Genomic DNA, 114,102 nt, shown 5'->3' on the forward strand with positions numbered 1-114,102 from the left:
GGGCCCGCCGGTCGTCCTCACCGCGTTCGCCCTCGACGGCGGCCGGTACGGCGAGGGCGCCGAGCACCGGGGCCGCACCGTCGTCGACCTGGGATGTCCGATCCCGGTGGATCTCGCCACACTCGCGGGATGACGACCATCGCGGGAGCCCGGGTGTTCGACGGGAACGACGTGCTCGGGGTGGCGAGCGTGTCCGTCGAGGACGGGGTGATCACCGCTGTCCGCCCCGGCGCGCAGGAGACCGGGGACGTCGACGGCCGCGGGATGACCCTGCTCCCGGGGCTCATCGACGCCCACGTGCACCTGCGCGGCGCCGGCAACCTCGGCCAGGACCTGCGCCACGGCGTCACCACCGTGCTCGACATGTTCTCCGCGCCGCCGCAGTTCACCGCCGTGCTGCGGGGACGCGCGGCGACGCGCACCGACGAGGCCGACCTGCGCAGCTGCGGTCTCATGGCCGGCGCCGTCGACGGCTGGCCTGCGGTGATCGTGCCGCCGGACCCCTCGGGCTGGCACATGCCGGGGCTCTCGGCCCCGGAGGACGCCGAGCAGTTCGTCACCGAGCGCGTCCGCGAGGGGTCGGACTACATCAAGGTCTTCGTCGAGAACCCCGCCGACGTCGACCGGCCGGTGCTCAGCCCGGAGACGGTGACCGCCGTGTGCGCCGCCGCCCGGGCGCACGGCCTGCTGACGGTCGCCCACGCCCCGACGTGCTGGGCGTTCCGCGCCGCGATCGAGGCCGGGGTCGACGTCCTGACCCACGTGCCGCTGGACGGGCCCCTCGACGACGCGATCGACGACGACACCGACCTCACCGGCCTCGTCGTCTGCCCCACCCTCGCGATGATGCGGGCACGCGCCGACGCCCGGAGCACCGACGACCTGCTCGCCGACCCGCGCCTGCTCGCCGGGCTCGACCGCGAGGTGGCCGACGCGCTGCGGGCCGGCGACCGGGGCCACGTGCCGGTCAGCGACCGCCCCGGCACGTCGTACGCCCACGCGGCCGACAACGTCGCGCGCCTGGCCGAGGGCGGCGCCGCGATCCTCGCCGGCACCGACGCCAACGACGTCCCGGGCCACGCGGCGGCCGTCCTGCACGGCGCGTCCATGCACCTCGAGCTCGAGCTGCTCGTCCGCGCCGGCCTGTCGCCCCGTGCCGTGCTGCGCTCGGCGACCTCGCTGCCCGCCGGCGTCTTCGGGCTCGCCGACCGCGGCCGCATCGCCCCGGGACAGCGCGCCGACCTGCTGCTCGTCGCCGGCGACCCGCTCACCGACATCACCGCGACCCGCGACGTCCGGGGCGTCTGGCGCTCCGGTGTACGCCTCTCTACAACTTTCTAGGGACTGCCGTAGAAAGCCCGAGAGAGTCCGATCAGGACACCCGCGGCTCCAGCAGTCCCGTGCGCGGCAACCACCAACCCGCCTCGGGACCGGCGCGCCACGTGCGGTCCTGCCAGCTGTCGTTCTCGACGACCTGCCCGAGGGCCAGCAGGAGCGGGCGCTGGTCGACGAGGGCCATGTCCATGTCGTCCTCGGACAGCGGGCTCCGTCCGTCGAGGCTGTACCGGAACCCGAACCCGGCGTGGAACTCGGCGGCGAGCGCCTCGGGTTCCTGCGGTCCGTCCACGAGCAGCACCGACACCACCGCCCCGACGACGAGGCCGGCGAACGTCTCCGGCCTGTACGCCGACCGCGTGCGCCGGAGGACCTCGGCGGGGTCGGCGGCCGCCTTCGTGGGCGCGAGGACACCGTGGCGGTGACGGGCGAGCCCCGCCGCGAGCACCAGATCGTGAACGGCCTCGAGCGGAGGCAGGTCGTCCTCCCGGTGCGCGGGCTTGCCCTCCGCGCCGAACAGGTGCCAGTCCGGGACCCGCTGCTGGATCTCGCGAACGGTCTTCTGCGGGAGCCGGCGCTGCGGTGTCACCTTGACCCCGGGCGCGAGGACGTCGAGGACGACCTGGACGCCGGGTGGCACGCGGCCCAGCACGCGACGGATCCGGGTCCCGATGCGGTCGGCGTCGAACGGGCGCAACTCCTTCGCGGCGAGGGCCTCGAGATAACCGGGCGCGCCACCGATGTCGTCCTGCGGCTCGTGCCCCTCACCGGACACGAGCCCCGGCTCCTCGCCGCCGGCGCCGAGCACCTCGACCGCGGCGGACCAGCTGTCGCCGAAGTCGTAGTCGTAGGTGAACGCTGCTGAGAGGTCGGTCAGGCGTGCCGACGACGCCAGGAGGACGTCCTCGGGAGCGTCCTCGTCGCCGGGCCCGAAACGCTTCTCACCGACCCCGAACTCGTACAGATGGGTGTCCTGGAAACCGAGCGCCGCCTGGAACAGCAGGTGCAGCTCGTCGACGGACACCGCCGCCGGGACATCGAGCACCCGCAGTACCAGCGGCTCGACCCCGTCCAACCTCACCTGCAGCCGCGTGGTCCGCATCCGCACACCTCACCACGGGTCACGTCGACGCCCATCGGTGCCGTCTCGATCCTCAGGTCGGGTGATGAAGGGGACCTGGTCGACCCGGGTACGCGGGAAGTGGCCACACTTGTCGACGACGGCAGCGGTCGGGAGGGCCGCGTCTGCCGGGGGGAGGAATCGTGACGTCCACCCAGGACCTGCGGGTCGCGGCGGAACTCGCGCCGCCGCGCGCCTTCGACACGGCCTGCCGGATGGTGGTCGACTACCTGTCGCGGATGGTCCCGCTCGACGCCTGGGTCGTGACCCGGGTCGCCGACGGCCAGCAGACGATGCTGGTCACCACCGACTCGGGATACGGCCTCACGCCCGGTCAGACGGCGGCGTGGTCGAGCTCGATGTGCCAGTACATGGTCGCGGGTGCCGCGCCGCGGATCGTGCCGGACACCCGCGCCGTGCCGGACCTCGCACGCATCGCGTCCGAGGCGTCCGCCCACGGCATCGAAGTCGGCACCTACGTCGGCACCCCGATCGTCACCGGCGAGGGCAGTCTGTGGGGCACGGTCGTCGGGATGAACCGCCGCCCCGTCGACCCGGACGTGGTCGACCAGGAGCCGCTGCTCGACCTGCTCTCCAGCCTCCTGTCCTCGGTGCTCGAGGCCGACACCGCGGCCGTCGACTCCGCCCGGGCCCTCGAGCGGGCGGTCAGCGACGCCGAGACCGACGCGCTGACCGGCCTGCTCAACCGGCGTGGCTGGGAGCGCTGGCTCGAGCGTGAAGACGAGCGGTTCCGGCGCTTCGGCGACCCGGCGTCGGTGGTGACGCTCGACCTCGACGACCTCAAGGTCGTCAACGACACCGAGGGGCACGACGCCGGCGACCGCCACCTGCGCCACTGCGCGGCAGTCCTGCGCTCGACGATCCGCAGCACCGACCCGCTCGCCCGGCTCGGCGGCGACGAGTTCGCGCTGGTCGCGCAGGTGGGCGTCGACGACGCGCAGCGGCTGGTCGAGCGGCTGCGCGACGCCCTCGACTCCGCGGGCGTGCCGTGCTCGATCGGCGCCGCCCCGTTCACGGTGGCCGGCGGCTTCCCCGGCGCGTGCGCCGACGCCGACGCGCTCATGTACTCCGACAAGCGTGCCCGGCGCGGCGGCCACCGCGGCGTGCCCGGCCCTCGCCACCAGCCGCCGGACCTGCCGACCGCCTAACTCGTGAGCTGCGCCGTCGCGGTCTCGGCGGCGTGGCGGATGTGGCGCACGCACGCCTCGGCAGCGGCGTCCGCGTCACGGGCCTCGATCGCGTCGACCACCGCGCGCAGCTCCTCCGCGGCCCGGGCGGGGCGGCCCGGCGCCGACAGCGAGGTCGCGCGCAGCAGCCGCACCCGGGCCTGCAGCCCGGCGAGGGTCTGCTGGAGCGGGCCGCTCGCCGAGCCCTCCATGAGCACCTCGTAGAAGCGGTCCTTCGCGCCGAGGTGGTCGCCGCCGCCGTCGGCGCTGCGCGCGATCTCGTCGACGGCCGCCCGCAGCGCCCGCACCTGCTCGGCCCCGGCCCGCTGCACGAACCGGCGCACGGCCAGCGCCTCGAGCGAGGCACGCATCTCGTAGATGTCGGCCGCGTCGGACGCCGACAGCGACGTCACCTCGGCGCCGCGCTGGGGGACGACGGTGACCAGGCCCTCGGCGGCGAGCTGGCGGATCACCTCGCGGACGGTCGCCCGCGACACCCCGAGGTTCTCGGTGAGCTCCCGCTCGATGAGCCGCTCCCCCGGCTTGAGCCGCAGGTCGAGGATCGCGGCGCGCACCCGGTCGGTGACCTGCTCGCGCAGCGGCGCGGCGACCCGCGGCAGCGGCTCGGATCCCCACACCGACGACGTCACGTCCCGATCGTGCCATCCCGTCCCGCGAGCTCGGCGAGGATCGGCGCCGCCGTCGTCGCGGCGTGGATGCCGACGAGGGACGCGATCTCGAACATCTCGAGGATCTCCGCGACGGTCGCGCCATGGCCGAGCGCGTTGCGCAGGTGCAGCTTGAGGCCCGGCACGTAGAGGTGGGTCGCCGAGGCGTCGAAGGCGCAGTAGACGAGCTCCTTGACCTTCGGCTCGAGCGTGCCCGTGTGCCAGGGCACCGAGGAGAACGCGACGTAGGCCTCGAACAGGTCGGGGTCGAGCTCGAGGATCTCGTCCCAGAACGTGTGCCAGTAGCCGCGCGTCGCCGTGAACTCGGCCTTGAGCCGCTCCTGGCGCTCGTCCAGCGGCGCCGGCCCGTCGCGCAGGCCTTCCTCGACGAGCACCTCCACCAGCAGCGGGACGCCGATGTTGGCGGCGTGGATACCGAGGGTGCTCGTGAGCTCGAGGACCTCCAGGATCTCGGCCGGCGTTGCCCCCTCCTCGAGCGCGGCGGCCACGTGCCGGCGGATCCCGGGCGTGTGCAGGTGGGTCGCGGCGGCGTCGACGGCGAGGTGGAGCAGTTCGCGGACCTTGGGGGACAGTGCTCCCGGCGAACGGCGCCACGGCACCGCGGCGAGGTCGAGGGAGGCGCGCACGAACGCGGGGTCGAGCGCGAGCATGTGCTCCCAGGACTCGTCCCAGCCGCCGCGCACGCGGACGAACTCGTCCTTGATGGCCTGCTGCTCGTCGGTGAGTGTCACGACGCCTCCTCTCGCAGCCAGCGAGCGATCTCGGTGTGGTCCGCGCCCGGTCCCAGCGCGGCGAGGGCGTCGTCCCAGAGCGCCACGGTGGCCGCCGCGTGCCGGGTGGGCACGCGCGTGCTCCCGGCGAGGTCGAGGGCGATGTGGATGTCCTTGACCATGAGCCCGATCCCGAAGCCGGCCCCGTAGGTGCCGGGCAGGATGTGGTTCGGCCACTTGTTCTCGGTCGAGCCGCTACGGCCCGACGAGCCGTTGACGACCTCGAGCATCACCGCCGGGTCGAGCCCGAACTCCTCGCCGACGAGCACCGCCTCGGAGCTCGCGGCGAGGTGCGCGGCCGACATGAGGTTGTTCAGCGCCTTGAGCGCGTGCCCGGCGCCGACCGGCCCGACGTGGCGGGGGCGGCCCATCGCGGCGAGCACCGGCTCGAGGTCGGCGACGACGTCGTCCGGCCCGCCGACCATCACCGCGAGCGTCCCGGCGCGCGCCCCGGAGACACCGCCGGAGACCGGGGCGTCGACCAGCACGCGGCCCGTGTCGGCCAGCCGCGCGGCGAGCGCGCGGGTCCGCAGCGGCTCCGACGAGCTCATGTCGACGATCACCCGGGCCGCGTCGAGCTCGGCGACCACCGCCTCCACGACGTCCGAGTTCGGCAGGCAGAGCAGGACGGCGTCGGCGCCGTCGGCGCTCGCGGCCGCGGAGTCGACGACGGTCGCGCCGGGCACCGCGTCGGCGAACGACGCCCGCGCGTCCGCCGACGCGTCGTAGGCGCGGACGGCGAGGCCCGCGTCGACCAGCCGCGAGGACATCGGCGTCCCCATGTGCCCGAGGCCGACGAAACCGAGCGTGGTCACAGCCGTCCCTCCTCGGACAGCACCTTCTCGGCCACCCGGAAGGCCTCCAGCCCCGCCGGCGCGCCGCAGTACACGGCCGCCTGCAGCAGGGCCTCCTGGATCTCGTCGGTGGTGACGCCGTTGGTGAGCGCGCCCCGCACGTGCACCGCGAGCTCGTGGGAGCGCCCGAGCGCGGTGAGCATCACGAGGTTGAGCAGGCTGCGGGTGCGCCGGTCGAGCCCCGGCCTGTCCCATACCTCGCCCCAGCAGGCGCGGGTCACCCACTCCTGCATGGGCCGCGAGAAGTCGGTGACCTGGGCCATCGAGCGCTCGACGTGGGCCTCGCCGACGACCTCCTTGCGCACCGCGAGCCCGCGCTCGAAGCGCTCGTCGGTGCCGTTGCGGCTCGCGCTCATCGTCCGGCCTGCCCGTACTCGTCCTCGGAGACCTCGTCGAGCCACGTCGTTGTGCCGAGCGAGGTCGCGAGGTGGGTCATGATCGAACCGGGTCCGGCGCCGTGCCAGTGCCGCTCCCCCGGCGGGACCCACACGACGTCGCCGACCGTCAACGGCTCCGGCGTCTCGCCGTGGGTGCACACCCATCCGGTGCCGGCGGTGACGACGAGGACCTGGCCGCGCTCGTGGTGGTGCCAGAACGTGCGCGCGCCCGGTGTGAACGTCACCGAGTTGATGGTGGTCCCGTCGGTGGTCGGCAGCACGGGGTCGCCCCACACCGTCCCGGTGAAGGTGGCGGTCCGGGCTTCGGTGACGGCGCCGTCGGCGCGTCCGTGGACGATCTTCACGAGGGCTCCTGGGTGGGGTCCGGCTGCTGGATGCGCACGCCGCCGGCGAGGTCGCCGAGGGCGTCCACGACGCGGTTGGAGATGACGTCGCCGTAGCCGAGGTGGGCGGCGACGCCGAACGAGGCGACGGGCCCGGCGGCATTCAGCGACGGCACGCCGAGCCGGCCGAGCAGCTCGGTGTAGAGGGTGACGTCCTTGGTCATCAGGCGGCTGGTCAGCCCACCCTCGAGGTAGTCGCCGTCGACGATGCGCGGGAAGCGGTTCGTCGAGGCGAACGACTGCCCGCTGCCGCCGTTGATCGCGGCGAGCAGGGTGCGCAGGTCGAGGCCCGCGCGCTGCCCGGCGACCATCACCTCGGCGGTCGCGGACAGCGTGACGGCGTTGAGGAAGTTGTTGAGCAGCTTCGCGGTGTGCCCGGCACCGACCGGGCCGAGGTGGTGGACGGTCGCGGCCAGCGGCGCCAGGACGGGCCGGATCGCGTCGACGGCCGCGGCGTCACCGCCCGCCATGATCGTCAGCGTGCCCTTCTCCGCGGCCGCCGCCCCGCCGGAGATGCCGGCGTCGAGGAACAGCACGCCCTGCGCGGCGGCGTCGCGGGCGAGCGCGACCGTCGACTCGGGGGAGGCGGTGGAGAGGTCGACGACGGTGGCGCCGGCGCTCGCCTCGGGCAACAGCTCGTGGACCACCGGCTCGACCACCGTCGAGTCGGGCAGCGAGAGCAGCACGACGGGGCAGCGCCGGGCGACCTCCGCGGGGCTCGACGCCGCCACGACGCCGTCGCACGCGGCCGCCGGGTCGTGGCCGACGACCTCCCACCCGGCGTCGACGAGCCGGCGCGCCATGCGCCCGCCCATGTTGCCCAGCCCGATCATGCCGACCGGTGTCACCGGTGGTCACCTCCCACGTCGAGACGGATCACGAGGTCGTCGATGCCGGTGCCCTCGGCCCGGCCCGGGAAGCGGCGCCCGACGTCGACGTCGTGCCCGGCGACGAGCACGCGTCCGGGCACGGCGGTCAGCTCGCGCAGCGTGTCGAAGCCCGCGTACATGGCCTCGAGGTCGGCGACGACGAAGAACGGCCGGTCCTCGGTGAGCTCGTCGTAGAAGTGCAGCGCGTCGGCGGCGAGCACGATCTCCCCGCCCGCGACGGCGACCCGGCCGATGAGCTGGCCCGGCGTGTGCCCGCCGACCTCGAGGAGCCCGAACCCGTCGCCCAGCTCGCACCAGCCGGAGAACGTCGTCACCCGGCCCTCGTCGCGGGCGCGGGCGAGGTCGGCGATCTCGTCCTCCTCGGTCGAGTGTGCGAACTGCACGCGCCCGGCGTGCGGGCCGGTCCAGAACGCGAGCTCCCGCGCCGTCATGACGATCTCGGCGGCCGGGAAGTGCGCGAGGTTGCCGATGTGGTCGTAGTGGGCGTGGCTCACGACGAGCCGGTCGACCGTCGCGGGGTCCACGTCGAGGGCGCGCAGGGCGTCGACGGGGTCGACGAGCACCTCGCGTCCCCGTCGCCGTCCCACCTCGGGGTCGAAGCCGCAGTCCACGACCGTCGTGCGTCCGCCGCCGCGGACGAGCCAGAAGAAGTAGTCCATCCGGAACGCCTCGTCGGGCTCGCCGTAGACGTGCCAGTTGAGGTACGCCTCGCCCCGGGTGGTGACACGGGTGCCGTAGCGGACGGCCCAGACCTCGTTGCCCTCGTTCATCGCACCTTCTCCAGCACGGGCAGCAGGTACTCGAGCAGCCCCTCGGGGTCCTCGGCCATGGGGAAGTGGCCGCGACCGGGCATGACGACGAGCTCGCCGCCGAGCTGGTCGGCGGCGCGGCGGCTCATCTCGGTGGTGGCCGAGTAGTCGTACTCGCCGCTGAACACGTAGAGCGGGCAGGTGGCGCGGCCGAGCGCCGCGGCGATCGGCGGGAAGTCGATCGAGTAGAACGCCGTGTCGCCCTGGTAGACGCCGGGGCCGTTGCTCGCGTAGCCCCACAGCGTCTGCGCCCGCGGCCCCTCGGGGCTGGCCGGCGCGATGAGGCCGCCGACCCAGCTGGCGAGGAACGCGGAGTGGTCGACGTCGGCGCGGTGGGTCCACTCGACGAAGCGCCCGGGGCTGCCGAGGCCTCCCTCGAGGGCACACACCCCGCGGAAGCGCTCGCCGTGCTCGGCGGCGAGGTAGAGCGCGATCGCCCCGCCCATCGAGCAGCCCAGCAGCACGGGGCGCTCGAGCTGCAGGGCGTCGGCGACCGCGAGCACCGTCGCGGCGTAGGTCGCGGTGTCGAGCGTGTAGCGGCGGTGCTGCCAGTCGTCGGGCGGGTCGGAGCGTCCGTGCCAGGGCATGTCGAAGGCGACGACGCGGTGGTGGTCGGTGACGCGCGGGTCCTCGAGGAGGCCGCGGAACTGGCGGGAGTCGGCGCCCGCGGTGTGCAGGCAGAGCAGCGGCGGGCCTTCGCCGGCGGTCTCGACGAAGATCCGCCGCCCGACCCCTTCGACAGTGAGGTGCAGGTAGCGACCGACGCTCGGCCCGAACCCCGGCGGTGGCGACGGCGGGTCGGGGCGCGTCGGCGTCGTCGTCCCGCGGAGGGCGGCCAGGAACCGGTCGATGGCCGGGGCCGCGCGGGCCCAGACCTCGCGCCGGCCGGTGATCCGCTCGCTGCCGCGCGTGGCGACGAGGGCCTGGGCCGACGTCGCGCCCCGCGGCGGCGGCTGGGCGCAGAACGCCTCCCACTCGTCCGCGGAGACGGCGAAGCCGACGTCCCAGGTGGCGTTGATGCCGGGGGCGCCCTCGTGGCGGACCGCCCCGTCGACGACGCGGACGACGTGGCGCTCGGACCCGATCTCCAGCAGCACGCTCCAGTCCGGGCCGGGTGGGATCCCGACCAGCAGGTCGTCGGTCAGCCTCTCCGGGTCCAGCGCCATGCGTGCCTCCCGCCTGGTGACGTCCAGCCTGTTGACGTCTGACTGTGACCGACCCTACGTTCTCGATTGTCTGACAGCCAGACATGGGAGGTGGGCTCGATGGCGAGCCAGGAGGCGACCACCACGACTCCGGTCCCCGAGAGCCCGGAACGCGCGGCGAAACGGAAGTCGGCGACCCGCGGCGCCTTCTTCGCCGAGTTCGTCGACATGTTCGACATCTACCTGCCGACCGTGGTGCTCACCCCGGCGCTGCTCTACTTCCAGCCCGCCCAGCTCGACCCGGGCACGACGGCGATCTTCACGTCGCTGGTCTTCGTCACCACGCTCGTCGGGCGCCCGATCGGCGCCGCGGTGTTCGGGGCGCTCGCCGACCGCGTCGGGCGCCGGCGCAGCACGATCGTCTCGGTCACCGGCTTCGGCGTGATCACGCTGCTCATCGCCCTGGTGCCGGGCTTCACGACGATCGGCATCGCCTCGTACTGGCTGCTCATCGTGCTGCGCTTCCTCGACGGCATCTGCCTCGGCGGCGGCTACACGGGCGCGCTGCCGCTGGCGATGGAGTACTCGACGAAGAGCCGTCGCGGACTGGTCGGCGGGATCATCCTCTCGGCGTTCCCGCTGGCCTACATCGTCATCAACCTGGTCGCCCTGGCCGGCTTCGCGCTCTTCCCGCTGGCCGGGCCGGACTCGCCGTACGCGGTGTGGGGCTGGCGCGTGCCGTTCGTGCTGGGCGCGCTCCTGGCGTTCGTCCTGGCGATCTACTACGTCCGCAGCGTCTCCGAGTCGGAGATCTGGGAGGCCGCCGAGGCCGCGAAGTCGGAGGGCACGTCGCAGGGCAGCGCCGGGCGCCCGCTGCTCGCGGTGCTGCGCAGCCCGGAGTTCCTGCAGGTCTTCGCGATGATGACCGGCTTCTGGCTGACCCAGAACCTCGTCACGCTCTTCCTCCCGACGACGGTGCTGCGCAACCTCGTGGGCCTGACGAACACCCAGCTGACGGTCACGCTGCTGCTCGCCTACGTGTGCCTCGTCGGCAGCTACATCGGCGCCGGCGTGCTGGGCCAGCGCATCGGGCGGCGGCGGTTCTTCGTCATCGGCGGCGCGCTGATCGCCACGGTCGGGGTCGCGCTGATGGCCGTGCTCGTCAACGGGCGCGGCCTCCCGCTCGGTGTGGTGATCGTCGTCGTCTGCGCGTTCTCGGTGGTGGTCACGGCGCCGTGGGGCGTCGTGCTGCCCTACATCACCGAGCGCTTCCGCACCGACGTGCGCGCCTCCGGCTTCGGGCTCGGGTTCAGCGTGTCGGTCGTGATCCCGAGCTTCTACGCGTTCTTCCTCGAGGGCCTCGGCTCGTTCATGCCCTACGCGACCGCGGTGCTCGTGCTGCTCGCCTTCGGCGGCCTGCTCGGGGCCGGCGGCGCAGCCGCCGGCCCCGAGACGAAGGACGTCGACTTCACGTAGGTGGCCTCCGGCCATGTGAGCACTTTCGCGTGCCGGAGCACGCGAAAGTGCTCACATGCCGTAGGCACCCGCCTTGATGTCCTCGAGCAGGCCGGGACCGGTCGGCGTCCAGTCGAGGAGCTGCCGGGTGTGGTCGCTCGTCGCGGACAGGTCCATCGCGAAGAACCCGCCGATGAAGCCGAAGTGCTCGACGGCGTCGGCCGCCGTCACCGACGTGACGGGCACGCCCAGCACGCCGCCGATCGCCTGCGCGATCTCGCGGGTCGGGACCGCCTCTTCGGCGACGGCGTGCAGCCGCGCCCCGGCCGGCGCCTGTTCGAGCCCGAGGCGCACGAGCCGCGCGGCGTCGCTCACGTGCACCGCCGACCAGCTCGCCGAGCCGTCGCCGACGTGCGCGGAGACGCCCTGCCGGCGGGCGGCGGCGGTGATCAGGGCCATGAAGCCGTGGTCGCCGTCGCCGTGGGTGGTCGGCGCGAAGCGGGCGCTGATCGCGCGCACACCGCGGTCGACGTAGGCCAGCGCCAGGTTCTCCGTCCCGCCGCGCGGCGCCCCCGGCCCGATCGCCGGGGACGGGTCGGCCTCGGTGCCGGGCCGTCCGACGGCGAGCCCGGCCACCCCGCCGGCCACGACCAGCGGCTTCCCGCTGCCGACGAGCGCCTCGGCGAGGGTCTCGACGGCCACGCGCTCGGCGCGGTTCGACTCCGCCATGTTCGCCCAGTCGTGCTTGTTCGCGAGGTGGACGACCCCTTCGGCGTCGACCGCACCCCGGCGCAACGACTCGACGTCGTCGAGGTCCCCGCGCAGGACGGAGGCGCCCTTGCCCTCCAGCGTCGACACCGACGCCTCCGACCGCGCCAGCCCGACGACCTCGTGACCGGCGCCGAGCAGCTCGTCGACGGTGGCGGAGCCGATCCAGCCGCTGGCTCCGGTGACGAAAACACGCATCTCGCGTGGCCTCCCTCTACGCTCATGTCAGGTACTGACATCACCGTACTCCGTGATGTCAGGAGCTGTCATCAGTAGGGTGACGCCATGGTCCGCTGGAAGCCCGGGGCGCGCGAGCGGCTGCAGGCCGCCGCCCTCGAGCGGTTCGCGGCCGTGGGCTTCGACGGCACGACCGTCGCGGAGATCGCCGCCACCGCGGGCCTCACCGAGCGGACGTTCTTCCGGCACTTCGGCGACAAGCGCGAGGTGCTCTTCGCCGGGCAGGACGAGTTCGAGAGCCTCTTCCTGCAGGGGATCGAGGCGGCGACCGGCGACGACCCGATCGCGATCGTCGCCTCCGCCCTCGAGAGCGCGGCGGCGTTCTTCCCTGAGGAGCGACGCTCCTGGTCGCGGGCGCGCCAGCACGTCATCGACGCCGACCCGGGCCTGCAGGAGCGCGAGCTGCTCAAGCTCTCCGGACTCTCCGGCGCGATGACCGACGCGCTGCAGCGCCGGGGCCTCGACCCGACCCCCGCCGCCCTGGCCGCCGAGACCGGCGTGACGGTGTTCCGGGTGGGGTTCACGACCTGGATCGCCGAGGGCGAGGAGCGGACGTTCGTGGCGATCCTGCGGGCGGTGCTCGCCGAGCTGCGCGCGCTGCTGGCTTAGCCGCCCCGCCGCTGGTCCTCCGCCAGGAAGTGCGCCGCGTCGGCCGTCGCCGGGTAGAGCGCGCGGTAGTGCTCGTGGAAGGCGTCGTAACGGGCGGTGCGCTCGGAGTCGGGGCGCACGGTCGCGACGATCGGGTTCCAGACGCCGGCGTCCGCCTCGGCACCGAGCGCCCGCGCCGCGAGCAGCGCATCGCCCAGCGCGGCGCCGGTCGTGTCGGCGGGGACCTGCTGGTCCCGGCCCGTCACGTCGCTGACGATCTGTGTCCACAGCCCGCCGCGGGTGCCGCCGCCGACGGCCACGAGCCGCGGGTCCGGGCCGCCGGCCTCGCGGAACGCGTCGAGGTTGTGGCGCACGCCGTGGGCGATGCCCTCGAGCGCGGCGCGGTAGATCTCGGCACGCCCGTGGCTCGTGGTCAGACCGAGCAGGAGCCCGCGGGCGTCGGGGTCGAGGACCGGCGTGCGCTCGCCCGCGAAGTAGGGCAGCAGGAGCAGCCCGCGCGCGCCCGGCGGGACGTCGGCCGCCTCGGCGACGAGGGTCGCGTAGTCGGCGCCGACGAGGTCGCGGATCCATGCGGTGATCGCGCCCGAGGTGGCCATGCCCGCCGCGGTGGTGAACGAGCCGGGCGGCACGCCGCGGGTCGCCCACAGCGCCGGGTGCCGGACCGGCGCGTCGGTGACCTGCACCAGGAACATCGTCGTGCCGTACATGACCATGGTGTCGCCCGCGGCCTGCACGCCGACGCTGGTCGCCTCGGCCCAGGCGTCGATCGTCCCCGCGATCACCGGCGTGCCCGCGCGCAGGCCCGTCGCCTCGGCCGCCTCCCGCGTCACCGTCCCGGCGACCTCCCCGGGCCAGAGCAGCCGCGGCAGTGGGAGGCCGGGGGCGACGACCTCGGCGAGGTCGGGCGCCCAGCCGGCGGCCTCGAGGTCGTACATCGGGTCGCACTGGCTGGCCGAGTGGTGGTCGAGGACGTACTCGCCGGTCAACCGGTGCACGAGGTACGAGCTCGCCATGAGGAAGTGTCGCGTCGCGGCGTAGACCTCCGGCTCGTGACGCTGCAGCCAGCGCCACTTCGGGCCGACGGCCTGGCTCGAGAGCGGGGTACCGCCGCGGGCGACGATCTCCTCGGCGCCGATCTCCTCGGTGAGCTCGGCGATCTCGCGGGTGGCGCGGGTGTCGACGCCGTAGAGGATCGCCGGGCGCAGCGGCCGCCCGTCGGCGTCGGCGGGCAGCAGCACCGGCCCGATGCCGCTGACGCCGACCGCGTCCGGCGTGCCGTGGGAGAGCAGCTCGCGGGTGAGGTGCACGACGTCCGCCCACCAGACGCCCTCGGCCTCGTGCTCGACCCACCCCGGACGCGGGAACGACGTCGCGTGCTCGACCTCGGCGCGCGCCACGACCCGACCATGGTCCGCGTCGACGAGGACGCCCTTCGACGACGACGTCCCGACGTCGACCCCGAGCACCAGCATCACGTGACCTCCACCAGCGCCTCCCGCGCCGCTGGATCGCGATGGAAGCGCTCGATCGTGGCGAACAGGACCCCCGGTGCGACGGCCAGGCACGTCGTGATGATCGCGACGTCGGCACCGAGGCGCCGGCTGCGCATCAGTCGCCGGTGGAGTCGGCCGGTGCCCTCGACGACGGCGGGGTCGCTGACGATGAGCCCGATGTAGCGGGTGCGGGAGTTGTTGGCTGCCATCTCGATCGCGTACACGGCCAGGACGGCGTTCCACGGGACCCGGGTCCGGGTGCTCCCGCGCTCGATCACCAGGTGGGTCGGGGTGAGCACCACCCGACGGCCGAACGCGTTGACCACCGCCAGCGCGGCGAACGGGAGGAGCATCGCGGCCAGGCCCCATCCGATCACCGCCCCCATCACGTCGTCGCTCGCCAGCGCGATCAGGGTCCCGAGGACGACGAACCCGGCGAGCCCGGCGCCCATCCCGAGCAGCCGGCCCGTCGAGTACGCGAAGACGAGACCCCACTCGGGCGGACCGGTCCCGGTGAGCTCGACCAGGCGCGCGTCACGCCGCGTCGCCGGCCACGAGCCGGCGGCGGGACCGAGCAGCCCCAGGCCGAACGCGAACGCCGCGAGTGCCGGGCCCGGGCCGTCGTCGTCCCCGCTCGCGACCAGGACCGCTGCGGAGAGCATCAGCACGGCGCCCGGGACGCCCAGCAGGAGCGAGAACAACCGCCCACCCCACCGGGGTCGCGTCCAGCCGGCCGGCCACGGCTCGTCCTCGATCACGGGTGGGAGTCTGCCCTCGCCGACGGGGCGCGGGGCGTCGATCGCCGGGATCGGGGCGGGCACCTCCCTCACCCGGTGTCCGGACCGAGCCACTGCAACCACGCGCCGTGGCCGTCGACCCAGGCCACCGGGTCGTGCCCGTCCCGAGCCAGCAGGAACGGCGGCGGGCCGGGCGGCGGGTCCGGGAGGTCGGTCGGCGGCGGCGACGACAGGTCGGCCAGCACGCTCGGCGCTTCACTGGCGAGCCACACCGCGTCGAGCTCCCCGACCGCCGCGGCGAACGCCCGACGTCGCTCCGCGGGGAGGTAGGTCAGCACGGCGGAGTGGTAGACGACGAGCGTCGCGTCCTTCGGTGCCTGCGCGGCGAGGGCGGGCAGCTCGTCGACGAGGTCGCCGGGGACGACGCGCGGCGGGTCGGCCGGCGCGACCTCGGCCGCCGCCCGCAGCCGCTCGGCGCGTCCGGGCTGGCCCGGCCATACGAGGCACTCCAGCCAGCGCAGGTCCTCGGGGTCGGCGACGTCGAGCGGATCGAGGTCGATCCCGGCGCGCCAGGCCACCGACGGCGCCGCGGTCGGAATCGGCGCGGGCCCGAGGACGTCGCACGGCAGCAGCGGGGCGCCCTCGATCCGGACCACCTCCTCCCCGGCGCGGCGGTAGGAGTAGCCGTAGCGGTCCGGGAGCAGGCAGAGCCCCGCGCTCGCCCCGACCTCGAGCAGCGCGAGCGGCCCGTCGATCGCCGCCAGCGCGGGCAGCAGGGTGGCGCAGCGGGCGGGCTCGTTGGTCTGGGTGCGCCGGGCGATCATCGTCGTCGCGACCTCGTCCCGGCGTCCGAGGACGACCTCCCGGAAGGAGGCGTGGTCGGGCTGGACGCCGGCGAGGAACCGAACGGTCGCGAGCAGCAAGTTGGGTTGACGCTTCGCGGGCGGGAGCGCCTCGAGGAACGCGAGCAGCTCCGGGTCGTCGGCGACGGCGGCGGTGAGCTCCTCGTAGAGCGGGCTGCGGCCCCGGGCCTCGGTCGAACTGAACCGCCGGTAGTTCTCGGCGACGCCGAGCTCCGGCTCGTTCCCGATCACCAGGCCAACGGCAGCCGGTGCAGCCCGTAGATCAGGGTGCGGTGCCGGAACTCGGGCTCCCCGGCCAGCCGCAGCCCGGGGAAGCGCTGCAGCAGCGCCGGGAACGCCACGCGCATCTCGATGCGGGCCAGCGGGGCGCCGAGGCAGTGGTGGATGCCGTGGCCGAAGGCCAGGTGCGGCGACGGCGGGCGCGTGATGTCCAGGGTCGCGCCGTCGGAGAGCAGCGCCGGGTCACCGTTGGCCGCGGCCAGCGACGCGATCACGAGGTCGCCCGCGGCGACCGGGTGCCCGCCGAGCGTCGTGTCCTCCGTCGCCGCGCGGGGGAAGCCGCCGTGCACGACCGTCAGCCACCGCAGCAGCTCCTCGACCGCCCCGTCGACGGCGTCCGGGTCGTCGCGGACGCGCGCCAGCTGGTCGGGGTGCTCGAGCAGGGCGAGCGTGCCCAGCGACAGCATGTTCGACGTCGTCTCGTGCCCCGCGACGAGCAGGAGGTTGCCGATCCCGATCAGCTCGTCGTCGGTGACGTCGTCGGAGTGCTCGCGGATGAGCATGCCCAGCAGGTCGTCGCCGGGGTCGGCGCGGTGCCGGGCCACGAGGGCGGACATGTAGGCCCGCGACGCGTCGGCCAGCCGCATCCGCTCGGGCGCGGAGATCGTGCTGTCCAGCGACTTCGCGCTGCGCTCGGTGAACTCGGCGCGGTCGTCGTAGGGGACGCCGAGCAGCTCGCAGATCACCATCGAGGGCACCGGCAGCGCGAAGTCGTCGACCAGTTCGGCCGGGGGTCCGACCTTCTCCATGGCGTCGAGGTGCTCGGCGACGATCTCCTCGACCCGCGGGACCAGCCGCTTCATCCGCTTGACCGTGAACTCGCCGGTGAGCATCTTGCGCAGCCGCGTGTGGTCGGGCGGGTCCTGGCCGAGCAGGTTGCCGGCCTGACGGCGGCGCCACTCGGCCTCGTCCCGCCCCGCGGCGACCATCGCCGGCGGGGGCGGCACCGCGTCGAGCCGGAAGCGCTGCGGGTCGCCGTGCAGCTCGCGGGCGTCGGCGTAGCGGCTGACCATCGTCGCCTCGTGCCCGAACGGCGTCGTCACGTGCGCCGTCTCGCCCGACTCCCGCAGCGCCGCGATCTCGCGCAGCAGCGAGAACCCCTCGCGCTGCGCGGCCACCTCGCCCGTCCAGTGCTCCGCCATGCCCCGATGGTGCTCCGCGCCGTCAGCCCGCGCCCGTCCCGTGACCGCTTCCTCCGGATTGCACCCGCACCGCGATGCCGTCGAGGTACGCGGCGACCGCACGCTCGAGGATGCCCTCCTCCGCCAGCACGTCGTCCGTCTCGAACCCGCCCGCGTGCCAGAGCCGCGTCATCGCGGGGTAGCTCGCGAGGCACGGGGTGTCTCAGCCTGGCGTCCACGCTGACGTTGGACGTCAGGAAATCCGCCAGCTCGGATCAGGGCAGCGCCCGCGCGTGGTCCCGGAGGCCGGCCCACGGGTCGGCCTTGCGGGCCAGGCGGCGCGGGATCGACCGCACGTCGTGCTGGTCGGGCGTGACGCGGGCGAGCTCGTCCCAGTCCAGCGGCGTGGCCGTCGGACCGCCGGGCCGGGCGCGCGGCGCGTACGGCATCACCGCGGTCTGGCCGTAGGCGTTGCGCCCGATGTCGAGGAACGTGCGCCCGTGCCGCGCGTCCTTGCGGACCTCGGTCGTCAGCTCGTCGGGGTGCTCGGCAGCGACGGCCTCGGCGATCTCGACCGCCGCGGCGCGGACCGCGTCGTGCCCGGCCGTGCCGTCCAGCGGCGCGACGACGTGGTAGCCGCGGCTGCCCGTGGACTGCAGGAACGCGACCAGACCACGTCCCTCGACCGCCGCCCGCACCGCGCGGGCGACGTCGCGGATGCCGGCGAGGTCGATGCTCTCGCCCGGGTCGATGTCGACGATCAGCCGGTCGGGCTGCTCGAGCGACCCGGCGACGGCGTTCCAGCCGTGCAGCGTCACCGTCCCGAACTGCACGAGCCGGACGAGATCGGCGAGCTCGGCGACCTGCGGGTGGTGGACGACGTCGTCGCCGTCCTTCTTCTGCTCGCGCCGTGGCGTGTCGACGGTGTGCAGCCCCTTCGGCGCGCGCTTGCCGGCGTCCTGCTGGACGAACCCGCCCGCGTCGAGCCCGTCGGGGAAGCGCTGCAGCGTCAGCGGCCGGCCCGCGAGGTGCGGGAGCACGGTGGCACCGATGGCAGCCCAGTACCGGGCGAGGTCGGCCTTCGTGACGTCCTCACCGCCGTCGCGGGCGGGCAGGAGCACCTTGTCCGGGTGCGTCACCTCGACGCCCTCGACGGTCTCGCCGCTCATGACGGTGCGTTTGCCTCGAGCGGCGCGCCGACAAACCCTGCGTCGATGGACCGGACGCGGCTCTCGAAACGCATGTCCCGGGCGCTGCGCCACGACCCGGGGCGTGTCGGGCTGGTGCTCGACGACGCCGGCTGGACGTCGCTCGAGGCGCTGTGTCGCGCGCTCGGGGTGTCGGCCGCCGACGTCGAGGACGTCGTGCGCCATGGCTCGAAGCAACGCTACGAGCTCGTCGAACGCCGCATCCGCGCGCGCTACGGGCACTCGCTGCCGGGGCACGTGGACCTGCCGCCCAGCGATCCGCCGCCGGTGCTGTTCCACGGCACGGGCGCCGACGCCGTCGCGACGATCTTGCGCGACGGTCTCCACGCGGGCGGCCGCCAGTACGTGCACCTGTCGCCGTCGGAGGCCACCGCCCGCGAGGTCGGGGCGCGCCACGGACGGCCGGTGGTGCTCACGGTCGACGCGCGGGCGGCCGCCGCCGACGGCGCGGTGTTCCGGCGCGGCAACGACGACACCTGGCTCACCGACGACCTCGCCCCGCGCTACCTCCGCCCCACCTGAGGGACGATCAGGTCGACGAGCGCCCGCGGACGGGCGTCGGTGGCGTCGAGGTCCTCGAGCCGGTGCCACCTGGCCACCAGCTCGGGCTCCTGGCTGACGGGGTCCCGGACGTCGAGGGTGACGACGAAGACGTGGTTCACCTCGTGGTGGGCGACGCCGCCGTCGGACCAGGTGTTCTCGAGCTCGCCGAGGCGCGCGTCGACCGTCGCCGCGGCACCGAGCTCCTCGCGCAGCTCGCGGTGCAGCGCGATCTCCGGCGTCTCCCCGGCCTCGACGTGCCCGCCGGGGAAGAACCAGAAGGTCTCCGTGACCCCGCGCATCAGCAGCAGCGCGCCGTCCCGGACGACAACGGCGCGGGCGATGACCTCCACCGGGTCATCCTGGCTGGTCGGCCTCCTCGCGCACGCGCATCGTCACCGTGCGGCGCTCCGGCGCGTCCAGCGCCTTCGGCACGTCCCCGGCGTCGACGGTCTCCTTGACGGTCGGCTCCGGCTCCTTCGACAGCGCGCTCCCGAGGTCGACGAGCCAGCTCCCGACGGTGCGCCGGACGTCGATCGCGACGGCCTCGGCGCGCAGCCCCAGCTCCGACAGGGCGTCGCCGAGCGTCGGGCTCGGGTCGGGCACCCACGAGTCGATCTGCTGCTGGCGGGTGGCCGCGAAGTCCTCGACCTGGGCCCGCAGCGCCTTCACCGAGGCCGGCAGCTCGTCGCGGGTGAGGAAGCGGGACCCGTCGAGCGGGCCGAGCTTGCCGAGCCGGGAGAGGGCGTGCTCGAGGTCGTTGATCAGCCGCTGGTCGGCGGCGGCGTTCTCCTCGAGGAGGGTCTTCGCGGCCATCGCCTCGCCGACCAGCGCGTCCGGCTCGGTCCTGCGGATCTGGTCGAGCTTGAGCGAGCGCCACAGCAGCCGGCACTGCTCGGCGAGCACCAACAGGCGCAGGTTGCGGGCGAAGAACTCGTCGTCCACCAGCCGCTGCGCCTGCTCGAGCCGCTCGCCGGCGTCCCCGTCGAGCGGGAGGTCCTGGATGCGGCGGTGCAGCAGGACGCGGAGGCGGTCGGCCGCCTGCTGGGCCGTCACCTCGTGGGGCGCGACCGCGTCCCAGCCCGCCTGGGGGATCGACCCGGTGTCGTCGGCCTGCTTGCGGGCATTGGCGAGCACCCGGTAGAGCCCGGCGAGGTCGCCGATGGCGGAGGCCTCGGCCGTGCGCTTGAGGTCGTCGACGTCGGCCGCGATCCGCTCGACCGCTCGCTTGACCTCCTCGATGGCGAGCCGCAGCGCCAACATGACCAACGTCCCCTGCATGTTGGCCGCCTGCAGCCCGCTGATGGGACGCAGCCGCATGTTGTGCATGAAGAGACCCTTGGCATCGCGCACCGTGGGCAGGAAGGCTCCGGTCCCGTCCGGCACCCCGCGCTGCAGCAGCTGCGCCCACTTGACGGGGTCGACCTGGACGAGCGCGGCGGCGGCCTGCTTCGCGCCGATCACAGCGCTCAGGACCGCCACGGCGTCGGCGGCGGGTCGGAAGTCGGTCACGCTCATCCGCCGCCGCGGTTCGAGCTCCGCGACGAACCGGTCCACGGCGCCCTCGTCGCCCGTGATGAGGAAGCGCCCGTCCTCGGCCCACGCCACGACCTCGCCCTCGGAGATCGCCATCGGCACGGTCGCGTGATCTCGCACGGTGTCCCCCGTCGTCGCCCAGTGCGCAGCCCGAACGGGACCGACGGTAACGAAAGGGTCACGGACTCCCCGAACGGGACCGGCCGTCGTGGCGCTCTCCCTAGCGTCTGCCGTCGTGATCGAGCGATGACCGAGCGTGGACGGGCCTGGGCCATGGGGCTGGGCATGGTCCTGGTCATGCCGCTCGTGGCGCTCGCGCTCTCCCTCGCCTCGCCGCGCCTCGGCGAGACCGTCACGTGGGCCAGCGCGTTCGGGCTGGTCGCGGCGGTGCTGATGGCGCTGATCGTCGCGCTGGTCTCGCGGGTGCGCGGGCTGACGCGGCTGCTCGGCGTCGAGGTCAGCAACCACGTGCACCGCCGCCTCGGCGTCGCCGCGGCCGGCTTCACGGTCGCCCACATCGTGGCCGCGGTGGCGAAGTCCCCGCGTGGCCTGGAGATGCTCAATCCGTTCGCCGTCGGCTGGCCGCTCAAGACGGGGATCGCCGCGACCGTGCTCATGCTGGTCGGGGCCGTGGTGCTGCCGCGGCCGGCGGTGCGGCGCTACGGGCAGATCGCGCGCGTGCACGCGGTGCTCGGCGTGCTCGTGCTGCTGCTGACCGGTGCGCACGTGTGGCTGTTCGGCAGCCTCGCGGTCAACCCGCTGATCGGTGTGCCGGCGGCCGCGCTCGGGGTCGTCATGTTCATCGTCCTGCTCCGGCGCTGGGTGATGCGCCCGGCGGTGTCCCCCGGGACGCACCTGGTGTCGGCGATCCGGCCTGAGTCGGAGGACACCTCGACGGTGGTGCTCGCGCCCGCCGACCGCCCCCTCGACCCGCCGCCCGAGCCCGGCCAGTTCGTGTGGGTCCGGCTGCGGCGCACGCCGATCGCCGAGGAGCACCCCTTCACGATCGCCGCCTCGACCCGCTCGGGCGTGCTGGAGTTGACCGTCCGCGACCAGGGGCCGTTCAGCGGCGGCCTGCTCGATCTCGAGCCCGGCCGGGCGGTGTGGGTCGACGGCCCGCACGGCTCGTTCGTGCCGACACGGATGGTCGATGACGTGACCGGCGGCCTCGTGCTCATCGCCGGCGGGGTCGGTGTCACCCCGATCATGAGCATCCTGCGGGCGCACGCCGCGGCCGCCGACCCGCGGGCCCACGCCCTGCTGCTCGCCGAGCGCGAGGGCGAGGCGCTGTTCGCCGCCGAGATCCTCGCGCTCTCCCGGCGTCTCGACCTGTCCGTGCTGCGCACGGGCGGTCGCTGGCTCGACGCCGCCATGCTCCGCGCCGTCATGCCCGACGGCGGCGCGTGCCGCCACCAGTACTTCGTCTGCGGCCCGCCGACGCTGGTCGGGGCCGCGATCCACGGGCTCGGCAGCCTCGGCGTCCCCGCCGGAGCGATCATGACCGAACGGTTCGGCTGACGGGCTACGCCCGCAGGGTGTCGCTGGGCGTGCAGCCGTAGACGTGCCGGTACTCGGCGGAGAAGCGCCCGCCGTGCACGAAGCCCCAGCGCGCCGCGACCGCCGCGACCGTGTCGCCGGCGGTCGGGTCGCCGCCGCGCAGCTCGCGGTGGGCGCGGTCGAGACGGACCCGGCGCAGGTGGCCCAGCGGCGTCGTCTCGCGGTGGCGGGCGAAGGCGTGCTGCAGCCCGCGCGCGCCGATGCGGGCGGCCGCGGCGATGTCGTCGAGACCGACCGGTTCGTGCGCGTGCTCCTCGATGTAGGCCACGGCCCGCCGGACCGTCGCCGGCTCCGCGCGCCCCGGGCCGCCGCGGGTCGTGTCCCGGGCGGCGTCGAGGGCGGTGTTGGGGAAGGTCAGCAGGACGGTGGTGGCGAGGTGGCGCAGCGTCTCGACCTGCACGAGCGTCGACGACAGGGCCGTGGGGTTGGCGAGGGTGTCGCGGCCGAGGTGGCTCAGCGACCGCAGGAAGTACTGCTCCCGCGCGGCGTCGAGGGGGTGCATCGACCAGAACCGGACCTCGCTCGCGGCCAGCCCCGAGAGCTCGGCCCCGATCCGCTGCACGGCGTCCGCGTCGATCGCCTGCCCGACAACGTCGACCTCGTCGTCCCAGTCGCTGTCGAATCCCTCCCAGCTCGGGATCATCCGCAGGCCGGTGGCCTCCTCCGGCCCGCAGACGAAGCGCGCCCGCCCGGTGATCGGCATGAGCACGGTGGTGCGCGGCACCGGAGCGCACCGCACGTCCATCCCGACGCTGTGGCGGACACGGTCGACGCAGAAGCCACCGCGCGGTGTCTCCACCGCCCGCGAGGCGATGCTCAGACGGGCGTCGCGGCGCGGTGCGGCGAAGCGCGGCTGCTGGTCACCGTAGGTGGACCGCATGAGCTCGACGGCCTCGTCGGTGCCCGACGCCGTGAACCGCCGGCGCACGACCGGTCCGCCGTCCCCGCCGTCGTCCGGCGGATCGTTCTCTGGGTGCACGTGTCCCCCCGGCACCTCACCGGGCGACCGGGCGGTGGGGTGTCACCGGCCCGGGCACCCGAACCCTCGTCCACCGCAGGTTCCGCCGTGGCACTCCCCGTCACGATAGAGCCGGGGTCACCGATGATGGGGCGGTGCGGCGGTGGCGGCAGGCACTCCAACGACAGACCGTCGTGGTCCTCCTCGGCCTGACGGTGGCGTGCGGCGCGCCGTCCGGCCCAACACCGCCCCCCGCGGCCGCACTGCGGGTCACGACGTGGAACGTCCAGACCGGGGCGCACGACCCGGACGAGTGGGCTCCGGTGGTCGCCGACCTGCGGCCGGACGTCCTGGCGCTCCAGGAGGTCTGCACCCGCGACGCCGAGGGCCTCGCCGAGCTCCTGCGCCGTGACCACGGCCTCGAGTACGCCGTGGTGCGCGGGCCGATCCGGCCGCCCTCGCCGGCGGAGGCGAACGCTCCGGTCAACGCCGCGCTGGGCCCGGCGTGCGACACCGGGCCGAACGACGTCCTCTACGGCGTGGCGGTGCTCTCCCGCCTGCCGGTGGGACCGCCGCGGATCGTCACGTTCCCGCCCGACCGGCGCGACGAGCAGCGTGGCTACCTGTCGGTCGACGTGACGACCCCGGCCGGCCCGGTCGCCGTGCTGAACAGCCACATCGGCCTGGATGGCGTGCAGTCCGACCAGATCCGCCGCCTCGCGGACGGCGCGGCCCGCCCGGGGCCGACGGTCGTGCTGGGCGACCTCAACGTCGACCCGACCGACCCCGACCTGGCCCCGCTGCGGGACGGGTTCGCCGAGGTCGACCCGTCCGGCGAGGTCCCCACCACGGACCGCGGGAAGATCGACTACATCTTCCTGCGGGGCCTGGTGGCGGCCGGGCCGCCGCAGTCGCCCGAGGTCACCGCCTCCGACCACCGTCCGCTGGTCGCCGACGTGCGGGTCGGCCCGTGAGCCCACCGAGGTCCCGCCATGGCTGACGGCCGCTTCGTCATCCAGCGCCACCACGCGACGAGCCTGCACTTCGACGTCCGGCTCGAGATCGACGGCGTGCTCGTCTCGTGGGCCGTGCCCAAGGGCCCGTCGACCGACCCCGCCCAGCGCCGGCTGGCACGCCGGGTCGACGACCACGCGCTCTCCCACATCGACGTCGAAGGCCGCCTCGGGACCGGCACCGTGATCGTCTGGGACACCGGGACCTACGACCTGCGCACCGAGGGCACCGCCGCCGACGCGCTGGCGAACGGCCACCTCACCGTCGCCCTGCACGGCGTGAAGCTCGCCGGCGGCTACGCCTTCATCCGCACCGGCGGCGACGCCTGGCTGCTGATCAAGACGAAGGACAAGGACGCCGACCCCGGGCGCGACCCGGCGCGGGACGAGAACGCGTCCGTGCTGACCGGGCGCACCAACGACGACTACGTCTGAGCCGGCACGGCGGACCTCAGAACCTCCGCCAGGGGCGTCGCTGGCCGCCCGACCAGGCGGGCCAGCGTGGGATCGGCCGGCGCGAAGTCGCCGCGGCGGCTGGCGGCGAACATGGTCAGCAGCATGCGCGCGGCCGTCTCCGGGACGCCGTGACCCACGAGGTCGGCGACGTACTCGTCGTCCGAGACCACCACGCGGCGGATCGTCCGACCGGCGACCTCGGACGCCACCGCGGCCACGTCCTCCATGGTGAGGGCCTCCGGCCCGGTGAGCGGCGGAGAGATGCCCTCGAACATGTCTCCGGTCAGGGCGAGCGCGGTGACGTCGGCGAGGTCCCCGTGGGTGGTCCAGGCGACCGGCCCGTCCTCGGGGACCCGGAGCTCGCCGGTGTGCCAGGCGCCGCGGAGCAGCATCGGGACGGTCGAGGAGTAGAAGCCGTTGCGCAGCGACGTCCACGCGACGCCGCAGGTACGCAGCATCTCCTCGGTGGCCGCGTGGTCGGCCATCGGCGCCATCGGTGAGGTCGGCTCGGCGCCCCGGTGGCTCGTGTAGAGGACACGCTCGGCCCCGGCTGCCACGGCTGCATCGATGGCCGTGCGGTGCTGCCGCAGCGCCTCCTCGCCCAGCACGTTCGCCGACACGACCAGCACCTGCGACGCGCCCTCGAAGGCGTCGGCGAGGCTCGACGGGTCGGTGTAGTCGCCCCGGCGCACCCGCACGCCGCGTTCGGCGAGGTCCCGGACCTTCTCGGGATCGCGGACGCTCGCCCCGATCCGCCCGGCGGGGACGAGGTCGAGCAGCCGCTCGAGGACGGCGCGGCCCAGCTGGCCGCTCGCTCCGGTCACGACGATCATGGCTTCTCCGTTCCGCTGATAACACGTCGACGTTAGCACTGGTGTTATCGATGGAAGCAAGAGTTGGCTATCGTCGTGAGCATGGAGACAGGCGGTGGCGACGACGGGCCGCGGGGGCGCATCGTGGCCGCTGCCCTGCGCCTGCTCGAGCAGAGCGGTCCGGACGCGGTCTCGACGCGGGCGGTGAGCGCCGCCGCCGGCGTCCAGGCCCCGACCATCTACCGGCTCTTCGGCGACAAGCAGGGCCTGCTCGACGCCGTTGCCGCGCACGGCTTCGCCTCCTACCTGACCAGCAAGACCGCGGCGGAGCCGGGCGACGACCCGGTGCAGGACCTGCGCGAGGGCTGGGACCAGCACGTCACCCTCGGCCTCGCCCACCCTGCGCTCTACCGCCTCATGTACGCGCGGACCGCCCCGGGCTCGCCGGCCGCCTCCGCCGCCGTGGACGTCCTCGGCAAGCACATCCGCCGGATCGCCGAGGCCGGGCGGCTGCGTGTCCCCGAGGAGCGGGCCGTCGGGCTCGTCCGCGCCGTCGGCGAGGGCACGACGCTGACGCTCATCGCCACGCCCGAGGGCGAGCGCGACCCCCAGCTCGCGACCTCGGCCCGCGAGGCCGTCATCGCGGCCATCACCACCGACGCCCCCGCGCTGCCCGACCCCGGCCCGGTACCGGCGGCCGCCGCGCTCCGGGCGGCTCTGCCCGACGTCGACGCGCTCAGTCCCGTCGAGCGGGCGCTGCTGCGCGAGTGGCTCGACCGCATCACGGCGACCGGTCGCTGACCTCCGGGTCGACTAGGTCGACCACGAGGCTCTCCCGCGATTGGAGCGTCGCGGGAGTGCACGAGAGCGACGTGGGATTCCGCGGGACACCCGCGGTGCGGCGGTAACTGCGGATGTCGGTCACCCGGTACGGCCGTCGGCACCAGTCACCGGACGCTCCGAGGAGACCCTCCTCAGCGAGCTTCGGGTCGAGATACAGACCGCCGTCGAGGTCGATGGTGTCCGCGATGAAGGGCTCAGGGTTGGTCCAGTTGAGCGGGAAGAGTCGTCCGGCCACGTCGACGAGGAAGACCTGTAGGTCCGAGCGCGGGTCCGGCGGGACGAGGGAGCCGACTGCCGCGACCGTCCCCAGAGCGCCGCACCACCAGGCACTTTCCTCGACATCGGCCGGGCTGTAGCAGGACATCCAGAGCACGGGCGCGAGCTCGTGGACCTCGCCGACCGCCATCTGGGGCAACCGCCCGTCCGAGACGAACGGGTCGGGAAGCTGCACCGTCATCGTCTGGCCATCCCACGAGGCGATCGGGACCGGATCGCCGGGGTCTAGCTCTCGAGCACGTCTCCTCGTGACACGTTGCGGAGATGCGGGGCGGAGCTTGCGCCGCCGTGCGGTGCGGGTCTTGGCCATCTGGCGCCTCCTCGTGGGGTCTCACGAGGTTTGATGGCGCCGGACCCGATTCGGTTCCCACCCGACGCGAAGTCGTCGGGGGACGCTGGACCCATGACCGTCGACTACGGCCCCCACGGATCGAGCCTGCGCGACCTGCCCCGCCTGCGGCGCACCCGCCGACGCAGGTCGTCGAGCTGGGACCGCACGGGCGGCAACGACGACCGCGAGACCCTCCGCCCGGGCGGCACCGCGACCCTGCTCGACGTCGACGGCGCCGGCGTCGTCACCCACCTCTGGATCACCGTCGCCACGTCCCGCAGCCTCCGGAATCCCCGCGGCAGGGCCGACGACCTCCTCCGCCGGCTCACCCTCAAGGCCTGGTGGGACGGCGAGGAGCACCCGAGCATCGCAGTCCCGTTGGGCGACTTCTTCGGCGTCGGACACGGGAGGACGACGAACTTCGTCTCGCTGCCGCTGCAGATGAGCCCGGAGGACGGCAAGGCGTTCAACTGCTGGTTCGCGATGCCGTTCGGCTCCGGCGCGCGGATCGAGATCACGAGCGAGGTCGACGACGCCGACGTCCTCGTCTACTTCTACGTCGACTACGAGGAGCTCGACTCGGTCGGCGACGACGTCGGGCGCTTCCACGCGCAGTGGCGCCGCCAGAACCCGACCGCGGGCGTGCGGCCGGGCCCGTCGAACGCCGCGTACCAGTTCCACGGCATCAACCTGACAGGAACTGACAACTACACGATCCTCGAGGCCGAGGGCCACGGGCACTACGTCGGCTGCGTCCTGAACATCCAGAACGGGCGTCGTACCCGGCGCTGGAACTGGTACGGCGAGGGCGATGACATGATCTTCATCGACGGCGACGTCTGGCCGCCGACCCTGCACGGGACCGGCACCGAGGACTACGTCAACACCGCCTGGTGCCCGACGCAGAGCTACTCGGCGCCGTACCACGGCGTCACGCTCGCGGGCGGGAAGAACTGGCGCGGGCCGGTGAGCCTGTACCGGTTCCACGTCGAGGACCCGGTGGTCTTCGAACGCTCGATCCGCGTGAGCATCGAGCACGGTCACGCGAACAAGCGCAGCGACGACTGGTCGTCGGTCGCCTACTGGTACCAGGCGGAGCCCCACCGGGCGTTCGATCTTGCGCCGGTCGGGGAACGCATCACCCACCAGTAGGTGAGGAGCTGCACCTGGCGACAGACGTCACCCGCCGACGGTCGAGGGTCACACCTCTCCGACCTGGCAGGGCAGGGCATGCTCCTCGCACCATCGAGAACCCGACCAACGGAGGTACGCGATGGATGACCAGGAACGCTACGACCGCTTCCTCTCCGCCCTCGGCTTCCGCGCCAACCTCGACGGCACGCCGTCGGACGGCCGCGGCACCGTCGACCTGATCGACCTCGACGGCGAGCCCGTCGACCCCGCCGTGCGCCTGCACGTCTGCCCGCAGCGCCTCGCGCAGCACGTCTGCGACGAGCAGGGCGTCGCCCCCAGCGCGCGCCCGTCGCTCGACGACGACCCGGAGGCGCTCGACGAGGCCGAGGCCGCCTCACTGCAGTCGCTGCTCGCCCAGATCGAGGAGGCGATCCTCGTCCGCGAGCCGGGCAAGGACCACCTGGTGCTCGTCGACGGCGGCGTGCGCGCCGTGGCGGCCGATCAGGTCCCGGCCTGACGCCACGCGAGGAAGCGCCGGACCCGTGCGCGGATGAGGCCGTCGAGCTGGTCCCGCTCCGACCCGTGCGTCTCGCACCGGTGTCGGAGCGCCGCCATCTCGTCGATGACGCCGTACCGGTCGGGGGCGCTGACGTAGGCGAGCGCGGAGATCCGTGACGCGCACCGGTACGGGGTGCTGACGCCGTCGGTGAGGCCGGTCGCTTCGATCCAGCACACGAGGTCCGGGGACGCCTCATGGTCGCGGCGACCGAGCACGACCTCCGTCGGCACCTCGACCAGGACTCGCCGGAGGGCGTCGAGGACGTCGAGGTCACCCGTGTCCGCGCGATACGGATCCGTCTCCCGCCGGAGCCGCCTCGCGCAGGCCACGGCGCCGGACCAGGACCTCCCGGCGGGCGCCGGAGCATGCTCGAGGAGCTCGATGGCGCGATCGAGGAAGCGGAGATCGTCGGCCACAGAGTGATCGGCGTAGTACTGGAAGCCGCACGAGGTGACGAGGTCGAGCAGCGCGCCACGGAGTGCCAGCTCAGGCTGCTCGTCCCGACGCTGCTGGTCGGCGGCCTGGAGCTCGCGGATCTCCGCCACCACCGCTCGGCGCGCGTCAGGCACACCGCCATCATGATCCGGTGCCCTCAGGTCTGACGAGAGCGCGACAGGAGACCGAGATCGGCGAGGGGCTCGCCGTCGGCTGCCTCGTCGCCGGCGTACACGCGGTCGGTGCCGCGGCAGGCCTCGACCCGGCGCTGGTGGGCGCGCTCGGGCCGTGGCCGTGGGCCGCGCGGTATCCCGCGCTCCATCGCACCCCGCGACTCGACGACGTCCTGCGACGCAGCGCCGGCCGCCGCGGGAACCGGGTCGCTCGGTGGACCCCGTCGCGTGACGCCTTCGTCCCGCAGCTCTGCGACGACGCGTGGGACCTGTTCGCGGCCTGCGTCCGGCTCGAGGAGACGACCGCCGTGCCCGCCCGGCGCTGGTGCGAGCTGGCCGACAGATTCCTCCGCCTCCTCGACCAGGAGCTGGTCTGGCGCGGGCGACCGCTCGATCCGCTGGGCGACCTCGGTCTCGGCGGTCCCGGGTAGCGAGACGCCCGCGGCGCTGATCGCCGGGCCTGGTGTGGTGACGTGACACGCTGGGCGTCATGGACGAGGCCGTGGCTCGCGTCGCGTCGCTCACCGTCTACCCGATCAAGGGCTGCGCCGGCATGGCGGTGGAGCGACGGGAGGTGACGGCGACCGGGCTCGCCGGCGACCGGCGGCTCATGGTCGTGGCACCCGACGGGCGGTTCAAGACGCAGCGACGCCACCCGCTGCTCGCGACGATCCGGCCGCACCTCGACGGCTCTCGCCTGACGCTGTCCGCGGACGGCCGCTCGGCCTGCGCGTTCGACGTGCTCGACGATGGGCCGCGACGCCAGGTCGAGATCTTCAGCAAGGCTCATCCGGCCGTGGACCAGGGCGACGAGGCCGCCGCCTGGATCTCCGACGTGCTCGGGACCGAGAGCCGGCTCGTCGGCGTCACCCCCGAGCACCATCGCCCCACCGACGGCCTGGTGCCCGGCCTGTCCGGCTGGGCCGACAGCGGCTCGCTCCTCCTGCTGTCCCGCGCCGCCGCTGACGACCTCTCCGACCGCGCCGCGAAGCGCAGCGGCGAGCCGATCCCGCTCGAGCGCTTCCGGGCAAACGTCGTCCTCACCGGCTGCGCGGCCCACGCCGAGGACAAGCTGGACCGCGTCGTGCTCGGGACGGCCGGCTTGATGTTCTCGAAGCAAGCGGTCCGCTGCGCCGTCGTCACAGTCGACCAGCAGAGCGGCGCGCGCGTGGGTCCCGAACCGCTGGAGACGCTGGCGACCTACCGGCTCACCGACAAGGGCGTCGTGTTCGGCGCGAAGTACACGGTCCTGGCGCCCGGGGAGGTCGCAGTCGGCGGCGAGCTGCGGGCGGTCTCACCAGCCGATGCCAAGATCGCACAGTGATCACTCCCGCCTGTGTCGAGGAGAAGACACCGCCCGGGCAACGGTGAATCCCATGCCCGGTTCAACGCCTGCGGGCGGGGTTGGCACGATCATGTCTGATCAGCGGCACGCCCGATCCGACACATCGACGAGCGAGGTGAACCCGGAGCCTGCGGACAGCGGCTCCGAGGAGGTGTTCATTCTCAGCGTGGACAAGGTCGGAGAAGGCCACTCCCTGCACGATTTCAAGCACCCATCGGACGGACACGCGCATGGCTGAGCGGGCTACGCTCGACGAGTCCCAGCGCCGAGTGGCCGAGGCCGGAGCGGACGCTCGCGCGATCGTGACGGCGGGTGCTGGCCAGGGCAAGACCGAGGTGGTCGCTGCCCGGCTCGCCCACCTCGTGGACACCGAAGGGCTCGACCGGTCCGACGACGTGCTCGTTCTCAGCTTCTCGAGGGCTGCCGTCGCGGCCGTCCGCCGCCGCCTACTGGCCTCTCCGGCTGGTGATCGGGCCGCGGTTCGGACCTTCGACAGCTTCGCGGCCCGGCTGCTGCTCGATGCCGGAGAGGAGCCCGCAGGCTGGTCGTTCGACCGTCGTATCCGCGAAGCGACACGCCTGCTACGGGACGGGGAGATCGACGTCCCGACCGTCGACTTGTCTCGCCACGTCGTCGTTGACGAGATACAAGACCTGGTCGGGGATCGGGGGGAGCTAGTGCTCGCGCTGCTCGACCGCCTCCCCGGCGACGCCGGCTTCACAGTCTTGGGCGACCCGCTCCAGGGCATCTACGACTTTCAGCTCGGCAGCTCGAAGAGCCCGTTGACAAGCGCGGACCTACTCCACCGGCTTCGCGACCGTCTTAGAGCCCGCGATCTGGCACTTGAACATAACTACCGTGCCCAGACCAACCAGGCGCGTGGTGTGGTGTCCCTCGGGACCCGCATGCGCGACACCCCGTCGGGCAAGCGGCGCCACAACAAGGCCCGGCACGCAGTGGAGTCCCTGCCATGGATCGGCACCCTTGCGGATCTCCCGCTCGTTCTCCCCCGCTGGCAAGGCCGCACCGCGGTGCTGTGTGACACCAACGGTCAGGCGATGGTCGCCTCTCGCACTCTCTTCGAGCACGGGATCAAGCACCGGTTGCGCCGCCCGGCGGAGCAGATCTCCGTCCCGTCGTGGGTCGCGGCCGTTCTGGGCGATGCCCCCTCGCGCAACGTCTCCCCGGCGATGCTCGACGACCTTATCTCCGCGAGCGGCGTGACGGTCCCGGATGATGCCTGGCGTTTGCTGAAGATCACTGAGCGAAGGCGGCGGGCGCCGCGGGAGCTCGACCTGGTCGAGCTGAGCCGCGCCGTCTCCAGCGGCGCGGTACCGGTCGAGCTCGTCGACTCCGGTGACGCTCAGGTGATCGTCTCCACCATCCACCGGGCGAAGGGTCTCGAGTTCGACAACGTCGTGCTGCTGGACGACCCGAGCGCTCGCGATGACGGGGCCACGAGCACGGAGCTGGACCGACAGGCCCGGGCCCTCTACGTGGCGTTGTCACGCGCCCGGACCGTCGTGACGGCCGCGGAGCCGCCTCTGGCCAAGGGGCTTCGAGTCGACGAGTTCCGTCGCCGGCGTTGGATCCGGGGATATGGATGGCGGACCTCGGCATTCGAGTTCCAGTTGCAGGACGCCGAGCGAGCCCGCCCATTCGGCACGGACCCCGAGACAGCTCGCGGTGTGCAGGACCTCCTTCGCACGAGTGCCATCTCCTCGGTCGGCCAGCCGGTCGTGGGGCGCATCGATCCGCCGTGCGATCCCCGGAACCCGATATACGAGCTCGCAGTCGGTGATCAGGCCGTCGCACGGACGTCGTCAGACTTCGCGCAAGCGCTGATCGCGCGGCTGGACCGGGCCTGGCCCAACCACCCAGGACCTCCGGTGGGGCTCGAGGACCTGTTCACGGACGGCGTCGAGACAGCAGCGGGCCCACCCGTTGTCGGAGAGCAGCTCGGTGTCGGCCGGTGGGGCCTCTGGCTCACCGTGCGGATAAGTGGACTCGCACGACTGAAATTCGAGAGGAACAGCGACGCATGACGGACCTGTTCGACCAGTACACCTTCCGCGAGAACGTCGTGAAGGCACTTGCGCTGGACGTTCTCGGACCGAGCTCCGCCGAGGAGGTGCTCGACGAGGGCCCGTTGGACCGCTACATCACCGGGATCCTCTATCCGGCCGGGGTCGCGCAGAGCACCGAGACCGAACCAGACGATCCAGAGGCGGCCGAGACGAGCGGACTGCCGGATTCCGGGTACGACCCCGGCGTCGCGCTCGCGCGCATGAAGCACCCATCCTCGATGGGCCTGTCGTTCGCGGTCGACCTGTCGGTGACTCGGTCGATCACTGTGATGGTATCCGCCGGACGCTATGTGGCTCTCCCGGTCGTCGAGCCGATGCCGGAGGAAAACGTCAGAAGCCGGGCACGACGCCCTCGGGATGTCCACCCCTGGCAACGCTTAGACATCCGGCCTGAACCACTCGTCCTTTCGCTCGTACCCCCGGCCGTCACCAAGTCTCCAGTCGACGACGAAGACCTTGAGCTCTACTGCGTGGTGCGGAGTCCACGCGACGGCGTCGTGCCGGTGACCATCGTGCTCCGCAACACCAAAACCCTTGAACGACACGAGCCGAGCGACGCCCACAGCTTCTTCCAGCCCACAGTTGTTGTGGAAGGACCGGGAGGCGCGTTCGTCGATCGTCGCAGGGAGCGGTCGGTGGCAGTGGACGACGACGATCTCCGCTCGTACGACCTCCTCTTCCGAGACGTGCGGAACTATGCGGTAGGCCACGGGTGCGCTGTCGAGTGGGACACAGACACAGCCCGCGTCTCGCGGATCGCGACCACCTATCTGCCCTCGCACGAGCTGCAGCTGGCCCGCCCGACGACGATCGACGACGTCAACCTCCGGATGACGACGCTCTCGCGTGGGACCGACGACGAGATCCTCGGCAGTCTTCGCGGCCTGGTCACCGCATACCGGGCGTGGATCGTCGACAAGCACGCAGAAGCCGCGTCCCCGCTGCTCAGCCCCGCGCTCCAGGCGACAGCGCAACGACATCTCGCCGACGCGGACGCGGCCGCAGACCGAATCGAGTCGGGCATCGACCTGCTGGCCGAACACGCCGACGCAATGCGCGCCTTCCGCCTGATGAACAGCGCCATGCAGGAGCAGCGTGACCGCCAGGACTGGATCCGCGGCGGACACACCGGCGGCACGCCCACCGAGTGCGCGCAGAACTGGCGGCCGTTCCAGATCGCGTTCGTCCTGCTGTCCCTGCGCGGCATCGCCGAGCCCGAACACGAGGACCGGGAGACCGCAGACCTGCTGTGGTTCCCGACGGGCGGGGGGAAGACCGAGGCATACCTCGGCCTCATCGCCTTTACCGTGCTCCTCCGCCGGCTCCGCGACCCCTCTGCGGCGGGCGTCTGCGTCCTGATGCGCTACACCCTGCGCCTGCTGACGATCCAGCAGTTCGAGCGCGCGGCCTCACTGATCTGTGCGCTGGAAAAGCTCCGCGGCGAACAAACCGACCTCAAGGCAACGCCCTCGATCGATCTCGGTCTCTGGGTCGGGAAGGGCGCGCCCCCGAACACCGTCGACGAGGCACGAAGAGCCCTCAGCAAGATCCGCCGCACCGGCGAGAGCGGCGAGGACGGCAACCCCGTCCAGCTCACCCGGTGCCCATGGTGCGGGACGTACCTCGACCACGCCGACTACGAGGTCCGACGTACAGCCGGAGTACAGGAGCTGGCGCTCTCCTGCCGCGACCGGGACTGCGCGTTCGCGAGCGGTCTCCCCATCCACCTCGTGGACGAGGACGTCTACCGGGCCCGGCCATCCCTGCTCATCGGCACCGTGGACAAGTTCGCGATGCTCGCCTGGCGGGAACAGGCGGGCAACATCTTCTCGACCGACGGCCGCGGCCTCCCGCCCGACCTCGTCGTCCAGGACGAGCTACACCTCATCTCCGGGCCCCTGGGCACGATGGTGGGCCTCTACGAAGCGGCGGTCGACGCCGCCTGCGCCCGGCACCACCGGCCCAAGGTCGTCGCCTCTACCGCGACGATCCGGCGCGCCAGCGCGCAGATGCGCGCGGTCTTCGACCGCAACGCCGCGCAGTTCCCGCCGTCCGGTTTGATCGCGGGCGATACGTTCTTTTCCGAGGACGCGCCTCGTGAGGAGAAGGGAACTCGTCAGTACGTCGGGGTCATGGCACCGGGAACGAGCCAGACCACACTTATGGTTCGCACCTACGCGGCACTTCTCCAAGCCGCCCACAAGGTGCCGGGTGACGAGCCAGCCCGTGACCCGTACTGGAGTCTCGTCGGATACTTCAACAGCCTCCGAGTCCTCGGCGGGGCATACATGCAGGTCACCGACGACGTTCCCGACCGGCTCAAGCTGATCGCCAGGCGCGCAGGTGTGGAGCCGCGCGAGGTAGCGACGCCGATGGAACTGACCAGCCGCACGACGTCGTCGGACATCCCCGAGCATCTCGACCGTCTCGGCACGTCCCTTCCCGACGAGGACTCGCCGGACGTCGTCCTCGCGACCAACATGATCTCCGTGGGCGTCGACATCGACCGCCTCGGTCTCATGGCCGTGATGGGACAGCCCCAGGCCACCGCCGAGTACATCCAGGCGACCAGCCGTGTCGGTCGCAAGTTCCCCGGGCTCGTCGTCACGATGTACAACAGCGCCCGATCGCGGGACCGCTCGCACTACGAGGACTTCCTCCCATATCACCAAGCCCTCTATCGGCAGGTCGAGGCCACGAGCGCCACGCCGTACGCTGCGCGCGCGCGTGACCGCGGCCTGCACGGTGTGCTCGTCGCGACGGCGAGGCTGCTCGACCGGCGGGCGGCCCCCGACGGCGGTGCAGGCAATGTGGTCGACTTCGAGAGGGAGCTCGACGTCATCACCGACGCGATCGTCGAGCGAGCCCGACGCACGGACGAGGACGCCGCCGACAACACGGCCGAGCAGCTGCGCCGTCTGATGGACACCTGGATCGACGAGTCGTCCGCGCGCAGGCCCCTGCGGTACGGCACACCGATGCCCCCGAGCTCCGCGCGCAGTGCACGCAACAGCCAGGACTCGCTCCTCGTCAACGCCGGCGAGGCACTCACCGACCCGGACATCACCGCGGGCACGGACGAAGCACCGTGGCCGACGCTGACCAGCCTGCGGGACGTGGACGCCACGTCGTCGCTCTTCCTCATCCCGCACGCCGACCGGAAGACACCATGAGCCAGATCCGGACGCCCGACGCACGCCGATCCCAGGTGGTGACCACCTACGGGGTCGGGTCCCTCTTCCCCGCCCAGAACGCGAGCTTCATGGTGATGGGGCTCGATGATTGGCCCGACGGCGGCCCGGACGTGAACGAACCCCGGTTGGCGCGAGCGCTACGGGTGCCCGGGTTCCGACAACCGCCCGCTGGCGAGTCGAAGGGACGAGACGTCCCGGTAATCCGGTTCCCGGAGATCCACTTCTGTCCGGTCTGCCGACGCCTCGGTCCGGTGTGGACGTTCTGCGCCTGGAACGAGAACGAGTGCCGGACCTGTGTCGCCGAACTGGTGCCGTCCCGCTTCGTACTCTGCTGCGGTCGTGGACACATCGACGAGTTCCCCTACCACCTGTGGCTGCACGGGTCGTTCGACGGCATCCGCGAGAGCGGCCATCAGCTCCACCTCGACGCACAGGGGCGCAGCTCCTCGCTCGGGGACATCAGGCTCTCCTGCAGCTGTGGCACGACCCCGGTCAGCATGGAGGGCGCGTTCGCGGCCGATGCCTTCCGCAACCTGCGAAGCTGCAGCGGCCGAAGGCCCTGGCTCGGAGCGGACTCTCGTGAGGACTGCACCGAGACTCCTCGCACGCTCCAGCGCGGTTCCTCCAACGTCTGGTTCCCGGTCGTCAGATCAGCGATCTCGATCCCGCCGTGGTCCGAAGGGGTCCACAGGCTGCTCGATCGGCACTGGCCCGTTCTGTCGGCCGTGCCGGAGGATTCGCTCCGGGACACCTTGTCGGGAATGGTGCTGCCTCGTCATCCCTTCACCATCGACGAGCTGACCGAGGCGGTGCTGCACCGTCGAGCGGCCCTTGGCGAAGACGAGCCGGATCAGGACCTCTTGCCGGCCGAGTACAAGGCGCTTCTCGTCGGCAGGCCGGAAGGTGGCGGCAAGGGTCAGGATTTTGTCTGCGAGCCAGCCGAGATCGATCCTGAGCTCTCCCCCTACCTCGGGCAGACATCGCGGGTGTCGCGGCTCCGGGAGGTCCGTGCCCTCTCCGGCTTCACCAGGGTCCTCCCCATCTCGCACGAGACTCCAGCGGACCACGTCGCGCACCTTCGTCGAGACGGCACGTCATGGCTGCCCGCAGTCGACGTCCTTGGCGAAGGGGTCTTCCTCACGCTCGATGTGGAGCGGCTCCGTGAGTGGGAGCAGTGCGACTTCGCGCGTGCACGGGCGGCCCTACTGCAAGCCACACTCGATCGGCGTTCCCAGGACCAGCGTCTCGCTCAATGGCCCCGCGTCGAGGTTCGGGATCTGCTTCTGCACTCGTTGGCCCACGCGCTGATCGAACAGCTCAGCCTTGACGCAGGCTATCCGTCGGCGTCGTTGCGGGAACGCGTCTACTGCGGCGAAGACATGGCGGGGATCCTGATCTACACGGCCACGTCCGACGCGGCGGGAAGTCTGGGCGGAGTTGCCGCGCACGCCGACAAGGACCGACTCGCCCACGCCGTTCTCGGCGCGCTGGCCCGCCTCTCATGGTGTTCGTCCGATCCGGTCTGCGTCGAGTCGGTCGGCTCCGGGGCCGACGCGCTCAACCTGGCCGCCTGCCACGCCTGCCTGCTCATCCCCGAGACCAGCTGCGAGCGCAACAACACTTTCCTAGACCGCGCGACACTGATCGGCACCCCCGAGGAGCCCGAGGGAGGGTACTTCTCCGAGCTGTTGGCCCGGCGCTGATGGCGTGGTTCGTTCCGCCCCTGCGTGTGGTCTCCGGTCGAAGCCCGGCTGAGAACCGCGTGCTCCGATGGCTCGAACGGCTCGGACCAGAGTGGACCGTGATTCATTCCCTCGGGGTGCTGAACCATCCGTTCAAGCAATGGGCCGAGGTCGATGCGGTCGTCGTCGGACCGCCCGGAGTTCTGGTTCTCGAGGTAAAGGGCGGACGGGTCGCGCGCCGGCAGGGGGTCTGGGAGTTCACCGATCGGACTGGAAGGACCACGCGGCGGCGCGAGGGGCCGTTCGACCAGGCCGGAGGGGCGCACGGCGCCATCCGGAGGGTGCTGCTCGACAGCGGTGCCCTCGGCCGTTCGCAGTGCTCCGGATATGCGGTGTTGCTCCCTGACGTCACCCTCGGCGGTCAGCCGTCGGACGCCACCCGCAACGTGCTCCTCGACGCAAGTTCGGCGTGGTCCGCTCCATCCGGCGTCCTCACGAGATGGTGTCGGTACTGGGCCGGGCGGACGGGTAATACCGGTCCCCTCTCGACTGACGACACCGCCGCGGTGGTCGAGGCCCTCCGAGGCGACCTCGACCTCCGACCAGCCCTGTCGCTGGTCGCCGAGGACATCGAGCAGGAGCTCACCCGACTCACCCAAGAGCAGGGGCGGGTGCTCCGCGCCGCGACAGATCTCCCCCGCCTCGCGGTGGCCGGCCGCGCGGGCACCGGCAAGACACTGCTCGCGCAGGCCGAGGCACAACGCCTCGCGGCGGGCGGACGGCGCGTCCTCCTCACCTGCAGCAGTCCCGTTCTGGCTGGCCACCTCGCTCGGGCCGTAGGCGCCGACGTCGAGGTCGGCGCCTACGATCCGGTCTCTGGCCAGGCCGACGGCGTCCGGCTCGACAAGTACGACGCCGTCGTCGTCGACGAGACACAGGACATCGGAGTGGCCTGGGTAGAACTCGTCAAGAGGTACGCCGACGGCGGCCGGGACTCGGGAACCTGGCGGCTCTTCTACGATCCCGAGCAGGATCTCATCGGTCTACCCCTGGACCTGACCAGTGCCCTGCCAGACTCTGCCGTTCGTCTCAAGCTCACTCTGAACTGCCGGAACACACAGCAGATCGCAGTCGCGACGTCGATCCTGACTAGGACGCAGCTCGACGTTGAGGCGCCCGTCCCGGGACCCGAGGTCGTTGCGCGGTGGTGGAGCACCGCGGAGGAGCACCTCCAAATTCTCGCGGAAGAGGTCCGAGGCCTGACCGAGTCGCTACCTCCGGGCCGAATTGCGGTGCTGACGAGGCACCCCCTTCCGGCGCGCGCAGTGGGTGCTTTCAGGGCTACGTCAGGCGTCCCCGTCCGACGGCTGTCATCCGGGCATGGCGACGCCGTCACCGTGGCCACCGCAGAGGAATTCAAAGGGCTGGAGGCCGACGCGGTGGTGGTGGCGGAGATCAACTCGCTCGACACCCCGACCGACCGACGACACGCCTATGTCGCCTGTACTCGCGCCCGAGCCCACCTGACGATGCTGCTACACGAGTCAGCTCGAAATGCTTACCGCGAGGGCGCTCGCTGGTTCGGTCGGATGCTGACCACTCGCACGTAATAAGGTCTACAGTTGGGGCGGCGCCTAGCATACAAGCACCCGACCGACCCCGTGGTGGGCTCAGGGACGCTTGATGCTGCACAGCGGTTCGGGTCGCAATACACCTCGACTGCCTACACCGAACGCCTGGCCGAGGCCGGCGTCGCACCGTCCGGTGGGCACTGTGGGCGACGCGCTGGACAACGCGCTCGCCGACTCGACCATCGGACTGTTCAAGACCGAGCTGATACGCCGACGAGCACGGTGACGTGCCGCAGAGATCGGCACCCTCGAATGGGTCGACTGGTACAACCACCGCTCCTGCACAGCTCCGCCGGCGACACCCCACCCGCCGGGCTCGAGGAAGCCCACTACGGTCAACACCGGCCCCGTCCGGAGCCCGTGCACCCGAGCCCACAGCCCTCCGGCCACGCCGGGGCGGTTGACCCCGCCGAACGGGCGGAGCGAGGCGACGGTCGCTGGCGTCGTCCCGACGCCGTCGCGCTTCACGAGCAACCTGGGCGCACACGCCCATCGCAACAGTCAGATGACACCGCACACGGATCCTCTGACCAGCATCTTCGTACCCCGATCAACCGCGCATCCCCAGGTGAGTAGGTCGAGCACGGAGAGCGCGCGTGGATCTAGGTAGCCTCTCGCTCGCGGAAGCAGCGTGGGCGAAGGGCGCAGGGTGACTGACGGCGTGACGGACGAGCAGGTCGACAAGATCTACAAGATCTTCCTCAAGTACGCGGACACGAGCTCGCCACAGGAAGCTCTGGACGACCTGCAGCTCATGGGGCAGCCGTCAGCCATGATCAAGCGGATTCGGGAGAAGCACGAGGCGGAAACCATCCGCATCAGGAATCTCGAGGAACCTCCCTCTGTTTGGCGCGACGGCAGGTTGACCTGGTACCTCGGCCCCGACATGGCCAAGGACAAGAACTGGCCCGCAATCAGGTCCGCGATGGAGAGGAAGGGGTTCGGCGACGCCAACATCGCGTCCGTTGATGCGTCGTCGACCAAAGTTGTATCGCTGTTGGACCATCCGAAGCAGGACGGATTTCGAACACGCGGCCTGGTGGTCGGTTTCGTCCAATCCGGGAAGACGACCAACTTCACGGCCGTGATGGCCAAGGCGGCAGATCGCGGCTACAAGCTATTCATCGTACTGTCTGGAATTCATAATACCCTTCGCCGTCAGACTCAGGTCCGACTCGCGGGCGACCTGGTTCTGGCGAACCCCGGGAAGTGGCACGAGGTGACCACCGACAAGCAGGACTTCGTACCACCCGGTAATCCTAAGGCATTCTTCGCATCCAAGGACCAACATCTTCTCCTGGTGGTCAAGAAGAACGCCGCAGTGCTCCGCAAGCTCCGGACGTGGCTGTCGTCGGCCGGCGAGTACCTCGACAGGTGTCCGACCCTGATCATCGACGACGAGGCTGACCAGTCCACTGTCGCCACGACCAAGATCAACCCGCTCTTGTTCGACGTTATGAACAAGTTTCCCAAGGTCGGGTACGTCGGCTACACCGCTACGCCGTTCGCCAACCTTCTTATCAATCCTGCCGACGAGACCGATTTCTACCCGCGAGATTTCATCGTCAACCTGCCTCAGCCGACCGGCTACCACGGCACCGAGGTGCTGTTCGGTCGGGAGCTGCTGCCCGGCGAGGACGCCTCGATGCTCGACGGCGGCTACGACATGATCCGGTCCGTACCCGACAACGAGATTGACGAGCTGAAGCCTCGCAGCAAGAAGGAGGCAGCCGACTTCCATCCGGTGATGACGCACTCGCTCCGACGGGCGGTGGAGTGGTTCTGGTTGGCGACCGCCGCACGCAAGGCGCGGGGTGGCGGCAATCCCCACTCCACGATGCTGGTCCACACGACGACCGACACCTTGACTCACGAGCGCTTCAAGGATCCGCTCCTCGACCTGAGGTCTCGCACCCTCCGTGACCTCGCCGCCAACAGCGCGACGCTCCTCGGTCGACTCCGGACGGTGTGGGAGAAGGAGACAACGCTGGTCCCCGCTGCCGACTTCGATGAGACCGCAGTGTCGTTCGACGCTCTCCTCGTGCATCTGAAGGATGTCGTCCAAGGCACCAAGGTCGTCGTCGACAACTATCGAAGCACCGATCGCCTCGACTACGAATCGGGCCCGGTCACGGCGATCGCCGTAGGCGGCAACACCCTCTCTCGCGGACTCACGTTGGAGGGGCTCGTCTCGAGCCTCTTCGTTCGCGCGGTCTCCGCCTACGACACCCTGCTGCAGATGGGGCGGTGGTTCGGCTATCGGAACCACTACGGAGACCTCCCCCGAATCTGGATGACCGACGAGCTCGCGCAGTGGTTCAGCCATCTGGCCACCGTCGAGGCGGAGATGCGTCAGGACATCAATCGCTACATGAACCCGGCGGTCACTCCGATGAACTTCGCGGTGCGGCTCCGCTCGCACCCGAAGATGAGCATCACCGCCAAGGCGAAGATGACGAGTGCAGTGCGCGCCACGGCTGCTTTCGGTGGGCAGCTGGTCGAGTCGCGATTCTTCGACGTCACTCCGGGGGGCAAGGACTGGCTCGACAGCAATGCTCGCGCCGCTCGTCGCCTCGTCAAGCGAGCCGCAAGAAACGGCATCGCAGCGCCGTCTCACCCTGAATCGGCGCTGTTCACCCAGGTCCCGTACGAGGACATCCTGACGTTCCTCGACGCCTACTCCTTCCACACCCGCGCATCGGAGGGCGGGAGCGGACGTTTGACGGAGTACATCCGACGTCGCGTCAGGGACGGCTCCCTCGGCCGTTGGAGCATCGGCGTCATCGGCAACTCACTGGCCAATGCGGACACCAAGCGATGCGACCTCGGTAGCGGGGTCGACGTGCGAATGGTCCGACGCGCACGCCTCAACTACGACTCGGAGGGCGACTTCGACGGCGTCGCGGACATCAAGACCTTGACCAGCCGCCGCGACGAAGCGCTGGACCTGGACACCGACCGTCCGAACTCGTTGACGCGTAAGGACCTCGTCGCCCTACGGCGGGCGCAGCGACCCTCGGAAGGGCTGTTGCTCCTCTACCCGATCGAGCCTCGCTCTGAGCCGAGCACCAGGAACCGCGTCGCGCTGGCCGCCCCCTCCGAGGATGTTGTGATGGGCGTAGCCCTCGTCTTCCCGGACCCGAAGGGCGCCGACTCCGAGGTCGAGTACTGGAGCGCCGATCTCTCCAAGGTCGTCGCCGTCGAGGAGGAGGACGACTGGATCCTCGAACAGGACGACGAGTGAGCATTGAGGGCCCGGAGCTCGAGAAGCTCTGGTCCGCCGCGCAGGCCGAACCTCCGACCACGCTCTTCCGAACAGCGAGAACCGAGACCTCGACGCCGCGGGGTCCGGTGCTCGTCGCCGTGCAGAGCGACGGCGCCCGCCACCTTCTAGTTCCAATCGACGCGAAGCAGACGTTGAGGGAAGACGTCGACGGTGACGCCGTCTCGTTGCGTCGGCGTGTGCTCGAGGGCGATGGCAGCTATCGGACCTATGCCGCGCTGGCGCTCACCGATGATCGATTGCAGACGCTGTTCACAGCGCTCTGCTCCGAGATCCTGGTTCGTATCGCGAGGACACCGGATAGGGCAGTCGCGGCGCTCCGCAGAACCCTCATGGACTGGCGAGCTCTGCTGACCGGCGCTCGTCGAACCCTCGGGCATGCAGAACTGGCCGGGCTGTTCGGCGAGCTGACAATTCTGCGGGCCATGGTCGCGATCGACTCGGGGTGCGTCGCCTTCTGGACCGGCCCTTCGCGCACTGCTCAGGACTTCCATCGAGGGACGGCCGCGCTAGAGGTCAAGACGACCACCTCGCCGGAGGGCCGCACGGTGCGCATCCACGGGCTGGGCCAGCTCGAGGGAGGCGACTCCGGCCGGCTCCTCCTGACGTGGTTCCGACTACGGACCGATCGCGGTCAGACGGTGCCCGAACTCGTTGACGAGATTCTCGAGGCTGTCGACGACGAGACGGGATTCCTGACAGCACTCGGTGAAACGGGCTACTCGGTCGCGGACCGAGAGACGTATGCCCGACATACCTTCGACATCGTTGAGCGCCGTACGTACGAGGTCGGTCCCGGGTTTCCTCGGATCACGGCTCCGGGCCTCACGGGCGACGCCACATTGGCAGGCCTGGACGGGATCCACTACGACCTCGATCTCGACAGTGCCCAGGCGGCCCTCGCGGCCGTCGATGTCGACCCGGCTCGCGCATTCCTGGAACACGCGTGATGACTCCGCGCTGGTGGTCCCAACCCTTCCCGCCGACAGGCGCGATCGCGTCCGAGGGCATCCGCAATCAGCTCGGTCGGCCCCCGGTCGACCCCCTGACGGTGTTCGTACGCGAGACAGCCCAGAACTCCTGGGACGCGCGCCTACCGGGCCAAGCCACGACGTATCGACTGGAGATGACCACGGTTGCTCCAACGCACCGGCCGAGCTGGCAACGCCTCCTGAGCCCGCCCACGAGTACGGATGCGCACCTCGGAGTCGGACGTGTCGTCCGTACCCCGAACCTCCGTCTTCTCTGTGTCGTCGACCGCGGAACGAAAGGACTGGGGGGACCGACCCGGGCGGATGAGGTCGCGAACGAGCGACGCGACTGGGTGTCGTTCGTCCTCAACGTCGGAGAGAAGAGGGACACCGAGCAGGGCGGTGGCACCTACGGCTACGGCAAGGCCGTCCTATATCGGATGTCCAAGGTCGGCACGATCCTCGTCTACACCCGCACCGAGGAGCCGGGCCTCGGCCTCTCGTCCCGCCTGATCGGCATCGCGCTCGGGGAGTCCTTCACAAGCACGGAGCGCGTCGACGCCGAGTCGCGGCCCTTCACGGGCCGGCACTGGTGGGGAGATGTGCAGAACGACCACGTGGAACCACTGCGCGGCGCGGAGGCCGACGGGGTGGCGCGCAGCCTCGGTCTGCGACCGTTCGCGGATGACGAGTCCGGAACCACCCTGATCGTTCTGGACCCCGAACTCGGTGACTTCGAGGACGATCCCGACCGTGTCGCGGGTCACCTCGCGGAGACGATCGCGTGGCAGTTGTGGCCGATCATGTTGCCAGAACGGGGAGAGAACCGGCTCGTGCCGGAGGTCACCGTCGGCGGCGTCGCCATACCGGTGCCGGAGCCGTCCGAGACCTACCCGCTGGACATGTTCGTCGCCGCCTATCGCGCGCAGAGGGACGATCACGGGACCGTGCTGGAGTGCAAGAATCCGCGGCGCAAGTTGGGGAGGTTTGCTGTGCAGCACGAGTTCGTCGTACCGATGGCACCGGATACGGCAACTCTTGCGGCCGAATGCGCGGGCGTGCCCGGCGATCCCCACCACATATGTCTGATGCGCTCGCCCGAACTCGTCGTGAGGTACCTGCGCCAAACCGAGACCGGCTCGGTCAACAAAGCATACGCGGGAGTGTTCCGAGCCGTTGACGAGCTCGACGAAGTGTATGCGGCCGCTGAACCACCGACACATGACAATTGGGTCCACGAGCAACTCAGCGGTCATCATCAGACATTCATCCGCACGACCTTCCGGCGGATCAAAGAGCAGCTGGACGGCTACAGGACCAGCACGGTCTCCACCACGCGAACTGAAAGTGGAGTCGCGCTGGGTGCCGCGAGCACCTTCCTCGGCGGGATCGTCGCGGCAGCGTTCGCTCCGCCCGACAGTCCCGCCGCCATCTCAACGGCCGGAGCGGGGCGGGGTCGGCGAGGGAGCCGTTCGAATGGCGACAGCGGGTCCGCAACGGGGGGCGGTCGGATCAAGGTCTCTCCGGTGGCCGAACCCGCAGTCCACGAGCGTGACGGGCGAGCCGTCTTGGTCCAGCAGTTCTCGGTCATCGGGAACGGCCGCGCCCGCCTCGAGTCGAAGTTGTCGGTCGGACTCGGAGAGCGCTCGAGGGAGGACGAGGCACCCGTCGGCGCCGCGCGACCGCACGTGCTCGCTTGGTCCACTCCCGAGGGCGAGATGACCGGCGACATCTGCGTCGTCAGCAGTCCGTCCGAGGTCGAGCTCGTTGTGCTGCCGGCCGCCGACACGATCACCGACATCACGGTCACCTGCACTCGCATCGACGAGGCGACAGAGTCATGAGTCGTGCCTACCCCTATCGCCGGCCACCGGTGGACGTCGTCGCGACCGGCCCTTGGCTGCGGGTGGCGGACTCGGGCCTCGATGAGCTCACGAGCGAGTTGCCGGGATGGGACTACGATTCCGTACTGCGACTCCGCCGACCCGTCCGGGTCGACGGCCTCCGCGCTCGTCGGTCATGCGGGCTCGAACCGGATGCCGACCTGGCGATCACCGTCGTCTGGTCGGCGACGAGTTCGGCGCTGCGGGGTCGGGCGTGGACCGCGTCGGTCCCGCCCGAGAAGGACGTCGACCTCGAGATCGATTTCGAGCTCGCAGGCGGAGAACTCGGTGGTCGGCTCGACCTGGAGACCCTCCTGACGCTTCGGAGCGCCGGATCGAACGCCGGACCTGCTGCTCCCCGGCGGCTCGGGAGCGTGCTGTGGCGGGACGTCCATCCCATCCTTCTCCAGGGTGAAGCCGTGTTGTTTCCGTTGTCCGTGGTGGACTTCGAGCACCTTCCCTACCCGACCGGGGCGGCATGGCACCTGGAGCTCGGTCACGACCTGGAGGCTCAGGCGCTCGGGTCGATCTTGCTACTGGCCAACTCACGACGCCATAACGTCACATCCGCGCTGGCGTCCGCTGCAGAACCGAGTGATGCCGACCGACGGGTGCTGTCCGCCCTCCGCACCGACGTGATCCGATCCCTCGTCGAACGTGCTCTGGTCGACGAAGAGTTCAGCGTCGAGGACGATCACGAGGTCGGGTCGATAGGCGCCCTTCTCGCTGCTGTCCTACGTCACGCCTTCCCCGACCGTTCACTGGAAGCACTTCGACGCGACCGCGCCCACGACCCGATCCTCTTCACGACCCGAGTCCAGGCCGCCACCGAACTTCTGGCCGAATCGTGACCAGCATCCTCTACCCGCGACTCCTCGACCAGGCTGCAGCCGATCTCCATACGAGCTACGCCACGATGACCGTCGAGCAGCTGCGCGACAAGTACACCTTCAGCCACCCGTCCGCGGTTTTCGCGGCAACAGGTGGCCGTCGCGTGCACGCCGAGCATCTAGAAGAACTACGGCGACACATTGTCGAGGCCGCTGAGGAAGAAGGATTTCCTGGTGGCGGACGACGGCGTGACCATTCCGATTTCGACAGGCAGATCGCCCGACTCCTGCACGAGCGCTGTGGTCTGGTCGCGGCTGAGGCCGCGGTGCGACCTATCTGGGCGTTTCTGGCCCTGGTGGTCACCCCGGACGTCTCCTACTGGAGATTTCCAGACCCACCGGTCGATCGGATTCTCGCCACCGACATCACCCGACACGTATGGGGTCGACTCTGGTGGCGCGCCCACCTCCTCGTCCTGCCCGAGACCGTTCCTGATCGCTACCGATTGTTGAACACGTTCGGCGAGGCCGACTTCGACCAAATCTACGCACGCAGGGCGCTGCTCGGCGGCAGCCGAACCCTGATCCGGACCATCGCCGACACCTGGCCGAGCGTCGACCGGCACGATCTTCCCGCGCGACTCGTGCTACGGGATCTCCTCAAGCGGTTGCTCCGTGTGGCGGCTGTGGTGGAGTTCGACACGCTCGACGACGGCGAACTCCGCGACACGATCCGATCGGAAGCCGAAGTCACAGTTCTCGAACTGCGCAAGCGTGGTGGTTACGGTCGCGCGACCGGGTCGTCCGACCGGTCCTGACGCCGCCGAACGACGCATTCCAGGCGGTCCACGGCAAGTTTGGGGTCCTCGTGCTCCCAGAAACGCAGGACGGTCCACCCGAGGCTCTCGAGGTGAGTGTCGGTCTCACGATCGCGGGCTCGGTTCACATCGAGCTTGTGCACCCACCACTCACGGTTCGCCCGCGGGATCGTGGTGTGGTCGGGACAGGAGTGCCAGAAACAACCGTCGACGAACACCGCCACGCGGCAGCCCGAGAACACCATGTCCGCGCGCCGGCGCGGGAGCCCCGGTAGCGGCGTGTCGACGCGGTAGCGAAGCCCGCGGCGGTGAGCCTCGCGGCGGATGAGCATCTCGGGCTGGGTGTCTCGACGACGCGCCCTGCTCATCCTCGCGGAGACGCCAGGGCTCGACGGCCGTGGACGGTCTTCGGGCACGCCTCGCCCTTCCTGCTCCTGCGCCGGGGCGTCGTCCAGCGCTGCGTGCGGTGCTCTCACTCGAACGGCCCCGCGTCCCGGGCGGTGTCGGTGGGTCCGGCTAAATTATCACCGTGGCACGCCTGGCTCTGGTCGACCTGTTCGCGGGGTGCGGAGGTCTCACCCGCGGATTTCTCGACATCAATCACGACGCTTCGATTACGCACACGTACGACGTCGTAGCGTCTGTCGAGGCCGATCGCGCAGCAGCGGCGACATATGCAGCCAATTTCGGACGTGATCACCTCTTCCACACGAAGATCGAGGAGTGGCTCCCTCGAGACATTCCCGACGCCGACGTCGTCGTCGGTGGGCCTCCTTGCCAGGGCTTCTCCAACCTCGGTAAGAGGGACCCGATGGACGGACGCAACCGACTGTGGAGAGAGTATGCGCGAACTGTCGAGAAAATCCAGCCCGACTACTTCCTGATCGAGAACGTCGCCGCATTCTATCGCTCACACGAGTGGGGCCTCCTACAGAGCGCCGTCGAGGACGGGCCCCTGCGGAACTATGAACTGCAGCCCCATGTACTCAATGCAGCGGAGTTCGGCGTGCCCCAGGTGAGGAAGCGAGCGGTGGTCGTCGGCCGCCATCGCGACCGTCCACCCCTCCCGAGTCTGGACGCCGTCAGATCCGACCCGACGGCCCGGTTCCCGTCAGTAGGAGACGCACTCGCAGAGCTCCCCGAGTACGTACCACCGGACCGGATCGCCCTTCCTCAGGGTGTGTACGACTTCGCCGGTGACCTACCCGGCGCCTTCAAGACCTCGGATCTCCACATCACGAGGAGATTGGAGAAGATCTCTCGGGACCGCATCGCCTCGATCCCCGAGGGAGGCAACCGCCTGGACATCCCGTTCCACCTCCAGGCTCCGTGCTGGAGGGGACACACGTCGGGGTCGCTCGATGTGATGGGTCGGCTCCGGAAGGACCGGCCTTCGGTGACCATCCGAACCGAGTTCGTGAAGCCGGAGAAAGGCCGGTACCTCCACTACCGGCAACCGCGGCCGCTGACGCACGCGGAGGCGGCACTCCTGCAGACGTTTCCGATGGACTACCAGTGGTGCGGCGCCAAGGTCTCGATCGCCCGCCAGATCGGGAACGCCGTGCCCGTGAAGCTCGCGAGGGCGCTCGGAGCGTTGATCACGAAGGCCTACGACTAACCCGTCAGGCGACGACGAGCGGTCCGTGGCGTTCGCGGCAATTCTCCAAATCTCGGCCGGAGCCGATGTCGTTGCGCAGCCATTCGACGGATTCTGCCGCACAGACAACAAGCGATCCAGGAGGGATCGCAGGGGCCTTATCGATCCGACCCGGGGCCGACATGGCGGGTTCGCCCCGGATGGTCAACAGATGATTCGAGAAAGCGGCACTTGGCCGAGACGTGTGCTTCCCGTGAGGATCAGGAGACGCACCGCCGATCCCGGAGGCCGCCATGGAGTACACGCCGTGGTCCCTGCTCGTCGACGCCGGGCTGATCGGCGCGCTGCTGCTGGTCGGCACGATGATCCGGCGCTGGGTGCGTCTCGCCCAGCGGCTGATGCTCCCGGCCAGCGTCATCGCCGGGTTCCTCGGCCTCGCGCTGGGTCCGAACGTCCTGGGCGTCCTGCCGTTCTCCGACGAGCTCGACACCTACGCGTCGGTGCTCATCGCCGTGATCTTCGCCTGCCTGCCCCTCGGCGACGAGCTGGGCCTGCGGGGCTTCGGGCGTGGGACGGCGTCGTTCTCGGCGTACTCGATGGCGATGTACACGCTGCAGGTCGGGCTCGGGATGCTCCTCGCGCTCCTGCTGCTCGGACCCGTCTTCGGCACCCCGGACGGCTTCGGGCTGCTGCTCTTCGCCGGCTGGGCGGGCGGGTTCGGGTCGGCGGCCGCGGTGGGCACGACGTTCCAGGAAGCGGGCTGGGTGGAGGCGAACTCGCTCGCCTTCACCTCCGCGACCATCGGCCTGCTCACCGGCGTCATCGGCGGCATCGCCTGGGCGAACTGGGCCGCACGGCGAGGCCACACCAGACTCGGGGCGCTCACCGACATGCCGGAGGCGATGCGCTCGGGGCTCGTCCGTGACCCGGAGGAGCGCACTGCGATCGGCGTCGGGACGACCTCGCCGTCGGCCATCGAACCGCTCGGCCTGCAGGTCGGGCTCGTCGCCGCGGTCACGGCCGCCGCGTACGGCGTCGGCGAGGCGATCTCGGCGCTGATCGACCTCGAGCTGCCGACGTTCGTCCTCGCCTTCGTCGTCGGGCTGCTGGTCCGGGCGGCCCTCGAGCGGACGCCGGCCTGGTCCTACACGGACTCCCGCACGATCAAGAGCCTCTCCGGGGTGTCGACCGACGTGCTCATCGTCTGCGGCATCGCCTCGATCGTGCCGCGCTTCGTGGCGGACGCCTGGCTGCCGCTGACGATCCTGTTCGTCGTCGGCCTCGCGTTCCTGCTGGCCATGGTGCGGTGGGTGGCGCCCCGGGTCATGCACGGCGCGTGGTTCGAGAAGGCCCTGTTCACGTGGGGGTGGGCGACGGGGTCGGTCGCCACCTCGATCGCGCTGCTGCGCATGGTCGACCCGGACCTCGACAGCCGGACCCTCGAGGACTTCGGGCTCGCCTACCTGCCGGTCGTGCCGGTGGAGACGGCGAGCGTCGCGCTGACCCCGCTGATCGTGATCGCCGGCCTCGGCTGGGCGGTCGGTGCGGGGTGGACGACGTTCGGCCTCATCGCGCTGGCCCTGCCCTTCGTGCTCGGCTGGACCCGGACGCGGTCGACGACGCCCTGATCCACCGGCGTCCTCGGCCGACCGGCCCTACCGATCAACCGAAATATCGCATACGGTACGCCGCATGCCGATCCCGTGTCGCAGCGCGGGCACCGACCGCAGCCTGCTGCGCGACCAGGCGTTCCGGACGCTGCGGGCGGCGATCGTCGACGGCACGCTCGAGCCCGGGGAGCGGCTCAACGACGCCGAGCTGTGCGCCTGGCTGGGCGTCTCCCGGACCCCGGTGCGCGAGGCCGTGGCCCGGCTCGAACAGATCGGGCTGGTCACGGTGCGCCCCGGCAGCTCGACCACCGTGAGCCCCCTCGACGTGCGCGCCGCCGCCGAGGCCCAGTCGGTGGCCGCGGCGATGCACGAGCTGGCCGCTCGGGAGGCCGTCCCGGTGCTCGGCGACGCCGATCTCGAGGCGATGACCACGACCAACGATCGATTCGCCGACGCCCTCGACAGCGGGGACATCGAGGGGGCCATCGACGCCGACGGCGCGTTCCACGCCGTCCTCGTGGACGTCGCCGCCAACTCCCGGCTGCGCGCCGTGCTCGAGGACGTCACCCCGCTGCTGCGGCGGATGGAACGCGCCCGTTTCGGCTCGCTGACTGGCCGCGCGTCGGTGGCCCAGCACGCCCGCATCGTCGAGCTGGCGCGAGCCGGTGACGCCGAGGGCGCGGCGCGGGCCAACCGCGAGAACTGGCTGACCCTCCGCCCCGACGACAGCCCCGACGACAGCCCCGAACAGGAGCCTCATGCCCCTCGATGACTTCCCGCGCTACCCGCTGCTGTTCGGGCCGAGCCCGGTCCACCGGCTCGACCGGCTCACCGGACACCTCGGCGGTGCGGACATCTGGGCCAAGCGGGAGGACGTGAGCTCCGGGCTGGCCTACGGCGGCAACAAGACCCGCAAGCTCGAGTACATCGTCCCCGACGTGCTGGCCTCCGGCGCCGACACGCTCGTGTCGATCGGCGGCTACCAGTCCAACCACACGCGCCAGGTCGCCGCCGTCGCCGCCAAGCTCGGCCTCAAGGCCCGCCTGGTGCAGGAGAAGTGGGTGGACTGGCCGGACGCGGTGAACGACAAGGTCGGCAACATCCTGCTCTCGCGCATCCTCGGCGCGGATGTGCGGCTCGACCCGGCCGGGTTCGACATCGGGATCCGCGACTCGTGGGAGCGCGCGATGGAGGAGGTCCGCGCCGCCGGCGGGACGCCCTACGGCATCCCGGCCGGGGCGTCGGAGCACGAGCTCGGCGGCCTCGGGTTCGCGAACTGGGCCCGCGAGGTGGAACAGCAGGAGGCCGAGCTCGGGGTCTTCTTCGACACGATCGTCGTCTGCACCGTCACCGGCTCGACCCACGCGGGGATGATCGCCGGCTTCGCCGCCCAGGAGACCGACCGCCGCGTGATCGGCGTCGACGCCTCGGCCACGTTGAAGAAGACCCGCGACCAGGTGGAACGGATCGCGCGTCACACCGCACAGCAGATCGGTCTCGGGCGCGAGCTGCGCGACGACGAGATCACCGTGCTCGAAGGCTGGGCCGGCGACCTCTACGGCATCCCGGTGGCGTCGACGATCGACGCGATCCGGCTGACGGCGGAGCTCGAGGGCATGATCATCGACCCGGTGTACGAGGGGAAGTCGATGGCGGGGCTGATCGACCTCGTGCGGCAGGGCGAGATCGGCAAGGACTCGACGGTGCTCTACGCCCACCTCGGCGGCCAGCCCGCACTGAACGCCTACGCCGGCGCATTCTCCTGAGGTCGGGTGCGGGCGTCGGTCCTGCGCGACGCGTCTCGGGGGTCGCGGAGGTCGTGACCCGTGTCCTCGGGACACGGGTCTGCCGGGTAGTTCGAGCGGAGCGGGAACCGGGGGTCGGATGTCGGTGCCGGTCGCTACCGTCCACGCATGACCACCCTGGCGGCCCCTCACGAACGTCCGGACGACCGTTCGCTGGCGGTGGGCGCCTCGCCGGCGGCGATCCACGCGGGGTTGCTCCCCGAGGACCGCGAGGCCTTCCTCACGGCCTACGGCGCGGCCCTCGAGCTGGCGCGCTCGACGCTGCATCTCGCGCCCGTACACCACGTCGTCGAGGAATGGCGGCGGCGGGCCGTGCTCCAGTCAGATCCCGCGGCCTTCCGACACTCCGTGCTCCGCGCCGCCGAGTTCTTCGCCGGTGAAGCCGTGCCAGACGACGAACCCTTCGAGGTCACCCGCACCCGCGCCGGCCTCTAGGACACCGGGTCATTCCTCTTGAGCCCGTCGATCAGCCTGATGTAGGCGAGCGAGCCACGAGCTAGTCGCATCAACGCTTACCGAGACCCGGGAGCCCGCCGCCGAACGCCCAGGCCGAGCGGGCCGGCCGACCCTTGTTCGGGGTCCGAGGACCATGTGCCATCTGACCGGCTGCTAGCGGAGTAGTCCCAATGGTCGGATAGCTGAAGAAGCCGTACCCGTCGGAGCCTCGGCGCCGCTCGTGGTCGGGAGTCCGTTGCGAGTTGTTCTTGCGACGGCCTATGAGCGTCTGGGCCCGCCGAATCAGGATGTCTGCTTGACGGACGTCCTCGGTGCTCATATCCCGAGCCGTCCGCTGTACGCGCAGATCCACCTCAAGGTTCACCAGATCGCACGAGAGCACGCGGCGAGGCCTCTCCTCGCATCGTTCCAGGCGTGCGCGGAGAGCGGCGAGCTTGATGTTCTCGCGACGACTGGCGGCCGGACGGACGAGACGCGGAAGCTTGCGTCGAACCGCCGCGGCCGGCTGCTTATCAGACGAGTCCGCACGGAGGCCGGGCTGGTTCTCGCGACGACTGGCAGCGCGACGATCGGGACCCGGAGCCTCGCGTCGAGGCGCCGTGGCCGGCTGGCTGTCAGGGGAAGCCGCGCAGATACTGCGCGCGGGCAGCGGCGTGCAGGGAGGACGTGTTGGCTCCGTCGTCGGCGTAGGCGCGGCCACGCCGCTCGGCGGCAGGAAGATTGGCCAAGGACTTGGAGGCAGCATTGCTGCGCGAACGACGTCGGCGCTGTTGCCGGGCACCGAGCTCATGTCGTCAACATCGCCGTGGACCTCCTCGGCGTTTCCGACCGTCGCCGTGATGGGTGACTTTTCGGGTGGCTAGCCACCAGCTATCCACTCCTCGTGAGAAGGGTCTAAGCCCGAGGCCGGTCTCGCGAAATGCACTCGCTTGAGTGATGGCTGGGGTGGCGCTCTCTGGCCCTCGGGTAGGCGTCGCACGTCTCGGCTGAGGGGTGCGTGACCATCGACCTGGAGGCATGACGCCGGGCGACGAGCAGTACGGGCAAGCCATCCGGGAGTGGAAGACGAAGGAGATCCATTCATGCCCGCGAGAGGTCCTCCCAGCCAAGCCGGCGCTCGTCCAGTGAGCGTGACCTGACCGCGCAGTGGGGTACCTGGCGCGGCGGAAGACACGTCCATACAAGGAGGCCACCATCGTGTCCCACCAGCCGCCCGACCCCTACGAGTTCCTGCCCGACGTCGCGTCGTTCACGGTCACCAGCACCGACGTCGCCGACGGGCAGACGCTCCCGAACGCGCAGGTCAGCGGGATCATGGGCGCCGGGGGCCAGGACGTCACGCCGCAGCTGTCCTGGGAAGGCGCGCCCGAGGGCACCCGGAGCTACGCGGTCACCTGCTACGACCCCGATGCGCCGACGGCGAGCGGGTTCTGGCACTGGGCCGTCACCGGCATCCCGGCCTCGACGACCAGCCTGCCCACCGACGCCGGCGACCCCGACAAGGGCCTGCTCCCGCAGGGAGCGATCACCCTGGCCAACGACGCCGGCGCCTGGCGCTACATCGGCGCCGCCCCACCGCCCGGACACGGCGCGCACCGCTACTTCTTCGTCGTCCACGCCGTCGACGTCGAGGACCTCGGGGTCGGCGCCGACGCCACCCCGGCATTCCTGGGCTTCAACCTCTTCTTCCACAGCATCGGCCGCGCGATCATCACCCCGACCTACGAGATCCAGGGCTGAGCACCACGGGGGTGGCGGGGTGGAGGGTGACGACGACCGGCCGCTGCCCACCCTCGAGCGCGTCTCGGCGTTCAGCGACGGCATCTTCGCCATCGCGATCACGATCCTCATCCTGCCGCTGACCGACGTGCAGGTCCGGGACGGGCAGGTCGTCGGCGACCTGCTCGCCCTGGGCCACCAGTTCCTCGCCCTCGTGGTGAGCTTCGCCGTCATCGGCGGCTTCTGGGTCCTCCACCACGACGACCTGGGGGCCCTGACCGGCGCGAGCCGGCGACTGCTCGTCGCCAACCTCGTCTTCCTGTTCTTCGTGGTGATGCTGCCGTTCCCGACCGCGCTGCTCGGCGACGGCGACAGCGTGGCGGCGACGGTCATCTACGCCGGCTCGATCATGGGGACGTCGCTGAGCTCGCTCGCCCTGTGGCGGATGGCGGAGCAGGACGGCCTGGTGAAGGAGGGCTGGGCCCGGCGCTGGGGTCACGGGAAGTACTGGGGCACGGCCGCGGTCGTCGCCGGCTTCCTGCCGTCGATCCCGATCGCCTTCGTCTCGCCGACGTGGGCGCGCATCAGCTGGGCGCTCGCGATTCCCCTGAGCATGGTCGCCGACCGGCTCGAGGCGCGGACGGCCGCCCGATGACCGCCGAGCATATCCATCCCGACGACGTGGAGGCCTGGCGGGCGTGGCTCGCCGAGCACCACCACCGGGGCGAGGGTGTCTGGCTCGTGACGTGGAAGGCCCGGACGGAACGCCCGACCGTCGGCTACGAGGATTCCGTCGAGCAGGCGCTGTGCTTCGGCTGGATCGACAGCACCACCCGCTCGCTCGACGACGAGCGCACCGCCATGTGGTTCAGCCCGCGGCGCCGCGGCAGCGGTTGGGCGCGCTCGAACAAGCAGCGCATCGCACGCCTCGAGGCCGCGGGGCTCATGGCGGCACCCGGCCGTGCGCTGATCGAGGCGGCCAAGGCCGACGGCAGCTGGACGATGCTCGACGACGTCGAGGACCTCGTCGTCCCGCCCGACCTCGCCGACGCCTTCGATGCCCACCCCGGCTCCCGCGCGCAGTGGGACGGGTTCTCGCGCTCGGCGCGGCGGGCGATGCTCGTCTGGGTCGTCGAGGCCAAGCGGGCGGCGACGCGGGCCGGGCGCGTCACGCAGATCGCCGAACGCGCGGCGATGGGCGAGAAGGCGCACCCGCGGGCGTGAGGCCCGGGCGCGCAGGGGTAGCCGGACGCCCATGATGACCGTCGTCACCCACGTCACCCTCACCCCCGGCCGCGAGCCGGAGTGGGACGAGGCCATGCGCGACCGGCTCGAGACCGCGCGCGGCAAGGAGGGGTGGGTCGGCAACCAGCTCGTCATCCCGCTCGACGCGCCGCACGAGCGGACGGTGATCGGCACGTGGACGACCCGCGCGGCGTGGGAGGCGTGGCACGCCGACGAGGCGTTCCTCGAGACCCGCGAGCGCATGGAGGGCCTGCAGGAGGGGCCGAGCGACACGACCTGGTACGAGGTCGTCTCCGACGAGCGCGCCTGAGGCCAGGATGGCGGGGTGTCCGCACCCTGGGTCCTCGACGAGGACGACGCCCTCGAGCTGCTCGCCTACCTGGTCACCGCCGCGCGCACGCAGGTCGACGAGGCCGCCGAGTACGGCCCGATGCGCCTGCTCACCGCCGCCCACCGCCTGGCCGAGGCGATAGGACCGCGGGCCACGGAGGCGACGGCCGACGCACTCGCCGGGCCGCTGGCCGACATGCCGCTGCTCGCCGTCCCCCGCGGCGACCGCGAGCAGTACGTCGAGCAGCTCGACGGCGTGTGCCGGTCCGTCGCCGCCCACCTGAAGGCGAAGTACGCGCCGTGATCGACCCGGTGCTCGATCCTGTTCTTGCTGCCATCCACCGCCGCCGGGTCACGCGCGCGATGACCGACGAGCCGGTGCGGCGCGAGCAGATCGAGACGATCCTCGACGCCGTGCGCTGGGCGCCGACGGCCGGCAACCGGCACCTGCAGCGCTTCGTCGCGACGACCGACCCGGGCACGCTGCGGGTGCTGCGCATGGTCTCCCCCGGCATGATCGCGCGGCCGACCGCGGCGATCGCCGTCTGCGTCGACCACACGCTCGTCGCGCAGTACGGCTTCCCGCCCGAGAACCACGGCCCGTGGATCGACGTCGGCACCGCGACAGCGACGCTCCTGCTCGCCGCGCAGGCGGTGGGGCTCGGCGCCGGGCCGGTGAGCTCGTTCAGCAAGGCCGCGGTCGGCGTCGTGCTCGACCTGCCGGAGGGCTGGGTCGCCGAGCTGATCGTCGGCCTCGGCCACCCCGCCCCGGAGCAGCCGCGGGCGATCAAGCCGGCCCGCCTGACCTGGCGCGACCTCACCCACTGGGTGCCCACCGAGGGGTGACCGTCAGGGCACCTCGACCCGCCGGGTGACGATCACGCGGTCGCTCTCGTTGCCGCGGGCCTGGCGCAGCTCGGGCGGGCGGGGGCTGAAGTCGGGGACGCCGGCGAGCCCGAGGGTCTGGTCGTCGACCACCAGGCTCACCGGGCCGGCGAACCTCAGGTCGACCACCGCGCCCTCGCGCGGGACGTCGTCGAGCTGCAGCCGCAGCGGACCGCCCTCCAGCGGCACCGACACCGGCGGCCGTCCGGGGAACGCGACCGTCACCGCCGAGGCCGGGCTCTCCGAGCGCAGCGCGATCGTCGGCGCCCCGCGGGGCGAGGACACCTGCAGGCGCACGCCGTCCGGGGTCCGGGTCGCGACGACGGCGGGCCCCGGCGCTCCGAGCGACGGCGCCGGCCCGCTGCCCACGGGCTCGTCGAACGCCGGCAGCGCGGTCGGCGGGTCCGGCGCGTAGCTGCGCGTCCAGCCGGCCGGGGCGGTGTCGCTGGTGACCCACCGGGCGACGCCCGTGTCGGCGTCGAGGGCGTAGGACAGGCTCGTGCCCTGCGGCGTGCGGGCGTCGGGGCGGTCGAGGAACAGGCCCCCGGCCGCGAGGATCACCACCCACACCAGCGCCATGATCGGCAGCGCGTACCCCCGCACCTGTCCTGGGCGCGGCAGGGAGGACAGCCCCGCCGCGATCGGCACGCCGACCAGCACGAACAGCGCCACCGGCAGCCCGTCGGACACCCCCGCGACGCCGTAGGACGCGACCGCGAACGGGATCAGCAGGGCCACCGCGGGGACGGCGCCGAGCACGAGGAACGGCACCGCGAGCCACGGCCGCTCCCCGGCCAGCGCCACGACGACCAGGCCGACGGCCAGCCCCGCCACCGGCCACGCCAGCAGGAACACCGAGCCCGGCGCGACGACCGCCAGCCCGATCGCCAGCAGCGCGAGCACCAGCAGCGACCCGGCCGCGAACGCCATCCCGCCGGGCCGGCGTCGCAGCAGGCTGACCATCAGCGTCGTCACGACGACGGCGACGAGCCCGGCGGCGATCTCGTACATCAGCGGGCGCCCGACGAACGGGCCGGTGTCGGCGTACGACGGGCGGATCGCGACGAGCGCCTGCCAGAACCCGATCCCCGCGGCGAGGCCGAGCGCCAGCGAGAGCAGGAAGGCGACGAAGCCGCCCACCACGCCGCCGGTCGTCGCCTGCCGCCGGACCCGCGCGACCACCACGAGCACGATCGCCAGCAGCAGCGCGAGCCCCGCGACCGGCCAGGCCCACCAGCTGTCGTAGGTGACGGTGTACCCGAGGACGGTGAAGTAGGTCGAGTCGCCGGTCGGGGGCAGCCCGCTCGCCACGGGGTCCAACGGCGCCAGATCAGCAGCACCCAGGGTCCGCGCCAGCGCGAGGGCGTTCCCGCCGTGGTTCTGCAGCGACGCCCGGCTGAGGTTCGGGGGCACGTCGCCGGGGGTGTGGTACTGCTCGGCGCCGCTGATGAACGCCGCGTTCATGCCCGGCCGGCCCGCGTCGAGCACGGGCGTGAGGTCGGTGTCGTTGGGCAGGAACCGGTAGATCTCGACCTGCGAGGAGTCCCCGCGCGGGGCCGGCACCGAGCGCGCCCAGGCGTCGACGAGACCGGCGTTGCCCGGCGAGGTCTGGAACAGCAGCGACGGGCCCGACACGCCCCGGGCCTCCCAGTTCAGGACGACCGTCGGGACGTCGGGGCGCAGCTGCTCGCGCACCCACGCACGCGCCCCCAGCAGGCCGGCCTCCTCGCCGTCGGTCAGCACGACCGTGACGTCGTTGCGCAGCGGCGGCCCGGCGCGGAGGGCCCGGACGGTCTCGAGGATCGTCGCGACGCCGGACATGTCGTCGGCGGCACCCGGGCCGGCGGTCACCGAGTCGTAGTGCGCCATGAGCACGACGGCGCCGGTCGGGTCGGTGCCGGGCAGGGTCGCGACGACGTTCTCGACGCGCGCCGCCCGCGCCTGCCCCTCCTCGGCGGCGATCGACGCCGTCGCGTCCACCCGCGGCGCCAGGCCCTCGGCCGCGAGCCGCCCGACCAGCGCGTCGCGGGCCGCGTCGGAGGCCGGCGACCCGACGGGTCGGGGCTGGGTCGCGAGGGCGTCGACCACGCCGACGGCCCGCTCCGCGCTGAACTCCGCCGGCGGCGCCGAGGCGGGCACGGGGTCGGGCGGGCGCTCCAGGAGCACGGCGTAGACGCCGACCACCGCGAGCAGCACCACCGCCACCAGGCGCCCGATCACGGCGAGCACGGTGCCGTACGCGCCCCGCGACCGCCAGCCGTCCGCGAGACCGAGCAACAAGATCGGCCGTCCGGCCGTGGCGTGATCGACGTGGTGTGGGTCACGGTAGGGGGGACGACGTTGTCGAAGCTAAAGGAGCCGCGGGCATGGGACAGCTCGACGGGAAGGTCGCCTTCATCACCGGAGCCGCGCGGGGCCAGGGCCGCAGCCACGCGCTGCGCCTGGCCCAGGAGGGCGCCGACATCATCGGCGTCGACCTCTGCGAGCAGGTCGGCACGGTGCAGTACACGATGTCCACGCCCGAGGACCTCGCCGAGACCGCCAAGCTGGTCGAGGACCTCGACCGCCGGATCGTGACCCGCCAGGCCGACGTCCGCGACCTCGGCGCCCTGCAGGCGGCGTTCGACGCGGGGATCGCGGAGCTCGGGCGCGTCGACATCGTCCTGGCCAACGCCGGCATCGCCAACCAGGTCGGCGGCGAGCCCGACGACGAGGAGCGCGGCTGGCAGGACGTCATCGACATCAACCTCACCGGCGTCTACCACACGGTGAAGGCGGCGGCGCCGCGCATGATCGAACAGGGCGACGGCGGGGCGATCGTGCTCACCAGCTCCACCCAGGGCCTGTCCGGGCGCGGCGGCGACGGCGGTGGCGCGATGAGCGGCTACGCCGCCGCGAAGCACGGTGTCGTCGGGCTGATGCGGACGTTCGCGCACTGGCTCGCGCCGCACAGCATCCGCGTCAACACCGTGCACCCGACCGGCGTGAACACGCCGATGGTCGTGAACCCGCAGCTCGAGCGGTGGATGAACGAGAACCCGGAGAAGGGCGACGCGCTGGCGAACCTCCTGCCCGTCGAGATGGTGGAGGCCGTCGACATCTCCAACGCGATCCTCTACCTCGTCAGCGACGCGGGCCGCTACGTCAGCGGCGTGACGCTGCCGGTGGACGCGGGGTTCAGCGTCAAGTGAGCGACGATCTCGCCGACGTGCGGGAGAAGGTCGCGGCGCGGGTGGTCGGCCGGGAGCGCGAGCTCGACCTGCTCCTGGCCGCCGTCGCCGCCGGGCGTGACGTCCTGCTCGAGGGCCCGCCCGGGACGTCGAAGTCGACGATCCTCGCCGCGATCACCGCGGAGTGGGGCGTGCCGATGGTCTTCGTCGAGGGCAACGCCGACCTGACGCCGACGCGGCTCGTGGGCCACCACAGCCCGGCGCGGGTGCTGCGCGACGACTACTCGGCCGAGACCTTCGTCCCCGGGCCGCTGCTCGAGGCGATGCGCTCGGGCGGCTTCCTCTACGTCGAGGAGTTCAACCGGGCGCCCGAGGACACGCTGAACACCCTGCTCACGGCGATGGCGGAGCGGCGGATCGCCGTGCCACGGGTGGGCAGCGTGGAGGCGGCGCCGTCGTTCCGGGTGGTCGCGACGATGAACCCCTACGACACGATCGGCACGACGCGGCTCTCGACGTCGGTGAGCGACCGGCTCTGCCGCCTCGCCGTCGGCTACCAGGACGCCGAGGCCGAGCGGGCCATCGTCGCGGTGCGCACCGACCTCGAGTCGCCGCGGCTGGTCGCCGACGCCGTCGCCCTCACCCGCGCCACCCGCGGGCACGAGGCGATCCGGCAGGGCAGCAGCGTGCGCGGGGCGATCGACCTCGCGCTGGTGGTGGACCGGCTGGCGGCGTTGCGGGGCGTGACGGTGCCGGACGACGGGCCGATCGCCCCGCCGCGCGACCTGCCCGCCGCCTACACCGATCTCGTCCTCGACGGGATGCTGCTCGCGCTCTCGGGCCGCATCCACCTCGACGACGTCGTGGAGGCGACGCCCGAGACCGTCCTCCGGACGCTGTGGGAGTCGTACTTCGTGCTCGACCCGGCACGCGCCGAGCCGGGTTGAAAGCAGGTGTCGGCGGACGGGCCGCTGTCGCGGCGTTCCCGGACGCGGCCGCTGCGCCGCAGACCGAAGCAGCTCTCCGAGGAGCCGTCGCTCTACGAACGCGGCGGGGACGGTGGTGGGCTCGTGCTCTCGGGGGGCACGCGTCGCCGCCGGCGCGGGGACCGGTCGGTGGGAGGCCCGACGGCGCCGGGAGCGTCGGACGAGCCGGCCGAGGTGGTGGCGCTGGAGGACCTGGGCGCGTCCACGACCGACGACGTCGCCCGCGCCCGGTCCCGGCGCATCGCCCGGCGTCTGAGCCTGCGGCCGCCGACCGCGGAGGACCGGCACACCGGCGTCGCGGGCGAGCTCGTCAGCGCCCGCTGGCACGGCGCGGGCGACGACCTGGATCTCGACGCCACGCTCGAGGTGCTCGCCGCCCATCCCCTGCCCGAGGACGAGGATCTGGTCGTCCGCGAGCGGCAGCGGACCGCGCGGACGGTGGTGCTCGTCGTCGACCTCTCGGGCTCGATGACGGGCGAGCGCGCGCTGACCGCGGCCGCGACCGTCGGCGCCCTGGCCGGGGAGCTGGGCCGCGACCGGCTCGCCGTGGTCGCGTTCTGGTCGGACGCGGCGGTGCTGGTCCGGCCCGGCGAGCGGGTGGCGCCGCTCGCGCTGCTGGACCTGCTGCTGCGCGTCCCGACCCGCGGGCTGACCAACGTGACGTTCGCGCTGACGACGGCCGCCCAGCTGGTCGCGGACGCCGGGTCGGGGGACGCGCGGGTGCTGCTGCTCTCCGACGCCGTGCACAACGCCGGCCCCGACCCGCGCGGGATCGCCGCCCGGCTGCCCCGCCTCGACGTGCTGCTCGACGTGTCGGGCGAGCGCGACGTCGAGCTGGGCCGTGACCTCGCCCGCGCCGGGCGGGGGCGCTGCCGCCTCGTCCACGACCACCGGGACGTCGCGCCGGCGCTGTCAGCGATCTTCGCGCGCTGAGATCGTCACGGCGACCACGACCGGCCACACCGCCTGGACGAGGATCACGATCCGCTGCGAGAGGCCGTACCAGGTGCCGTCGGTCACGAGCTGGACCGTGAACCACGCGACCAGCACGGCGAGCACGACGACCACCGCGACCGACCCGACGCGCAGCCGTCGGTCGACCGTCGGGGACGCCGCGAGGCCCAGCGGCCAGAGCGTGAAGGCCGCCCAGGCGAGGCCGGCGGACACCATGTGCACCGTCGAGTAGCCGCCGACCGGCTGCGGGTTGAGACCCGCGACGGCGAGGAGGACGCCCCCGGCGGCGAGGGTCCGCCAGGCGGCCGCGGGGACACGGGCGCGCAGGCCGAACGCGACGAGCACCGACAGCCCGCCCATCACCGCGAGCGACACCGACATGATCCAGCGGCTCGACGCGGCCAGCCCGGAGAGCGCGCTGAGGGACTGGTTCCACGGGTCCGGCAGCGGCTGCGCCGCCTGCGCGGCGAGGAGGCCGGCGACGAACACCGCCGGCGCGAGCACGGCGAGCGCCGGGGTCGACCACCGCATCGATCGCACGCCCCACCCCACCACCACGATCGGCCACACCGTCTCGCCCAGGATCAGGGCGCGCTCCGCGGCACCGAGCCACGTCCCGTCGGTCCAGGCCTGGGCGCACAGCCACGCGAGCAGGCCCAGCATCCCGGCCACGGCGACGACCGACCCCTGCCGCAGCCGGCGGTCGAGGCGCCGGTCCGCGACCAGCGGGATCGGCCAGAGCGCGAACGCGATGGCCGCGGTGACGGTGCCCGTCATGTGCACCGTCGAGCTGCCGTGCGCGGGCTGGGCGGCGAGGGCCGCGACGACGACCCCCGCTCCGCCGACGCCGAGCAGCGCCCGCCCGAGCGTCGGCACGCCGCGCAGGCCGGCCGCGACGAGCAGGTAGAGCACGCCGATCAGGGCGAGCGCGCTCGTCATGATCCAGCGGTCGGTGGCTCCGCGGCCCGCGAGTGTGCTGATCGTCTGACCGACCGGGTCGTACGCACCGTGCGGCTGCACGGCCTCGGCCACGAGCGCGCCGACGACCAGCAGGACCGGGGCGGCCAGGGCCAGGGCGAGCAGCGTCGGGCGACGCAGGCGGCCCAGGGCCTCGGGCATCAACGTCACGGTCGGTCTCCCCCCTTCGCGCGAGATCCTGTCAGGCCGGCTCGCGGAGCATCAGCCAGGTGCGCTTCGCGCATGTGAGCACTTTCGCGTGCTCCAGCACGCGAAAGTGCTCACATGCGCGGAGCGCACCTCAGCGTGGTGCTCGGCGCCTCCCCGAACCGCGCCCGGTACTCGGCCGCGAACCGCCCCGCGTGGGCGAAGCCGTGACGATGGGCCACGTCCGCGACGGTCGTCGGGCCGGCCGGGTCGAGGTCCACGAGCTCCCGGTGGACCGCGTCGAGGCGCCGGCGCCGCAGGTAGGTCACGGGCCCCACGCCGAACTCCGCGTGGAAGACCGTTCGCAGCGTCCGCTCGCTGACCCCGGTGAGCCGCGCCAGCTCGGGCGCGGTCGGCGGTCGCGCCGGGTCCTCGCCGGCGCGGTCGAGCACCCGGCGCACGACCGTCGACGACGCGGGCGGGGCCGGCGCGCGCAGGGCGTCGGTGAACGAGTGCGGGTGCCCGAGCAGCAGCGCCGTCGCGGCCGCGTTCTTCAGCGCCGCCCACACCCGCGGCGGCGGCCCCTGCGGACCGGCGGCCGCGCACGTGCTGCGCACCAGCTCCGCGGCCCCGCTGACCGTGCCGCCGACGCGGGGCATCTCGAGGTCGAAGGTCAGCGGCCCGTCCGGGGTCCGGCCCAGCAGGAGCGCGAGCTCGCGCTCGAGGTCGGCCCGGTCGATCTTGAGGACGAGCAGGTCGAGGCCCGCGTCCCACCGCATCGTCAGCGGCCCCGACGACGAGAACACCGCCCCGTAGGCGGTGTCGGCGCGCACCCGCATGCCCCGGTGCTCCGCCTGGAAGCCACCGCGGACCGGCAGGTGCACGGTGGCGAAGGCGTCGAGCGGGTGGGAACGGATCTCCACCGCCGCGCCGTAGGAGAACCGCAGCAGCCCGAGGCCCTCGCCCGCCACCCACCGGACGTCGGCCCCGAACGGGGCGCCGTCACGGCGCACGGCCATCCGGTGGCCGGTCATGAGCGCCTCGGTGCGCTCGTGGGCGTCGTCGGGGTCGGCCGTGCGGAAGCCGCCACGCAGCACGGACGCCACCTCCTCGGGACCCGATCGACGCTGGCCGGGCCCGTCGGAAGTGTCAAGGGCCACAGTCCTGATGCCGGAACCGGACGTCCTCGCCGGAAGCGGCTACCGGTCGGCGGCGACCCGCTCCTAGCGTCCGGCGGCACCGCAGCCCAGCACGAGGACGTGAGCCGGTGACGACACTCGAGGAATCGACGACGGTCATCCCGCTCGGCGAGTACGCCGACGGCGACTTCTACCCCGGCTACGAGCCACGGCTGGAGTCCCGGCCGTTCCTCGCCGAGCCGCTGGCGCCGTTCACCCGCGCCGACGAGGGCCGCTTCTGGATGCGCGACTCGCAGCACTTCGCCGAGGGCATCACCCCGGCGAGCATGGCGCTGCTCGAGGACGCCCAGACCTGGGGCACGCAGTACGGCGCCGAGATCGTCGGCATCCCGCCCACCGCCGGGATGGTCAACCGGATCGCCGGCGTCCACGTCTACCTCGGCCAGTGCCCGATCACCTCGCTGTGGCAGATGGGCGCCCGCGCCGAGCGCTTCGGCGCGTTCGCCGGACCCCGCCTGGCCGACTTCACCGGCTACTGGGCGGGCTACCGCGCCGAGCTCGAGGCCGCCTACACGCACTTCGACGGGCTGGATACCGCGGCGATGGGCCGGGCCGAGCTGCGCGCCGCGCTCGACGACGCGATCGCCTTCCACCGGCGCGGCTGGGGCGTGCACTTCGAGGTCATGTACCTGCTGGCGGCCAACTACGTCGCGCTGTTCCAGCTCACCACCGAGCTCGGCCTGGAGACCGGGCAGATCCCGAAGTGGCTGGCCGGCGAGGAGACCGCGTACCTGCAGACCGACGAGGGCCTGTGGCGCCTGGCCGGGCGCGCCCGCGAGCTCGGGGTGGCCGAGGCGCTGTCGGCACCGACCGTCGAGGAGGTCCGGGCGGCGCTGGACGGGACGCCCGGCGGGGCGCAGTGGTGGGGCGAGCTCGACGCGTTCCTCGCCGTGTGGGGCCAGCGCACCGACGAGACCGCGACGATGGACCGCCCGTCGTGGGCCGAGCACCCGGCGACGCCGCTGGGGACGATCCGCGAGTTCCTCACCCGCCCCGAGGGCCACGACTTCGCGGCCGCCCGCCGGGAGGTGCTCGCCGAGCGCGACCGCCTCGTCGACTCCGCGCGTGCCGCCCTGGCCGAGGAGGACCGCGCCCGCTTCGACGCGGCCCTGGCGTCCAACCGGTCGGCCAACTTCGTGTGGTGGAACGAGGAGCACAACTTCCTCATCGACCGCCGCATCCACCTGCCGATCCGGCGCCTCACGCTCGCGGCGGCCGACCGCCTCGTCGCCGACGGCGTGCTCGACGCCCGCGAGGACGTCTTCTTCCTGTTCCGCCACGAGCTGCTCGACCTGCTCGCGGGCGACGGGCCGGCGGAATGCCGGTCGCTGGTCACCGCGCGCCGCGACTACTACGACCACTGGTCGGCGCGGGGCGGCGAGCTGCCGCCCGTCGTCGGCACCGTGCCCGACGCCGTCAACGACCCGATCATGACCGAGCTCTTCGGCCTCACCCCGGACTACTTCGCGACGATCAAGGGCCGGCAGGCGACGGCGACGCTCTCGGGCTTCGCGGCCGCTCGCGGCACGGTGGTCGGCACCGCGCGGGTCGTCCGCGCGGCGCAGGACATCGACCAGGTCCGCGACGGTGACATCCTCGTCTGCGGCGGCACGACCACCGAGTGGACGCCGGTGTTCGGGCTGGTCAGCGGGTGCGTCACCGACACCGGCGGCACGCTGTCGCACACCGCGATCATCGCCCGCGAGTACGGCATCCCCTGCGTCGTCGGCACGGGCGTGGCGACGTCGACGATCACGACCGGCGACCGGGTGCGGATCGACGGCGACCGCGGCGTGGTGGAGGTGCTGGGGTGACGCCTGACCTCGCAGCACTGGCCGGCGTCGCCGAGCGCGCCGCCCGCGCCGGCGGGGCCGTCCTGCTCGACCACCAGGACAAGATCCTCGAGGTCACGCTCAAGGACGCCCGCGTCGACGTCAGCTCCTCGGCCGACCTCGCCGCGCAGGAGGCGGTCATCGCGGCCATCACGGCCGAGCGTCCCGACGACGTCGTGCTCGGCGAGGAGGACGCGCCCGACACGAGCCGGCCGGTCGAGGGCCTGTGCTGGTGGGTCGACCCGCTCGACGGCACGCGGGCGTTCATCGACGGCTTCCCGTGGTTCGCGACGGCGGTGTCGGTGACGCTCGACGGCGAGCCCGTGGTCGCCGCGGTCTTCGACCCGCTGCGCGACGAGCTCTACGCCGCCGTCCGCGGGGGCGGAGCGACGTGCAACGGGCGCCGGCTGCAGGTGTCGCCCGCGACGCGCGCGGCCGAGGTCGTGGTGGTCGTGCAGGCGCAGTCGTCCGACCCGGTCGTGATCGCCGAGTTCGCGCGGCTGATGCGGGCGATGCTCACGGTGTCCGGCGGCGTGCGGTTCCCGGGGGCGCCGGCGCTGGTCATGGCACACATCGCCGCTGGTCACCTCGGTGGCTACGTCGAGCGCGACATGCCGCCGTGGGACGTCGCGGGCGGGCGGCTGCTCGTCGAGGAGGCCGGCGGGCGCGTCACCGATTTCGAGGGTGCGGTCCGCGACGCCTCGACCCGCTACGACGTGGTCGCCAGCAACGGCGGCGCGCACGACGAGATCGTCGCCGCCACCGCCGTGCGCTTCGAGGAGGGCTGATGAGCGCCGACAGGGAGATCCACACCGAGATCGCCGTGACGACCACCGGCGGCTGGGCGCGCCCGGGCTGGTGGGACGTCGTCGAGCCGGCCGAGGCCGCCGGCCGGTTCGGGCCCGACGACGAGCGCGAGCTCTACGACGACTACTGCCGGCTGGCCATCGACGACCAGGAACGCTGCGGGCTCGACATCGTCACCGACGGCGAGCACCGCCGCCGCGGCTGGATCGAGAACATCACCGCCGCGCTGCCCGGTCTCGAACTGCAACCGGCGCCGCGCCGTCTCGGGGCGCTGGGCTACGACATGCTCGACGTCTGGAAGGTCACCCAGCCCCTCGACGAGCTCGCCTGGATGTGGGACTTCGTCGGCGAGTACCGCTTCCTGCGCGCCGCGACCGACCGCCGTCCGCGCGTCGGGATGCCCGGCCCGTACGGGATGACCACCGAGCTGGACTTCCGCGACGTCTACCCCTCGCGCAAGGCGTGCGCGGCGGCGCTCGTGCCGGCGCTGCGCGGGCACATCCGGGACCTGCTCGACGCCGGCTGCGACTACATCCAGCTCGAGGAGCCGATCACCCCGGCGGTCGCCGACGACGACCGCACGCCGGCCTCCATGGTCGAGATCATCAATCAGGTCGTCGACGGGTTCGACGGGTGCACCTTCACCGTGCACATCTGCTTCGGGTCGTTCCGCCGCCTGCCCTACGCGAAGCGGACCTACCGCTGGCTCTTCCCGACGCTGCTCGACGCGAACGTCCACGGCTTCAGCCTGGAGTTCGGCGGGCGGGAGATGGCCGAGATCGACCTCGTCGGGCAGTGGGACCCGGGCCGGATCCTCTCGGCGGGCCTCGTCGACATCAAGACGCACTACGCCGAGACCCCCGACGACCTGGTCGAACGCCTGCGGACGTGCCTGAAGTACCGGGCGCCCGAGGCGCTGGAGATCTCGACCGACTGCGGTCTGCGGCGCGTGCCGCGGAACCTGGCTCTCACGAAGATGACCAATGCCGCTGAGGCCGCACGGCGGGTGCGCCGGGATGGCTGACCTGACGATCCGCGCGGAGACGGTGGGGTCGTTCCTGCGGCCGCCGTACCTGGCCGACGCGATGGCCGCCGGGGTCTCCGACCTGCGGTCGTTGCAGGACCGCGCGGTGCTCGAGGTCCTCGAGCTGCAACGCTCCGTCGGCCTGCCCGTCGTCGGCGACGGCGAGATGCGCCGCCGTATCTGGCACGGCCCGGTCCTCGACGTCACCGACGGCTTCGACCCCGAGGGCTTCACGCGCACGTGGACGGCTCCTGACGGGCGCACCGCGTCGCACACCTCGCCCGTCGTCGCGTCCCGGCTGAGGGCCACCGGCAGCCTCGTCGACGTCGAGGCGGGGTTCGTCCTCGCCCACGCCGACCGCCCCGTCAAGGTCACCCTGCCCGTCCCGACGAACTTCCTGAGCTACTGGACGGCCGGCGTCTCCGATCAGGCGTACAGCGACCCGCAGGAGTTCCTCGACGACCTCGTCGCGATCATGAACCGGCAGGCGCGCGCCCTCGCCGATGCGGGCGTCCGATACCTCCAGCTCGACGCGCCGAAGTACACGTTCCTCGACAACCCGCGGTTGTTCCCCGACCCCGACCGCTGGCAGGAGCAGCTCGCGTCCCACGTCCGGACCGACCGGCGGGTGTTCGACGGGCTCGGGGACGACGTCGTCACCGGCATCCACATCTGCCGGGGCAACTACCGCAGCATGTACGAGAGCACGGTGCCCTACGACGCGATGGGCGAGGTGCTGTTCTCGGAGGCGCGCTACGACCGGCTGCTGCTGGAGTACGACGACGCCCGCGCCGGCGGGTTCGGCGCACTGCGCCACGTGCGGCCCGAGAGCACCGCCGTTCTCGGTCTCGTCACGACCAAGCATCCCGAGCTCGAGTCCGTCGACGACCTGCGGCGGCGGATCGACGAGGCGGCGTCCGTCCTGCCCCTGGAGCGCCTCGCCCTCAGCCCCCAGTGCGGGTTCGCCAGCACGTGGGAGGGCAACGAGCTCACCGCGGACGATCAGCGTCGCAAGCTGGAGACGGTCGTGCGGACCGCGGAGCTGGTGTGGTCGTAGCTGATCGTCTGCCTTGATCCCCGGTGGGGTCGTCGGGGAGGGTCTCTCGATGGCGACCGAGTCGGAGACGTCACCGACCGAGCCGGAACGCCTGCGGGGGTTCCTCGGGGTCGTGGAACGGGTCGGCAACCGGCTGCCCGATCCGGTGCTGCTGTTCGTGCTGCTCGGCGCGGTGCTGGCGGTCCTCTCGGCGATCCTCGCGGGGGTCGGTCTCGAGGCGCAGGTGCCGGGCGCGCCGGCGCCGACCCCGGTGCGCAGCCTGCTCTCCGGCGAGGGGCTGCGGTTCGCGCTCGGCTCGGCGATCGAGAACTTCGTGGAGTTCCCGCCGCTCGGGACGATCATCGCGGTGCTGCTCGGCATCGCCGTCGCCGACCGGTCGGGACTGCTGCCGACGCTGCTGCGGGTCACGGTGCTGCGGGCGCCGCGGCGGCTGGTGGCGCCGGCGCTGATGCTCACCGGCGTCAGCGGGTCGGTGGCCTCCGACGCGGCCTACATGGTGCTGATCCCGCTCGGCGCGATGGTCTTCCGCACGCTCGGCCGCAGCCCCGCGGTGGGGGCGGTCGCGGCCTTCGTCGCGGTCGGGGCGGGCTACGACGCGAGCATCTTCCTGACCGCCACCGACGTCCTGCTCGCCGGGATCACCAACCGCGCCGCGGCGATCGTCGACCCCACCGTCGAGCTGACGGCGCTGTCGAACTACTGGTTCTCGATCGCCTCGGCGATCATCGTGGCGCTGGCCGCGGCGGTCGTCGTCGACAAGGTGGTGGAGCCGAAGCTGGGGGCGGTGGACTCGTCTCCCCCGGCCGACGACGACGCCGCCGACCTCACCATCTCGGCTGTCGAGGTGCGCGGTCTCAAGGTCGCCGGCGTGACGCTCGTGGCGTTCCTCGCGCTCTGCGCCGTGGCGTGGCTGCCGCCGGGCGCACCGCTGCGCGACCCCGAGGGCGGCGGGATCATCCAGTCGCCGTTCGTCTCGGGGATCGCGGTGATCCTGTTGCTCGGGTTCACGGCCGTCGGCATCGCCTACGGGGTGGCGACCGGGAGCATCACGCGCGCCGGCGACGTGCCCACGATGATGCGCGACGGGATGAGCGAGGTCGCGCCACTGCTCGTGCTGTTCTTCGTCATCGCGCAGTTCCTGGCGTGGTTCTCGTGGACCGGCATCGGCCAGTGGCTGGCGGTGACGGGCGCCGACGCCCTGCGCGCGCTCGGTGCGCCCGCGCCCGTGCTGCTCGTCCTGAGCATCCTGCTGATCTTCCTGCTCGGGCTGGTGATCACCAGCGGGTCGGCGCAGTGGTCGCTGCTCGCGCCGGTGATCGTGCCGATGCTGCTGCTGGTCGGCATCGACGCCGCGGCCTCGCAGGCGGCGTTCCGCATCGGCGACTCGATCGCCAACGTGCTCACCCCGATGAGCCCCTACTTCGCCGTCACGCTCGGCTTCCTGCAGCAGTACCGGCGCTCGGCGGGCATCGGGACGCTCGTGTCGATGACGCTGCCGATCGCGATGACGATGTTCGCGGTCTGGGTCGTGCTGTTCGTGGTGTGGATCGTGCTGCGTCTCCCGTTGGGGGTGTGAATGTCGGCGGTGCGGTCTCTGGTGGCGGGGCGTCTCGACGAGGTGGTCGACGACCTGGCGCAGCTCGTGCGCACGGAGACGCCGAGCACGGACCCGTCGCTGCTTGCGCGCGGCGCGGCCGAGCTCGTGTCGTGGGTGCGGGAGCGGTGGCGGGGCGAGAGCGTGACGACGCTCGGCGAGGGGCCGGGCGCGGTGATCCAGGTCGACGCGCCGGGCTCGCTGCCCGGGGTCGTCGTGCTGCTCGGGCACCTCGACACCGTCTTCGAGGCCGGGACGCTGGCGCGCCGGCCGTTCTCGGTGGTCGACGGGATCGCCCGCGGGCCCGGGGTGTTCGACATGAAGGCGGGCCTGGTGCAGGGCGTGCACGCGGTGGCCGCGCTCGACGAGCTCGGAGTGCCACGGCCGACGGTGCGACTGCTGGTCAGCGCGGACGAGGAGGTCGGGAGCCTGGGGTCGCGCGCCGCGCTGGTCGCGGCGTCGTCAGGGGCCTCGGCCGTCCTCGTGCTCGAGCCCGGCGGCGTCGCGGGCACGGTGAAGACCGCGCGCAAGGGCGTCGGGCTGTGGACGGTGACCGCGACGGGCGTCGCCGCCCACGCCGGCCTGGACCCGGAGGCCGGCGCGTCGGCGGTGCACGAGCTGGCCGCCCTGACCACGCACCTGGTCGGGCTGGCGGACCCCGCGGCGGGCACGACGGTCAACGTCGGCGTGCTCACCGGCGGGACCCGGCCGAACGTCGTCGCGGAGCACGCGCGCCTCGACCTCGACGTGCGGGCGCGGACCACCGGCGAGGCCGAGCGGGTGGGCGAGGCGCTCGCGGCGTGGCGGCCCGCCGACGGGCGCGTGCACGTCGACGTGTCCGGCGGGTGGAACCGGCCGCCGTGGTCCGAGCCGGCCCCGGAGCTCGTCGAGCGGGCGCGCTCGGTCGTGGCCTCGCTCGTAGTGCCGTTCGACCCGCGGGAGGTGGGCGGCGGTAGTGACGGCAACATCCTCGCGGCGGCCGGGCTGCCCGTCCTCGACGGGCTCGGAGCGAGCGGCGGGGGCGCCCACGCCGAGCACGAGCACGTGGTCGTCGACGACATCCCGGTGCGGACCGCCCTGCTCGCGGGCCTCGTCGCCGGATCTCCGTCGGCACCCTGAGCGAGGACTCCGGCACGGGGCGTCACCCGCCCGTGCCGTTAATGACAAGCATGTCGTCCGGGCTCGGTCACGATCAGGTCACCGGCCGGTTTCAGCAGGGGGGTGATCGCACGCGAACGGGTGAGCTATGGTCCGCCCTTGTGAGCCAGTCGGGTGATGCCACTCAGACCAACGTGTTCGACCTGACGAAGCGGGGTTACAACCCGAACCAGGTCGACGGGCACGTCCAAGCACTGCTGTCCCGGGTCGAGATGCTCGAGCACGCCCACCGGCAGGAGCAGCAGCGCGCCGACCAGGCCGAGGCCGAGCTGAGCCGGGCGCGCAGCCGTGCGGAGCGCTCGCCGGACGGCGAGGGCGAGGGGACGGTGCAGAACGGCTTCGGGCACCGGCTCGAACGCGTGCTGCGTGTCGCCGAGCAGGAGGCCGCGAACGCCCGCGCCACCGCTGCGCGCGAGGCCTCGGCGCTGATGGAGCGCACGCGCAAGGAGGCCGACGCCCACCGCCAGGACGTCGAGCAGAACCTCGCCGCGCGCCGTGCCTCGCTCGACGAGGAGGCGTCGCGCCGTCGCGCGGACCTCGACGAGCGCGAGCGGGAGCTCGACGAGCAGGCCGCCGCGACCCGCGAGGAGGCCGAGCAGACGCTCGCCGAGGCCCGCATGGGCGCCGAGCAGATCACCCGCGAGGCCGAGGGCGAGGCCCAGCGTCGTCGCGAGGACACCGAAGCGATCATCCGCCGGCGTCACACCGAGGCAGAGAACGAGCTGCAGCGACTCAAGGGCCTGCACGACGGCGTGCGCACCGACCTCGGGCGCCTGCTCGAGTCCCTGTCCGGCCAGCTCCCCAACCGCGACCGCCACCTCGCCGCGGCCCCGCACCCGGCGGCGGTCGCTGCCGGGGGCAACACCGCCGTGCACCACGTGCACGCCGACCACGGCGCGCGGATCGACGAGGCCGGCTCGTCGTGACCGCGGGGCGGGCGGCGCCCCCGGCGTACGGCGCGGTGATCGTGCCCGGCCGGTCCGGCGGCTTCGCGCGGGGCGGCACCCGGCCGCGGGGCGTCGACGAGACCGACATCCTGGCGCCGGTGACCGCGGGCCCCGCCGCCCACACCGTGCGGGCCGCGTACTCGACGCGCGCCAAGGCTGCCCCCGCACCTGCGCCCTCTCCCGCGCCGGAGCTCCCGCCCGCCGCGCAGGCGCTCGGATCGTTGCCGACGGTGCAGCGGCGGGCGCTCGTCCAGCGCTACGCCCACGGGATGGCCGCCCACGAGATCGCCGCCGTCGACGGTGTCCCCCTCGAGGTCGTCGAGCGCCGGCTCGTGCACGGTGCGCTCGCCTTCTCCCACCTCCTCGGTGTCCCGGCCGGGGCCACGAGCCCCGGCGTGATCGCGGCCCGCGAGATCGCCCAGCTCGGCGCGGACATCGAGCTCCCGTCCGCGCCCGGCGCCGCCCCGGCGTCCGCCGAGCGCGACCGGCGGCTGCCGATCGCCGCGGCCTGCCTGGCTGCCGCCTCCGTGGCCGCACTCGGTGTCGCGGCGGCCACGGCGAACGGGTTCGACGTCATCGGGCTCGGCGGCGAGCCCACGGGCCCGGCCGCCGGCCCCGGTGTCCCGGGCTCCGACCTCCTCCCCGACGCCGGACCGCCGGCCCCCGGTCCCGGCCCTGTCGGGACGGACGACCTCGGTCTCCCGGGTGGCGCCACGTCCTCACCGGACGGTTCGGCCGCGCCCGACAATTCCGCCCCGCCGTCCCTCGCCGCCGCCAGCGCGCCGGTCCCGTCTGGGGTCGGGTTCGTGCCGACCTTCGGCAACGACGACCTCGCCCCCGCCCCCGCTCCTGGGATCGCTCCGGGTGCTGGTGCTCCGGGTGGTGGCTCGTCGGGCGGCGGCGTTCCTGCTCCGTCCGCGCCGACCTCCTCGGCCCCGACGAGCTCGTCGCAGCCCTCCTCGTCCGCACCGAGCTCGTCGACACCGCCGGCGCCGAGCGACGACCCGGACCCCGGGTCGCCCACGGCCGAGCCGACCCGCAACGACCCACCGCCGCGGGCCAACGCCTCCCACCGAGGAGGCGGGGATGACCGCGGCCAGGCCGGCCGCGGTGACCGTGACCGCGGTGGCGATCGAGGTCAGGCCGACCGTGGCGGCGATCGCGGTGGTGACCGCGCTGGTGGTGACCGCGCTGGTGGTTGACCGCGCTGGTGGTGACCGCGCTGGTGGTGACCGCGCTGGCCCCGACCGCGGCGGCGACGGCAACCGCGGTGGCGGTCCGCGGGGCGGCGGCCGCTGAGCGGCTACCCCGGGCGTAGGCCCGCCGCCTCCGCGTCGAAGAGCGTCGGGGACGCGTCGTCGACCAGCTGGAGATCCGCCACGTAGATCGCCGCGTCGGTGACCTCGTCTGGCGCGGGGACCGCATCCAGGCGCACCGGGTCCTCCGGCCGGTAGGTGGTGCGCCGGTACCGGCGGATCTCCCGCACCCGGTACCGCCGTCGGCACAGCGCCACGGCCTCGCCGTGCTCGGTGCCCGCGGCCAGTTCGGGGTCGAGGTAGAGCGCGCCCTCCACCCACAGCCGCCCCTCGCCGGGGTCGGACGCTGCCCAGTTGACCGGGAACAGGCGCCCGTCGACGTCGAGGACGTCCACCCGACAGCGACACTCCTCCGCCGCGACCGGCGCTGCGATCACCCCGCCCCGGGCGTCGAAGCACCCGAACTCGTCGACCTTCCACGTCTCGCCCTCGGAGAGCGCGGGCAGGTACCCGCTGGTGTAGATCGCCGGCGCGACCTCGATCTCCCGCCCGACGACGATCGTCGACAGCTCCCCAGCGGCGAGATGATGCGGGAGGAGCTGGACGGTCAGCTCGCCGTCCAACCGTTCCTCGCGCAGGGCCCGGCGCCCGAGCGTCCGCCGGACGAACTCGTCCTTGTCCTCGTGGTGGCGCCCGGCCACCGTTCGTTCCCTGCTCCGCCGCGTCCGTGCGGGTTTCGCCATATCCGCCTCCTCGGGTCTCCTGGGTGTTGGAGTCCCGCGAGGTCTCAGCGGTTCCGTGCGGTCCTGGCCTGTGGACAACTCACGTCGACGAGCCGTCCGCTGCCGCGAACAGGCACGGCCGCCACGGCTCGTACGGCTTCACCCCGGCGACGACGTCCTCCACGTATTCCTCGAGGAAGCGCGCCGCCTCCTCCGGTGGCGACGGCCAGCGGTCGAACGCACCGGGCGATGTCCCGACGTCTCCGGGAACCAGCCGCCCCTCGCGGACGAGCCGGGCGACGAGCCTTCCCGCTCGTCGCAGCAAGACGAGGTCGTCGCCCTCCTCGGCCTGGCTGACGATCCCGACGGCGTGACCCAAGTCGATCCAGTCGACCTGGGCCTCGTCGACGATGTCGTCCATCAACTGGAGCTCGTCGCTCATCCACCCTCCCGACGCGGAGTGTGCACCCGCACCTGCCGGTCCCGCCCTGCGTTGATGTCCACCGCAGGCTCGTGTGGAGGAGTCGACGATGTCTCTCGGTAGGTCAAGTAGGTGCCGTCGCTGAGAAGGACCACCGTTCTCCCACCTGCGATGTGGACGACCTGGCCGCCTTCGGACAGGGCCTCGAAGATCTCGTCGATGTCCGACACAGAGTCGACCTCCCTTACCGGGAACTTCATGCTCTTCGCGCTTCCTCGTCGGCCGATCTGTCTGCCCTCTTCGTCGGCGTGCTCGGTGGCGGTGAGCCCGTTGTAGCGTCCGAGTGGAGGTGGCGTCTCAGCGTTCGGCTCATTCGTTCCCGGTCCCAGGGCGTCAGCGGCGCGAACGGTCCGCTCCACCCGTCCAGCGACCCCGGCTCCACCGATGGCCGAGAGGCCGGCCCCGGTGAGCATCTCCCCCGCCCAGCGCGTCGGGTTGGTCGCGGCTTCGCGGGGGTTGAGAGCCTGCTCGATCGTCTCGGTCGGGTTCGTGGCGGCGTTCGCGACGCCGGTCGCGAGGTTCTCCCAGCCGTCCACCGCGGCGGCCGGCTCGACGAGGAACCGGGTCGGGTTGATCTGCCACAGGAACTGGCCCGTCGACGAGAGCTCCGACCAGGCGCCGCCGGCGAGGTCCCCGAGGACACCACCGAGCTGGTGAGCAACCGACGGCGACGGCGGCGCGAGGTCGCGCGCTCGTCCGACGAGCGCTGCAGCTCGATCCCCGGCCTCGACCACGGCAGCGCGGATCGCTTGGAGGCGTTCCGCCGCCACGGCCCGGCCGGCCACCCCGGGGTCGGGAATCTCGGGGGCACGCGGCTCCGCGCTCTGCTGCTGAGCGCCCACCCAGTCCGCCGCCACGATCTCCGCTTCGCCCTGCGCCCACTCGAGGACCGCGAGGTAGTCCCCGACTGCGTCCGCGGCCTGCAGGAACGCCTCGCCGGTACCGGTCCACTGCGTCGGCACCGGGTCGAAGACGCGGCGGAACGAGTCGGCCGCCTCGCCCTGCCAGTCGCCGGTGTCGATGCGGCGTAGACCGTCACCCGCACCGAGCAGCGCCGCACCGAGCCTCGACATCGCCACCTGGACCGAGCGAACGGCCGCTGGGTCGCCCGGGACGAGGGCAACCGGGTCGGCGGTCTCCCCGAGCTCCGCCACGACGCGTCACCGTCCGAAGCGGAACTGCTCGACCACGAGACCTTCGGCGTCGGCGTACGCGTGCGCCGCCTCCGCGAGGCCGCGGGCCAGCGCGTTGCCGTCGTCGGTGAGGTTGGCGAGGCCATGGGACCAGCGCTCGCCGAAGTCTCCGACCACGACCGCGAGGGCGTCGTGACCGAACGCCGACGGGCCTGCTCGCAGCTCGCCGGCGTCGTGGGCGGCCAGCTCGTCCATGACGGCGTCGACGCCGTGGGCAGCGTCGAGCAGCGACTGGAGCACCACCCGCACGTCGGCCACGGGAGCCAAGGTAGGCAGATCCGCCGTCACGGAGGTGCGCTTTCACCGGACCGGCCAGAATCCGCCCGATGACCAGGGACGCCCGCACCGACGACTACACCCGCGCGGTCCTCCGCGTCCCCGACCTCGGCGACCGCGGACTGGTCCTGCGCCCACGGACCGACGGCAACGTCCTCGGCACGTTCCCCTTCGCCGCTCCCGTGCACGTCGTGACGGCCCACAACCCGGGACTCGAGCGCCTGTCCGCCGCGGAGAACGCGGCGCGCCAGACCGCGCTGGAGGCCGAACTCGACGAGCGGGGGCTGCGGCACTGGCGCTCCGTAGCCGGCGCGGAGGACGGGTCGCACGCCGAGGAGGGCGCGCTCGTCGTGGGTCTCGACGACGAGGACGCCTGCGCGCTCGGCGCGGCGTGGGGCCAGGACGCGGTGTTCCGGTGGAGCCCCACCGCCTGGACCGTGCTCGCGTGCGACGACACCCCGTCCGTCGCCCTCGGGTGGGAGATCACGTCCTCGACCTGAGGGCGCCGCGACGCGAGGGCAGGATGGAGGACGTGAGCGACTGGAATCAGCAGATCATCGAGGAGTTCCGCGCCAACGAAGGGCGCGTCGGCGGGCCGTTCGAGGGTGCGCCGTTGCTGTTGCTGCACCACATCGGCCGGAAGTCGGGCGCGGAGCGCGTCACGCCGATGATGTACCAGGCCGTGGACGGCGGGTACGCGGTCTTCGCGTCCTACGCCGGCGCGGACGTCAACCCCGCCTGGTACCACAACCTGCTCGCGCAGCCGGACGTCGAGGCCGAGATCGGCACGGACACCGTCACGCTGCACGCTCGCGACCTGCCCTCCGACGAGCGCGGGCCGATCTGGGAGAAGCAGAAGCAGGACTACCCGGGCTTCGCCGGCTACGAGGAGAAGACCGACCGCACGATCCCCGTCGTGCTGCTCGAACGGCGCTGATGCCGCGCCCGGTCTGGAACAAGCTCGCCCACAAGCGGGGCGAGCTGCTCAGCCGCGACCTCACCCCGGACGTGCACGCCGAGCGCTGGGCGCAGCGCTACGACGGCACGATCGGGGAGTTGAACCGCTGGGTCGACCACGTCCGGGACACGACCTACGAGAACCTCCCGTACTTCGACCCGGCCAGCGCCGGCCTGGGCGCGCGAGTGCTCGTGCTGCTCCAGGACCCGTCGGGCGAGGCCGAGGAGGGCTCGGGGTTCGTCAGCAGGCACAACAACGACCCGACGGCGCACAACACGTACATCGCCGCCGATCGAGCCAAGCTCGGCTACGACATCTCGCTGCACTGGAACGTCGTGCCGTGGTGGGTCGCGAACCCCGCCAAGCCCGTCCGCTCCCTGGAGAAGGAATCCCGACGGGCACAGCCATACCTCGTCGCGCTGCTCGAGATGCTGGACCCTGCGCCGTCCGAGGTGGTGCTGCTCGGCAAGCCGGCCGCCCGGGCGTGGACCCGGCTGACGCGTGTCGGGCTGCCGGAGGCGTTGCGAGGAGCGACGGTGGCCCAGGCGCCGCACCCGAGCCCGCTGGTCTACCCGCGCGTCGACGCGGCGACCGGCCGCGGGAACAGCGACCTGATCGTCGAGGCCATGCGGCTCGCCGGCCAGCGGGCGCGGGGGGAGAAGGTCCGGCCGGCCGCGGGTGGACCGGCGGGTCGGCGGCGGCCGTTCTGAGCCCGGCCCGCGGGGAGCCGGACTCTGTGGTGGGAACGCTTCGATTTTCGAAGCAGTTGCGTCAAAGTTCGTCAGCTCTCGCGTCCCGGCCCTACGGAGCCGGAGATCTCGCTAGCGTCGGCAGCCGGACGCGCCCACGCGAGCGGAAGGACGGCGATGACCGAACCCCTGCCTCCCCCGCTGACCGCCGACTCGCCCCTGACGCTCCCCGACGGCCGCGTCGCCCCGCGCTACCGGCCGCCCGAGATCGGAGGCGGGTCGTTCGAGGTCGACCTGGCCCGGGCGCCCGAGGCGATCCAGGAGTTGGAGGAGGCGGCGCGCGAACTGAGCGATATCCGGCGAGAGGCCGAGCGACTCGGAAAGATCACTCCGCCGACAGCCGACCTCGTGAGTCGCGACGCCGCGAATGTGCTCGGTGCGGCCGCCGTCGGCGGCAACGGATCGTTCGTCGTGGCCATCGACAGCGGGATCCGTCAGATTCAGGGCATGATCACCGCGCTGCGGAAGGCGATGGCCGAGTACGACCGAACCGACTCGGAGAACGACGCGGCGTTGAGGCGACCTTGAATCGCTCGCTTGCAGCGATCGCACTCGTTGTCGCCGTACTCGTCGTCGGCTGCTCCAGCCAATCTCCGGAACCGAGTCCAGCGCCTGCACCCGATCGCTTCGGAGCCCCGGTCCCGCCGAGATCGCTCGACGGAACCGCACACGCCGCTCGACCCTGCTCGCTCCTCGACAGCAGCGAGCTCAGGCAATTCGGGCTCGAGGCGAACGGCCGCGTACAGCAGTTGCCCTACGGGTCACCGGCCTGCGTCTGGTCGGGCCCTGGCTTCTCGCGGGAGGTCTCTGTCGCGGTCGTGGTCGACCGTGACTATCTCGTCGACACCTATCGGTCCCGACCGACGTACCAAGTCTTCGAGCCGATCACCATCGACGGACTCCCCGCCGTCGCCCAACAGACGACGCCTACAGCTTTGACCTGCACTGTCACGACCGGCATCGCACTCGGGCAGGCGGTCGACGTGTCCTCCACAGAGTTCGGCTCTCAGCCGTCCCCTCCATGTGAGACCGCGCGCCGAGTGACGGAGGTCGTCGTCAGCAGCCTTCCGCCGGTACCAACGAAGTGACCTCCATCGACTCCTTCGCCACCTCCCTGACCTCGCTCCCCGCGTCGGCAGGCGCCACCGTCCTCGTCGGGATCGACGGCTTCTCCGGTGCCGGGAAGACAGCTCTGGCGGAGGCCCTGGGCACGTACGACGACATCACCGTCGTCTCGATCGAGGAGTTCTACCCCGGCTGGGCGGGGCTGGCGGAGGGCCCGGCGCGGGCCGTGGCGGGGCTCGTCGACCCGCTGCGGCGGGGCGAGACGCCGCGATGGCGCAGCTGGGACTGGGAGAACGACACCGAGGGCCCGGACCGGGAGCGCCCGGTCGGGACACGGGTCGTCGTCCTCGAGGGCTGTGGCGCCGGGGCGGCGGTGCTCCGGGAGCACGAGGCGCTGACCGTCTGGGTCGACGCCGACCCCCACGAGCGGGAACGTCGGCTCCGGGCCCGCGAGGACTGGTCGCTCTACGCACCGCACCGAGCCGCCTGGCGGGAGACCGAGCAGGCGCTCGCCGCGCAGGAGGGCCTTCCCGCGGCCGCGGACGTCGTCGTCCGCTACACCGAAGGGTCTCTGGACGTCACGACGTCGCCACGTTCATGACTGTGTGTGCTCCCTGTGGGTACCGTCCGACTGTGAGCACGACGACGGACGATCCCGCAGCCACCACGCCGGACGTCTCCCCCAGCGACGCGGAGCGCTGGCGCGAGGTCGTGCAGTGGAAGGACCGCTCGATCCAGAGCTCGTCCGGGGTCCTCAGCCCGGTGCTCACCGGCATCGCGGGCGTCCGCGCGGAGGTCACGTCCTTCCTGCGCCGCGTTCCCGGGGTCTCCCAGGTCGACGACGGTGTGCAGGGCGCGCTCCACCAGCTCGCCGCGGCCGGCGCGGGCGCCGGGGCGGCGACGCTGCGGCGGGACTCGGTGTTCGCCGACTTCCGCGCGCTGGGCCACGACGTCACCGACTTCAAGGACATCCGCGACCTCGACATCGCGGACGTCGAGGCAGCGATGCCGCGGCTCGACCTCGGCTACACGGTGTTCGCCGGCGTGCAGGGCGGGGTCACCGGCCTGCTCACCGGGACGGGCGCGACGGCCGTCGCCGGTGGGTCGGGCGGCGCCGGGCTCGGCAGCCTGCCCGGGATCGCCGTCGTGGCCGCGACCCTCACCGGCGACACGCTGCTCACCGTCGCCTCCTGCACGCGTGCGGTCGCGCACGTCGCCGCCTATCACGGCTACGACGTCACCAAGCGCTCCGAGCAGATCATCGCCCTGGCCGTCCTCGCCGTCGGCCTCTCCTCGGACGAGGACGCGCCGGAGGCCTACCAGGACCTCTCCGAGCTGATCACGGCGAAGTCGGAGGAGAACCAGAAGCGCAAGCAGCAACAGCAGCAGATCAAGCGGCTCGGCCAGGCCGTCTACCGGCGCCTGCTGAGCCAGATCGGGCAGCGGGAGCTGGCGCAGCTCGTGCCGGTGCTCGGGGTCGGCGTCGGCGCGGTGCTCTCGGCGCGGCTGCTGGCCAAGGTCGTCGACACCGCCGTGCACCTCTACCGCGAGCGCTTCCTGCACGACAAGTACGAGCTGCCCTTCGGCGTCGAGCTCCCCTTCGACCCCGCGAAGTACCAGCCCTACGTCGACGGCGAGCCGGACGACGGCGGCGACGACATGGACGACGAAGGCGACGAGATCTTCGCGGGCGCCTGACTCGATCGGCCCAGCGTCCACCTGACGTTCATCCGGAGGCCACCGACCGGGAAGATCCTGGTTCTCTGACCACCCCTCCGGCCACCTAGCGTCAGCCCGGATGACCGTCGCCCTCGCACCCGTCAGCACGGTGCCGTCGCCGCCGGAGGACCCGGCGCCGGCACGGGTCGCCGACGTGCTCGGCACGCTCCAGGCGTGGGTCCGTGCGCTGCCCAGCCCCACCGACGTCGCGGCGGCGGCCGGTGCGGCCGGCGAATGGCTCGGTCACGCGACGCTCGACCCCGCGCGGGTCCTCCTCGGGCGCGAGACCGCGGACGCGCCGGCCGTCGACGAGGACGCCCGGCCGGCGTTCGGCTGGATCTACGGGACGGTCGGCGCCGTGCAGGCGGGGGCGACCGGCCTGCTCACCGGCGTGCTCGGGGCGGGACGGTGGGCGCCGCTGGTGGGCGCCGTCGGCAGTCTCGGGCTCGACGGCCTGCTCACCACCGCGACGTGCGTGCGGGCCGTGTCCCACGTCGGCGCGAGCTACGGCTTCGCGGTGAGCTCCGACGCCGAGCGCACCGAGGTGCTCGCGCTCGTCGCCACGACCCTGGGCGGCACGACCGACGGTGATCGCCGGCACCTCGCGGGCCTCATCGTCATGCGGCTCTCGGTGCACCGCGGGCCGACGGAGCTGCTGCGCTTCGTGCCGGCCGTCGGTCCGGTGCTCGACGCGGCGCTCGGGGCGTTCCTCGGCGCCCGGTTGCTGACCCGCGTCGTCGGCGACGCGGAGCGGCACTACCGGGCCCGGTACCTCGTGGAGCAGGCGCCGACCGCAGCCTGAGCTCCAAGATCGTGGTGGGTTTCCTGACCTTGAGCGTCAGCGTGGCCGCCAGGCTGAGACACTCCGTGCCTCAGTGCTGTGAGGACGCCGCGAGGTGGGCGCGGACGTCGGCGACCGACGTGAACACCTGGTAGCCGAGGTCGCGGAGGCGGTCGCGGGCCGGGTCGGCGAGGTCGGGCGCGAGGATCACCGGCGGGGCGAGGGCTCGGCGGCTGATGCCGGTCGGCCAGAGCGCCGCGGCGTCGGTGAGCACGGTGCCGCCGCGGGGGTCGTGCACGCGCGCGTCGCGGCGCGGGGGCGGGAAGCCCTGGGCGGCGAGGTCGGCCACGAGCTCGTCGAGCGTCTCGGGCACCGCGCCCCCGAGGACCGCGCGCCCTGAGCGTCCGCGGCGCGGGCGGTACTCGGTGTGGTCCTCCGGGGCCGACTCGACGACGGCGAGCGGTCCGGTCGGCGCCTGCGGCGTGATCCCGGCGCCCGCGGCCGCGTCGAGCACCGGGGTGAGGGCGCCCTCGGGGTCGGCGACGTAGCGCGACTCGGCGACCCGCACGACGGGCCAGCCGCAGCGGCGCAGGTCGTGCTCGGCCTCGACGTCGGCGCGGGTGGCGGGGCGGCGCGCCTCGTCGCCGTCGCAGAGCACCGCGAGCCGGCCCGTCGCCCCCGTGACGACGAGGTCGAGCACCCGCCCGTGCACGTCGACCTGCGGGACGACCGCGAACCCGAGCGCCGAGAGGTCGGCGAAGACCCGCTGCGCGAACAGGCTGCCGAACGCCGGGTGACGGTGCTCGCGGTCGACCTCGGCGGGCGCCGGCCGGTTCTCCGGCGCGCCGGCCGAGCCGTCCGGTTCCTCCGCGGTGACGTGCTCGAGCAGCTTGCGGCGCAGGTCGGAGGGCCCGAGGTCGTCGACACCCACGGAGTGGAAGAGCCACATCTGGTCGCGGGCGCGGGACGCGGCCACGTTGAACGCCTGGCGGTAGCGCTCGGCGGTCAGCGCGACCAGGCGGTGCCCCGGCGCCACGACCATCGAGAGCCACACGACGTCGCGCTCGTCGCCCTGGAAGTCCGCGGCGACGCCGACCCGCAGCCGCCGGCTCTCCCACTCGCCCACCGGGAGCCGCTCGCGCAGCAGGCCCTCGATCAGCTCGACCTGCCCGTGGCCCTGCAGCACGACCACCCCGAACGTCGCGGCGGCGTAGGCGGGGTCGTCGGCGCAGCGCGCGACGGCGTCGACGAGCGCGGCGGCCTCGGCGTCGTTCGCCAGCGACGAGCCCTGCCCGCGCACGGCCGCGTCCGGCACGAACGTCGCGCGCAGCGGCGGCAGCCGGTCGGCGCCGAACTGCCGCAGCGGCACGAGCGGCGCGTCCTTCTCCCCGGGACCGCTGTAGAACTCGCGCGACGACCAGCCGACGATCTCCGGCATCGACCGGAAGTGCTCGCGCAGCCGGATCGGCGGCCCGAACGTCGCGCGGAACACCGAGAACACGCTCGCCCGCGGCGTGAACTGGCTGCGCAGGTAGAACGGCACCTCGGGCAGGTCGGTCTCGAGCCGGGCGAACGCCGGCTCGAGCGAACCGCCGCCGACGTCGGCGGGGGTGCACTGCCGATCGTCGCCGACGACGATCACGCGCGGCGCGAGCCAGAGCAGGAACAGGCTGGTCAGATCGGCCTGGCTGGCCTCGTCGACGATCACCACGTCGAACGCGTCCGGGCGGGGCTCGACGGCGGAGAGCACCTCGCGGATCGGCATCACCCAGGCCGGGACGGCGTCGCGGGCGACCTCGACGGCCTCGCGCGCGGCGGCCCGGTAGCGGTCGGCGTGGCGCCCGGTGCCCTTGCCGACCGCGGCGACGGAGGCCCGGTGGCTCTGCAGCGCGCGCATCTGCTCGGCGGTGATCCGGGTCAGCGATGCCCGCCACGCCTTCGCCGCCGCGAGCCGCGCGGTGGCGCCGGCGAGCTCGACGTCGAGGTCGGCGAGCCGGTCGGGAGCGTCGTCGGCGGCCGCCCACTGCGCCACGCGCGCCGCGGCCCGCGCGTAGGCCCACGCCTGCTCGAAGCGCTCCTCGCGGTCGGGCCAGGGCTCGTCGGCGTGCGCGCGCAGCAGGGCCGCGGCGCCGGGTGCGGCGTCGTCCAGGCGCGCGGCGAGGGTGTCGGCGCGACGCTGGTCGCGGGCCTCGGCGTGCGCGGTCTCGACGGCGAGCACGGCGTCGGTGTAGGCGTCGGCGTCGCGGCGGCGCAGGGCGTCGAGCACCGCGACCAGCTCGGGGGCCTGCCGGGCCGGCGCCACCCCGGCCTGGACCCGCTCGAGCACCTCGTCGAGCTCCGCGCGGGCCAGCTCCGCGGCGCGGGTGTCGTCGACGTCGAGGGTCAGCGTCGTCAGCACCCGCAGCCGGGCCAGCGAGTCGACCCGCGGGCGGTCGGCGGGGGGCAGCGCGGCGAGCAGCCGGCGCACGCCCATCGCCGCCGTCAGCACCCGGCCCACCGCGAGGCACGTCGCGCGCAGCGCCATGACCTGCTCGACGAGCATGGCGCGGTGCTCGGCACGGCGCAGCGGGTGCCCGAGCGGGCCGAAGCCCTCGGAGAGCCGATCGGTGATCTCGAGGATGCGCAGGTGGTGGGCGATCGCGGTGGCACCGGAGACGGTGGACGGGTCGGCGCCGTGCAGGTGGATGTCGGCGAGGTAGGGCTCGACGGCCTTCTGCTCCTCGGGCTTGAACATCCGCCGCGTCGTCCCGCCGTCGGCGAGGAACGTCGCGAACCGCTCGAACACCGGGGCGGCCGCGGCGACGTCCACGGCGTCGGCGACCCGCACCTGCGCGGGCCCCGCCCGGCGGTCGTGCTCGAGCACCTCGTCGACGAGGCGCAGCCCGGCCGTCGCGCGGCCCCACAGGTGCCCGGCGCGACCGGCGAGCACCGCGTCGGCGACCCCGTGCGCCCACTCGGCCTCGTCACCGGTGTCCCCCAGCTCGGCGAGCGCGTCGGCGACCGCGCGGCTGACCCCGGGCAGGTGGGCGGCGGCGTCCGGGGGCAGGCTACCCAGCGCCGCGACGATGTCCCCGACGTCGCCGGACGTCGCGTCGAGTCCGCGCAGGACGGCGGCCGCGAGGTCGGCGACGTGGTCCTCGGGCGGCAGCTCGACCGGCTGCGGGAGCACCTGGCGGACACGTTCGCGGCGGGCGGGGGTCTCGGTGGCGAGCAGGCCGCGCAGCGTCCGGAACTCCGCCGTCGACAGCGGTGGCGACGCGGGCAGGTCGACGTCGGGACCGACGACGTCGGCGAGCCACCCGTCGCGCTCGTGGGCGGCCTGCAGCCGCCGCACGACCTCCGCGCGCGTGCCCGTCATCCCCGGCCCGAGGTCACGCTGGACGGTCGTCTCGGCGGCGCGCTCGGCGACGAGGGCGTCGAGCGCGGCGTCCCGCTCGGCGAGCAGCCCGTCGCGGCGCGCGACGAGCTCCGCGACCGCACGCTCGGACTCCTCGGGGTCGAACTCGGTGCTGCGCGCGGCGAGCCCGGCGATGCCCGCGCCGAGCCCGGGCTCCTCGTCGGCGGCGTCGGCGAGCGAGATGCACAGGTCGCGCATCTCGGGCGGCAGCTTGTCGCGCAGCACCCGCAGCGCCTGCGCCTTCTCGCTGGTCACGAGCACGCGGCGGCCCTCGGCGAGCAGGGCGCAGAGGAGGTTGGCGATCGTGTGGGTCTTGCCGGTGCCGGGCGGGCCCTCGACGACGACGCCGGAGTCGCGCCCGAGCCGGCCGAGGATGCGGCCCTGGGCGGCGCCGACGGGCAGCGGGAACAGCGGGTCGGTGACCGGCGGCTCGTCGTGGCCGGTGCGCGCGAGCCAGGCGGCGCGGTCGGTGGGCTCGATGGCGGCGACGAGCTGGGCGAGCCCGACGGGCAGGGGCCGGGTCCCGTCGGCGAGATCGGCGACCATCGCGTCGTAGAACGTGCGCAGCGCCGCGGCACCGCGACGGCGGGCGATCAGCGTCGGCGCGGGGACGAGCGCGGTGCCCGGGCCCGTCGGGCCGATCCAGTCGTCGCCGCGGGTGTGCTCGACGCGCAGCCTGCGGTCGGCCCAGGCGGCGAGGTGGTCGACGAGGTCGGGGGCGAGCGGGGAGGCGGGGGCGGGCCCCTCGTCGGTGACGGTGTCGTCGACGAGCCCCGTGCCCGCGAGCAGCTCCTCGTCCTCCCAGGAGGTGGCCTCGCCGGCGAGGGTGACGACCATGGCGTCCCCGTCGTGCGCGATCCGCACCGGGCGGGCCAGCAGGTGCACCCGAACGTCGTGGTCGGGGGCGTGCAGCAGGCCGCCGGCGAGGACGAGCTCGACGGCCTCGGGCTGGTCGGCGGCGGCGCGCATCAGGTCGAACAGTGCGTCGAACGTCGCCCGCATCGGGCCGTCGGCCGTCGCGCGGAGGATCTCGTCGCCGGCCTCGAGGGGTCGTCGGACCGCGCTCTGGTCGGCGACCTCGACCAGGGGGAGCTCGCCGACGTGGTGGCGGGTGTGGCGCACGGGGCGCGCCCGGGCGAGCGCGACGCGGCGCAGGACGCCGACGAGGCGCTGCACCCGGTCGCGCAGGGCGGGGTCGTGCTCGGGGTGGGCCTCGGCGCCGCCCCGACCGTTCGTGCGGGGGCCGTCGTCCGGGGGCGCGGTCGGGCTCCCGACCGGCTCCTGCGGCACGCCCACGCCCACCCTCCCGTCCTGCCCTTCCCCTGCTCCGACGGACCACAATCGCATCCCGCCCCCGGGCCGACCACGCGCGCCCGGGCACAGCGGGGGAACTCGATGGAACCGCGCGGGGCCCGGCCCCGTCGAACCCTGTGACGGGAACGAGCGGGGAGGACGGATGGGGACGAGGGCGGGGTCGGACGACCCGGAGGAGGCCGCGCGGTTCCTGGCGGGGCTCGCGCAGGCCGGGGGCCGGGGGAGGGACGTCGCGGGGGTGCTGCGCGCGCGGTACGGGCGGTCGCGCGCCCTGGTGGCGGGCGCCGAGCTGGCCCTGCTCGACGCCGCCGACGCGGTGCACGAGCGGGGGTGGGGTGCGCGGGACGTCACCGAGGTGGTGCGCCGGCGGCTCTCGGCCGGACGGGTCGTGCTGGCCGTCGACGTGCTGAGCGCCGCGGCGGCGCGCCGGCCCCGCGGCGGGGTCCTCGACGCCGACCTCGCGGCCCTCGGTGGCGCACCGCCGGCGCGTGACGAGCCGCTGGTGGCGCAGTGGAGCTCGGTGCGGGGGCTCGATCCCGACGACGCGCTGGCCGCCTCGGTCGCGCTCGTGGGGCTCCTGCGGTGGCTCCCGACGCTGCCGTGGCTCGGGGAGGAGGCGCCGGCCCCCGAGGGTGTCGACGCCCGGGTGCTCGCCCGGGTCCGCGGGCTCTTGGCGAAGGCGGAGTCCACGGAGTTCCCCGAGGAGGCCGAGGCGCTCTCGGCGAAGGCGCAGGAGCTGATGGGGCGCCATGCGCTCGAGCAGGCGCTGGTCACGGGCCCGGCGGGGTCCGAGCCGCGGGCGGCGGCGCGGCGGTTGTGGATCGACCCGCCGTACGCGAGCGCCAAGTCCAATCTCGTGCACCAGGTGGCCCTCGCCAACCGGTGCCGCGCCGTCAGCCTCCCCGCGCTGGACATGGTCACGGTGGTGGGCCACGCGTCCGACCTCGCGACCGTCGAGCTGCTGGTCACGTCGCTGCTGGTGCAGGCCGACCGCGCGATGCTGGCCGCCGACGACGGGTCGGTGCCCCGCTCGCGCACGCGGTCGTTCCGCCACGCCTTCCTGCTGGCCTACGCCACGCGGATCGGCGAGCGGCTCACGGCGGCCGCGCACGAGGCGCAGGCCCACGCGCGCGCCGAGCTGGGCGAACGCCTCCTCCCGGTGCTCGCGGCGCGGGCCGAGGTCGTCGAGCGCACGGTGGGTGAGCTCTTCCCGCGCCTGACGAGGCGTCGGCTCAGCGTCGGCAACGGCGACGGCTGGGCCGCCGGGCGTGCCGCCGCCGACGCCGCCAGCCTCACCCCGGGCCGCGACGCGCTCGCCGAGCGGTAGGGGCGAGGATGGCGGGATGCCCGGCCACCGCGAGCGACGTGCCGAGAAGCAGCGTCGTCGCGACGCCAAGCGGGGGCGGGCAGCGGCTCCGTCCGCGCCGCAGGACCCGGGGCTGCCGCCCGAGACGCTGCAGGCGCTCCTGCGCCGGGCGGCAGCCGACCTCGCGGGTGGTGACGAGGGCGCGCTCACCGAGCTGCGTCGCGTGCTCGCCGAGCACCTCGCGCGCCGCCGGGAGCGGGTGCTGGCCGCGTGCGACGTGGTCACGGCCGAGGTGGCGGCGTCCGGTCCCCTTGACCTCGAGACCGACCTCGGGGCCGCCCTCGCGGCCGGGGAGACGGTGTCGGCCTGGGCCGACCGCACGGGGGTGCGCACCGAGGAGGCGGCGGTCGCGACGGTGCGCCTGCTCGCGTCCCTGCCCGAACCATTGACCTGAACAAAGGTCGAGGTCCTACGTTCGTCGACATGACCGAGAAGACCGTCCAGCTCGCGGTGGTGATCGGCAGCGTCCGCACCGGTCGCTTCGGCCCGGTCGTGGCCGCCTGGTTCGCCGAACGTGCCCGCCGCCGGCCCGAGTTGTCCGTGGACGTCGTCGACCTGCGCGACACCGGCCTGGACGCCGGGTTCGCCGAGCGGATCGGTGCCGCGGACGCCGTCGTCATCGTGACCCCCGAGTACAACCACAGCTTCCCCGGCCCGTTGAAGACCGCCCTGGACGCCGTCGGGGGCGAGCTGCGCGACAAGCCGGTCGGTTTCGTCGCCTACGGCGGCCTGTCCGGTGGACTGCGGGCGGTCGAGCAACTGCGCCCGGTGCTCGCCGAGCTGCACGCGGTGGGCCTGCGCGACACCGTGAGCTTCCACGGCGCGTCCGGCGCCTTCGACGCCACCGGGCACCCCCGCGAGGAGGTCGCCGACGCCGCGGCGACCGTCGTCCTCGACGCCCTGGTGTGGTGGGCGCGGACCCTGCGGCGCGCCCGCGACGAGCAGGCGGCGGGGAGCCCCACGTGAGCGAGCACGACCACCCCCGCCCCTACCCCGGCCAGGAGCTCTCGGTCGGCGAGGTCGCCGAGCGCAGCGGGGTCGCCGTGTCGGCGCTGCACTTCTACGAGCGCGAGGGCCTGATCCACAGCCGCCGCACGCCCGGCAACCAGCGCCGGTTCCGCCGCGAGGTGCTGCGCCGGCTGTCGTTCATCCGCATCGCCCAGCGCGTCGGGATCCCGCTCGCGGAGATCCGGGCCGCGCTCGACGGCCTGCCCGACGGACGGACGCCGACCCGCGGGGACTGGGAGCGGCTCTCCGCGCAGTGGCGCGAGGAGCTCGACGACCGCATCCGCCGGCTCCAGCAGCTGCGCGACGACTTCACCGGCTGCATCGGGTGCGGGTGCCTCTCGCTCGACCGCTGCGGGCTCGCCAATCCGCACGACCGCCTGGCCGCCGAGGGGCCCGGGCCGCGCAAGCTGGTCAGCTGAGGGTCGCGATCCGGCCCGGCGGCGGCGCCGCGACGGCGTCGGGGTGCAGGGCGTGCGCGATCGCCTCGATGCCGTCGACCAGGCGCGGGCCGGCGCGGACGACGTAGGAGGCCGAGTCGATGGCGACGAGGGGCACGCCGGGCAGGCGCTCGCGGACCGTCGCGGCCTGGGCCACGGCGTCGTCGAGCCCGAAGCCGCAGGGGGCGACGAGCACGAGGTCGGGCGTGTCGTCGCGGAGCTGCTGCCACGTGGTGGCGACGCTGCGCCCGCCGTCGATCCCGGCGAGCGGCTCCCCGCCGGCCCGGCGGACCATGGCCGGCACCCAGTGGCCGGGCAGGAAGGGCGGGTCGACCCATTCGAGGGCGAGGACCCGTGGTCTGTTCCGGTCGGCGAGGGCGTCGTCGATCTGGTGCAGGCGTCGTCGCAGGTCGGCGAGCAGGCGCTCGCCCGCGTCCGGCGCGCCCGCGGCGCGGGCGACCTCGGCGACGGCGTCGAGGACCTCGTCGAGGGTGTGGGGATCGACGGTGAGCACGGTGGCGTCGAGGTCCAGGTCGGCCAGCGCCTCGGTGACCGTGGCCTCCGGCAGCGCGCACACCCGGCAGAGGTCCTGGGTGAGCACGAGGTCGGGGGCCGCGTCGCGCAGGGCGTCACGGTCGAGCGCGTACTGCGGGAGGCCCGCCGCGGCGCGCTCGCGGACCGTGGCGTCGATCTCCGCGGGCGTCAGGCCGGCCGGGAGCGCGGTGTCGACGACGACCGGTCGCGTCGCGCGCACGTCGGGGCGGTCGCACTCGAAGGTGACGGCCACGAGGTCGTCGGCGAGCCCCAGCGCGCCGACGATCTCCGTGGCCGCGGGCAGCAGCGACGCGATGCGCACGTGCCCGACCCTATGTGAGTGAAATTGTGGGCTATAGCCCACAATTTCACTCACGTAGGCCGTTCAGCCCAGCAGCGGGCGCGGGTCGAAGATCGCGCGGATGGTCCTGGCGCGGCCGTCGACGACGTGCGCCCAGTTGACCGTGGGCATCGGGGCGTCGGTCTCGGTGGTGTGCAGGTCGTAGACCGTGCAGACGTCACCGCCGTCGAGGAAGACGTGCTTCACCTCGACGTCCGTGACGATGCTCAGCAGGCCGTGGAGAGCCGTCACGTTGTCCTCGACGCCCTCGACGTGGCCCATCGGGCCGTCGAAGACGACGTCGTCGGCGAGGACCTCGCGCAGCGACTCGGCGTCGTGGCGGCGCCAGCCCTCGAAGTAGGCGGTCATGGTCTCGGCGGGGGTGCGCATGCCCCTCAGCTTCGGCCGCGGGGACCCAGAAGTCGAAGAGCTGTCAGAGCTCGCTGCGATAACCTCCGCTGATGGAGCTGCACCAGCTGCGCTACCTCGTCGCGGTGGCCGAGGAGGGCGGGTTCACGCGCGCGGCGGCGCGGGAGCACGTCGCCCAACCGGGCATCAGCGCGCAGATCGCCCGCCTCGAGCGCGAGCTCGGGCAGGTGCTGTTCGACCGGTCGGCGCGCGGGGTGCGGCTCACCCCGGCGGGCGAGGCGGTGCTGCCGCACGCGCGGGCGGCGCTCGCCGCGGTCACCGGCGTCCGCGACACGGCCGACGAGCTCGCCGGCCTCGTCCGCGGGCGCGTGTCGGTCGGCATGGTGCGCGGCGGCGGGGTCGTCGACCTCCCGGGCCTGCTCGGCGAGTTCCACCGCGACCACCCCGGTGTCGGGATCCGGCTCGTCGAGGCCGCCACGGACGCGCTGCTCGACGGCCTGCGCAGCCACGACCTCGACCTCGCCTGGGTCGGTCGCGACGGCGAGCCGCCCGCGGACCTCGACGTCGACGTGGTCCTCGACGTCCCGCTCGTCGCGGCGCTGCCCCCGGACGGGCCGCTCGGCGGGACGGTGACGGTGGCCGAGCTCGCGGAGCACACGCTGATCGCCCTGCCGGTCGGCGCCGGGGTCCGGGCGGCGCTCGACCGGGCCGCCGCCGACGGCGGGGTGACGCTGCACCCGGCGCTGGAGGCGGGGTCGCCGCCCGTGCTCGTGGACCTCGCCCTGCAGGGCCTGGGGGTGGCGGTCGTGCCGTCACCGGCGGTCGAGCACCGCAGCGACGTGCGGTCGGTGCCGATCGTCCCCGAGGTGCGGGCGCAGATCGACCTCGCCCGGCGCCGCGACGCGCCGCTGAGCCCGGCGGCGCGCGCCCTGCTCGACCGCGCCCGGGCGTGGATCGCCTGACGCCCGGCGACCGGGAGGATGGGCACCGTGGACCTGGTGCTCGGCCTCCGCCTGTTCGTGCGCGGCGCGGTCACCGTGCTGCGGACCCCGCGCCTGCTGGTGCTCGGCGCGATCCCCGCACTGATCGTCTCCGTGCTCTACGTCGCCGCCCTGGTGGCGCTCGTGGCGTGGCTGCCCGACATCGCGACGGGCCTGACGCCCTTCGCCGACGGCTGGTCGGAGGCGCTGCGGACCGGCGCGCGGATCGCGGCAGGCGCCGCCGTGGTGGCCGCCGCCGCGGGGGTCGCCGTCGTCACCTTCGTCGCCGTGACGCTCGCGGTGGGCGGCCCGTTCTACGAGAAGCTCGCCGAGACCGTCGACGAGGGCATCGGTCCGGTGCCCGGCGTGGTGGAGCCGTCGTGGGTGCGCTCGCTGCTGCGCGGGGCCCGGGACGGCCTGCTGCTGATCGGGCTCTCGGTGCTCGCGGCGGTCCCGCTGTTCGTGCTGGGGTTCGTGCCCGTCGTCGGGCCGGTGCTCGGGCCGGTCGCCGCGGCGCTCGTCGGCGGTCGGCTGCTGATGATCGAGCTCACCGCGCCGGCCCTGCAGCGCCGCGGGCTGGACTTCGGGGGGCGGCGGCGGCTCCTGCGCACCCGGCGCCTCGCGACCTGGGGCGTCGGGATCCCGACCTACCTGCTCGCGGCGATCCCGTTCGTCGCGATCGTCGCCATCCCGGCCGCGTCGGCCGCCGCGACGCTGCTGGCGCGCGAGCTGCGTGGGGAGCCGACGGATCAGCAGCGCCCCGCCTCGATGACGTGAGCGGCGAGCACGTCGTCCATCACCCGCTCCTGCTCGATCGCCACCCCGGCGCGCTGGACCTCGCCCTGCAGGTCCGGGTCCCACGGCGTCGCCGGCACCGCCGCGGTGATCTCGGGCAGCGCGACGTCCGCCCGCGCCACGGCGTCCCGGTAGTCGTCGACGCCCATCCGCCACGGCACGACACCCCGGTCGGCGAGCCGGCGCGTGATGCCGAGGCCGCCGACGTCGATGTCGCCGTGGTGGCGGACGACGGCGCCGGCCTGCCGCAGGGCGTCGATCAGGGCCAGCGCGCCGGACGTCGGCTCGCCGCTGGTGCACAGGAGCGGCGCCGCGAGCCGTTGCTGGGCCGCCAGTTCGAGCAGGCGCGGGTTCTCGACCGAGAGCACGACGGTGGCGGGCGGGACCTCGAGGCGGAGGTCACGGGTGGTCAGCGTCGTCAGCGGGGCGGGCGCGCCGGCGGCGGTGAGGGCGCGGACGCCGGCGGCCACCCCGTCGCCGAGCAGCGGGAGCGCCCAGGTGAGCGTCGGCACGGAGACGACGTCGCCCGGCAGGCCGGCGTCGGCCCAGAGGTCGGTCTCCGTGGCGTCGCTCCCGGCCCGGTGGACGAGGGCGGCCCGCACCCACCGTCGTTCGAGGGTCCCGGGGTCGAGGGCGTGCGCGGAGCCCAGGACGCGGGCGGCGACCTCGCCCCGGCTGCGGCGGTGGTCGGCCTGCTCCAGGACCCTGGTGACGACGTCGACGGCGCGTGCCGCGGTGGCAGCGTCGGGGACCGACGGGCGCACCGACGCCACCCAGGCCGCGACCCACGGTTCGGGGCCGAGGCGCTGGTCGGCGGCGGCGATCAGCGTCGTGTCGCGGTCGTCGCGGCGTGAGCGCTCGTCGTCCCGTGCCTCCTTGCGCCCGGTGGGGGCGTGGCCGGCGGCGGTGAGGACGGCGACGAGGTCGGTGCCACGGGCGGCCAGGCCGGCGTCGAGGGCGGCGAGATCGAGGCGGCGCCGCACGGTGGCGAAGCGATGGCCGAGCACCTCGCCGATGCGGGCGTAGACCTGCGGATCGAGGCCCTGCGGGAGCGCGACGGGGCGGCGGTCGGTGAGGCCGCGGCGGTCGAGGGCGGCGGAGACGGAGCGCCAGAGCGGGTCGAACGCCGGCTCGAGGAGCACGGGCGGAACGGTCACGAGCGCCTCGCCTCCATGATCCACGGAAGAATACGGACGCTCAGTGTCAGCGACGCCACGCCGCTGACACGTCAGGCGGGGGCGTAGGCCGACCAGTCGGGCATGGGGGTGCCGGCGAGGCTCGCGCCGAGGCGGTCGAGGTACCAGCGCCAGCCGGCGTCGACGTCCTCGACCTTCATCCCGTCGACCAGCCGCTGCGCAAAGACGAGGACGGCACCCGTGCCGTGGGGTTCGACGGCGAGGTCGAGGAGCCACGCCTGGTCGTCGGGCGCCGGGAACTCGACGCGCAGGTGGCGCGGCGGCTCGCAGGCGAGGATGCGCACGTCGGCCGGCTCGTCGACCTCGCCGCCCGCGTCGACCTCGCCGGTGAGCGTGAACGAGACCGTGCCACCGACACGGGGCTCGGTCTCGCTCGTCCAGGTGCCGATCCAGCGCCCGAGCCGCTCGGATTCGGTGATCGCGGCCCAGACGTCCTCGACGGGATCGGGGTACTCGCGGCGCCAGACGGCCGTCGTCGTGCCGTCGGGATCGGTGCGGGTGTCAGCCGGCGGCGTGGTCATCGGCGTCTCCTTGGTCGGTGGCGCGGCGAGCTCGCCGGCCGCGGTGCATCTCGGTGTCGAGGGCGTCGAGCCGGCTCGCCGGACCCGGTCGTGCGAGGGGGCGGAACCGCTCCAGCCAGGCGTCGAGCTCGGCCAGCGGGCGGCGGTCGAGGGCGTAGATGCGGTGCTGGCCCGCGGCCCGCGAGGTCACGAGCCCCGCCTCGCGCAGCACGCGCAGGTGGCGGCTGATCGCGGGGCGGCTGACGGGGAAGGCCTCGGCGATCTCGCCCGCGCCGACCTCGCCACCCGCGAGGCGCTCGACGATGGCCCGGCGCACCGGGTCGGCGAGCGCTTCGGCGGGGAACACGATCCGATATGTAACTATACCGTTCATTAACCGTCAAGTTACGCACGCTGGTCGAGTGCGTGGCGCTACGGACGCTCAGTGTCTGCGGAGCCACTCCGCTGACACTCACAACAAGGTGGGCTGGGCGTCCTCGTCGTCACCCTCGGCGACGGTGACCGCCGGGGCGTAGCGCGCGGCGGCGGGCAGGACGCGCAGGGAGCCCTCCCCCTCGCGCGACACCAGCCGCATCGCCTCGAGCACCGCGACCACGTCGGCGGCGAAGCGCTCGCCGTCGGCGATCGCCGCCTTCGACCAGTAGCGCCCGTACTCGCCGACCAGCTCCCCCAGCACCTCGCGCACCGACGGCCACGGGATCGGCTCCGGGTCCTCGGCGGGCCGGAACTGGTAGATCAGCTCGCTGACCAGCAACAACGCGGCATGAGCCACGGTGCCGCTGCCCGGGAACGCGATGTCGGAGCAGCCGCCGTCGACGTCGAGCGCCGCGAAACCCTCCTCGCGCGCCTCCACGACGAGACCCGTGCGCGCCTCGATCCGGCGCGCCTCGTCGCCCGCGTGGCGGCGGAGCTCGGCAAACCGGGCGGGCTCGAGGTCGTCGGCGAGGACGACCGGGTCCTCGACCAGACGTCGCCGTGCCGCCGTCGATGCCGATCCGCGCTCGCGGGCCCGCACGAGCAGGTCGTCGGCGGACTCGGCGCCCGCGACCGCGCCCGTCGGCAACAGCGCCATCCGGTCGTTGCGGACCTCGAGCAGCGCGTCGGCGTCGGCGTCGTGCTCGTAGAGGCCGACCCCGCGGTCGAGCTCGCGGACCATCCCGTGCGCGATCAGCCACCGCAGCGCCGTGACCAGCGCACGCCGCGACGCCGTGTCGGTGTCCACGACGACCCCGGCCTCGGCGGCGGCGGAGTGCACGCCGTTGACGAGGTCGCGCAGGCTCGTGCGGTCGGGCCCCGAGGTCGTCGCGGCGAGCACCAGCGCGAGCGCCGTGTACTCGGCGGGCGTGAACGCGCGCGGCGTCGTCGAGATCGTGCGCAGTGGCCGGTCCGGCGGCACGTGCCCGACCTTCACCAGGCGCGCCGTGTCGGCGGTGACGACGAGGCGGTAGTTCAGCTCCTGCGTGAACCACGCGTCCAGCGCGTCGGCGTGCCGCCGCACCAGGGCGACGATCTCGGGGTCGGCCTCCGCCGTGCGCCAGGGCCGCGCCAGCAGCGCCCGCGTCGCGGTGACGAGCTCGCCGTCGCGCTGCGGGTCGCTCCGGGCGGCGGTCATCGTGGACCCTCGCGGTCCGCAACGAACGGGTATCTCGTGCGCCTAGAAGCCAGCGAACGTCCAGTTGAGCACGCCGATAGGGCGTTCGCTGCAACAGGGTGAGCGCTCACGGCGCCGGCTCCACGGTCAGGGTGAGGTCGCGGACGCGCAGGGCGCCGGCGTGGGTGGGCACGGTCGTCGACGTCCCGGGCGCGCGGACCACCGTGCACCGCACCCCGTCCAGCGCCACCGTCCCCGACGCCGCGGCCGGGCCGAGGTCGGCGACGGCGCGGGTGAGCACGCGCTGCAGCTCGCGCAGCGCCGGCTCGGACAGGCGCGCCGCGAAGCCGTCGGCGCCGACCTCCAGCAGCTCGGCGCGCGCCGCGGCGGCACGCTTCTCGGTCTCGGCGCGCCGGGCCAGCAGGTGGCGACGCTCCTGGCTGCGGTCCTGCACGCGGCTGGTGCGCCCGCGGCTGGTGGCGTCGCCGCGCTCGCGCAGGCTGATCGGCACCTGCGCGGTCGGCGCGTCCCACCACGACACCGAGGCGTCGACGGGGTCGGTGTCGTCGCCGCCCGCGCCGCGGAGGTGCCGGGCGCCCGCGAGCCCGAACGCCGCCGCCGCGAGCTCGTGGGTCGCCGACGGGGCAGAACGGTCGAAGAACAGCGCCAGCCGCAGGTAGTCGGCGCGCCGCGACGCGCCCGCGGTGCCGGTGCGCGAGAGGCGGGTGAGGTTCTGGGTCAGGGTGCGGACGGCGTCGACGGCGTCGCGCTCGAGCACCTGGATGCGGCTGGGCCGCCCCGCCCCGCCGACGAACCACGACGCCAGGTTGTCCCAGTCGGCCACCGACGCACCCGGCTCCCGACGGACGCGCACCGACGACAGGCCGGCCGCCGCGACCCGCGCCGCGAGACCGTCGGCGGCCCGCTCGACGATCACCGGAACCCGCGGCAGCACCGTCTCGAGCAGCGACGCGAGCGGGCGCGCCCGGCGGCGCAGCGCCTCGAGCCGCTCGCCGACGTAGCCGACCAGCACCTCGGAGAAGAACGCGAACTCGTCCTCGTCGAGGTCGAAGCGCGACTGCCACTGGTTGATCGCCGCGAAGAACTGCGTGATCTCCGCCGAGAACGCGACGTGGGGGTCGAACACCGCCCGGACGGCCTCGGCGAGCTTGTCCGGCGGCGCGGTGGCGGCGTCGAGGCCCACGAGCAGATCGAGCCCGGCCCGCAGCTGGTCGAGGCGCCCCAGCGACACGTCGCGCACGTCGTCGACCTGCGCGAGCACGCCCTCGACGAGGTCGTGCACCTCCTGGCCGACGCGGGTGATCAGGTAGCGGTTGCGGCGCCGGTAGTAGTCCTCGACCGTGCCGACCTGGCCCACCGACGCCGACACCTCGAGGTTGCCCCAGCCCCGCAGCGCCTCGAGCCGGGCGGTCACGGTGGTCTCGTCCAGGTCCGAGTCGAGGCGCGCGGTGACCTCCGCCGGCGTCAGCTCCGCGAAGAACGTCCCGGCGAACACCGCGAGGATCTCCCGGTACTCCGGCGACTCGGTGACGTAGGCGAAGACGGAGGTCCGGACGCCGGCGGAGCCGGTCACGCCGTCACCTCCAGCGTCGACCCGTCCCACCGGTAGTGCACGAGCGCGATCGCGCGCAGCTCCGGGTCGCGCAGCACCTCGGTGATCGCCAGCGCCGGGACGGTCGGGTGCGTGCCCCAGAGCCGTTCGGAGGTGACGACGAAGTCGACGTCGAGGTCGACGAGCAGGCCGAAGAGCTTGGCGTGGTTGTCCTCGGAGACCTTGGCGAACGCGTCGTCGAGCAGCACGAGCCGGGGCGCGCCGACGCCGTGCGGGTCGTGCGCGGCGGCGCTCGCGGCCGCCGCCGCGGCCATCGGCAGCACCGTGACCAGCTTCTTCTCGCCCTCCGACAGCGTCGTGCGGCGGGTGAGCAGCTCGTCGTTGCGGCCCGGGCGGCGCAGGTAGAGGCGCATCTCGTGCCAGGTGCGGTAGTCGAGGACCTCGCCGATCACCGTCCGGTACGACGCCTCCGGGTCGTGGGCGCGGGCCTGCTCGACGAGGGACTTCACCGCCTCGCGGACCTGGTGGTCCTCCTCCGGCGTGCGCAGGTCCGGGTGCTTGCCGAGCAGCTCCAGGGCGGTCGCCGTCTCGGGGTCGAGGTCGCCGCGCGGGCGCCAGTCGAGCCGCACGCCGATGCCCTGGCTGGACGTGACGCCGCGCAGGATGCGGTTCATCCGGTCGACGAGCTCGCGCGCGGAGAACAGCGCGTCGGCGACCTCGCGGGCGATCCGGCCGTGCAGCAGGTTGCGCAGCGCCTGGTCCTGCTGCGCCGAGAGCAGGCTGGTCGCGCGACGGCGCTGCACCGCGACCCGGTGGACCATCTGCGCGAGCACCGCCCGCGACGGTCCGCTGACGTGCACCGCCAGCGGCATGCCGTCACCGCCCCGGCGGCTCTCGATGTCCCAGCCGCTGGCGAGGTCGTCACGGGCCGTGCGCAGCGCCTTCTCCAGCGCGTCCTCGCTGACCGCCCGCCCGGGGGCGGGGAGCCGGGTGCGCAGGGCGTCGACGAGCTCCTCGGCGCCCTCGACGGTGTCGGCCACCGACGGCAGGGGCTCGGGGGCGGACTCGTCGGCGTCGTCGGGCTCGTCGGGCTCCACCTCGACCGGGCGCTCCGCCGCCTGCAGCAGTCCCGGCACCGCGGCGGCCTCGGCGAGCCGGCCCCGCGCCGACCGCGCGGCGTGCTGCTTCTCGTCGAGGGCCCGGCGGGTCTCCTCGAGCGTCATCTCGGCCTTCGAGAGCGCCACCGCCGCCGCGGTCTGCTGCTCGCGCGCCTCGTCGAGGATTGCCGCGATGGTCCGCAGGCGCTCGTCCAGCTCGCCGACGCGCGCGGCGACCTTGGCCGGCTCCTCGCCGAGGGACTCCTCGATCGTCGTCAGCTCCGTGCGCACCGACGCCGCCCGGCCGCTCGCCTCGCGGTGCTCGCCGACGGTGCTCGCGTGGTCGGCGGCGTCGCGTTCCCACGCCGTGATCGCCTCGCGCCACGCGCGGGACGTGCGGGCGACGCGGTCGCGCGCCGAGTCGACGGCGGCGAGCGCCCGTTCCGCGTCGGCGACGGCCTCGAGCAGGCCGTCGAGCCGGTCCGGGTCGGTCGGCACGCCCGCCGCGGACGCCGCGCGCGACAGCGACGCCCAGGCCTCGTCGGCGCGGCGCCGCGCGTCGCCGGCCGCGGACGCGAGCTCGCGGTGCCGGGCCTCGGCGCCCTCGGCATAGCGGACCGCGCCCGTCGCGGCGGCCACCGCATCGTCGACCCCGCGCGTGCCGGGCAGCTCGGCCACGAGGCGGCGCAGGGTCTCGGCGTGGGCGCCGAGGGCGTCGGCGACGGTGCTGGCGGCGTCACGCCGCACCCGGGCGTCCTCGATCGCCGCCGTCAGCTCGGCGAGCCGGCGCGCCCGGGCCTGCGCCCGCGCGCCCGCGCCGACGTGCTCGGCGGTCGCCTTCGCGTGCCGGCCGCGCAGGGGGCCCGCGGCGAAGCTGCCGTCGGTGGCGACCCGGACCGGCCCGGCGCCGACGCCGACCGCGGCGAGCACCCCCGCGACCGCCTCCACCGGCACCGCGCCGGTGTCGACCGGCGTGAGCAGGGTGTCCAGCGACGGGCCCTCGACCGGGTCCGACGCGGCCACCACGAGATCCCCGACCCGCATCGTCCCCGTCGACCCGTCCACCTGCGCCGTGAGCAGCCCCGACGCGTCCAGCGCAGCTTCCAGACCGGCGCGCTCGTCGTCGTCGAGGTGCTCCCGGAAGTCGACGAGCGAGGCCAGCAGGGTCCCGTCGGCGACGTCGGCGTCGGTGCGCCAGGACCCGCGCGGCAGGGGCAGCTCGGCGGCCGACTCCACGCGCTCGTGCTCGGCCCGCAGACCGGCGAGCTCGTCGTCGATCTCCTCCATGCGGGCGCTCGCGCGGCTGCGGGCGCGGTCGAGGGCGGTCGTGACGTCGTCGGCGGCACGCCGGGCCCCGGTGCGGCGGACCTCGGCGGCGCGGCGGAGGTCGTCGTCGGGGGCCTCGTCGGGGGCGTCGGGCTCGGGCGCGGAGAGCGTCAGCCACCCGGCGGCGCCCCCGGGCTCGGCGGGCGGCACCGCGGCGGCGTGCTCGGTCAGGCGACGGGTCCAGCCGGTGACGGCCTCGGCGTGCTCGTCGGCGGCGGCTCGTGCGGCCCGGCGGGCGGCGGCGGCCTGCTCGGCGGCGGCCTCGTGGGCGGCCTGCGCCTCGGCGGCGGCGGTGTCGGCGGCGTCGGCGACCTCGGTGGCCCGGCGGGCCCCGCGGGCGTGCTCGGCGACCTCGCGGACGGTCGTGCGGTGGGTGCGCAGGGCGTCGGCGACGTCGGTGAGCACCAGATCCGCGGCCGGGTCGTCGTCGTCCTGCGGGACCTCGATCGTCGTCTCGCCCGCCTCGTCGCGGCGGGGCTCGGTGGCGGGGACCGGCGGGTCCGGCAGGCGGCCCGCGATTCCCGGCGCGGAGGCGGCCCGGGCGGCGTCGGCGACGGCGCGGAGGTGCTCGGCGACACCGGCGAGGTCGGAGTCGAGCTGCCCGCGGGTGGCGGTGACGGTGGCGGCCGCGGCGACGACGCGTTCGCGGGCGCGGCCGCGGTGGCCGTCGAGGGTGGCCACGTGGGCATCGGCGCGGGCCACCTCGTCGCGGCGACGGACGAGGTCGGCGTGCGCGGTGTACTCGGGCAGCGCCGCGAGGCCGGCCCGTTCGGCGGTGGCCTCGGCGTGCTCGTCGGCGAGCTCGCCGGTCCGCCGTCCCGCCGCGTCCTTCGCCGCGGTGGCCTTGTCGAGACCGCCGCGGTCACGGTCCACGCGCTTCGCCGCGGTGCGGGCGGCGTCGACCGCCCCCGCGGTGTCGTCCACGACGGCGGCGAGCACGCGGCGGGCGTAGTCGGTGTAGACGTCCACCGCGCCGTCGAGCGCCTCCGCCGTGCGGGCGAGGTCGGTGACGTTGCGGCGGTGGTCCTCGAGGTCCTCGAGGGGCTGGGCCGCGTCGTGGACGGCGTCCTCCGGCACCGGCGGCAGGGCCTCGCGCAGCGTGCGGGGCAGGTCGGTGTCGATGCGGTCGCCGACGCGGGGGTTGCGGACCTGGTGGAGCAGCCGGAAGTACGCTGTCGGGTCGACGCCGCCGAAGAACCGCCGGGCGATCTCGGCGCGGTACTCGGCGGTGGACGTGAACACCTGGCCGCGGTGGCCGAGCTCGGAGCGCAGCACGTCGATCGAGAACGGGACCTCGGCCTCGGTGAGGCGCAGGTCGATCCGCACCCGGCGGTCGGTGGAGAACCACCAGACGGCGACGCGGTCGGTGCTGCGGTTGGCGCGGATGCCGCAGCCGACGGTCCGGTACTCGCCCGCCCGCTCGAACTCGATCCACAGGTAGCCGGTGCGCTGCGTGTCGTCGTGGTCCGACAGCATCCAGCTGCGCAGCACCCCGCGCTGCTCGCCCGCGGCGTCGATCTTGCGGACGTCCGCCTCGAGCAGGAACGGCAGCAGCATGTTCATCGCCGTCGACTTGCCCGACCCGTTGACCCCCCGCAGCAGCAGGCGTCCGCCGGCGAAGTCCAGCACCTCGTCCTGGTACTGGTAGACGTTCAGGATCCCGGCGCGGGAGGGCTTCCAGCGCAGCTGATCGTCTGCAGGCACCCGGACGAGGGTACGGAGCCGGGTTCAGGTGCCCGCCAACCAGTCGGGGTCGCCGACGCGGTCCAGCACCTCGCGCGGGGTGCCGGCGAAGCGCGGGTCGCCGGCGGCGCCGCGCTGCCACGTCAGGGCCCGGGCGACGACGCCGGCGCGGCAGGCGGTCTCGGCGAGGGTCCGGAGCTCGCGGCTGTCACCGAACACCTCCAGGTAGGCGTCGCGGGGCCGCGTGATCGCGGGGTCGGTCTCGCTGACCCGCAGGGTCCGGCGCAGCGAGCCGAGCGCCACGAGCAGGCTGGCGAACGGGTGGGCGAGCACGGCGTCGCCCCAGTCGGCGAACCGGCCGTCGCGGAGGACGTTGCCGACGTGCAGGTCCTGGTGGTCGACGGTGTCCGGCGCGGTGCCCTCCAGCTCCTGCGACCACCGTCGGACGAGGTCGCGGGCGGGGTGGCCGCCGATCGTCGCGAGGGCCTCGTCGTAGCGGGCGGGGAGCGCGGGTGGGGTGGCGTCGGTGACGCCGAGGGCCGCCATCTCGTCGCGGTGGGCGGCGACCCGCCGCTGCAGGTCGGCGTAGCGGGGCAGGGCGGCGGTCAGGGCCGCGGACGGCTCGACGCCGTCGTCGCGGACGCTCGGGCCGGTGTCGGGCAGCAGCAGGCGGTGACGGTCGGGGTCGACGGCGATCGGGGTCGCGACGGCGTCGGGGGCGACGAGGGCGAGCAGGGCGTGCAGCCCGACCTCGGCGGACATGCCGGGCGCGGGCTCCTTGAGCCACAGCGGGCCCGCTGAGGTCGGGACGCGCAGCACTGTCGACCAGGCCCGGTGGCGCTGGGTGACCTCGCCCGTGGGGTGGTGCCCGGTGACCGCGGCGATCCACGCGAGGACCTCGTCGCGCCAGGGCTGCGTCCCGCGGGTCGTCACCGGGTCACCGTGCCCGACTACCGTGCCGGGCGTGCTCGTCGTCCTGCCGCCCTCGGAGACCAAGGCCTCCGGCGGCCGCGGGCGCCCGCTCGACCTGGACGCCCTGTCGTTCCCGACGCTGAACCCGACGCGCAAGGCGCTCGTCGACGAGGTGGTGGCGCTCGCCGCCGACCTCCCCGCGTCGCGGGCGGCGCTGGACGTCTCGGAGCGTCAGGACGACGAGATCGCCCGCAACGCCCGCCTCTGGACGTCGCGGACGGCGCCGGCGCTGCGCCGCTACACCGGCGTGCTGTACGACGCGCTCGACCCGGCGACACTGACCACCGCGGCGCGGCAGCGCATCGTCGTGTGCTCGGCGCTGTTCGGGCTGGTCGGGGGCACCGACCCGATCCCGGCGTACCGGCTGTCGGGCACGAGCGCGCTGCCCGGACGCGACGGGTTGCGCGTCACGTGGCGCCCGGAGCTGATGCCGCTGCTCGCCGAGCAGGACGACCTCGTCGTCGACCTGCGCTCCGGGCCGTACATGGCGCTGGGCCCGGCGCGCGGCGCCGTCACGCTCGACGTGCACAGCGAGGCCGCCGACGGCTCCCGGACCGTCGTGAGCCACGCGAACAAGGCGCACAAGGGCCAGGCGGCGCGGCTGCTCGCCTCGTCCCGGCGGCGCCCGAAGGACGCGCGCGGTGTCCTGGCACTGCTGCGCGATGCCGGCCTGCGCGTCGAGCAGGCGTCCGAGAACGCGCTGGTCCTCGTCGTCCCCCGCTGACGCTCGCGAGGCACCCGGGTGTCTCAGCGTGGCGGCCACGCTGACGTCCAACGTCAGTATTTCCCCCACCTCGATCTGTTCAAGATCGTGGTGGCTTTCCTGACGTCCAACGTCAGCGTGGCCGCCAGGCTGGAACACCCCGGGCGGCTAGTGATCGGCGAGGACCGCGTCGGCGAGGGGTGGCCAGGCGGCCTTGGCCCAGTCGCCGAAGTCGCGGTCGGTGAGGGCCACGCACGCCAGCCCGGCGTCCGGGTCGACCCACAGGAACGTCCCCGACTGGCCGAAGTGGCCGAACGTGCGCGGGGAGTTGGTCGCGCCCGTCCAGTGCGGCGACTTGCCGTCGCGCAGCTCGTAGCCCAGGCCCCAGTCGTTGGGCTTCTGGTGCCCGAAGCCGGGGATCGTGCCGTTGAGCCCCGGGAACTGCACCGAGGTCGCCTCGTCGAGCGTGGACCGGTGCAGCAGGCTCGGGGTCGCGAGCTCGGCGGCGAGGCGCAGGAGGTCGTCGACGGTGGAGGTCGCCCCGTGCCCCGGCGAGCCGTCGAGCGTCGTCGACGCCATCCCGAGCGGGGCGAGGACGGCCTCGTGGAGGTAGTCGGCGAACCCGATGCCCGTGGCGTCCTCGATCGTCGACGCCAGCACCTCGAACCCGGCCGACGAGTACAGCCGCCGCGTGCCGGGCTCGGCGACGACGCGGTGCTCACCGAACGCCAGCCCCGAGGTGTGCGCGAGCAGGTGGCGCACCGTCGAGCCCTCGGGCCCGGCGGGCTGGTCGAGGGTGACGGCCTCCTCCTCGACCGCCACGAGCGCGGCGGTCGCCACCAGCGGCTTGGTCACCGACGCGAGCGGGAACCGGCGGTCGGTCGCCCCGCGCGTGCCCCGCACCGTGCCGTCGGCGGCGACCACCCCGGCGGCGGCGTGGTCGACGGGCCAGTCGTCGATCTGCGCGAGGCTCTGCACGCCCGCGACCCTAGGGGTCAGCCGGCGAGCGCATCGCGGGCCGCCGAGGCCGCGTCGTCGAGCACCGAGCGCGCGGCGTCGTACCCCCGCGGCTGGTTCGACAGGAGCACCACGACGTAGCGGCTGCCCTCGTCCGGGAAGCCCGCCGAGTGGAGGTCGACGCTCGACCCGATGCAGCACAGCCACCCCTGCTTCGCGGCGGCGGTCCCGCGCCGGTCCGGGTCGAGGAGGCCGAAGCCCTGGTCGAAGCCGTCCGCGGCCGTCGCGGGCGCCGCCTCGAGCGCCTGCAGGACGAAGTCGCGGTCGGCGGGCGACAGGCGGGTCGTCACGTACCCGTAGAGCGCCGCCACGTCGCGCGCCGAGGTCCTGACCTCGCCCCACTGCCCGGACGAGGCGGGCGGGCTGGTCCGGCTCAGCCCGAGCATCGAGGCCACCCGGCGGATGCCCTCCGGGCCCCCGTACGTCGACCACAGCGCGTTCATCGCCTCGTCGTCGGACAGGCTCAGCGCGCGGCGGAAGCGCTGGTCGTCGCCGGCCGACGTCGTCACCTGGCCGGCCTCGCGGCGGCTCAGGATGTCGACGATCGTGAACAGCTTCGCCACCGACGCCGCCCGCAACGGGGTGTCGGCGTCGTCGTTGGCGGCGGTCTGACCGGTCGTGCGGTCGAGGACCGCCACCCCGAGCGTGACGCCGTTGCGCTCCTGGCCGGCGGGCGCCGTCGCGTCCACGGCCTCCTGCGCCCGGGAGGGCGCGGGTGGCGGGGCGGTGGTGCTCGACGGGGCGACCGACGCGGGCGCGGGTGGCGGGGTGACCACCGGGGCCGGCGCCGGTGCCGGGGCGGCGGTCGCACAGCCCACCGCCGTCGCCGCCGCCACGAGCAGGGCGGCGACGAGACGGGTCCCGCGACGGCGGCCGGCGATCACGCCTGCATCCTGCGCCCGCCGGGGTGAGGTCCGCGCGTCGTACGGCCTCCCGCCCGAAGACGTCACACGCCGGGGAGGCCGTCCGGTCACGCCGCGAGCATCACCTCGTCCGCCCGCAGGGCGGCGACGACGCGCTCTGTCATCGAGCGCTGGACCGCCCACTGGCGGCCCGGCTTCGTGCGGACGGTCAGGCGCAGCGTCATCCCGGACGCCGACAGCGACTCGACGCCCAGCACCTGCGGCTTCTCGAGGACGTCGCCGCCGTGCCCGTTCTCGTCGATCGACGCGACCGCGGCCTCCTCGGCGGTGGTCGCGGCGCGGGTCACGTCGGTGTCGAGCGCGAGCGGGACGTCGACGACGGCGACGGCGTGGTCCTGCGAGCCGTTGCCGACGCGCTCGATCGTCCCGTTGCGGACGTACCAGACCATGCCGGTGACGTCGCGGACCGTCGTGGTGCGCAGGCCGACCCGCTCGATGGTCCCGACCGCGTCGCCGAGGTCGACGTGGTCACCCACGCCGTACTGGTCCTCGAGCAGCATGAAGATCCCGGACAGGAAGTCCTTGACGAGGTTCTGGGCGCCGAAGCCGATCGCCAGACCGACGACGCCCGCCGAGGCGAGCACCGGCGCGAGGTTCACGCCGAACTGGCCCAGGACCATCATGAACGCGGTCCCGAAGATCAGGATCGAGGCGGCGTTGCGGATCACCGAGCTGACGGTGCGCGCGCGCTGGGCGCGGCGGGCGGATCCGAAGGCCTGGATGCGGTCGGCGTCGGTCACCCCGCGGCGCTTGCGCAGCAACGAGAGCAGGCCGGGGACACCGGCTCCGTTGGCCACGTGGCCGATGACGCGGTTGACGACGAACCGCAGGACGACGGCGATGGCGACGATCACGGCGACGGCAACGCCGGTGTGGATCAGACCATCCAGGGTCAGGGCAGGCGCGAACGGCACGGCAACCACCTCGGGGAGCGGGGAGCGTCGGTCAGGGAAGCCGGGCGACCACCGTGCCGGAGCGTCGGGACGCTCGCAAACCGCCTGGGTAGAGGCTCCCGGGATGGGCACGGTGAGATGGAGCCGATCGAGCGGGTGTGAAACCGGGATGAGGGGTAGACAACCGGACATGGCGACGACGAGCGCGGGCACGACCCGTCGCGGCGACCGTTCCCCCCTGCTCGTCGCGCTCGCGGCGGCCGTCGCGGTACCGGGCCTCGTGCTGCGGATCGGAGGGCTGCACCTCTCGCCGCCCGTGGACGCGCTGCTGTTCGGCGTCGCGATCATCGGGGCGGCATTCCTGCTCTCCTGGGCCGCCGAGGCCGCCCAGGTCGACATCTCCGCCGGCCTCGCGATCGCGCTGCTCGCGCTCGTCGCGGTGCTGCCGGAGTACGCCGTCGACTTCGTGTTCACGATCCAGGGCGGCAACGCCTACGCGCAGTACGGGCCGACCTGCCTGCCACCGGGTTCGACGGAGCAGTCGCCCTGCGGGCTCGCCCTGGCCAACATGACCGGCGCCAACCGGATCCTCGTCGGCGTCGGGTGGGCCCTGGTCGTGCTGCTCGCCGCCGTCCGGCTGCGCCGCGGGGGTGCCGACGCGGGGCAGGCGGGCGGCGCCGGCACCTCCCACGAGCCCGGTCGCCCCACGACCGTGACCCTGCTGCGCACCGACTCGGTGCCGCTGGTCTTCCTGCTCATCGCCACGGTCTACTCGCTGACGCTGCCGCTGCGCACGAGCATCACGATGGTCGACTTCGTGGTCCTCGTCGGCATCTTCGTCGCCTACAGCATCCGCGTCGCCAAGGCCCCGGCCGAGGACCCCGACCTCATCGGCCCGTCGGCGTGGGTCGGGCGCATGGACGCCCCGCGCCGGCGCACCGGCTACATCGGGCTCTTCGTGGTCGCCGCGGTGATCATCGTGCTGTGCGCCGAGCCGTTCGCCGAGTCGCTCGTCGAGACCGGTACCGAGCTCGGCATCAGCCAGTTCTTCCTCGTGCAGTGGCTGGCCCCGCTGGCCTCCGAGGCACCCGAGCTGCTCGTCGCCGGCCTCTACGCCTGGCGGCTGAAGACCACCGACGCGCTCGCCACGCTGGTGTCGTCGAAGGTCAACCAGTGGTCGCTGCTCGTCGGGACGCTGCCGCTCGTGTTCGCGCTGTCCGCGGGCTCCCTCAACGGGCTGCCGGTCGACGCCATGCAGCGCGAGGAGCTGCTGATCACCGCGGCGCAGTCGCTGTTCGCGGTCTCGCTGCTCGTCACGCTGTCGATCAACGTGGTGGGTGCGCTGAGCCTGCTCGTGCTCTTCATCGGCCAGTTCGTCCTCGCCGCGACGCTGCCCGCTCCCCTGCAGGAGCTGGAGCTGCTGATCCTCTCCGGGATCTACGTCGGGGCGGCGATCGTGCTGTTCGTCCGGCACCGGCACGAGTTCGTGCGGCTGCTGCGCGACGGCCTGCGCACTCCGTACGCCGACCTGACCGAGGCGAAGTGAGCGACCGCAAGCTCGCCGTGATGCTCGTGCACGGCGTCGAGAGCGCCGGCGAGCAGTACGCCGCACGCGCCATCGCGCTGCTGCGCGAGGAGTTCACCCGCATCGCGGGCGTGCCCGCCGACGACGCCCTGGTGATCAAGCCGGCGTTCTGGGCGCCGGTCTTCGAGCGCGGGCAGGAGGAGCTGAGCGACCGGATCACCGGGCGCGGCGCCCGCTGGCTCGTCGAGATCCTCGACGGCCTCGCCGCCCGCGCCAGTCAGGGGTCGACGACGGCGCTCCTCGCCGCGGCGTCGACCGCGGGCCTGCGCTGGCTGCCCGGCCTCGACGACGCCCACTTCCCGACGCTGCGCTGGCTGATCGTCCACTACCTCGGCGACGCCGTGGCCTACCAGTCGGGCGCCGACGGCACCGGGCACTACCAGCAGGTCCAGGCCGTGCTCGCCCGCACGCTGCACGACCTCGCCGTCGAGGCCGGCGACGACGCGCCGCTCGCCGTCCTCGGTCACAGCCTCGGCAGCGTCGTCTCCAGCGACTTCCTCTACGACCTGCAGACGGACGCCCCACTGTCCACGGGCGCCGCCCGCGTCCTGGGAGACACGCCGATCGAGCGCGGCGAGACGTTCGGGTGGTACTACACGCTCGGCAGCCCCCTGGCCCTGTGGGCGCACCGCCACCCGGACTTCGGCAAGCCGCTGACCGTCCCGCATCCCGGCTTCGCCGCGCGGCACCCGCGCCAGCGCGGAGAGTGGGTCAACGTCTACGACCCCGACGACGTCATCGCCTCGCCCCTGCGCCCGCTCAGCGAGGCCTGGGCCGACGCCGTGAGCGAGGACCGGCGCGTCGGCGTCGGGCCCTGGTGGCTCGGCTGGACCCCGCTGGCCCACCCGTACTACTGGAACGACCGCCGCGTCGTCACGCCGATCGCGTCGTCACTGGCGCAGGCCTGGCACCGGCTTTGACCTCCGGTCTCGTGCGTGCTTGCCCGTGCTCCGGCACGGGGAAGCGCGCACACCTCACTCACCACGCCCGCCGGCGTCGGTGATCCGCCGGCACTCCGCCGCGCCCGGGGAGTTCGGCGACCGGACGCATTGCCGATAGGCCTCGGCGTCGGTCTGCCCGAAGATCACCGGGCCCTCGTCCGCCTCCTCCTGCTGGGCACGGGAGCGCGACGTCTCGATCTCGGGGCAGTCGTGGTTGGTGATCACGTCGGGGTTGGCCGGATCGTCGAACCGCGCGTCCTCCTCCGGGGCGCAGCGGTACACGGCGGTGCGCGACGTCCGCGGGGCGCGCGTGGTGGTCGTCGGGCGCGCCGAGGTCGGCGTCGAGGTGACCGCCGGCGGCAGGGGCGTGGCCCGCGCCGTCGGAGCCGGCGCCGGCGTCGACACGACGGCGACGACGGGCGCGACCGGCGGCACGACGGTCTCGTCCAGGCGCGCGATCTGCAGCCCCGCGCCGACACCGAGCGCCACCGTCGCGGCGGCCAGGGTTCCGGCGGCCCACGAACGGATCTCCGACACGCCTGCGTGTCGCGTCGACCCCGCGCGCGGTTACCGTCGTCACCCGATCGTGTCCGACGGCGCCGCGAGCGGCACGTACAGCATGATCGACAGGGTCTCGGGGATGCGGAACGTGCCACTCGTGGCGGTACAGCAGGCTCCTCGCGGGCGTGCGGTACGGGCGAGGGGCGCCCCTCGCCCGTCTATCCGAGCGAAGGTGCCCTTCGCTCAGAACCCCGCTGGGCTGCGCACCTCAGACCTTCGCCCGCGACACCTGCTCGATCCGGTCCTCCGCGGCCTCCTCGGTGAGCTTGCGCCCGGCCTCGGCGTCGCGGGTGAGGTTCTCGCCGGTCTTGGGGTCGAAGACGTGGACCTTGCGGGTGTCGAGCCAGAACTCGGCCTCGCGACCCTCGCGGATGCGGCTCGTGGAGTCGATCGACACCACGGCCTGGGTCCGCAGCTGGTCGGAGTCGAGCTCGCGGGAGAGCTCCTTGAGCTGCTCGGCGATCTCGGCGGGCGCCTCGTAGGGGATGTAGGCGTACTGCGCGTCCCCGAGCCACTCGGTGACGTCGACGCGCGCGCTGAACGTCGTCCCGTGCGGCTTCTTGGCCTCGTCGACGAGGCTCGCGTCCTCGAAGTACTCGGGGCGGATGCCCACGAGCAGGAGGTCGCGGCCCTTGACCTTCTCGGCCCGCTCCGCGCCCAGCTCGACCTTGCCGAACGGCGTGGAGAGGCTGGTGCCCTCGACGCTCGCGGGCAGGAAGTTCATCGGCGGCGAGCCGATGAACCCGGCGACGAAGAGGTTGACCGGCTGCTCGTAGAGCTCGCGCGGCGAGGCGACCTGCTGGATGACGCCCTTGCGCAGCACGCAGACCCGGTCGCCGAGGGTCATGGCCTCGGTCTGGTCGTGGGTGACGTAGACCGTGGTGATGCCGAGGCGGCGCTGCAGGCGCGCGATCTCGGTGCGCATCTGGCCGCGGAGCTTGGCGTCGAGGTTGGACAGCGGCTCGTCGAACAGGAACGCATCCGCGGAGCGCACGATCGCCCGGCCCATCGCGACGCGCTGGCGCTGGCCGCCGGAGAGGTTGGCGGGCTTGCGCTCCAGGTGCTCCTTGAGCTCGAGGACGCCGGCGGCCTCCTCGACGCGCTTGCGGACCTCGTCGTCGGACACCTTCGCCAGGCGCAACGGGAACGCGATGTTCTCGAAGACGCTCAGGTGCGGGTAGAGCGCGTAGTTCTGGAACACCATCGACAGGTTGCGGTCGCGGGGCGCCTTCTCGTTGACGCGGTTGCCGGCGATGACCATGTCGCCCGAGGTGATGTCCTCGAGCCCGACGATCATCCGCAGCAGCGTCGACTTCCCGCACCCCGACGGCCCCACGAGAATCATGAACTCGCCGTCGGCGATGTCGAGGCTCACGTCGTTCACGGCGGGGTAGCCGTCGCCGTACTGCTTGACGATGTGGCTCATCTCGATCGAGGCCATGGTTCGTTATCCCTTCACGGCGCCGTTGGTGAGACCGGCGACGATGCGCCGCTGGAAGAGCAGGACGAGCACCACGACCGGGATCGTGACGATGACCGCGGCGGCCGCGATGGGGCCGTTCGGCGACTCGAACTGCGAGGCACCCGAGAACAGACCGAGCGCCGCGGGCACCGGGCGGGCCGCTTCGGTGGACGTCAGGGAGATGCCGTAGACGAAGTCGTTCCAGGCGAGGAAGAACGCGATGATCGCCGTGGTGAAGACGCCGGGGGCGGCCAGCGGGACGATCACCTTGCGGAACGCCTGCCACGGGGTCGCCCCGTCGACCTGGGCCGCCTGCTCCATCTCCCACGGGATCTCGCGGAAGAACGCCGACAGCGTCCAGATGGAGATCGGCAGGGTCAGTGACAGGTAGGGGATGATCAGACCGGGCCAGGTGTTGTAGAGGCCGATCTGCCGCCAGAGGTTGAACAGCGGCGTGACGATCGAGATCACCGGGAAGATCGCCACCGCGAGCGCGGTGGACAGGATGAGCTTCTTGCCGGGGAAGTCGAGCCGGGCGATCGCGTACGCGGCGAACATCGAGAGCAGGCACGAGATGAACGTCGCGATGATGCAGATGCCGAACGAGTTGACCAGCGCCGGCAGGAACAGCCCGGCGGCGTCGCCGACGAGGATCTGCTCGTAGTTCTCACCGGAGAACACGGTGGGCAGGAACTGCCCGTTCGAGATGTCGTCCGAGGACTTGAACGACAGCGAGATGATCCACGCCACCGGGAAGAGGCAGTAGATGACGATGATCAGCCCGCCGACACCCCAGCCGACCTTTTCGCGGGTGGACACCGGCTACTCCCCTCGCGCCTGGGACAGGTCGACCTTGAAGCCCTTGATGAACAGGGCACTGATCAGCACCACCGACAGGAACAGCAGCACCGACACCGCCGACCCCAGCCCGATCTCGACGCGCTCGATCGTCTGGCGGTAAGCGAGGAAGGACACCGTCTCGGTGCTGTTCGCGCCGGCGGTCATGACGAACACCGAGTCGAAGACGCGGAACGCGTCCAGGGTGCGGAAGAGGACGGCGACCATGATCGCCGCCTTCATGTTCGGCAGCGTCACCCGGCGCAGGCGCTGCCACCACGTCGCGCCGTCGACCTTGGCCGCCTCCTGCAGCACGTCGGGCACCTGGGCGAGGCCCGCGAGCAGCAGCAGCGAGATGAACGGCGTGGTCTTCCAGATCTCGGCGAGGCAGATGACGAACAGCGAGAGCCCCTGGGTGCCGAACCAGTCGGTCTCGGCGGTCGTGCCGAGGAACGAGAACCAGGAGTTCACGAAGCCGGAGTCGACGCTGAACGCGAACTGCCACGCGAACGCGGAGACCACGGTGATCACCGCATACGGGATGAGGATGACCGTGCGCAGCACCGGCCGCAGGACCTTGAGCGCGTTGAGCATCACCAGGGCCAGGGCGAAGCCGAGGACCAGCTCGACCGCCACCGTGACGACGGTGATCAGCGTGGTGACGCCGAACGACGTCCACCACACCGAGTCGGTGAGGATCACGCCGTAGTTGCCGAGGCCGACGAACGAGGAGTTCTGCGGGTCGGTGAGGCGGTAGTCGAACAGCGAGTCGAAGACCGCCTGGACGATCGGGTACGCCGTGACCAGCAGCATCACGACGAACGCGGGGCCGGCGAGATACCACCCCAGCCGGCGCTCGGCCCGCACCTTCTCGTTCAACCGGGCGCCGCGGGTGGGATCGACGGCGCTCGTGGGGCGGTCGAGTGTGGCGCTCACCAGACCACCTCCGCCGACGTCGGCACGGGCGTGAGGCACGAGCGACCGTGGTGACGGTCGTTGCGGGGGATCACAGCAGAGCCTCCTTCCTCAGCACCGCGGTGATGAGGGCCGTGGCGGCCTCGTTGGTGGCGCCGGGCGTCACCGAGCCCGGCGGGTGGAAGGTCCGCTGGATGCCGCCGGAGACCTCCGCGTAGTACGCCGTCTGGGGCCGGGGCGCGGCCTGGTTGAGCGAGTCACGGATGGTCGGGGCCATCGGGAACTCCGCCAGCACCTCGGGGTCGGTGAACACCGAGGTCCGCGACGACGGGTTGCCGTTGGACACGAAGTAGTAGGCGGAGTTCTCGCGGTTGGAGATGCACGTCGTGGCCTCGTAGGCGAGGTCCGGGTGGTTGCTGAAGGCCCCCACGCCGAGGTTGATGCCGCCCAGCGGCGGGGCACTCGGCCGGTCCGGCGCGACGCGCGGGTAGAGCGTCCAGCCGTAGTCGTCGGGCACCGACTGCTCGAGCGTGCCCTCCTCGACGGCCGACTTCGCCTTCCCCCAGATGAACGGGTAGTTGACCATGAACGCGGCCGACCCGGACTGGAACGACTCGGCGTTGGTGTCCTCGTCGGCGGTCGGGAACCCGGGCGGGGCGACACCCGCGTCGCCGTAGGTGCGCAGGACGCGGGCCGCCTCGATGCCGGGCGGGGCGTTCAGCCCGAGCTGGATGAGGTCCGGGTTCTCCTCGCCGGCGTTGGTGATGATCGAGCCGCCCGCGGACTCGACGAGCGCGTTGACCCACACGGTCAGCGACTCACCGCGGACGCCCTGCGCCGCGATCTGGGTGCGGTTCTGCGCGGCCGCACGGATGATCTGGTCCCAGGTCACCGGCTGGTTCATGTCGATGCCCATGGCCGCGACCGCGGACTTGCGGTACCAGAGCAGCTGGGTGTTGGCCCAGAACGGCACCACGACGAGTCGGCCCTGCCAGGTCGAGGCCTCGATCGAGCTCGGCACCCGGTCCTCGCGTGCGGCCGCCTCGGCGGCGGGCGGCATGGGGGCCAGGAAGCCCGCCTGCGCGAACTCGGGCACGTACGGCGGGTCGATGCTCATGATGTCGATCGACGAGTCGTTGGCGGCGAGGCGCCGCACGAGCTGCTGGCGCTGCTCGGAGGCCTGCCGCGGCAGCGTCGACGTCGCGATCGTGTACCGGCCCCCCGCGGCGGCGGTGCAGCGCGCCGCGATCTCGGCCTGCCCGCCGTCGTCGGGGTTGATGTACCAGGTGAGCACCGGCGGGCCGGCCGGCGCCGAACTGCACGCCGCGGCCATGGCCGCGATCACCGCGACGGCGAGGGCCACCGCGGTGAGCCGCCGACGTTGGTGGCGCATCGCTCTCCTTCCGGACACGTGCACCCACACGAGTGTGGAAGCGCTTGCGGTGGGAGCGTGGTGATGCGCGTCTCACAAGTCAAGTACGAAGAGCGACGGCCCGATCGCACTGGGGCATCTGGGGCCATTGCGTCCAACCCACGGCCCAGCTCCCACGCGCAGCATTGGAAGCGCTTGCGGACCGGTGCCATGCTGCGCGTGTGACCGAGGACACGCAGAGTGGGCGCCGGGCCGCGCCCGCGTCCCCGGCGACCCTCGACGACGTCGCCCGGCGTGCCGGCGTCTCCCCCGCCACCGCGTCCCGGGCCCTCGGCGACCACCCGCACGTCGCCGTGGCCACGCGTGCGCGCGTCCGCGAGGCCGCCGAGGCGCTCGACTACGTCGCCTCCCCCGAGGCGACACGGCTCGCCGGCGGGCCCACCGGCCGCGTCGCCGTGCTGGTCCCGCACCCCGCACGCTGGTTCTTCGGCGAGCTCATCGAGGGCCTCGAGGCCGCGCTGCGGGCCGCCGACCTCGACCTCGTGCTCTTCCGCGTCGGCGGCCCCGAGGAGCGCGCCGCGTTCTTCGACCGGCTCCCGGCCCGCCGCAAGGTCGACGCCGTCGTGGTGCTCGCGTTCGCCGTCGCCGAGGACGAGCACGACCGCCTCGCGTCGCTGGGGGTCGACATCGTGGTCGCGGGCGGGCGCGCGGCGTCGTACCCGTCGGTCGGCGTCGACGACCACGGCGCCGGCCGCCAGGCGATGGACCACCTGATCCACCTCGGGCACCGCCGGATCGGGATGATCGCGGTCGAGAACACCGGGCGGCTCGCACCGGACCCGGACGGCCGGACGTCGGCCTGGCGGGCGGCGCTCGGGGACGCCGGCATCGCCCCGGCCGACGAGCTGCTGGTCACCGTCCCCTGGGGCGGCGAGGGCGGCGCCGACGGGATGGCCCGCCTGCTCGGGCTGCGCACCCCGCCGACGGCGGTGTTCGCCCACGACGACGAGACCGCGCT

Annotated in this window: 112 protein-coding genes (2 of these 112 cut by a window edge); 64 read left to right on the forward strand and 48 right to left on the reverse strand. The window is 73.2% G+C overall.

Translation table 11 applies throughout. The features are described from left to right. Positions 1–133 carry the 3' portion of a Uma2 family endonuclease gene (locus tag WCD41_RS20310; protein WP_337715714.1) on the forward strand. It extends 419 nt beyond the left edge of the window, so the window shows 133 of its 552 coding nt (coding positions 420–552); its start codon lies beyond the left edge, outside the window; the stop codon is at positions 131–133. Further along, complete coding sequence (locus WCD41_RS20315; protein WP_337715716.1) at positions 130–1,341, forward strand: amidohydrolase family protein; 1,212 nt, start codon at positions 130–132, stop codon at positions 1,339–1,341. Before WCD41_RS20310 ends, WCD41_RS20315 begins: the two co-directional genes overlap by 4 nt. 31 nt (positions 1,342–1,372) lie before the next feature. Here WCD41_RS20315 and WCD41_RS20320 read toward each other — a convergent pair whose 3' ends face one another. Next, complete coding sequence (locus tag WCD41_RS20320; protein WP_337715718.1) at positions 1,373–2,437, reverse strand: plasmid pRiA4b ORF-3 family protein; 1,065 nt, start codon at positions 2,435–2,437, stop codon at positions 1,373–1,375. A gap of 161 nt (positions 2,438–2,598) precedes the next feature. Between WCD41_RS20320 and WCD41_RS20325 the strand changes: the two genes are divergently transcribed. Then, positions 2,599–3,624, forward strand: a complete 1,026-nt coding sequence (locus WCD41_RS20325) for a GGDEF domain-containing protein (RefSeq protein ID WP_337715719.1) — start codon at positions 2,599–2,601, stop codon at positions 3,622–3,624. Here WCD41_RS20325 and WCD41_RS20330 read toward each other — a convergent pair. The 8 genes from WCD41_RS20330 to WCD41_RS20365 are packed head-to-tail and all read right to left on the reverse strand — an operon-like array spanning position 3,621 to position 9,601. After that, complete coding sequence (locus WCD41_RS20330) at positions 3,621–4,292, reverse strand: GntR family transcriptional regulator (RefSeq protein WP_337715721.1); 672 nt, start codon at positions 4,290–4,292, stop codon at positions 3,621–3,623. The two genes, WCD41_RS20325 and WCD41_RS20330, sit on opposite strands and share 4 nt — an antisense overlap. Beyond that, positions 4,289–5,062, reverse strand: coding sequence for a carboxymuconolactone decarboxylase family protein (locus tag WCD41_RS20335; protein ID WP_337715723.1), 774 nt, complete (start codon positions 5,060–5,062; stop codon positions 4,289–4,291). The genes WCD41_RS20330 and WCD41_RS20335 overlap by 4 nt, the downstream gene beginning before the upstream one ends. Beyond that, entirely contained in the window at positions 5,059–5,916 is an 858-nt protein-coding gene (locus WCD41_RS20340) for an NAD(P)-dependent oxidoreductase (protein ID WP_337715725.1), read from the reverse strand. The genes WCD41_RS20335 and WCD41_RS20340 overlap by 4 nt, the downstream gene beginning before the upstream one ends. Further along, complete coding sequence (locus WCD41_RS20345; protein ID WP_337715727.1) at positions 5,913–6,311, reverse strand: carboxymuconolactone decarboxylase family protein; 399 nt, start codon at positions 6,309–6,311, stop codon at positions 5,913–5,915. Before WCD41_RS20345 ends, WCD41_RS20340 begins: the two co-directional genes overlap by 4 nt. After that, positions 6,308–6,697 (reverse strand): cupin domain-containing protein, encoded by a 390-nt coding sequence (locus tag WCD41_RS20350; protein WP_337715729.1) that lies wholly within the window; start codon positions 6,695–6,697, stop codon positions 6,308–6,310. Before WCD41_RS20350 ends, WCD41_RS20345 begins: the two co-directional genes overlap by 4 nt. Next, entirely contained in the window at positions 6,694–7,584 is an 891-nt protein-coding gene (locus tag WCD41_RS20355) for an NAD(P)-dependent oxidoreductase (protein ID WP_337715731.1), read from the reverse strand. The genes WCD41_RS20350 and WCD41_RS20355 overlap by 4 nt, the downstream gene beginning before the upstream one ends. Further along, on the reverse strand, positions 7,581–8,396 hold the full coding sequence (locus WCD41_RS20360; protein WP_337715733.1) for an N-acyl homoserine lactonase family protein: 816 nt from the start codon (positions 8,394–8,396) through the stop codon (positions 7,581–7,583). The genes WCD41_RS20355 and WCD41_RS20360 overlap by 4 nt, the downstream gene beginning before the upstream one ends. Further along, positions 8,393–9,601, reverse strand: coding sequence for an alpha/beta fold hydrolase (locus WCD41_RS20365; protein WP_337715735.1), 1,209 nt, complete (start codon positions 9,599–9,601; stop codon positions 8,393–8,395). Before WCD41_RS20365 ends, WCD41_RS20360 begins: the two co-directional genes overlap by 4 nt. A 99-nt stretch (positions 9,602–9,700) precedes the next feature. On the opposite strand from WCD41_RS20365, the gene WCD41_RS20370 reads away from it, so the two are divergent. Beyond that, positions 9,701–11,056: an MFS transporter gene (locus WCD41_RS20370; RefSeq protein WP_337715737.1), complete on the forward strand. Its 1,356-nt coding sequence runs from the start codon at positions 9,701–9,703 to the stop codon at positions 11,054–11,056. A 51-nt stretch (positions 11,057–11,107) separates the two neighbouring features. Here WCD41_RS20370 and WCD41_RS20375 read toward each other — a convergent pair whose 3' ends face one another. Continuing rightward, positions 11,108–12,001: an SDR family oxidoreductase gene (locus WCD41_RS20375; protein ID WP_337715739.1), complete on the reverse strand. Its 894-nt coding sequence runs from the start codon at positions 11,999–12,001 to the stop codon at positions 11,108–11,110. Between the two features lie 87 nt (positions 12,002–12,088). On the opposite strand from WCD41_RS20375, the gene WCD41_RS20380 reads away from it, so the two are divergent. Continuing rightward, positions 12,089–12,649 (forward strand): TetR family transcriptional regulator, encoded by a 561-nt coding sequence (locus WCD41_RS20380; RefSeq protein WP_337715741.1) that lies wholly within the window; start codon positions 12,089–12,091, stop codon positions 12,647–12,649. Here WCD41_RS20380 and WCD41_RS20385 read toward each other — a convergent pair. The 6 genes from WCD41_RS20385 to ligD all read right to left on the reverse strand — a co-directional run bounded on the left by WCD41_RS20385 (position 12,646) and on the right by ligD (position 18,311). Then, positions 12,646–14,121, reverse strand: coding sequence for an FGGY-family carbohydrate kinase (locus WCD41_RS20385; protein WP_337716099.1), 1,476 nt, complete (start codon positions 14,119–14,121; stop codon positions 12,646–12,648). The genes WCD41_RS20380 and WCD41_RS20385 overlap by 4 nt on opposite strands. Further along, the gene (locus tag WCD41_RS20390; RefSeq protein ID WP_337715743.1) at positions 14,121–14,900 is read right to left on the reverse strand and encodes a hypothetical protein; all 780 of its coding nucleotides are present in this window, start codon (positions 14,898–14,900) and stop codon (positions 14,121–14,123) included. The genes WCD41_RS20385 and WCD41_RS20390 overlap by 1 nt, the downstream gene beginning before the upstream one ends. A gap of 68 nt (positions 14,901–14,968) precedes the next feature. Beyond that, the gene (locus WCD41_RS20395) at positions 14,969–15,973 is read right to left on the reverse strand and encodes a DUF2332 domain-containing protein (RefSeq protein WP_337715745.1); all 1,005 of its coding nucleotides are present in this window, start codon (positions 15,971–15,973) and stop codon (positions 14,969–14,971) included. Continuing rightward, complete coding sequence (locus tag WCD41_RS20400; protein ID WP_337715747.1) at positions 15,970–17,163, reverse strand: cytochrome P450; 1,194 nt, start codon at positions 17,161–17,163, stop codon at positions 15,970–15,972. The genes WCD41_RS20395 and WCD41_RS20400 overlap by 4 nt, the downstream gene beginning before the upstream one ends. A 22-nt stretch (positions 17,164–17,185) precedes the next feature. After that, on the reverse strand, positions 17,186–17,335 hold the full coding sequence (locus WCD41_RS20405; protein ID WP_337715749.1) for a hypothetical protein: 150 nt from the start codon (positions 17,333–17,335) through the stop codon (positions 17,186–17,188). An 82-nt stretch (positions 17,336–17,417) separates the two neighbouring features. Then, positions 17,418–18,311, reverse strand: a complete 894-nt coding sequence (gene ligD / locus WCD41_RS20410; protein WP_337715751.1) for a non-homologous end-joining DNA ligase — start codon at positions 18,309–18,311, stop codon at positions 17,418–17,420. A 45-nt stretch (positions 18,312–18,356) separates the two neighbouring features. Between ligD and WCD41_RS20415 the strand changes: the two genes are divergently transcribed. Continuing rightward, positions 18,357–18,872, forward strand: a complete 516-nt coding sequence (locus WCD41_RS20415) for an RNA 2'-phosphotransferase (protein ID WP_337715754.1) — start codon at positions 18,357–18,359, stop codon at positions 18,870–18,872. Here WCD41_RS20415 and WCD41_RS20420 read toward each other — a convergent pair. Then, entirely contained in the window at positions 18,854–19,243 is a 390-nt protein-coding gene (locus tag WCD41_RS20420) for an NUDIX domain-containing protein (protein WP_337715756.1), read from the reverse strand. The two genes, WCD41_RS20415 and WCD41_RS20420, sit on opposite strands and share 19 nt — an antisense overlap. A gap of 4 nt (positions 19,244–19,247) precedes the next feature. Continuing rightward, the gene (locus WCD41_RS20425; protein ID WP_337715757.1) at positions 19,248–20,522 is read right to left on the reverse strand and encodes a hypothetical protein; all 1,275 of its coding nucleotides are present in this window, start codon (positions 20,520–20,522) and stop codon (positions 19,248–19,250) included. A gap of 150 nt (positions 20,523–20,672) precedes the next feature. Here WCD41_RS20425 and WCD41_RS20430 point away from each other — a divergent pair, with 150 nt between their 5' ends. Then, positions 20,673–21,944 (forward strand): ferric reductase-like transmembrane domain-containing protein, encoded by a 1,272-nt coding sequence (locus WCD41_RS20430; RefSeq protein ID WP_337715759.1) that lies wholly within the window; start codon positions 20,673–20,675, stop codon positions 21,942–21,944. A gap of 4 nt (positions 21,945–21,948) precedes the next feature. Here the strand turns inward: WCD41_RS20430 and WCD41_RS20435 are convergent, their stop codons facing one another. Then, positions 21,949–22,962, reverse strand: coding sequence for a helix-turn-helix domain-containing protein (locus WCD41_RS20435; RefSeq protein ID WP_337715761.1), 1,014 nt, complete (start codon positions 22,960–22,962; stop codon positions 21,949–21,951). 173 nt (positions 22,963–23,135) lie between these two features. Here WCD41_RS20435 and WCD41_RS20440 point away from each other — a divergent pair, with 173 nt between their 5' ends. Together WCD41_RS20440 and WCD41_RS20445 are read left to right on the forward strand one after the other, a co-directional pair. Continuing rightward, positions 23,136–23,915, forward strand: a complete 780-nt coding sequence (locus WCD41_RS20440) for an endonuclease/exonuclease/phosphatase family protein (protein ID WP_337715763.1) — start codon at positions 23,136–23,138, stop codon at positions 23,913–23,915. A gap of 18 nt (positions 23,916–23,933) precedes the next feature. Continuing rightward, a complete protein-coding gene (locus tag WCD41_RS20445) occupies positions 23,934–24,389 on the forward strand; it encodes a DNA polymerase ligase N-terminal domain-containing protein (protein ID WP_337715765.1) in 456 nt (151 codons plus the stop codon). Here the strand turns inward: WCD41_RS20445 and WCD41_RS20450 are convergent. Further along, complete coding sequence (locus WCD41_RS20450; protein ID WP_337715766.1) at positions 24,380–25,243, reverse strand: SDR family oxidoreductase; 864 nt, start codon at positions 25,241–25,243, stop codon at positions 24,380–24,382. The two genes, WCD41_RS20445 and WCD41_RS20450, sit on opposite strands and share 10 nt — an antisense overlap. Positions 25,244–25,324: 81 nt before the next feature. Between WCD41_RS20450 and WCD41_RS20455 the strand changes: the two genes are divergently transcribed. Continuing rightward, positions 25,325–26,023 (forward strand): TetR/AcrR family transcriptional regulator, encoded by a 699-nt coding sequence (locus tag WCD41_RS20455; RefSeq protein ID WP_337715769.1) that lies wholly within the window; start codon positions 25,325–25,327, stop codon positions 26,021–26,023. Here WCD41_RS20455 and WCD41_RS20460 read toward each other — a convergent pair. Beyond that, the gene (locus WCD41_RS20460) at positions 26,004–26,651 is read right to left on the reverse strand and encodes a hypothetical protein (protein WP_337715771.1); all 648 of its coding nucleotides are present in this window, start codon (positions 26,649–26,651) and stop codon (positions 26,004–26,006) included. The genes WCD41_RS20455 and WCD41_RS20460 overlap by 20 nt on opposite strands. A gap of 93 nt (positions 26,652–26,744) precedes the next feature. Between WCD41_RS20460 and WCD41_RS20465 the strand changes: the two genes are divergently transcribed. Next, positions 26,745–27,824, forward strand: a complete 1,080-nt coding sequence (locus WCD41_RS20465) for a glycoside hydrolase family 172 protein (protein ID WP_337715773.1) — start codon at positions 26,745–26,747, stop codon at positions 27,822–27,824. Positions 27,825–27,945: 121 nt separating this feature from the next. Beyond that, positions 27,946–28,323: a hypothetical protein gene (locus tag WCD41_RS20470; RefSeq protein ID WP_337715775.1), complete on the forward strand. Its 378-nt coding sequence runs from the start codon at positions 27,946–27,948 to the stop codon at positions 28,321–28,323. Here WCD41_RS20470 and WCD41_RS20475 read toward each other — a convergent pair. Next, a complete protein-coding gene (locus WCD41_RS20475; RefSeq protein WP_337715777.1) occupies positions 28,308–28,541 on the reverse strand; it encodes a hypothetical protein in 234 nt (77 codons plus the stop codon). The two genes, WCD41_RS20470 and WCD41_RS20475, sit on opposite strands and share 16 nt — an antisense overlap. An 18-nt stretch (positions 28,542–28,559) precedes the next feature. On the opposite strand from WCD41_RS20475, the gene WCD41_RS20480 reads away from it, so the two are divergent. The 12 genes from WCD41_RS20480 (at position 28,560) to WCD41_RS20540 (ending at position 46,697) form a co-directional block, all read left to right on the forward strand. Continuing rightward, the gene (locus WCD41_RS20480; protein WP_337715779.1) at positions 28,560–28,967 is read left to right on the forward strand and encodes a hypothetical protein; all 408 of its coding nucleotides are present in this window, start codon (positions 28,560–28,562) and stop codon (positions 28,965–28,967) included. Continuing rightward, complete coding sequence (locus WCD41_RS20485; RefSeq protein ID WP_337715781.1) at positions 28,952–29,404, forward strand: hypothetical protein; 453 nt, start codon at positions 28,952–28,954, stop codon at positions 29,402–29,404. The genes WCD41_RS20480 and WCD41_RS20485 overlap by 16 nt, the downstream gene beginning before the upstream one ends. A 59-nt stretch (positions 29,405–29,463) precedes the next feature. Next, positions 29,464–30,297 (forward strand): MOSC domain-containing protein, encoded by an 834-nt coding sequence (locus WCD41_RS20490; RefSeq protein ID WP_337715783.1) that lies wholly within the window; start codon positions 29,464–29,466, stop codon positions 30,295–30,297. 251 nt (positions 30,298–30,548) lie between these two features. After that, entirely contained in the window at positions 30,549–32,363 is a 1,815-nt protein-coding gene (locus tag WCD41_RS20495) for a UvrD-helicase domain-containing protein (protein WP_337715786.1), read from the forward strand. Further along, positions 32,360–35,578 carry a helicase-related protein gene (locus tag WCD41_RS20500; RefSeq protein ID WP_337715788.1) on the forward strand — a complete coding sequence of 1,073 codons (3,219 nt, stop codon included), beginning with the start codon at positions 32,360–32,362 and terminating at the stop codon, positions 35,576–35,578. Before WCD41_RS20495 ends, WCD41_RS20500 begins: the two co-directional genes overlap by 4 nt. After that, the gene (gene drmB / locus WCD41_RS20505) at positions 35,575–37,302 is read left to right on the forward strand and encodes a DrmB family protein (protein WP_337715790.1); all 1,728 of its coding nucleotides are present in this window, start codon (positions 35,575–35,577) and stop codon (positions 37,300–37,302) included. The genes WCD41_RS20500 and drmB overlap by 4 nt, the downstream gene beginning before the upstream one ends. Before the next feature lie 59 nt (positions 37,303–37,361). Beyond that, positions 37,362–38,891, forward strand: a complete 1,530-nt coding sequence (locus WCD41_RS20510) for an ATP-binding domain-containing protein (RefSeq protein ID WP_337715792.1) — start codon at positions 37,362–37,364, stop codon at positions 38,889–38,891. 682 nt (positions 38,892–39,573) lie between these two features. Next, entirely contained in the window at positions 39,574–42,156 is a 2,583-nt protein-coding gene (locus WCD41_RS20520) for a Z1 domain-containing protein (protein ID WP_337715794.1), read from the forward strand. Continuing rightward, the gene (locus WCD41_RS20525) at positions 42,153–43,145 is read left to right on the forward strand and encodes a PD-(D/E)XK motif protein (RefSeq protein WP_337715796.1); all 993 of its coding nucleotides are present in this window, start codon (positions 42,153–42,155) and stop codon (positions 43,143–43,145) included. The genes WCD41_RS20520 and WCD41_RS20525 overlap by 4 nt, the downstream gene beginning before the upstream one ends. A gap of 374 nt (positions 43,146–43,519) precedes the next feature. After that, the gene (locus WCD41_RS20530; protein WP_337715798.1) at positions 43,520–45,010 is read left to right on the forward strand and encodes a hypothetical protein; all 1,491 of its coding nucleotides are present in this window, start codon (positions 43,520–43,522) and stop codon (positions 45,008–45,010) included. A gap of 29 nt (positions 45,011–45,039) precedes the next feature. Continuing rightward, positions 45,040–45,900, forward strand: a complete 861-nt coding sequence (locus tag WCD41_RS20535; protein WP_337715800.1) for a hypothetical protein — start codon at positions 45,040–45,042, stop codon at positions 45,898–45,900. Beyond that, positions 45,897–46,697 carry a DUF6339 family protein gene (locus WCD41_RS20540; RefSeq protein WP_337715803.1) on the forward strand — a complete coding sequence of 267 codons (801 nt, stop codon included), beginning with the start codon at positions 45,897–45,899 and terminating at the stop codon, positions 46,695–46,697. The genes WCD41_RS20535 and WCD41_RS20540 overlap by 4 nt, the downstream gene beginning before the upstream one ends. Here WCD41_RS20540 and WCD41_RS20545 read toward each other — a convergent pair. Continuing rightward, the gene (locus WCD41_RS20545) at positions 46,661–47,065 is read right to left on the reverse strand and encodes a very short patch repair endonuclease (RefSeq protein WP_337715805.1); all 405 of its coding nucleotides are present in this window, start codon (positions 47,063–47,065) and stop codon (positions 46,661–46,663) included. The genes WCD41_RS20540 and WCD41_RS20545 overlap by 37 nt on opposite strands. A gap of 161 nt (positions 47,066–47,226) precedes the next feature. On the opposite strand from WCD41_RS20545, the gene WCD41_RS20550 reads away from it, so the two are divergent. From WCD41_RS20550 to WCD41_RS20600, 11 genes are all read left to right on the forward strand, one after another. Continuing rightward, positions 47,227–48,315, forward strand: coding sequence for a DNA cytosine methyltransferase (locus tag WCD41_RS20550; RefSeq protein WP_337715807.1), 1,089 nt, complete (start codon positions 47,227–47,229; stop codon positions 48,313–48,315). A 272-nt stretch (positions 48,316–48,587) separates the two neighbouring features. Next, positions 48,588–49,922 carry a sodium/glutamate symporter gene (locus tag WCD41_RS20555; RefSeq protein ID WP_337715809.1) on the forward strand — a complete coding sequence of 445 codons (1,335 nt, stop codon included), beginning with the start codon at positions 48,588–48,590 and terminating at the stop codon, positions 49,920–49,922. Between the two features lie 64 nt (positions 49,923–49,986). After that, a complete protein-coding gene (locus tag WCD41_RS20560; RefSeq protein ID WP_337715811.1) occupies positions 49,987–50,676 on the forward strand; it encodes a GntR family transcriptional regulator in 690 nt (229 codons plus the stop codon). Continuing rightward, entirely contained in the window at positions 50,663–51,670 is a 1,008-nt protein-coding gene (locus WCD41_RS20565) for a 1-aminocyclopropane-1-carboxylate deaminase (RefSeq protein WP_337715814.1), read from the forward strand. The genes WCD41_RS20560 and WCD41_RS20565 overlap by 14 nt, the downstream gene beginning before the upstream one ends. Before the next feature lie 147 nt (positions 51,671–51,817). Then, complete coding sequence (locus WCD41_RS20570; protein WP_337715816.1) at positions 51,818–52,144, forward strand: DUF6247 family protein; 327 nt, start codon at positions 51,818–51,820, stop codon at positions 52,142–52,144. A 1,218-nt stretch (positions 52,145–53,362) separates the two neighbouring features. Beyond that, a complete protein-coding gene (locus WCD41_RS20575; protein WP_337715819.1) occupies positions 53,363–53,905 on the forward strand; it encodes a YbhB/YbcL family Raf kinase inhibitor-like protein in 543 nt (180 codons plus the stop codon). A gap of 19 nt (positions 53,906–53,924) precedes the next feature. Further along, positions 53,925–54,539, forward strand: a complete 615-nt coding sequence (locus WCD41_RS20580; RefSeq protein ID WP_337715821.1) for a TMEM175 family protein — start codon at positions 53,925–53,927, stop codon at positions 54,537–54,539. Continuing rightward, positions 54,536–55,108 (forward strand): YdeI/OmpD-associated family protein, encoded by a 573-nt coding sequence (locus WCD41_RS20585; protein WP_337715824.1) that lies wholly within the window; start codon positions 54,536–54,538, stop codon positions 55,106–55,108. Before WCD41_RS20580 ends, WCD41_RS20585 begins: the two co-directional genes overlap by 4 nt. Positions 55,109–55,139: 31 nt before the next feature. Further along, a complete protein-coding gene (locus WCD41_RS20590; RefSeq protein WP_337715826.1) occupies positions 55,140–55,439 on the forward strand; it encodes an antibiotic biosynthesis monooxygenase family protein in 300 nt (99 codons plus the stop codon). Positions 55,440–55,454: 15 nt separating this feature from the next. After that, the gene (locus WCD41_RS20595) at positions 55,455–55,763 is read left to right on the forward strand and encodes a DUF6092 family protein (RefSeq protein WP_337715828.1); all 309 of its coding nucleotides are present in this window, start codon (positions 55,455–55,457) and stop codon (positions 55,761–55,763) included. Beyond that, positions 55,760–56,305 carry a nitroreductase family protein gene (locus WCD41_RS20600; RefSeq protein ID WP_337715831.1) on the forward strand — a complete coding sequence of 182 codons (546 nt, stop codon included), beginning with the start codon at positions 55,760–55,762 and terminating at the stop codon, positions 56,303–56,305. Before WCD41_RS20595 ends, WCD41_RS20600 begins: the two co-directional genes overlap by 4 nt. Before the next feature lie 3 nt (positions 56,306–56,308). Here WCD41_RS20600 and WCD41_RS20605 read toward each other — a convergent pair whose 3' ends face one another. Then, positions 56,309–58,624, reverse strand: coding sequence for a M20/M25/M40 family metallo-hydrolase (locus WCD41_RS20605; protein ID WP_337715833.1), 2,316 nt, complete (start codon positions 58,622–58,624; stop codon positions 56,309–56,311). An 86-nt stretch (positions 58,625–58,710) separates the two neighbouring features. Between WCD41_RS20605 and WCD41_RS20610 the strand changes: the two genes are divergently transcribed. From WCD41_RS20610 to WCD41_RS20620, 3 genes are all read left to right on the forward strand, one after another. After that, complete coding sequence (locus WCD41_RS20610) at positions 58,711–59,535, forward strand: mycofactocin-coupled SDR family oxidoreductase (RefSeq protein WP_337715835.1); 825 nt, start codon at positions 58,711–58,713, stop codon at positions 59,533–59,535. Next, positions 59,532–60,461 (forward strand): AAA family ATPase, encoded by a 930-nt coding sequence (locus tag WCD41_RS20615; RefSeq protein ID WP_337715837.1) that lies wholly within the window; start codon positions 59,532–59,534, stop codon positions 60,459–60,461. Before WCD41_RS20610 ends, WCD41_RS20615 begins: the two co-directional genes overlap by 4 nt. Before the next feature lie 168 nt (positions 60,462–60,629). After that, a complete protein-coding gene (locus tag WCD41_RS20620) occupies positions 60,630–61,433 on the forward strand; it encodes a vWA domain-containing protein (RefSeq protein WP_337715839.1) in 804 nt (267 codons plus the stop codon). Here the strand turns inward: WCD41_RS20620 and WCD41_RS20625 are convergent. Both WCD41_RS20625 and WCD41_RS20630 read right to left on the reverse strand, forming a co-directional pair. Continuing rightward, positions 61,413–62,573 (reverse strand): DUF998 domain-containing protein, encoded by a 1,161-nt coding sequence (locus tag WCD41_RS20625; RefSeq protein WP_337716101.1) that lies wholly within the window; start codon positions 62,571–62,573, stop codon positions 61,413–61,415. The two genes, WCD41_RS20620 and WCD41_RS20625, sit on opposite strands and share 21 nt — an antisense overlap. Positions 62,574–62,692: 119 nt before the next feature. Beyond that, positions 62,693–63,655, reverse strand: coding sequence for an AraC family transcriptional regulator (locus tag WCD41_RS20630; RefSeq protein WP_337715841.1), 963 nt, complete (start codon positions 63,653–63,655; stop codon positions 62,693–62,695). Positions 63,656–63,825: 170 nt separating this feature from the next. On the opposite strand from WCD41_RS20630, the gene WCD41_RS20635 reads away from it, so the two are divergent. The 8 genes from WCD41_RS20635 (at position 63,826) to WCD41_RS20670 (ending at position 73,378) form a co-directional block, all read left to right on the forward strand. Further along, on the forward strand, positions 63,826–65,571 hold the full coding sequence (locus WCD41_RS20635) for a PEP-utilizing enzyme (protein WP_337715843.1): 1,746 nt from the start codon (positions 63,826–63,828) through the stop codon (positions 65,569–65,571). Then, positions 65,568–66,377, forward strand: coding sequence for an inositol monophosphatase family protein (locus tag WCD41_RS20640; protein WP_337715845.1), 810 nt, complete (start codon positions 65,568–65,570; stop codon positions 66,375–66,377). The genes WCD41_RS20635 and WCD41_RS20640 overlap by 4 nt, the downstream gene beginning before the upstream one ends. Further along, positions 66,377–67,420: a cobalamin-independent methionine synthase II family protein gene (locus WCD41_RS20645; protein WP_337715847.1), complete on the forward strand. Its 1,044-nt coding sequence runs from the start codon at positions 66,377–66,379 to the stop codon at positions 67,418–67,420. Before WCD41_RS20640 ends, WCD41_RS20645 begins: the two co-directional genes overlap by 1 nt. Further along, the gene (locus WCD41_RS20650; protein WP_337715849.1) at positions 67,413–68,477 is read left to right on the forward strand and encodes a cobalamin-independent methionine synthase II family protein; all 1,065 of its coding nucleotides are present in this window, start codon (positions 67,413–67,415) and stop codon (positions 68,475–68,477) included. Before WCD41_RS20645 ends, WCD41_RS20650 begins: the two co-directional genes overlap by 8 nt. A gap of 49 nt (positions 68,478–68,526) precedes the next feature. Next, a complete protein-coding gene (locus WCD41_RS20655; protein WP_337715852.1) occupies positions 68,527–70,053 on the forward strand; it encodes an AbgT family transporter in 1,527 nt (508 codons plus the stop codon). After that, entirely contained in the window at positions 70,054–71,190 is a 1,137-nt protein-coding gene (locus tag WCD41_RS20660) for a M20/M25/M40 family metallo-hydrolase (protein ID WP_373695162.1), read from the forward strand. Between the two features lie 173 nt (positions 71,191–71,363). After that, positions 71,364–72,155 carry an ATP synthase subunit B family protein gene (locus WCD41_RS20665; RefSeq protein WP_337715855.1) on the forward strand — a complete coding sequence of 264 codons (792 nt, stop codon included), beginning with the start codon at positions 71,364–71,366 and terminating at the stop codon, positions 72,153–72,155. Beyond that, entirely contained in the window at positions 72,152–73,378 is a 1,227-nt protein-coding gene (locus WCD41_RS20670; RefSeq protein WP_337715857.1) for an RNA polymerase sigma factor, read from the forward strand. Before WCD41_RS20665 ends, WCD41_RS20670 begins: the two co-directional genes overlap by 4 nt. 101 nt (positions 73,379–73,479) lie before the next feature. Here the strand turns inward: WCD41_RS20670 and WCD41_RS20675 are convergent, their stop codons facing one another. The 4 genes from WCD41_RS20675 to WCD41_RS20690 all read right to left on the reverse strand — a co-directional run bounded on the left by WCD41_RS20675 (position 73,480) and on the right by WCD41_RS20690 (position 76,086). Then, positions 73,480–74,175, reverse strand: a complete 696-nt coding sequence (locus WCD41_RS20675) for a hypothetical protein (RefSeq protein ID WP_337715860.1) — start codon at positions 74,173–74,175, stop codon at positions 73,480–73,482. A 79-nt stretch (positions 74,176–74,254) separates the two neighbouring features. Beyond that, entirely contained in the window at positions 74,255–74,596 is a 342-nt protein-coding gene (locus tag WCD41_RS20680) for a hypothetical protein (RefSeq protein WP_337715862.1), read from the reverse strand. Further along, a complete protein-coding gene (locus WCD41_RS20685; RefSeq protein WP_337715864.1) occupies positions 74,593–75,789 on the reverse strand; it encodes a putative T7SS-secreted protein in 1,197 nt (398 codons plus the stop codon). Before WCD41_RS20685 ends, WCD41_RS20680 begins: the two co-directional genes overlap by 4 nt. 6 nt (positions 75,790–75,795) lie before the next feature. Next, on the reverse strand, positions 75,796–76,086 hold the full coding sequence (locus tag WCD41_RS20690) for a hypothetical protein (protein ID WP_337715866.1): 291 nt from the start codon (positions 76,084–76,086) through the stop codon (positions 75,796–75,798). Positions 76,087–76,154: 68 nt separating this feature from the next. On the opposite strand from WCD41_RS20690, the gene WCD41_RS20695 reads away from it, so the two are divergent. The 8 genes from WCD41_RS20695 (at position 76,155) to WCD41_RS20725 (ending at position 81,397) form a co-directional block, all read left to right on the forward strand. Further along, positions 76,155–76,604 carry a DUF3293 domain-containing protein gene (locus WCD41_RS20695; protein ID WP_337715868.1) on the forward strand — a complete coding sequence of 150 codons (450 nt, stop codon included), beginning with the start codon at positions 76,155–76,157 and terminating at the stop codon, positions 76,602–76,604. A gap of 23 nt (positions 76,605–76,627) precedes the next feature. After that, entirely contained in the window at positions 76,628–77,041 is a 414-nt protein-coding gene (locus WCD41_RS20700) for a nitroreductase family deazaflavin-dependent oxidoreductase (protein ID WP_337715870.1), read from the forward strand. Beyond that, positions 77,041–77,772, forward strand: coding sequence for a uracil-DNA glycosylase (locus WCD41_RS20705; RefSeq protein WP_337715873.1), 732 nt, complete (start codon positions 77,041–77,043; stop codon positions 77,770–77,772). Before WCD41_RS20700 ends, WCD41_RS20705 begins: the two co-directional genes overlap by 1 nt. Before the next feature lie 156 nt (positions 77,773–77,928). Continuing rightward, entirely contained in the window at positions 77,929–78,339 is a 411-nt protein-coding gene (locus WCD41_RS20710; protein ID WP_337715876.1) for a hypothetical protein, read from the forward strand. Continuing rightward, complete coding sequence (locus WCD41_RS31155; protein ID WP_373695163.1) at positions 78,336–78,899, forward strand: DUF3558 domain-containing protein; 564 nt, start codon at positions 78,336–78,338, stop codon at positions 78,897–78,899. Before WCD41_RS20710 ends, WCD41_RS31155 begins: the two co-directional genes overlap by 4 nt. Beyond that, positions 78,896–79,477, forward strand: a complete 582-nt coding sequence (locus WCD41_RS20715) for a nucleoside/nucleotide kinase family protein (protein ID WP_337715878.1) — start codon at positions 78,896–78,898, stop codon at positions 79,475–79,477. The genes WCD41_RS31155 and WCD41_RS20715 overlap by 4 nt, the downstream gene beginning before the upstream one ends. A gap of 32 nt (positions 79,478–79,509) precedes the next feature. Further along, a complete protein-coding gene (locus WCD41_RS20720) occupies positions 79,510–80,574 on the forward strand; it encodes an EcsC family protein (protein WP_337715880.1) in 1,065 nt (354 codons plus the stop codon). Positions 80,575–80,674: 100 nt separating this feature from the next. Next, positions 80,675–81,397: a hypothetical protein gene (locus WCD41_RS20725; RefSeq protein ID WP_337715882.1), complete on the forward strand. Its 723-nt coding sequence runs from the start codon at positions 80,675–80,677 to the stop codon at positions 81,395–81,397. Positions 81,398–81,467: 70 nt separating this feature from the next. On the opposite strand, the gene WCD41_RS20730 is transcribed toward WCD41_RS20725, so the two are convergent. Beyond that, positions 81,468–86,069 carry a PDDEXK-like endonuclease domain-containing protein gene (locus WCD41_RS20730; protein WP_337715884.1) on the reverse strand — a complete coding sequence of 1,534 codons (4,602 nt, stop codon included), beginning with the start codon at positions 86,067–86,069 and terminating at the stop codon, positions 81,468–81,470. A 160-nt stretch (positions 86,070–86,229) separates the two neighbouring features. On the opposite strand from WCD41_RS20730, the gene WCD41_RS20735 reads away from it, so the two are divergent. From WCD41_RS20735 to soxR, 4 genes are read left to right on the forward strand one after another with little or no spacing between them, the layout of a single operon-like run. Continuing rightward, a complete protein-coding gene (locus WCD41_RS20735) occupies positions 86,230–87,414 on the forward strand; it encodes a DUF2786 domain-containing protein (protein ID WP_337715886.1) in 1,185 nt (394 codons plus the stop codon). A 16-nt stretch (positions 87,415–87,430) separates the two neighbouring features. After that, complete coding sequence (locus WCD41_RS20740; RefSeq protein ID WP_337715888.1) at positions 87,431–87,847, forward strand: hypothetical protein; 417 nt, start codon at positions 87,431–87,433, stop codon at positions 87,845–87,847. Positions 87,848–87,876: 29 nt separating this feature from the next. Continuing rightward, positions 87,877–88,419, forward strand: a complete 543-nt coding sequence (locus WCD41_RS20745) for an NADPH-dependent FMN reductase (protein WP_337715889.1) — start codon at positions 87,877–87,879, stop codon at positions 88,417–88,419. After that, entirely contained in the window at positions 88,416–88,880 is a 465-nt protein-coding gene (gene soxR / locus WCD41_RS20750) for a redox-sensitive transcriptional activator SoxR (RefSeq protein WP_337715891.1), read from the forward strand. Before WCD41_RS20745 ends, soxR begins: the two co-directional genes overlap by 4 nt. Here the strand turns inward: soxR and WCD41_RS20755 are convergent. Both WCD41_RS20755 and WCD41_RS20760 read right to left on the reverse strand, forming a co-directional pair. Beyond that, complete coding sequence (locus tag WCD41_RS20755) at positions 88,873–89,754, reverse strand: ABC transporter substrate-binding protein (protein WP_337715893.1); 882 nt, start codon at positions 89,752–89,754, stop codon at positions 88,873–88,875. The genes soxR and WCD41_RS20755 overlap by 8 nt on opposite strands. 63 nt (positions 89,755–89,817) lie before the next feature. Then, a complete protein-coding gene (locus WCD41_RS20760) occupies positions 89,818–90,162 on the reverse strand; it encodes a nuclear transport factor 2 family protein (protein WP_337715895.1) in 345 nt (114 codons plus the stop codon). 71 nt (positions 90,163–90,233) lie between these two features. Between WCD41_RS20760 and WCD41_RS20765 the strand changes: the two genes are divergently transcribed. Then, a complete protein-coding gene (locus WCD41_RS20765) occupies positions 90,234–91,103 on the forward strand; it encodes a LysR family transcriptional regulator (RefSeq protein WP_337715897.1) in 870 nt (289 codons plus the stop codon). 27 nt (positions 91,104–91,130) lie between these two features. Then, entirely contained in the window at positions 91,131–91,898 is a 768-nt protein-coding gene (locus tag WCD41_RS20770; RefSeq protein WP_337715899.1) for an EI24 domain-containing protein, read from the forward strand. Here WCD41_RS20770 and WCD41_RS20775 read toward each other — a convergent pair. The 7 genes from WCD41_RS20775 to WCD41_RS20805 all read right to left on the reverse strand — a co-directional run bounded on the left by WCD41_RS20775 (position 91,871) and on the right by WCD41_RS20805 (position 101,836). Further along, positions 91,871–93,073 carry a DUF2399 domain-containing protein gene (locus tag WCD41_RS20775; RefSeq protein ID WP_337715900.1) on the reverse strand — a complete coding sequence of 401 codons (1,203 nt, stop codon included), beginning with the start codon at positions 93,071–93,073 and terminating at the stop codon, positions 91,871–91,873. The genes WCD41_RS20770 and WCD41_RS20775 overlap by 28 nt on opposite strands. 71 nt (positions 93,074–93,144) lie before the next feature. Beyond that, positions 93,145–93,633, reverse strand: coding sequence for an SRPBCC domain-containing protein (locus tag WCD41_RS20780; protein ID WP_337715902.1), 489 nt, complete (start codon positions 93,631–93,633; stop codon positions 93,145–93,147). Then, positions 93,614–93,979: an ArsR/SmtB family transcription factor gene (locus WCD41_RS20785; RefSeq protein ID WP_337715904.1), complete on the reverse strand. Its 366-nt coding sequence runs from the start codon at positions 93,977–93,979 to the stop codon at positions 93,614–93,616. The genes WCD41_RS20780 and WCD41_RS20785 overlap by 20 nt, the downstream gene beginning before the upstream one ends. A 105-nt stretch (positions 93,980–94,084) precedes the next feature. Next, positions 94,085–95,245 (reverse strand): TIGR02678 family protein, encoded by a 1,161-nt coding sequence (locus tag WCD41_RS20790; RefSeq protein ID WP_337715906.1) that lies wholly within the window; start codon positions 95,243–95,245, stop codon positions 94,085–94,087. A gap of 106 nt (positions 95,246–95,351) precedes the next feature. Further along, complete coding sequence (locus tag WCD41_RS20795; protein ID WP_337715908.1) at positions 95,352–96,818, reverse strand: TIGR02677 family protein; 1,467 nt, start codon at positions 96,816–96,818, stop codon at positions 95,352–95,354. Next, positions 96,815–100,924 carry a TIGR02680 family protein gene (locus WCD41_RS20800; RefSeq protein WP_337715910.1) on the reverse strand — a complete coding sequence of 1,370 codons (4,110 nt, stop codon included), beginning with the start codon at positions 100,922–100,924 and terminating at the stop codon, positions 96,815–96,817. Before WCD41_RS20800 ends, WCD41_RS20795 begins: the two co-directional genes overlap by 4 nt. A gap of 24 nt (positions 100,925–100,948) precedes the next feature. Continuing rightward, complete coding sequence (locus WCD41_RS20805) at positions 100,949–101,836, reverse strand: phosphotransferase family protein (RefSeq protein ID WP_337715912.1); 888 nt, start codon at positions 101,834–101,836, stop codon at positions 100,949–100,951. Between the two features lie 31 nt (positions 101,837–101,867). Between WCD41_RS20805 and WCD41_RS20810 the strand changes: the two genes are divergently transcribed. Continuing rightward, complete coding sequence (locus WCD41_RS20810) at positions 101,868–102,599, forward strand: YaaA family protein (RefSeq protein WP_337715913.1); 732 nt, start codon at positions 101,868–101,870, stop codon at positions 102,597–102,599. A gap of 147 nt (positions 102,600–102,746) precedes the next feature. Here WCD41_RS20810 and WCD41_RS20815 read toward each other — a convergent pair whose 3' ends face one another. The 3 genes from WCD41_RS20815 to WCD41_RS20825 form a co-directional block, all read right to left on the reverse strand. Next, positions 102,747–103,556 carry a serine hydrolase domain-containing protein gene (locus WCD41_RS20815; protein ID WP_337715914.1) on the reverse strand — a complete coding sequence of 270 codons (810 nt, stop codon included), beginning with the start codon at positions 103,554–103,556 and terminating at the stop codon, positions 102,747–102,749. Positions 103,557–103,573: 17 nt separating this feature from the next. Next, a complete protein-coding gene (locus WCD41_RS20820) occupies positions 103,574–104,479 on the reverse strand; it encodes a serine hydrolase (RefSeq protein ID WP_337715915.1) in 906 nt (301 codons plus the stop codon). 86 nt (positions 104,480–104,565) lie between these two features. Beyond that, positions 104,566–105,432, reverse strand: coding sequence for a mechanosensitive ion channel family protein (locus tag WCD41_RS20825; RefSeq protein ID WP_337715916.1), 867 nt, complete (start codon positions 105,430–105,432; stop codon positions 104,566–104,568). Between the two features lie 169 nt (positions 105,433–105,601). Here WCD41_RS20825 and WCD41_RS20830 point away from each other — a divergent pair, with 169 nt between their 5' ends. Then, complete coding sequence (locus tag WCD41_RS20830) at positions 105,602–106,957, forward strand: calcium:cation antiporter family protein (protein ID WP_337715917.1); 1,356 nt, start codon at positions 105,602–105,604, stop codon at positions 106,955–106,957. After that, positions 106,954–107,916 carry a hypothetical protein gene (locus WCD41_RS20835; RefSeq protein ID WP_337715919.1) on the forward strand — a complete coding sequence of 321 codons (963 nt, stop codon included), beginning with the start codon at positions 106,954–106,956 and terminating at the stop codon, positions 107,914–107,916. Before WCD41_RS20830 ends, WCD41_RS20835 begins: the two co-directional genes overlap by 4 nt. 54 nt (positions 107,917–107,970) lie before the next feature. Here WCD41_RS20835 and WCD41_RS20840 read toward each other — a convergent pair whose 3' ends face one another. From WCD41_RS20840 to WCD41_RS20860, 5 genes are all read right to left on the reverse strand, one after another. Then, entirely contained in the window at positions 107,971–108,474 is a 504-nt protein-coding gene (locus WCD41_RS20840; RefSeq protein ID WP_337715921.1) for a hypothetical protein, read from the reverse strand. 232 nt (positions 108,475–108,706) lie between these two features. Then, positions 108,707–109,939: an ABC transporter ATP-binding protein gene (locus WCD41_RS20845; protein WP_337715923.1), complete on the reverse strand. Its 1,233-nt coding sequence runs from the start codon at positions 109,937–109,939 to the stop codon at positions 108,707–108,709. 6 nt (positions 109,940–109,945) lie between these two features. Next, positions 109,946–110,779 carry a carbohydrate ABC transporter permease gene (locus WCD41_RS20850; protein ID WP_337715925.1) on the reverse strand — a complete coding sequence of 278 codons (834 nt, stop codon included), beginning with the start codon at positions 110,777–110,779 and terminating at the stop codon, positions 109,946–109,948. Positions 110,780–110,782: 3 nt separating this feature from the next. Further along, the gene (locus tag WCD41_RS20855) at positions 110,783–111,733 is read right to left on the reverse strand and encodes a carbohydrate ABC transporter permease (protein WP_337715927.1); all 951 of its coding nucleotides are present in this window, start codon (positions 111,731–111,733) and stop codon (positions 110,783–110,785) included. Between the two features lie 70 nt (positions 111,734–111,803). Next, entirely contained in the window at positions 111,804–113,105 is a 1,302-nt protein-coding gene (locus WCD41_RS20860) for an extracellular solute-binding protein (protein WP_337715929.1), read from the reverse strand. Positions 113,106–113,305: 200 nt separating this feature from the next. Between WCD41_RS20860 and WCD41_RS20865 the strand changes: the two genes are divergently transcribed. Further along, positions 113,306–114,102 carry the 5' portion of a LacI family DNA-binding transcriptional regulator gene (locus WCD41_RS20865; RefSeq protein ID WP_337715931.1) on the forward strand. 262 nt of this gene lie beyond the right edge of the window, so the window shows 797 of its 1,059 coding nt (coding positions 1–797); the start codon lies at positions 113,306–113,308; its stop codon lies off the right edge, out of view.

It is taken from the genome of Actinomycetospora aeridis, assembly GCF_037400275.1.
Classification (GTDB): Bacteria; Actinomycetota; Actinomycetes; order Mycobacteriales; family Pseudonocardiaceae; genus Actinomycetospora; species Actinomycetospora aeridis.

Bases quoted from the DNA above. Each gene is read 5' to 3' on its own strand.
- WCD41_RS20570 (WP_337715816.1), top strand. From the start codon at position 51,818: ATGACCACCCTGGCGGCCCCTCACGAACGTCCGGACGACCGTTCGCTG.
- WCD41_RS20445 (WP_337715765.1), top strand. From the start codon at position 23,934: ATGGCTGACGGCCGCTTCGTCATCCAGCGCCACCACGCGACGAGCCTG.
- WCD41_RS20365 (WP_337715735.1), bottom strand. From the start codon at position 9,601: ATGGCGCTGGACCCGGAGAGGCTGACCGACGACCTGCTGGTCGGGATC.
- WCD41_RS20480 (WP_337715779.1), top strand. From the start codon at position 28,560: ATGGTCGCGGCGACCGAGCACGACCTCCGTCGGCACCTCGACCAGGAC.
- WCD41_RS20495 (WP_337715786.1), top strand. From the start codon at position 30,549: ATGGCTGAGCGGGCTACGCTCGACGAGTCCCAGCGCCGAGTGGCCGAG.
- WCD41_RS20545 (WP_337715805.1), bottom strand. From the start codon at position 47,065: ATGAGCAGGGCGCGTCGTCGAGACACCCAGCCCGAGATGCTCATCCGC.
- WCD41_RS20765 (WP_337715897.1), top strand. From the start codon at position 90,234: ATGGAGCTGCACCAGCTGCGCTACCTCGTCGCGGTGGCCGAGGAGGGC.
- WCD41_RS20705 (WP_337715873.1), top strand. From the start codon at position 77,041: ATGCCGCGCCCGGTCTGGAACAAGCTCGCCCACAAGCGGGGCGAGCTG.
- WCD41_RS20745 (WP_337715889.1), top strand. From the start codon at position 87,877: ATGACCGAGAAGACCGTCCAGCTCGCGGTGGTGATCGGCAGCGTCCGC.
- WCD41_RS20585 (WP_337715824.1), top strand. From the start codon at position 54,536: ATGACCGCCGAGCATATCCATCCCGACGACGTGGAGGCCTGGCGGGCG.
- WCD41_RS20315 (WP_337715716.1), top strand. From the start codon at position 130: ATGACGACCATCGCGGGAGCCCGGGTGTTCGACGGGAACGACGTGCTC.
- WCD41_RS20760 (WP_337715895.1), bottom strand. From the start codon at position 90,162: ATGCGCACCCCCGCCGAGACCATGACCGCCTACTTCGAGGGCTGGCGC.
- WCD41_RS20360 (WP_337715733.1), bottom strand. From the start codon at position 8,396: ATGAACGAGGGCAACGAGGTCTGGGCCGTCCGCTACGGCACCCGTGTC.
- WCD41_RS20790 (WP_337715906.1), bottom strand. From the start codon at position 95,245: ATGACCGCCGCCCGGAGCGACCCGCAGCGCGACGGCGAGCTCGTCACC.
- WCD41_RS20590 (WP_337715826.1), top strand. From the start codon at position 55,140: ATGATGACCGTCGTCACCCACGTCACCCTCACCCCCGGCCGCGAGCCG.
- WCD41_RS20345 (WP_337715727.1), bottom strand. From the start codon at position 6,311: ATGAGCGCGAGCCGCAACGGCACCGACGAGCGCTTCGAGCGCGGGCTC.
- WCD41_RS20680 (WP_337715862.1), bottom strand. From the start codon at position 74,596: ATGAGCGACGAGCTCCAGTTGATGGACGACATCGTCGACGAGGCCCAG.
- WCD41_RS20645 (WP_337715847.1), top strand. From the start codon at position 66,377: ATGAGCGCCGACAGGGAGATCCACACCGAGATCGCCGTGACGACCACC.
- WCD41_RS20450 (WP_337715766.1), bottom strand. From the start codon at position 25,243: ATGATCGTCGTGACCGGAGCGAGCGGCCAGCTGGGCCGCGCCGTCCTC.
- WCD41_RS20375 (WP_337715739.1), bottom strand. From the start codon at position 12,001: ATGCGTGTTTTCGTCACCGGAGCCAGCGGCTGGATCGGCTCCGCCACC.
- WCD41_RS20500 (WP_337715788.1), top strand. From the start codon at position 32,360: ATGACGGACCTGTTCGACCAGTACACCTTCCGCGAGAACGTCGTGAAG.
- WCD41_RS20675 (WP_337715860.1), bottom strand. From the start codon at position 74,175: ATGGCGAAACCCGCACGGACGCGGCGGAGCAGGGAACGAACGGTGGCC.
- drmB (WP_337715790.1), top strand. From the start codon at position 35,575: ATGAGCCAGATCCGGACGCCCGACGCACGCCGATCCCAGGTGGTGACC.
- WCD41_RS20320 (WP_337715718.1), bottom strand. From the start codon at position 2,437: ATGCGGACCACGCGGCTGCAGGTGAGGTTGGACGGGGTCGAGCCGCTG.
- WCD41_RS20430 (WP_337715759.1), top strand. From the start codon at position 20,673: ATGACCGAGCGTGGACGGGCCTGGGCCATGGGGCTGGGCATGGTCCTG.
- WCD41_RS20490 (WP_337715783.1), top strand. From the start codon at position 29,464: ATGGACGAGGCCGTGGCTCGCGTCGCGTCGCTCACCGTCTACCCGATC.
- WCD41_RS20455 (WP_337715769.1), top strand. From the start codon at position 25,325: ATGGAGACAGGCGGTGGCGACGACGGGCCGCGGGGGCGCATCGTGGCC.
- WCD41_RS20625 (WP_337716101.1), bottom strand. From the start codon at position 62,573: ATGCCCGAGGCCCTGGGCCGCCTGCGTCGCCCGACGCTGCTCGCCCTG.
- WCD41_RS20370 (WP_337715737.1), top strand. From the start codon at position 9,701: ATGGCGAGCCAGGAGGCGACCACCACGACTCCGGTCCCCGAGAGCCCG.
- WCD41_RS20830 (WP_337715917.1), top strand. From the start codon at position 105,602: ATGGCGACGACGAGCGCGGGCACGACCCGTCGCGGCGACCGTTCCCCC.
- WCD41_RS20560 (WP_337715811.1), top strand. From the start codon at position 49,987: ATGCCGATCCCGTGTCGCAGCGCGGGCACCGACCGCAGCCTGCTGCGC.
- WCD41_RS20470 (WP_337715775.1), top strand. From the start codon at position 27,946: ATGGATGACCAGGAACGCTACGACCGCTTCCTCTCCGCCCTCGGCTTC.
- WCD41_RS20650 (WP_337715849.1), top strand. From the start codon at position 67,413: ATGGCTGACCTGACGATCCGCGCGGAGACGGTGGGGTCGTTCCTGCGG.
- WCD41_RS20385 (WP_337716099.1), bottom strand. From the start codon at position 14,121: ATGCTGGTGCTCGGGGTCGACGTCGGGACGTCGTCGTCGAAGGGCGTC.
- WCD41_RS20700 (WP_337715870.1), top strand. From the start codon at position 76,628: ATGGAGGACGTGAGCGACTGGAATCAGCAGATCATCGAGGAGTTCCGC.
- WCD41_RS20695 (WP_337715868.1), top strand. From the start codon at position 76,155: ATGACCAGGGACGCCCGCACCGACGACTACACCCGCGCGGTCCTCCGC.
- WCD41_RS20380 (WP_337715741.1), top strand. From the start codon at position 12,089: ATGGTCCGCTGGAAGCCCGGGGCGCGCGAGCGGCTGCAGGCCGCCGCC.
- WCD41_RS20465 (WP_337715773.1), top strand. From the start codon at position 26,745: ATGACCGTCGACTACGGCCCCCACGGATCGAGCCTGCGCGACCTGCCC.
- WCD41_RS20400 (WP_337715747.1), bottom strand. From the start codon at position 17,163: ATGGCGGAGCACTGGACGGGCGAGGTGGCCGCGCAGCGCGAGGGGTTC.
- WCD41_RS20860 (WP_337715929.1), bottom strand. From the start codon at position 113,105: ATGCGCCACCAACGTCGGCGGCTCACCGCGGTGGCCCTCGCCGTCGCG.
- WCD41_RS20655 (WP_337715852.1), top strand. From the start codon at position 68,527: ATGGCGACCGAGTCGGAGACGTCACCGACCGAGCCGGAACGCCTGCGG.
- WCD41_RS20415 (WP_337715754.1), top strand. From the start codon at position 18,357: ATGGACCGGACGCGGCTCTCGAAACGCATGTCCCGGGCGCTGCGCCAC.
- ligD (WP_337715751.1), bottom strand. From the start codon at position 18,311: ATGAGCGGCGAGACCGTCGAGGGCGTCGAGGTGACGCACCCGGACAAG.
- WCD41_RS20460 (WP_337715771.1), bottom strand. From the start codon at position 26,651: ATGGCCAAGACCCGCACCGCACGGCGGCGCAAGCTCCGCCCCGCATCT.
- WCD41_RS20780 (WP_337715902.1), bottom strand. From the start codon at position 93,633: ATGACCACGCCGCCGGCTGACACCCGCACCGATCCCGACGGCACGACG.
- WCD41_RS20845 (WP_337715923.1), bottom strand. From the start codon at position 109,939: ATGGCCTCGATCGAGATGAGCCACATCGTCAAGCAGTACGGCGACGGC.
- WCD41_RS20565 (WP_337715814.1), top strand. From the start codon at position 50,663: ATGCCCCTCGATGACTTCCCGCGCTACCCGCTGCTGTTCGGGCCGAGC.
- WCD41_RS20725 (WP_337715882.1), top strand. From the start codon at position 80,675: ATGACCGTCGCCCTCGCACCCGTCAGCACGGTGCCGTCGCCGCCGGAG.
- WCD41_RS20735 (WP_337715886.1), top strand. From the start codon at position 86,230: ATGGGGACGAGGGCGGGGTCGGACGACCCGGAGGAGGCCGCGCGGTTC.
- WCD41_RS20740 (WP_337715888.1), top strand. From the start codon at position 87,431: ATGCCCGGCCACCGCGAGCGACGTGCCGAGAAGCAGCGTCGTCGCGAC.
- WCD41_RS20610 (WP_337715835.1), top strand. From the start codon at position 58,711: ATGGGACAGCTCGACGGGAAGGTCGCCTTCATCACCGGAGCCGCGCGG.
- WCD41_RS20710 (WP_337715876.1), top strand. From the start codon at position 77,929: ATGACCGAACCCCTGCCTCCCCCGCTGACCGCCGACTCGCCCCTGACG.
- WCD41_RS20555 (WP_337715809.1), top strand. From the start codon at position 48,588: ATGGAGTACACGCCGTGGTCCCTGCTCGTCGACGCCGGGCTGATCGGC.
- WCD41_RS20425 (WP_337715757.1), bottom strand. From the start codon at position 20,522: ATGGCGATCTCCGAGGGCGAGGTCGTGGCGTGGGCCGAGGACGGGCGC.
- WCD41_RS20660 (WP_373695162.1), top strand. From the start codon at position 70,054: ATGTCGGCGGTGCGGTCTCTGGTGGCGGGGCGTCTCGACGAGGTGGTC.
- WCD41_RS20405 (WP_337715749.1), bottom strand. From the start codon at position 17,335: ATGACGCGGCTCTGGCACGCGGGCGGGTTCGAGACGGACGACGTGCTG.